The sequence below is a fragment of the Ruegeria sp. AB6 genome, assembly GCF_056542685.1.
Window position 1 is genome coordinate 1 of record NZ_JBQGAD010000013.1, and the last position, 102,121, is coordinate 102,121.

The window sequence follows — 102,121 nt, forward strand, 5'->3', positions numbered from 1 at the left end:
CGGCAAACATCTGGGTTCCAGCGTTTGCCAGCATCGCCCGCACACCCTCGTGCCCATAAATGTCCTGTAGGCGCGACAGTGTTTGCGAAATCACCACGAGCCTGCCCCCGAACGATCGCATGGTGTCATAGGCTTCAACAACGCGCTCAAGATGGCCGAGGCGTTGGAACTCATCGAGCAGCATCAAAACCTTGAACGGCTCATCTTCGCCCGGCTCAACAGTTTCGATGGTGTTCACCAGATCGAGGAAGAACAGGCGAATGAGCGTCCGGAACTCTTTGACCTTTTTCCCTGGCACGGAAAAGTAGATCGAGCTGGGGCGCCGACGCAGATCTTCAAAGTTGATGTCATTGCCCTGCGTGGCTCTTGCTACCGACGGGTTGCGCCAGAGCTGCAGGCCGGAGTTCAACATAACCGAAATCGTTGACCGCAGGATTTTGGATTCTTCGGCTGCAAGATTCAGAAACTCATCTGCAGCTCGCGCATATCCAACTTCTTCAGCCATTTTCTCATAGTCCTTTTGCTTGGTCGTTTTGACCAGGCGCAGGACTTCGGAAATGTATGGCCGCTTTCTTTTGATCGCCAGCATCGCCATTGCGCAGAACATGCCTTCAACACCACCCATAAAGCCCTGCGCGGACGAGCTGGGCGTGTCGAACATCTGAGTTGCAACCTGAATCACTTCTTCCCATCGCCGGTCCAGATTGTCGGCACGTGCTGCGCGGCGCAGAGGGTTGTAGCTGTGGCTTTTGTCGGGGTTCTCGGGGTCGAACATAAAAACCTCATCGCCCATTGCTGCCCGACGCGCGCCGGTTGTCTGGAAAATCTCGCCCTTGATGTCCAGGACGACGCAAGACCCATTGAAACGCAGGACATTCGGGATCACAAAGCCGCTGGTTTTGCCCGAACCAGACGGGGCAATGAACATCGCGTGCGGCTTTTGGACACCGGGGCCGGGCTTATAGTAGATCGCGTTTTTGTCCTTTGGCTCACCAAATTTGGCAAACACGATTTCACTATCCAATTTGTCTTTGAGCTTCAGAACCGACGCATAGCCTTCCTGGACGAGCTGAGGGGCCTTTGCAAAGGTCGCATCACCGTATTTCGTTGAGGGACCACGCAGCGCAGCCGCCACAAATGCAAAGGTCAAAACACCCACTGCGACCACCGCCACCAGACCCATGATCTGCTGCGTCTCTGCAGGCTGTGCCATGAACTTCTCTGGGATCGCCCAGATGTCCAGCCCGCGAAAGCCTCTGGTGTTGATGTATTCGAGAGCCAGCCCGACCACCAACACCGCGCAAGCCGAGGTAGCGATAAAGCCCATAGTACCGGCTATCGCGACCTTCTTGCCTTTGGGTAGATCCTGAAACTCAGCCATCGGTCAGCTCGCGTTTGAAGAAGCACACGATGCCAAACTCGGCAGGTACGACGCCGACCATTTCCCAACCGTCTTGCCCGAGCTTCGCAAACTTCTCGCCTGCATTTTCCTCTACCCGCATCAAGACATTACGATACTCAAATTTTTTCATTCTATTTCTCCTTCAGATAAGTTGATCAGCGGTCATCAGGGGTGGGAAGATCACTCCGTTGACCTTCCGTTCGTCACCGATTTTCTTCATGTGAACGATCATGTGAATGGTGGCCCGGATGTCATCGACCACTTCTGACTTTTGAACGGTCGGAGATCCGCGACGCACCATCTTGCTCATACGTCCAATGGCATCTACTGGTGAGTTGGCGTGCATGGTACAAACAGAACCATCGTGGCCGGTGTTCACCAGTTCCAGGAACATATTTGCGTCGTCGCCCCGAATTTCACCGCAGACGAGGCGGTCAGGCCGTAACCTCAGCGCCGATTCCAGCAGCTTTGTTGGTGATCGAGGGCCATCTTCTTCGGAACGGTCAGCAAGTAGATCGACAGAATTGGGTTGCTCGATGTCCAGCTCGGCCACTTCTTCAATCGTCACGATCCGTTCGCCAGGATCGACGCGCTTCAGCATTGCATTGAGAACAGTGGTTTTGCCAGACGAGGTGCCCCCGGCAATGATCACGTTCCATTTGCTTAGCATCGCAAGGTCGGCCAGCTCGTCAAAGTTCATTGTTCCGGCAGCGAGAGCAGCCCGAGCCTTTTCAAGCGCGCTGTGATCATTGTTTTCTGCCAACGCCGCCTCTTTGCTGGCGAAGCTGAACGCGCCCAGATCGACGGTTTTCACGCGGAGCAGGCGGATCGCCACGGACCCCACGCCGGTTGTTGCTGGCGGAATCACAACCTGCACCCGCGCTTTACCCTGCTGTGTCGGCACGTTGGCCGTCGCAATCGGCTTCTTTTCTCCGAATGTCACATCGCTGAATCCGGCCACGCAGCGCCCGATGTTTTCCACATCATCTCTGTTCAGAGTAATGTCTGTCCTGGTCATGTGTGTTGTGCCCATTTCTTCGACCCAGACCGATCCGTCAGGATTCACAGAAATTTCGCTCAGGCTTTCATCGTGCAACAGATGCTCGATCTTGCCTGTATAGTATTCCAGAAGGCTATTGCCGTTCCGCCCGCTCATGTTCTTGTCCTTGGTAGAGCACTTTTTTGAACACTGGAGGTTGCCTTCGCTGCATCTCGGCTTTGCCTCGAACACGAAGGCATCCACATAAGATTCATTGCTTCCAAAAAGTGCTGAATTTGCTTCAAAAAAGGCCGCTACCGCACTCGATCATGCTGGCAGCGGCCGGAAAGACTGCTGAGGCGGTCGGCTCATTGGCTCGCGCTCAGAAGCTATCGAACACAACGTCGCGCTGCAGGATGGCGTTGATGCGACTGCCCTGATCGACAAAGACTGTCGGAGTAATGCGCAGGTATTCATCAAGCGCCGCTGCCGTAGCGTTCTGCAGGTTAGACCCCACTTGCGTTGCCAGATCAGTGCGAACCGAGTTGTTGCTATCGTTGTCAGAGACCAGTGCCACCGGCGCAATGCCGATGATGGACAACAGCGCTGCAGTTCCGAACCGTTTCCCAAAGTGTGTGTTCACCCTGCCGGTCGCACCAGTCCGGCCTTGACCGTCCGTACCAGCCGATCCGACCTGAGTTGACAGGCCGTCAGGCGTGATGACACGGCTCCAAACGATCATGATGCGCGTTTGCGCCAATGTCGTGTCCGCTCGATACTCGCCAAAGAGCTTCGATCCGCGCGGCAGAAGCAAACGCGTGCCGTCCATCGAGTAGACGCCACGTGTAATCGTCGCCACGACACTGCCGGGCAACTCCGAGCTGACCGCGCCACCGAACACAGCCGACAAAACCGTGCCTTGCGTCAGGGTGCGCGACGGATCGTCAATGATCGAGGCCCCGACGATGGGGGGATATTCTTCGACCAGATTGTTTTGCCATGTCGTGTTTTGGTTTTCCTGATAGCCGCGTTGATCTTCAGGCAGGCGGGTGTCGTCTGGCTGGACTTGAACCGGCTGCGGCGCTGCAGGGAAGGGTTGGAAAATGACCGGCTGCGATCCACCATTGATCGGCTGGTAGTTTTGACCGGGTGCGTCCTGTGCCATCGCGCTTGAGGCCAACGTGACCAGGGCGAGGGTGAGTGCTGTTCTGTTCATCGTCAGCTCCATCAGTTTCTGCCGTATGGGTTTTCATCGAACACAATGCCGTCCGACTGGTTCTGCCGCTGGCGCATTTTCTTCAGTTCTTCGAGTCTGCGCCGCTCGTCATCGGTCAGACCTTGCGCCTGAAGGTGGCTTACGCTGGCAAGTGCCCGGGCCTCCGCATCTGCGATGGCCTGGGCAAGTTCCGTCTGGAACTTCTTCTCTCGCTCATCATATCTGACCTGAAGGCGTTCATTGGTCAGGTTCAGCGTTGCGATTTCACCGTCTTTTTCTGACAGCGAAACTTTGGCATCCGTCAGCTCGTCTTGCAGGTCGGAAATCCGGCCATTCTGTTGCTCGATGGTTTTCAAGGCTTTATCAAACCCAATGAATTCAACCGGCTGTGGAGTTGAGGCGGGCGTTGCCACCGCAATTTCCTCGGGCAAAGCCTCTGGTTCTGGCTCATCGACCTCTGGTCCCCGTGCGGTCAAAAGCCCATATCGCTCGCCACCACCTTGTTGCAAAGCGTCAACGCGAACGCCCGTGTTCCCGCCTTTGCTTTCGTCGCCCAATACGAACCAAGCGAAACTCACGAACACCGCTCCGGCAACAGCGACAGCGATGAGCTTCTTGGGCTCGAACCTCTTTCTCATACGTTGAGGTGGTTGCTCCGCTGCAATCCGTGCTGCAATTGTCTGATCGCGGTTCATTACTTGCTGCCCCCCGGTTTAACTGTCTGTGAAGTAACGGGCCTGCCCGTTGCACTCGCCTGCTGAAACTCGTCGCCATCGTTTCGAACACAGATTGAAGTGTCCTCAATGCGCAGTGTCCAAAGATCTGAAAGGCCCTGCACCTGGATAATGCCGCGCTCTTTGACTGTGGTGTTCACCATCAGCTCACGTCCATCAGGCAGGACACGGAAGATACCGGGCAGCTCCGCATCCTGTGGGATATGCATGTAAGTGTGAACGCCATCATCCCAAACGGCGGTGGGCGCAAAGTCCGCTTTGCCCGAGCGCGAGTAGTTCTGGTTCACAAACCGGCCAGTTGGCTTCGGCTCGCTCCGAGCGACTGTGCCGCGACGCGTTGTGGTCCCGCCGCTGTTGTTCTTGTTATAGAACGTGACCCGGAACGGTACTCGCTTACGTTCGGCGGCGCTCTCGGCCGGAACCAAATAGAAGTTGTATGTCCCGCGATTGGTCAGGACGGTCAGGTTTGAATCCGAGTTCAGGATTTCCGGCTTGAACGCAATAACGCGACCTTCCTGCAGGCGAGTGATCTGAAAACTTTCAGTGTCGCCCGCACCAATGCTGCGGACGGTTTCGCCCTGCGGAAAGTGAACATAGGTAATCAGGCGTTCACCCACAGGGATGCGGTACACCTGGTTGTCGACGTAATGGAAATGCGTGATGCGGTGATCCGCGTTCTTTCCGTCTGGCGTTGGTGTGATTTCAGCGAGCAGAGGTGTTGAGAGCGTCAGGGTTGCAGCCATGACGCGGGTGAGTGTTATTAAGGGCCGAAACATCAGATGTTCCCCATGGTGTCTACGCGGTAGTTGGTGACAACGAAGCCAAATGGATTTTCCAGAAGCTCACCCATCGACGTCACGATTTTCTCCTCAAACCCGTAGGTCACTGTGACCACGTAGCGGGCTGTCGCCGTTGCTTGGTTTGGCACGATCAGGGACTTGCGGATCTCGACCTGCACCGTCTCATCGTTGACCGGCGAGACGCCCAGAATTTCGGTCTGCACCTTTGTCTTGGGCGTATAGATTTCGTCCGGATGGTTGTCGTTCGACCCATCCCACAGTTCGCGGTAGGACGTTTCGGCCAACTCATCAGAACGACGCAGCACCGATTTCAGGCGCTCGTTATTGTCCTGGACATCATAGGTTTCCCGGTCGCGCACATAATTTGCGACTTCACGGAAGGCCATTGCCTCCGTCGGTTCCAATTCTTCCACCTTTTCAGTGAGCAGGACTGGCAGTTTCGTGTCCGGATCAATGGAGAATGGCACCGCGCGGATTTCCTTCAGGGGAAGGAGCATCGCCCAGCCAATCATAGAGGCCACGCCCATTGCCATGCCGACCATGCCGAATACCTGCCATTTGAAGGCATCGCGGCGTGCGCCCAGAAAGAGTTCTTTTTCGTGATCTGTCACGTGTGACATTTGCTCTGTACCTCGATTTATGAAGATTTATTGGCGCGAGCTTGTCGAATGCTCTGCCGGTAACGGTCAGCGGCGTAGCTCTGACGAGCTGCCCCATCCTGATTTCGGGCTCTGTGCGCTATGTCCCGACGCGCTTGCATTGCGCGAGACGCGCTGTCACGAACGCCAGTCCCGTCACGTGCTGCGGAAGCCATCGCGGCGGCGGTTTTGCCACCGGCTACTGCACCCCTTGCGCCATCGCTGGCAGTGCCCAATGCACTTCTTGCGGCTGCAACCGCGCCGGTTGCCACAGCAAGACCGGAGGATGCCGAAACTATCGCGCCAGACATGCCGCCAGCCAGTGACGGGATTTGCGTGAGCATGACGATAGCCACGATGCAGATTGCGAGAAAACGTCCGCTGGCTTCCATGTCATTAACATCAGACAAGGAACCAAGTTCCGAAGCGAAAAGCGCCTGAATAAGAGAAACGATGCCTGTCAGAACGACAATGACCATGATGAGGCCCACAGTCGTTTTCGCCCAGGCTGCGAAGATATTGGCTGTGGCCGAGCTGAGCAGCGTTGCAATGAAAACAGGCGCTAGACCCAGCAGGACCGCCAGACCGCCTTTTGCGATGAGTGCCATGCCAGTGCCAAAAGCAACGATGACGGCCCCAACAACCCAGAGAATAGCTCCGGTGATGCTCAGGCCCCAGGTCGCGTTTTCAATGGCCTGCTGGCCCATCAAGAAACACTGAAGCGCAATCTCATCCAACGCTTGCCATACATTTGTGGTTCCAGTGAGTGCCCCGGCAATACTGTCCGGCAAGATTTGGACGCCTTGATAGATTGGTTGGAAAAAGGACCAGCTCGACGCCATTCCGATGATGATCGTCGCCCGAATGATCCAGCCTACATAACCACCAAACCCAATTTCTCTGATCTGAAGTACGCCGTTGATCAGCATCGCTACAAAGATCAGCGCAGCAATAGCCCAGAGGGCGGATGCGAGATCCGCCGCAAGGCTGGTGTATGCTTGCTGAGAAAAGTTGCTGATTGCTGATTCAATCGAGCTGACGAAATCCTGAATCACGACCCACAAGCCTCCTCAATTGCAGGGCGCAGCGCTTCCAAGCGTTCTTGCTGCGTTTCTTTGAGCGATTTGAGTTCGCTGGATGGCTTCGACCAGAAATCGCCCTGGTCTGCGCCCACCAACTTGATTGCAGCTTCGCGGCTGAGGTTACCGAGCGGGCATTCAGTGCTGAATGCTTCATCGGCTTTGCGCAGGCGGCATTGCTCTATGGCAAATTCATGAGCAGCTATCACTTGCTCATTCAAAATGGCATCGGTCCAGTTGCCAACGACATACTGTTGATCCGCGCCCTGACCAGCGTTGGCGAGCTGTTCAACCCCGTATTCCTTCAGGGGTTTTTTGAACGCTCGCACGCCCGAATAACCAAGACAGGTCCGATATTCCCCAAATGTCCAATCAACATTGGGGGGAAACGGAAGTCTGGCCTCAGCACTGGCCGACGACGCTAAAAGCGTCGCCGTCAGTGTGATCAGGGCGAAAGTGGAGCGGCTTTTCATTGGGTTTCTCCTCTTGCGTAATTGCTAAGCGTCTTTAGGTCCGCTGCGTTTGCAGCCAGATCCGTGCCCGACGCCAGGGCATTGGCCGAGGTTGCGCGCAAGATTTCAATTTCAACTTGCAGGAGTTTCAGAAGAACCGCTGTGTTGTAGTCGATTGCATCCTTCAGATCTTCTTGCTGACCGATTTCACCGCGCAGCTTTTCGGCGTCTTCGGAGAGTTTGCCCGCCATGTCATAGCCCTGTTCGCCCAGAGCGGACGCCATCAAGCCAGCGCCACCTCGCTCTGACAGAATGCGCCGGGCTGGCACGTCTGACGTGCTGAACTCGGACAAGATGCCATCGTTCAGGCCGAGGTTGATGGATCGTCGTTCCATTGCCTGCGCTGCGACATCGGGCAGGCCGGTGATACCGCCCTCCGCTGCATCCAGGGCGTATCCAAGCGTGTCAGCTGCCGTTGCCAGCTTCAAAAAGCTGCGGCTGTTGAACTCGTCCAAATCTGTCAGACCAGAAATGGCCTTGAACGAGTTCTCCAACATTGCGCGCTGCTGCTCGAGCTTCTCATATTGTTGCATTAGCTGTTCGTACTGGCGGACCATTTCCGCGACTTCGCGGGCCGAATTGGCGGCGTCTTGTGCGATTGCCGCTGAATCAACAACCGGGACACCCTGGGCCGATGCCGTGACGGGCAGGGCGGCCAGAACCAAAACAGCAATGGTTGTGCGGATGTGCTTCAAGTTGTCCATCACGCCAGCTCCAATTCTGCAGGACCCATTCGTTCGAAGTCACAGGCGCATTTGCTGCGATAGCCCGAATAGGTGTTGGTGCAGGCGGCAACGGCGGCCAGAACAACAAGGGCGATTACAAGGCGGGATTTCATGTGATTTCCTTCCAGAAGTTGGGGTTTTGTCGCCAGTCAGGATCAGGGAACGACTTGCCGTCTGATCCGCTCAAAACACGAAGAAGCGGGCCGAGAGCGCCGACATCGACATCGAGCCAAACACTCTCATCACCTTTCTTCATGAGCATTACGCGGTCGCCAAAATGCGCCCTCAGTGCGCCCAGCTCTGAATCGTTCAAGCCGATTGCCCGGTAGTCTGCTTCATTGCCGGATCGGGAGGGGAACAAGAGCTGCGTGCTGGTGTTTTCCAGGATCGACTTACTTGCCGCTGACGACAGGATGTGATCGGGGATCTGCGTCATCATCATCATCATGACGTTCAGCTTCCGGTATGTGGTGTAAGCGTTCTTGAGAATTTCTGCGCCGTAGGGGTTGCCTGCGATCACCCAGGCTTCATCAATCACAAAGACAGTGGGCACTTTCGCAGCACAACGGCGCTCGATCTGGCGCATGACGTAGCTGATCCATGCCAACCGGACCAACTCGTCATCCAGAACCTCAGAAATGTCGAACACAAGATGCCGATCGTCAGAGGCAAAAGGATCTGTGCCACCCTCGCCAAACATCCACGACAAACGCCCGTCGCCAGCCCATTCACTTGCACGCTTGTACAGGTTCTTGTCATCGTCAAAGGCTCTGAACCGTTCCACCAGTGAATCGAAGTTCTGAAGCGCAGGCGGCAAAGTGGCATTGGCTTGGCAAGCCCGCGTTATTTCATCCTTTTGATCGGTGGTCAGTGGTTCGTCATAGCTCAACAGGGCAATGACCCAGTTGGCGAGCCAGCTTTGCCCAGCCTCATCCGTCTCGGTCTGAAACGGGTTCATGCCGGTTGGTTCACCAACTCGGACGCGGGTGTACTGCGCACCAAGCGCCCGCATCGGAGCCTCCATTGCCCGGTCTTTGTCAAAAGCGATAATCCGCGCGCCCTGTGCCACCGCCATTGTTGCCAGCAGCATTGCGATCACGGTTTTACCCGAGCCGTTCGGTCCAAGAACGATCGTATGCCCGGAGGGCAGGTTTTCGGCGTCCTTACTGGTCTTGGGAAGGTGCAGCGAAACATCGTAGCTGTCCCCGTGCGTTGTCGGGAAAGTCGCCAATGGCCCCGGCCAGGGCAGCTTTTCCGCATCCAAACCCTTTGGCCGCATGTGGAACGCAACCATGTCCGCAAAGTTCTGGTCCGTGATCAGTTCTTCACGAGGACGGAATGCGAAGTTGCCGGGGTGCTGCGCGAAGTACACCGACCGCGCCGACATCGCTTCGCGTTTGACCGTGCCGCCCGAAATCTGGATTTCACCGATGATGTGTTTTTCGGCGGTTTTCAGATCTTCCTCGTTCCCAAACACGCAGATCGACAGGTGGTGCTTGCCGAGTGACATGGTGCCGGAGGCAATGCCGTCCGCCAGAATGGACAAATCCTCTTCAAGCGACTTTGCCTTGTCGCCTGCCGAGCGCATTTGTCCCGACTTGCGGCGTTCCATTTCCTGCGCCTGGGCGCGGCTGATCGGCAGGAAGGATTGCGAAATCACGACATCAACCGGCAGGTCTAGCCCGTCGAAAATGCCGGGGAACGAAGCCATCGGGTAATTCTTCAGGGAATAGACACGGATGGAGCGTTCCTGATCGTCGCCCGTGACCAGTTTGCCGCGCTTGCCCTGAAACAGCACATCCTCTTGCGGCATGTTGAAGGCGATGGGTTCTGCAATGTTCGTGTGAATGATCGGCTGATACCGACCGTTCAACAGCATTCCATAATAGCCGAGCCAACGCCCCTCGCTGAGCTTCAGCCGGCGCATACGGGCCTCGCCCAGCGTGCCCGCCAGTGTTGTGAACACACCGTCGAGCTGTTCCATCATTTCGCGGCGTTCCTCGTCTATCGTTCCAGACGACATGCCGAACATCTGTTTTGCCCGCTCATCCTGCCGCTTTTGCAGAATGGCGCTGATGATGATCTTGCGTTCTTTCAGCTCTGCATCGACGGACGCTGAGCGCATGGCCTGCGCCACTGCACCGGCAAAGCCGGTTGGATCTGTGATGACATGACCAGTCTCAGCTGGGACGGTCAGTCGATGAACATAAAAGGCCACCTCATTGGGTGTCGTGCGCAATACACGCTCAAACCGTTCGGCCAGGAACTCGAACTCGTTTTCGTCCAGCGTGTTTGCGTTGATTCCGGTGATTTCTGCAGCGGCGATGAGGCCACCGTTGCGTGTAGAAATGACCTCATCGTCCACGACATAGCCATACGGCAACATCTGAAAGAGGCTCATTTCATCCTTGCGCCAGCTCGGCTCGATCAACGAGCGGGCAAGGGTCCACAAATCCTGTGCAGCAGGCTTAGGCACTATAGTAATCTCCCCCATGATGCTGGCGGTTTTTGGTGCGCGGAGTTTTGGAAAGGGTTACGGACAGGACGCGGAAGAAAGCCGGTTCCCATTCGTAAAAGAGGCGAAGCCCGGTGTAGAAAACAAAACCCGCAATGATTGCTGGCGCTATCCCGAACATGAAGAACGAAAGCATGGTCATCCCGAGGATCACCAGCAGATAGATCACGGGTAAGCCGCCCCATTCTGCGGGGCGGCTCAGGCCGCGAAAGACCGTATTGCGGCGCGGCATCAATCAGCCTCCGATGAATGTATCAGCGAGGCCGATAACAGCGCCGACGACGATAGCGATTACCGGGCCTTTCAGCGAACCCCAGCCGAACACGTAGGCGAGACAGCCCCAGATGAAGCCGACAGCGGCAAGGCTGACGCCAACGACCTTCGAGTCGGCCAGCGTTTCGTTGATGAAATCGCCAATGGCATCTTGCAGCCAGCCAGCGGAGGCGGGCGCTGCTGTGATGATGAACGCAGTGATCGCGAAAAACGCCATCTGCTGGTAGAAGTGGGTTCTTTTCATGAGGAAGTGCTCACTTTGCTTAGGATGATCCGCACGTAATTGCGGGTTTCGGTGAAGGGGGGGACGCCGCCGTATTCGACGACGCGGTGAGGCCCGGCGTTGTAGGCGGCAAGCGCCAGCTTCCAGGTTCCGAACTCGCGGTACTGCGCCGCCAAATAGCGGGCACCACCGTCGAGATTTTCTGCAGGGTTCTTTGGGTTCACGCCCAGGTCTTTCGCCGTTCCGGGCATGAGCTGTGCGAAGCCATAGGCACCCTTGGGTGACAGAGCGTCAGCCCGATACCGGCTTTCCTGCCAGACCAGCGCCATGAACAACTCGGCCGGAATGTCATGGCGTTCCGCCGCTGCGTGGATTTCTTTGACGATCCGCTCCTGCGACCAGCCGCCCGAGGATCTGCGAGGCCGCGGTGCCTTGCCCGCAATCTCGATCTTTTCCTGTGGCTTGGCCTTCGGCGCTTCCGGTTTTTCGTCAAGCGTGTACTCACGCATCCGGATTGGCCGAACGACGCCATTGACGATTTCTGCCCGCGCACCGTTCAGAAACACGCTGCCATCCGGCTCGTATTCGATGACCTGGGCGCTTGCGCCGGTCGCCACAAATGCCGTGGAGACGAGCAGAAGGGGCCGCATTGCTGCGATCATTCGGATTTCTCCTTTGCTTGAGTTGGCGAGGAATTGGAGGGGTTCTGTTCGTCGCCGGTCGCGGCCACGTACTCATCAGTCCAGGACGGCGGAATGCTGACAGCATCCACCAACCAGCCTGCGAGACTTGCGTATTCTTCGCCACCAAGGGCCGAAGTCTTGCGAGCGATAGAGCGCGACAGAAACGAAGCTGCTACGCCGTGCTGCAGCAACAGCGAAATCAGAACGCACAGATCATGCAGATGGTATTCGAGGTCGCTGCCAGAGCGAAAACCGCCGCTATAGAACACTTCACGGGGTTTGATTGGCGACGCCGGATCATACCCGATGGTGACAAAGGCAGTGTGCCCTTGCGGAGTTTCAACGCGGCGTGTTTCAGCCAGCCGACGATCAGGAAGAACTTTGCGCGCAGGCTTGTTCATGACAAAGCTCCCTGCGCATCAAGTTCCGCTTGTCGGATTTGCATTGCGAAATCCACTTCAAGGCGCAGCTCAACGACCACTTCAAGCGGCATAACGATGTCCAGCCAGACACCCTCACGGATCAGGTGAACGTGATAGGTGGCGTTTGGGTAAACGAACCAAAGGGCTTCATGCCGGTTCAGAACGTCGCGCGCGGTGTCGGCGTCGATTGTGCCTGACAGGTCGCAACCGAATTTCAGGGTTGCGTATGAGTTGGCATAGTTTGCTCGGCTGCTGCTTTGGATGAGCGCAGCGGCCTTTTCCGGTGAAGCAAAGCGGAACAGCTCTTTCGGACCCAACGCCTTGTTAACGTCTGCGTGCAACTTCAAGGCTTTGTAGAGCCGATTTGCACGGACATACTCAAGATCATTGAGGACATGGAACATTTCGAGCGCGATTCCGAAAGCCGTGGCGCGGGCATCGCTTTCCAGCCAGTATTCGCGCATTCCGCGCTTGATGGTTGACCGTTCTCCGGCAAGGTGGCGGATTACGGTGAGAATGTCCTTACGGGCTTGCTCGAAGCTCTGGGCGGCAGGCACCCAGCGCCGATCAATCTTGCTTTCGATAGTGTCGAAGGCCACTGTGATCACCTTTCCGCCTTTCAAAAAATAGGTCAGTAGTTTTTACATAATTACTATTATGGGGTCGACTTCAGGTCATCTGAGCGGTGGGGAATCGGGTGCTGGGACACAGCACTGAACCTTCAGTGGCGCCGCAAAAGACCAATGTCTGGTTCGGATCTCTTAGTCAGATGTTTTGGCTGGAACGTTCGGATGTCCCGCGCGCCTCAATCGTCAGACAGCGCTAAGGGATCGGAGGTGCAGACGCGTTGTCTAGGTTTGCACCCATTGACTCTGTCGCGGTGCTGCCCAATCTAGGACCGGCATCTCGGACTACTGTTTTTACCATAGTACAGTTCTCTCTTGATGTTGGAGGAATGCCCGGATGGATTAAGGGCGTTTCTTGTCCTGTCGATTGTTGGCGCAATCGGCAGGACTGCTTATTGCTTAGTCGTTTCTCTCTGCTGTCATAAATCGTTGTTTTATCCTTTCTTTCAGCCGCACCAGGACTGGCGCTTGCCACCCGAGTACGGGCGCGCCAGACCTTCAGAAATCAGGATGGCCCCGACGTTCTGTCCAGACACGCGCCCAAGCGCCAAGAAGCGATCGTGGACGTCAAAGTGCAGCTCAATCTCAAGTTCAATTACGCCCGCGAAGTTGATGAGCTCCGTCAGCCGGTCCTTGGCTCGTAGACCCAAAGCTCTCTCAGCATCGCACTGAGCCCGGAATGTCTCAGGCGTATCAAACCCAATAAGCCGGTATCGGTCGTCACCATGGTCGATCGTGTCACCGTCAACGGCAATCACCTCGGATGCGCCGAGAGTCTTTGTTTTCCTAGCTGGTTCAATCCAAACTGCAGCAATGAACAAGGACGCGAGTGCAGCGCTGAGAAACAAGAGCCGTTTCATGCGCCCTGCCCCAGCATTTTGATGAGCCGGGTTCTCGAACGTGACCGATCAGGTTTTGGATTTCGCGTCCAGGGCCTGAGCTGCTTCGAGACCCTCTGGGGTAATCGACTCGATCGTATAGTCTGATTTGACGCAGAGAATGCGCCCATCACCAAATTCCTGATGATGCTTGAAGAGGCCCGGCCAAAGATCGAACTCTCTGGGCTCAGCGCCCGCTCGAGAGATCTTCGACTTGCACAAGGCCCCGACATAGTTCGGCGAGCTGTAAATGCAGTGGTACTTAGGTCGTCCAAGGGAAGCGAGTCCGATAAATTCGTAGCGGCATGTAAAGGGAACCTGATCCTCTTTCAGGCCCCGGACCATCTCGATGGTTACCACAGTGTATTGTCTCTTGTTGTCCGCCATGACGACCCCCTATGGGCCGTCTTCTACATCCAAAAGTTGTGGACTAAAACACAATCTACGTCAATATAAGAAAACCCGCCAATATACGATATTGGATTGTCAGAAATATATTGGCCGGATATTGCTTAGGCGATTCGCAAGCAGGAGAGACCATCTTGAAACACTCAAAATCCGGAAATCGAACTCGCGCGAAGGCCCTTGCAGTTGCACTCGCTGCACTGCCAGCCACGCAGGCTCGTGCCTATCCAATTGACTGTGCCATATTCCTTTGCCTCGCCGGGGGTTGGCCAAGTTCGGCTGATTGCGTCGCAGCCAAGGCGGAGTTCATTCGGCGCATCACACCCTACCCGGTCGAACCGCCGCTTCAACTCTGGCGCTGTCCGATGAATACGTCACACAGCCCCTCGGACTTGGGTCCTATGGAACGGTTGGAAGCCATCAAGCGCACCAGTGCTAGCCCAGTTCCAGAGCTTCCATCGGATGACACCGCTAAGCCAATACTGGTAGACGCAGCGATCTCGATAGGAAGGATCGATGCACATCACGGCCAATACGGTGACGGTTTCCAAGCCACCCCGATCAGCGTCGATCTTTCTTCTTCCGATTTCGACGTTGTGAGATCCATCAGGGTTTGGGATGTGCGCCACTACAGCTATCGCCGTCGTTCAAGGGAGGGAGATTGCGAGCGTTCGCTTGATCTTGTGGTTGGCACCTACGACGATAATACGAATTTTCGCTGGTCCGAGCGCGCTCCTGCCCCAATCCCTTACTGGCTGCCACTGGGCAATCGCTGTGAACCTCCCAGCTACTTCCGCGGCGTTGGCGTCGAGTGGACCGACACATTCGGGTTCAGCGACTACGAACTCATCCGATATTGAGGTGCTGACCTGCGGTACAACGCGTTGCTCCTGGCTATGCCACCAAAAATCGCCAGCTGCATTTTTAAACCAGGCCGATTGGCCCGGAGGAAAAACTTAATCCCAGAAACAAAAACCCCCGCGAGGCGGGGCCTCAGCGGGGATCTTCTTAAGTCACGTTTGATCACCTGATTTATAGGAAACTCCAAAATTACTGACAAGGACAAACGCATCTGTGCGAACGGTTTTTCTGTGTCTTTTTGCTGAGGTTCGAGCCGCCTTGCTTCCCCAATGAGAAGCAGACCATGAGACCGTTGAACCATTCCGAACACCCTGCCCCGCGAAGCCGCGATATCAACACTGACCTTTGCCAAATGAGGCCAAATCCATGAGCTTTCGGCAGATCGCATCCGCCCATCACCACGATAATATTCGCTTTCACAACGGCCTTCCTGAGGGCTGGAACCGTGACAGGTTACGTCAGCTCTGCGTGGGATATGCGCAGATCAGAGGCGCATCAGCCCAGTGTATTCGCACCTTAGAGATCATCATCGATATGATTACGCCATGTGCTTTTCGAGACCCGTCTCAGGAACCCTTTTGCTACGCGCGCCAGGAAACCCTCATTGCCGGGCGAGGCGTGACAGATCGGACAATCCACAATCACGAACGTGAGCTGGAAAGGATTGGTCTGATCGAACGCAGGCTTGGCGCAAATGGCGCGCGCTGTAAGCGCAAGAAGCTTGGACTCTTCCTGACCCCTGCCCTGAACCTCATTCCCGAGATGCGCGATGCGGACGTGCGCAGCAAGGCCGAGAAGAAAGAACAGGACGAGCTGCGCGGGGATCGATCACGGCTTTACCGATATGTGAAACATAGTCTGGCCGTGCTTCTCTTACTCCCCTGCCCTCCTGAAAGTCTGGAAGGCATGAAGGAGGAACTTCGATCCTGGCCGCGCGCCGACAAGTTGAAATACATGACGCTGGAGGCGCTCAAGCTACATGTTCAGGCGGCTTACGACCTTTGGAGCCGGATCGAAGAGCATGTCGCAAAACCCGGTGAAATTTCGGGTGAACCCGAAGCTTGTTTCGGGTGCCATATACAAGACCAAATTGAAGAAACAATTCTGTCCTGTAACGCCGATGGCGAGAGTTCAATGTCCTCGGCAAAAGCCTCGGAACCAGATTGTTCCGGCTCCGGGCCTGACGGCCCTCCGCATTGCTTAGAAAGCAATCATCCGACAGATACGGCATCGCGCAAGGCCCAAAAACTACCGCGGGTGAATAACCGCATCCTATATGAACTGGCCTCACCCGAGCTGCGCATGCATATCGATATCGCGGGTGGCGGAGATCAGAATTCCAGCCCGTCGCTCTACGCGATTGAGACCGGCGTTTGGTCGCGATTGTCGGAGATCGGCGCCAATGCCTCGGCTTGGCGTACGGCGATTGACCGATTGACCGTGATGGGTGCAATCCTGGCCGGGTTGATCACAGACGCGAGGCTGAGCGATCCACGGTTGCCGCCAGTGGTTAATCCGGGCGGATATCTGCGCGGTATGGTGCACGCAGATGAGCGCGGTGAACTGAACCTGATTTCCAGTTTCATGGGGCTTTTGGCGCGTAGAGCCCGAGAGGAGGAAGACGGGCTTCCGCAAGATCACTGCAGCGGGTTTTAGCCGTGCCGGGTTATGAGCCGCCAGCTTCTCCAATTCATGTGTCTCATCGGCAGGTTTTCGCTCCGTTTCCGCCTCCAGAACAGAACTGTATTCAAATGCATGATTGGCTACGGGAATTCCCGAGTGGTTTGTTCAGCTTTAGGTTGCTAAGCGGCCTCGACGGCAACGCGGAACAGAAAGACGATCTATGAAAATCGCGGACATTGGCAATTCTGAACTGGATTTCAGGCAGACCGGGGAGGCGCGCCTTCAGGAAATTTGTTCGAGGTTCGGACTGGAGAATGCGTCCTACGCCCATATCGACAAGCATCACAACGTTGTCCACGGCTGCACCACGTTCCCGGCCGAATGGGTCAGGCACTACGTCGACAACGACATGGTCCTGGTCGATCCCCTCATCCGGTTTGGCGCCGCAATGATCGCACCAATTGATTGGGCTGTGTTTGATGATCAGCGTGAACACGCACCGCTATTCGATGCAGCGAGAAAATTTGGTGTGGGTCAGCACGGACTATCCATTCCGGTTATCAATCCGTTTGGGGAGCGTGGTGTCTTTACGGTTACCTCCAACCTGCGCCGATCCGACTGGGACGCCTTGGTCGGGAGTATGCTCCCTGCCCTTCGCCACGAAGCGCAGGTCCTGCATCTACTCGCGCTCGATGTGATTGATACAGTTTTCAACTTTCCTACGGATGCGTTGTCCGATCAGGAGATGGATGTTCTGAAGATGCTCGCATCAGGATTGATCCCATCCGTAGTTGCTGGCCAGACGGGGCTCTCCTCCAGGATGGTGCATGCTTTGACGTCTTCGATCGTCACAAAACTCAAGTGCCGGACAACGGAACAAGCAGTGGCGAGAGCTGTCAGCACAGGTATTCTTAAATGGACCGATTTCTTTGCCGACCCGGTCGCCGAACTTGCGGATGTTGAAGGACAGACCCTTTGCGGCGGGATCGTGCGTTGGTCTGGAAGATCACACGAGTTGATCACCTTTGAAGATGGTCGAACGGTGCGGAACTTGGATAGCTTTCAGGCGGTTCAGGTCCAGGAAATTGCCAAAGACTTCAATCTGGATGCTGAAAGGATCCTCGAAGAACTTGGACCCAACCGGGATCAATGCGTGTGGATCAGGCATCTCTGAGTTCGGCCCACGTGCACCGCTTGATTTGCAAAATTGTGAGCAGGGGCAAGTTTCACATAATTTCACTTATGCTTCCGCAATCTGTAGCCGCAAAGCTCAAATGTCACCCATGAGCAATTCAGGAATGTCACTCTCGCCTGCGATGAGGACAGGCAGAGAGTTCGGGCATGGGGTGGGTAATGATGAGCGAGCCGGATTTGAGCCGCATTGTAGTCTTTCCGCAAACTGAGTTGGCCAGATTCGATCCTTTCCGGGCGTTGCAATTAGGTGTCGTTTATTTTTTCTTTGGCGATAGGCTCGTTGAGCAACGCCGTTAGCAGGGGGCATGAGGCCGTACCCTCGGTGCAGGTCTGCACAAGTTCTGCCAGTGCTTGCTCCAACCGTTGGAGGGCGGCGATTTTTGACCTGACGTTGTCGAGATGTCTTGTTGCGACGTCTTCGACGTCACGACAAGCTTGCTCGGGCGCTTTGGACAATTCGCGAAGTGCGCATGCACCCTGAATGGTAAAGCCAAGATCGCGGCAGCGTTTGATGAATCTGAGCTCGGAGATTTCCCGTTCCGTGTATGCGCGGCGTCCCGAGGCGGTTCGACCGGCTTTCTCGACTATGCCTTCCCGTTCGTAGTAGCGGATCGTCTCGACCGACAGACCGGTCAATCTCGCCGCTTCGCCAATCGCAATCATGTGATGACCTTTCCCTTGAACCTGTAGCTACTACAGGGTGCATGTTGTCGGTCATGATGTCGAATTTCACATACCGCGCGAAGCAAAAATCGAGGAAGTCGAACCGGCTTCCGCTCGAGTTCGTCAAAGCCGGAGAAAGCTGACCATGAGCAAGTTTGTTGGCGCAAGCTTTCTTGGATCGTTTACCGCACTTGGCGTTGCGACCTGCTGCATCTTGCCGATGGCCTTGATTTTGCTTGGCTTGGGAGGGAGCTGGCTGGCCGTATTCGGCAAGATCGCCGCCGCGAGTTATTACGTGCTCGGCGGTTCGACGGCCCTGCTGTTTCTCTCTGGCATCGTCGCGTATCGCCGTGGTTCGCTCGACCGCTTCAAATGGTGGCTGACAGGCAGTTTTGCGTTGACGGCCATCGCTTGGGTTATCGTGCTCAACGAAATCCGAATAAATGATTTCCTGATAACCTTGATGTGACGCCATGAGTGAAAAGCACCCGAACCTTGTCAGCACGATCATCTGCCCGGAATGTGGACATTCAAGGCCTGAAACGATGCCAACAGACGCGTGCCAGTGGTTCTACGAATGCACATCTTGCGGAAAAGTCCTGAAGCCACTTCCCGGCGATTGCTGCGTCTACTGTTCCTACGGATCGGCCCCATGCCCGCCAATTCAGGCGGGCGACAAATGCTGCGGTTGATACGGCGACCGGGATGTCGGTTTTGTCCGCAAAGCCGGTCATCAGGCTTTGCGGACGCAGGTATTTTTTCACCGTAGGCTGGAACTTGCCCGGTAGGACAAGGCAGGCGTGAAGTCACGGATCAACTGGTTTGCCGTGAAGAATGTCACGTAAACCAGGCAGCAGAAGCGAGCGCCGTGTTTGTCAGGATCTTGCCAGCGCCATCGGGAAATTATGCGGCCGGGTAGCTGGCGAACACCTCTGTGGTTCCATCCTTGCGGATCAGAAAGACGTCGAAGGCTTCGCGTTCACTTTCCGGCCCCATGCCCGGTGAGCCGAAAGGCATTCCCGGAACCGACAGTCCGACAGCATTCGGGCGTTCGCCCAGCAGGCGCCGAATGTCAGCGGATGGGACGTGTCCTTCGATCATGTAGCCCTCCACGCGACCCGTGTGGCATGACATCATGCCCTCCGGAATCCCATTGGCGGTTTTGTAAGCGTTCAAGGCCTCCCAAGCACTGTTTTCCACGCCTACTTCAAAACCTTCCGCCCGCATGATTTTGATCCACGATCCGCAGCACCCACAATTCGGATCCTTCAGGACATGGATTGAGGGACCGGTTTTCGCGAAGGCGGGAAGCGCCGCGCTGCACGCAATTGCCGCGGCTCCTTGCATCAAGCGGCGGCGGCTCAGGTTATTCATTGTCATGTTCCCTCTTGGGTAAACTTGTCTTAAACCGATATAAAATCGCACCGGTAGGATAAAAGCTGGACCGCATTTACAGGGCCGACTTGTCCGTCACCCTCCGACACTCATCAGATATGGCTTTCTGGGCGACGCAGGGATTTCTCACAATGATCTGGCGCAAACTCTGCTCGGAAGCGGAACCCTCGCTCTCCTTTTTTCGCTGCACCTGCCGTTCTGGGTCCTGCTTGGCAATAACCCGGTTCGCAAGCAACGCCGCTACCCTCCGTTCAAGGCCGGAATTGCGCCTATTTCTCACTGCTGCGTTCTATGGCGCCCACGATCGAACAGTTCTGAATTCCACCACGCCCCGGACACGCCGCGATCAGCTCGTCCAGATTGTTCCTCAACCGTGCAAGCCCTTCGATCCGTTCCTGAATTTCGTCCCGCTTTTTGCGCGCTCTGGCCTGCATCGCGACGCACTCGGTATTTGGTGCCGTGCGCAACTCCAAAATTTCCGCGATTTCTGCCAGCGAAAATCCGAGCTTCTTAGCGCCGGATATGAATTTCAGCCGCCAAAGCGTGTCACCACCATAGTCCCGCGCGCCGCCGTCAATTGGGCGCGGCGGCTGAGTGACAAGGCCCTTCTTTTCATAAAATCTGATCGTCTCGACGCCTATCCCGGTCTCGCGCGCGGCCTGGCCGATCTTGAGTGGTTGCATCGCGGTCTCCCTCCGTCACCGTCATCTTGACACCGTATCATGATACGGAGGTTAAAACATTGAGGTCTTGGTAGTTGCGAGGATGTCAAATGCGGACCTTCCTGAAACGGTGGCTGCTGCCGATATTCGGCTCCGCCCTGGCGCTCTATCTGGTGTTTGCGCTCTACGGCAGCCTCGATTTTGCGCTGTTTCTGCAGGGCCTGCGCGGAGCCAACATGTTCTGGATCGCGATTCTTGCCGCCACCATCCTGCTGGAGCAGCTGATGAGCGGCTGGAAGTGGCGGCAGATCCTGTTCGACGTGAAACCCGTCGGCACCCTGCGGCTGACGGGGGCGCTACTGGCAGGTTATGGCGCAAATGTCCTTGTCCCGCTCGGCATCAGCCCGCTGGTCCGGGCCTGGCTGGTTGCCCGGCTCGACCGCTTGAAGATGGCGACCGTGCTTGCAACCGCGATCATCGCCCGGTTCCTCGACGGCGTCGTTTTCGCCCTTTTTGCCGGAGCGGTGGCCGCCGCCGGCCAGATTCCACAGATCGAGGGTGACCTGCGGCTGGGATTGAGCGTTGCGGGCCTGTTGAACCTGATGCTTTTCGGCAGCCTGCTTTGGGTTCTGTTCCGGTTCCGCGCGTCACTTCTGAGCGAGGACCCTCTGGTCTGCCGACTCTTCGACTGGGCTGCCGCCCGCATCGGGGCCGATGGCGCGTATCTGCGCACCGCGCTCGGTGAAGGGATCGTCTGGCCACAGGCACGGGCCCGCCGCGTCGCCGCCATTGCCGCAGCCATTGCGGGTAAGCTGGTGGCGACAACCCATTTCCTGTGGGCCGGGCTGGCGGTTGGCGTGGTGCTGAGCGCGTGGGATTACCTGTTCCTGATGGTGTTTGCCGGGTTCGCCATGGTTCTGGGTCGTTTCGTGCGCATCCCGGCGAGCTTTGTCTTTGGGGCGGGGTTCGCGCTCAAGGTGCTTGGCGTTCCGGACGAAACCGCCCTTCTGATGATCCTGTTCAACTATGTGCTGACGATCCTTCTGGTGGTCGGGATCGGCCTGACGGTGTTGTGGCAGAGCGGCATCGACATCCGCCGCGCCCGGGCGGAGGCAGAGGCGGCGAATGGCAAGGCGTAATCCCGAAGACACGAGATTTTGGCGCATCGCCGGTGCTGGTGCGGTGTTTCAGGGCGGGTCGGCGGCGGTGGACAGCGCGACGGTGGTGGCCAGTCTGGTGCATATGCTGACCGGTAGCGCGCTGGCCGTGGGCTATGCCAGCACGGTCCTGCGTCTTGGCTGGCTGCTGCCCCAGTTCGCGGTGGGCTACCTCGCCGAGCGCACCGATCGGCGGATGCCGTTCTACGCCCTTGGTGCCTATGGGCGGGCGATCACGGTCGCGATGATCGGTATTCTTCTGTGGTGGGGGGCCGACTGGCCTCAGGTCGATTGGCCTCCGGTTCCGCTGGCGCTCGGGATGCTGGGATTGTGGACGGTCTATGCCTTTGTCAGCGGCGTGGTCGCGGTGCCCTACAACGACATCGTCGGCCGGGCGATCCCGTCCGAGCGCCGCAGCCGGATGTTGGCCTGGCGCTTTTTCGGCGGCGGTGTTCTGGCGGTTCTGGTGGCGGGCTTTCTGCGACACGCGCTCGACGTGATGCCGCCGCTCAGGGCCTATGCGCTGATCTTCTGGCTCGGCGCGGTGCTGATGATCGTCTCTGCGACGCTTTTTGTCTCCGCGGGTGAGCCCGCTACCGCTGCAAGGGCGCCACGGGACCGTCCTGCCAATCTGTCTGGATTTCTGCGCGAAGGTTTCTCGACGCTGCGGCAGGACCACCGGTTCCGGCTGTTCCTGATCTTCCAATGGCTTGGTGCAGCGACGCTGATGGCGTTGCCGTTCTATGTCGTTGCCGCCAGCCGCAGCGGCCTCGGGGCGGCGGATGTCGGAACGCTGTTGGCGGCGCAGACTGTCGGCGCGCTGGCCTCGAATCCGCTCTGGGGCCACATCGGAGACCAGGCGGGCAAATTGCGCCTGCTGGGGATAGTGGCACTGGTGCGTCTCGGACCTCCGGTGCTGGTTTTGCTGCTTGTGGTCACGGGTTCGGGGCTGACCGGTTTCGCGGTGCTGTTCTTCCTGATCGGCGCGATGATGAACGGGGTGACCATCGGCTATCTCGGCTATTTGCTGGAGATCTCGCCCGACGACCGCCGCCCGGCCTATTCCGCGTGGTTCAACAGCTTTGCGGCCCCGGCGGCGCTGGCGCCGCTTGTGGGCGGTGTGGTGGTCAGCATGATCGCCATCGAAGCCGTGTTCATCGCTGCGATCCTGGCCGCGCTGGGACAGGTCGCGATCGCCGCGCGGCTGACACGGGGTTGAAATAGCACCTTGTTCAGGACCAAAGCGTTTCCTCTCAACCCGCAATTCAGATGCGATCCTGTCAAAAGGCAAGATGGCATGTCTAAACATGGGCGAAGCAGAAAACGTTGAGCGCAGCGATTAGAATTGTTCCGTTCAGAACATGACGGCGAGGTCTCTTCTCGAAAACTCCAGAAAGCGGGGTACATGTCGAATTCCGCCACATAGCATCGCGGCGCTGATCGAGGGATATTCGAGGACTGACAAACGAACTTGGTGAGGCACGCGCCTCTGAACAAAGTTCACCGCGCCGTCACCCAATTTTGACCCGTGTGTCGGTGACGAACTCGTAAGGGGGCAGATCGAGGTTGCGGGGCGCGGGGCCTTTCCGAATTCTGCCAGACGTGTCGTAATGTGAACCGTGACACGGACAGAACCAACCGTCCCAGTCTCCGGTGGGTTCGCTGCCGCCCTGCCCGAGTGGTATGCATCCCAGATGGGTGCAAACGCCAATAACTACCAGCCATTCCGGTCGCTGTACGCGCTCGGCGTCAGGTTGCGGGTCGATCATTGGTGCATCGTCTTCTGCTATCGCCAGCGCGATCCGCTCTTTAGTCCGGTGGTCGATAAAGATCGGCTTGCCTTTCCATTTAACAGTGATCCTCGTTCCTGGTCCGACACCTTCAAGATCTATGTCGACAACGGCTTGGGCGGAGATGTCTGCACTGGGGTTCATGCTGTTAACAAGTGGCCAGACCGCCGCGCCCGTGGCCACGATGGCGGCACCGCCGGTGACGAAGTATAAGAAATCGCGCCGAGTTTCAGGCTCTGAAGGTGCCTGTCTTTCAGAAAATTCAGACATATTGTTCCTCCTGTGCGTCAGGACGGGTTCATCGAATGATAGGACTCGGACGAGGTGGATCAGTCGCCTTGGTCCTCTTCTTCACCGCGATGCCCCATTCCCTATTCATCAGAGTGATCTTCGTCGGTGTCACCGTGCAATGCCTTTACAGTTAGTGCACCGGCCGTCAGGTGCAGTTCAGTTGCTGCTCTCCGAATTGGATTTGCTAACATGGCAATTTCCCTTCCTTATTGGGTTACAAATTTGTTCTGATCAGTTGGCCGTTGCTGCTCCTTGTTGCGCAGTGTTCTTGCCGCAAAGCCGCCAGCCATACAGGGCGCCGTTCTCAGTGTTTGCCGTGGCCGCGATGCATTAAGAAATGCATGCCCACGCAGACCAGCAAGAACAGCAACGGAGAACTGAGCAAAGGATAGAGTGTCTCGCGGTATTCCCAGCCCAGAACAGCGGCGCCCAACGCGATCGCAATGACAACCGGGAGCCAATTACGCTTGGCACCGTTGGCCGTCTGATCTTCGGTTTTGGGCGCTTCGGCCGTTACGTCAGAGCTGACCCTTTCGGTCGTCTCCTGTGTGGCGCGGGTTTCGTCGAAATTTGATTGGGTCATAGCTGATTTGTCTCCTTTTCGATGATCCATTGTTTGAGAAAGATGCGCTCATAGACGAAGACCAAGCCGATGCCAGCAACGGCATATACTACGATCATCGGGTCGGAGCGCAGCTTGAGTATTGTGAACGCGGTCAGGACTACGCAGTCCAGCGCCAGGGCGGTCAGCAAGACCCATCCACGGGCTTTGATCTGACCGCGCAAGCGTCGCCAGACACCCCAATGCACCGCCATGTCCATCACCAGGTAAAAGAACGCCCCCAACGAGGCGATGCGAGACAGGTCGAACAACACCGCAAGCAGGCCCGCAATCACGACCGTGTAGATCAGCGTGTGAGACTGGATGCTGCCCGTCATGCCGAAATGGCTGTGCGGGATCATCTTCATGTCGGTCAGCATCGCCAGCATCCGGGACACAGCGAAAACGCTGGCGATCAGCCCCGAGGCCGTCGCCACCATCGCCAGCGCCACGGTCAGGTAGAACCCGCCCTGCCCCAGCACCGGCCTGGCAGCCTCGGCCAGGGCATAGTCCTGCGCCGCGCGGATTTGCTCGGGCGGCAGGCTGACACCGACGGCAAGGGCGACCAGCAGGTAGACCACCGCGCAGATCGCGATCGAGATCATGATGGTGCGCCCGACATTGCGGTGCGGGTCGACGATCTCGGCCCCGCTGTTGGTGATGGTGGTAAAGCCCTTGAAGGCGAGGATCGACAGGGCTACCGAGGCGACGAACCCCAGCGGCGCGGCCGGTTCCGAGCCCTGAACCTGCCAGGTTCCGCCCGCAGCCCAAAGTGCGGCGATGCCGAATATTGCGATCCCGCCTATCTTGAGCGCCGACATGATGATCGACCACAACCCCACCGACCGGTTGCCCGACCGGTTCACCGCATAGGCAAAGACGATCAGCGCAACAGCGACCAAAGACACCAGCGGTCCGCTCTCGATGTTGAACGGGCGGAGCGCATAGGTCGCGAAAGTACGCGCGACGAGGCTTTCGTTGATCACCATCGACAGTGCCATCAGCAGCGAGGCCGCCGCCGCAACCGCCCCGGGCCCATATGCCTTGGTCAGGATCATGGCGATGCCGCCTGATGAGGGCCAGGCGTTGGACATGGCGATATAGGTATAGGCGCTGAAAACCGTCACCACGGCCCCGACCACGAAGGACAGCGGAAACCATGGCCCCGCCAGCCCGGCGATCTGTCCGGTAAGTGCAAAGATCCCAGCGCCAATCATCACGCCGGTCCCCATGGCGACGGCTCCGGTCAGCGAGATTGATCCGGGCTTCAGCGCGCCACTGGCGCCGTGGGTACTATGCTCGTGCGTGCTCAAATCTTCGCCCCCCGCAATCGCAGCGCATTCAACACCACTGAAATCGATGAAGCACTCATAGCGAAGGCCGCAAACATCGGGCTGATCAGGATGCCGAAAAGCGGGAACAGAAGACCCGCCGCCACCGGAACGCCCGAGGCGTTGTAGATCAGGGCAAAGAATAGGTTTTGCCGGATATTGCGCATGGTAGCGCGGGCCAGCCTACGGGCGCGCACGATGCCATCAAGGCTTCCGTTGACCAGCGTGAAGCCTGCACTTTCGATCGCCACGTCGGCACCGGTCCCCATGGCGATGCCCACATCGGACTGCGCTAACGCGGGTGCGTCGTTCACTCCGTCACCCGCCATGGCGACCTTTGCGCCTTTCTCCTGCAGTTCGCGAATTATGCGGGCCTTGTCCTCGGGCAGTACGTCGGCTCGAATCTCATCGATACCCAGACGTTCGGCCACCGCCTTTGCAGTGCGTTCGTTGTCGCCAGTCGCCATGATGATCCGGAAACCCAGTTCGTGCAGCGCCTTGAGTGCGGCTGGTGTTGTTTCCTTGACCGGGTCGGCGACGCAGACCAACCCCGCCACTGAACCATCAAGCATCACGAACATCACCGTTTCGCCGTCATCCCGACGCGCATTGGCCTTGGCCGTCAGTTCGGCCGCCTCGAGTCCGAGATCGGTGACCAGTTTCAGATTGCCGAGCGCGACGGGGCGGCCATCCACCGTGCCTTTCACGCCTTTACCAGTCACCGCCTCGAAGTCACTGGCGTCGGACAGGGCTACGCCACGTTCCTCGGCTCCTGTGACGATTGCCTCAGCTAACGGGTGCTCCGAGCCCTTCTCCAGCGTTGCGGCCAGCCGCAGCACCTCGACCTCGTCATGGCCAGGTTCGGGTAATACAGCCACAAGCTTTGGCTTGCCCATGGTCAGCGTGCCAGTTTTGTCGACGATCAAAGTATCGATCTTCTCGAACCGCTCCAGCGCTTCGGCATTTTTGATCAGCACTCCGGCCTGCGCCCCGCGCCCCGTGGCCGTCATGATCGACATCGGAGTGGCCAGGCCAAGCGCGCACGGGCAAGCTATGATCAGTACCGACACCGCTGCGATCAAGGCGTAGGAGAGCGCCGGAGCCGGTCCCCAAATTGCCCATGCAATAAAGGCCAGCGCAGCTATACTTATGACCGCCGGTACAAACCAGCCCGCCACTTTGTCAGCGTATTTCTGAATTGGTGCGCGCGAGCGTTGCGCGTTGGCCACCATTTCGACAATCTGGGACAGCATTGTGTCAGAGCCCACTCGGGTTGCTTCGATCACAAGGCTACCGGTGCCGTTGATTGTGGCCCCTGTGACCGGCTCGCCTTGTACCTTTTCGACCGGAACCGGTTCGCCAGAGATCATGCTTTCGTCAACAGATGAGCGCCCTTCGAGTACAATGCCGTCTACTGGCACCTTGTCGCCGGGGCGTACGCGAAGGCGGTCACCTACCTGTACTTCTTCAAGCGGAATTTCCTCTTCACTGCTGTCAGGGCGGATAATGCGGGCGGTCTTTGCGGCCATGTCCAGCAAAGCGCGGATTGCCTTTCCTGTGCCTTCGCGTGCCCGCAGTTCCATCACCTGCCCGAGCAGAACAAGTGTAACGATAACTGCGGCCGCTTCGAAATAGACCCCAACATGGCCTTCTGAATCTCGAAAACCGTCCGGAAATATGTGGGGCATCAATACGGCGACAACGCTGAACAGCCACGCGGCCGAAACCCCCATGGCAATCAACGAGAACATGTTCAGGTTCATGGTGCGAAACGAATTCCACCCTCGTTCCAGAAATGGCCAACCGCACCAAAGAACAACCGGAGTGCCAAGTATCAGTTCAATCCATAGGGTTGTTCGCTCACCAAAAATCTCTCGCACACCAGACAGCCCAACGTAGGGGCCCATCGTGAAAACCAAAAGTGGAAGCGTCAGAATCGCACCTACCCATAGGCGCCGGGTGAAATCCACCAGTTCCGGGTTCGGCCCCTCGTCCACCATCGCCGCGCTTTCCAGCTCCAACCCCATGCCGCAGAGTGGACAGGACCCGGGATGGGTTTGCCGCACCTGCGGATGCATCGGGCAGGTATATACGGGTCCGTCATAGCCTGTCGGAACGATGTCATATTCACCGTTCTCGTCCGTCGCGCCATGATGCGCGGAATGGTGGTGATGCGCATGCGCATCCACCTCGCCCTCGGGCACAAGGTGCATCCCGCATTTGGGACAGTCGCCGGGCCCAGATTGACGCACGTCAGAATGCATGGGGCAGACGTAAGCGACCTCGGTCGGGCCGTTCGCGTGGATTCTGATGTCGTGGTCTTCTGTCATGTTCTGCTCCCTGGTTTAAGCTTTGGTCGTAGAGCCGTTTAATTACGCAATGCCGGGCACAGTCCTTCAGGGCAGAACAACCATCTGGTGGCCCTCACCCAGTATCGGCATTTCGGTAATAGCCGTCAGGCTGACTTGATCGACGATCCAGACCTTCGGTTCGGTTCGGCTTGATACCATCACTTTGCCTGAGTTCGGTATGGTCGTCAGGTGATAAGGTGCCGGTGACAGGTTGGTCGAGCGCTGTTTGCCCGTAGCAAGATCAATCGACAACAACCGGTCGGTGCCTTTGGCGGCCACGAACAGTACGCCCTCGCGGTCGGACAGGCCGATCCCGTGCAACTCGCCTCCAATGTCATAGGTTTCGGTGACAGAACCGCTGGCAAGATCTACGCGGAAGGCCTTGCCACCATCACTGTCGGCTACGAAGGCGGCGCTGCCGGTGGCGTTAAGTACAAGATGCTCAGGGCCTTCGCCGACGGGCATGTTGCGTACGACGAAGCCTTTGACGACATCCACTTCGCTAAGTGTACCATTGCCGGTATTGGTGACATAGACCCTGTCGCCGTCAGGCGCGAATACCGCATAGTTGGGCATTGGCCCGGTTGCTACGAAACCAAGGAAGCTGAGCTTATCGAGATCGACGATCGAAATACCGTCACCGCCCGGATGGGTCGCCACCGCGAACCGCCCGTCGGGCGACACCGCAGTGTGATGCACCGCACCTGGAACCTCGATCTGGCGGACGACCTCGCGTGTTTCCGCATCAAGGATCGTCAGCAGGCTCCGCCCCTTGTCTTTGGGCAACGCAGTGACATCGCGCTTGGCGTGGTGCGCAGCGTGTTCATCCTTGGACATACCTTCGGGTTTTGGTGGCGTTGTGGCCTCGGTTTCTGCGTAGCTGCCCGCGACCAGGTACTTAAAGCCGGGCGCGCCGGCCAGCCCATGGACCGCCACGAGCCTCGGCAGCCGCTCGACGGTCTTGCCGGTTTCGGAGTCGATCACCAGAACCGAGTCCGCGCTGCCTTCGGGAATGAACACGGTTGCCGCCAGCGTGAGCGAAGGCGCAGTCAAAGCTGCGACGGACAGGCCTGCGGCCAGATTGAACAGGGTCATTTAGGTTTCCTTTCGTCAACTGAAACGCGCGCATTGGCGGGCACGTGCAGAAAAATCCGGTAGATGACGGCCATCAGGAAGGGCGTCAAAAGCAGGGTCAGAGCGATGGCCTTCATGGCTTTGTCCTTTCAATCAGTTGAGTTTTGTGCGAGCCGCAAAGACATTGAACAGTCCGCCGAACAGCAACGCGGCGTACCAGCCGTAGAGAAACGCCCATAACAGTCCCAACAGGAATGAGGGCAGGCTGAGCCAAGTCATTCCGGGCATCAGGCCGATCCAAGCCCGGTACATGGCAAAACTTGGAAAGATCAGGTCAAAGGCCACGCACAGCAGGTAGGTTGCGGCCAGAAACAGGCTGAGCGCCCAGCCAAGGGTTGTCACCGGAACACCGGGATGATGTTCTTGTGTCCCCATCACACAGGGGCCACAGGTCAGGCGCAACAGTGCGAATAGCACCACGCCCGTGACGAAAAAGTACAGAATGGTAAGCATGGTAAGTGTCCTGAACTGAGTTGGGCCGCAATCAACGGCTTGGGCAAGACCCCGGAGCGATTCCGGAGCCATTGCCGGTCACGTTCAGGACAGGTTTGGCGGATGTGGTAGTGGTGCGACCGGCAGGCTTGCGCGTGGCCGGAACCGTTCTGGCGCCACGGGCGTAGCAATACGCATCGAGAGCAATTCAGGTGCCGCCATAACTGCCATCGCATAGCAGCCCGGGTGCACTGAGCAGTCTAATTCTTCTGATGGATGAGACGCGGGATACCCACCGCTGTCATCGATCACAAGCTCGGCCTGGGTGGCGGCCTTCGCGATGTCATGCCCGGCATGGGACGGCACAACAGAGATCAGCATCGAAACCACCAACGCACAGATCAACAGGACCTGCAGCCGGCCCATGGCTCGGGCCGTCCGTGTCGCAGTTGATATCCATTGTGCGCGGATCACTTAGGGTTTCCTCCATTCTCCAACAGTTTAGGGCCGCTTGGACCGGTCGCATTGATCTGGCTCAATTCGTGGTCTGAAGAGCCAACAGGCATCTTGCGTTTCCAAGCCAACCAGATAAGTGGCGCCCCCGTCAACAGCCCAAGCCCGATAACCGCAAGGCTGGTGCCGCCTGTCGCGGTTTCGGTAATCTGGCTGCCCAGATGGGCCAGAACGAAACTGGCCGGCAGGAGTCCAGCCAAGGTGGCCAGTGCGAACCGCCAAAATTGAAGTCGGGTCAGACCGGCGGCATAGCTGACCATGTCGAAAGAAACGAAAGGCATCAGGCGGCTGGTGAACACGGTCAACATCAGGGCATTCTGCGATCCAAGCAACCCCAAGTCCAGCTTGTCGCCGAACCACTGGCGCAGCGCGTCGCGCCCCAACCAACGGGCTATCAGGAACGCCAGCAGCGCCCCCAACTCCGCTCCGATAGCAACCAATGCGGTTCCCAGCCCATGCCCATATGCCACCCCGGCAGCGACAGCGATCGGAGCGCTGGGGATTGGGCTGGCAACCACTGCGGCTGTCATGAAGCCGATGATGACAACGGGTCCGAACGGGCCGGCCCAATCCACCCACGCAGTAATGACTTCGCGCGATAGTCCTGCGTCCAACGCGCCAGACAGCCACAACCAGATGGTGGCGATCAGCAACGCGATCAAAACCGCGATGAAAACCAAACGGCTATTGCTGTGCAGGCCCTCCAGCTTTCGTTCCTCCTATGACATAGCCCTCCACCCCTAAACGGGAGTGACGGATTCCGAGGTCACTTAGCGATGTATTTGATCAGCGCTACGATCGCCAGAACGATCAACACTGCGATCAGCAACATCCAGATCATTCCAAACCCCATTCCAGCGCCATAGCCCATCATCGCTTTGTTCCTCAGTGGTTTGTGCCGAGTGCGATGACCCGGCTACACGGTTGCGTTTCAGTTGTTGGTTTCAGAAGCCTTTGTCACAGGTTTCGAGGCCTTCATGCCGTGTTTCGGCGACATCGTCTTTGCGCCTTTCTCGATTTCCCCTGTGGTCACAACGCCATCGCCATTGGCATCAAGATGCTGAAATCGGTCCACCATGGTTTCGCGGATCATCCCGGAATGCAGCGCTTCGAACTCATCAATCGACAGGTTGCCATCTCCATTGACGTCATGCGCCTGCATCCGGGCCTTCAGACCTTCGGCGATCTCAGATTCGCTCGGGCGACCGTCCTCGTCCATGTCCAGAACCGCCAGCCAGTTGCCGCCCATCATCTGGCCATGCATTTTCACCATCATTTGCATCATGCCTGCGTGATCGCCCATCATGCCGCCGGGCGCACCCTGCATCATGCCGCCCTCATGGCCCTGCATCTGCGCGCTGCTGCCATGCTGACCGGCGGCAAGCGCGGGCAGCGCCATCAAAGTCGCGGCAATGGCTCCAGCGGCCAGCGTGAAGGTACGTTTCATGACTTTCACCTCTCGGGTTTTTGTTTCTACACAAAGCATATGGCCGCCCTCGGTCGCGCCACCACCCCCCTGCTCAACCCGGTTTGTATCGTTGTGTCGCAGCCCGCCCAACTGATACAAAGGGATACAAAAAAGCCGGGATTTGTACCGCGCCGGGGCTTATGATTGCGCCATGACTGAAGCACCACATATCTTGATTGTCGACGACCACCGCGAAATCCGTGATGCTGTCAGCCGCTATCTGGAAAAGAATGGGTTGCGCGCCAGTACCGCGCGCGACGCAACCGAGATGGACGCACGACTGGCGGCCGGTCGGATTGATCTTATCGTACTCGACATCATGATGCCGGGCGAAAACGGATTGTCGGTCTGTCGCCGCCTGTCCGCGGCCGGTGGCCCGCCGATCCTGATGCTGACAGCCCTCAGCGATGACACCGACCGTATCGTGGGTTTAGAGATCGGCGCCGATGACTACCTGCCCAAACCATTCAACCCACGTGAATTGCTGGCCCGGATCAAGGCGATCCTGCGGCGTTCCGAAACCACCGTCCCCCCGGCTGGCGATCTGAGCGGCAAACGGATCGCCTTTGGAAGCTGGGTTCTGGATGCCGACAGTCGCACCTTGATATCCGCCGAAGGGGCCGAAGAAAGTCTGACCACCGCCGATGTCCGGCTGCTGGCCGTATTCCTGCAGCGGCCCCGCAAACTCCTGTCGCGAGACGAACTGCTGGATTTGACCGCCGGCCGCAGCCCGCACTTGTTCGACCGTACGATCGACAACCAGGTCAGCCGCTTGCGTCGCAAGATCGAAGCTGACCCAACGCGGCCGAAGCTCATCACCACGATAAGAGGTGGCGGTTATTGCCTGTCGACCGACGTGAGCGAGCTTACGGGATGAAAGCCTTTGCCCAAAGTCTGCGCGGTCAGCTTATCCTTTTGATCATCGCCGCGCTGGCTGCCGCGCAACTGGTCAGCCTGTGGCTGTTCGTCGACGAACGCTCAATGGCAGTGCACATGGCCCTTGGCCTGGAAACCGCCGGACGCGCCGCAAACATCGCGCGGCTGATTGAAGAAGCTCCACCCGAGATGCACGACGCGATCCTGCGGGCGGCAAGTTCTCCACTGGTGCGTTTCAGCCTTACAGATACGCCCGCAGTCGATCACACCGGACATAGCGCTGGTGGGACGGTCGAAAACACAATCCGCAGAATTCTGCCAGGCTATGAAAACCGTCCCATCCGGGTAGAGTTGCATGAGTTCTCTCCCGATATGCTGCCGGTTGAAGGTGTTCCGTCTACAATGGCTGAAATGCACATGGCAATGATGCGTGATCACGTTTCCGCAATTGAAATGCAGCTGTCGATCGCTCTGACGACCGATCAATGGCTCAACGTGGATACCCGGTTCCATAACCCTCCTCTGCAATGGCCTTTGCAGTCCTTCGTCAGCTTCGGTTTCACTGCAACTTTAATTCTTGGAGCAGCCATTTGGTTTCTACTGACACGGCTGACCGGCCCGTTGCGCCGCCTGTCACTGGCTGCAGACCAGTTTGGTCGCGGTGAAGACGTCCAGGAACTGACGGTTTCTGGTCCGACCGAGGTGCGAGATTTGACGCAGGCGTTCAACCATATGCGTGATAGGCTGACTCGCTATGTTGCCGATCGGACCAGACTATTGGGGGCGCTGGGTCACGATTTGCGGTCGCCACTGACGGGATTGCGGGTTCGCGCCGAACTGGTGGAGGAAGAGGAGACCCGTGACCATCTGATCGAGACCATCGAGGAAATGCAGGAGATGGTGGACTCCACCCTGTCATTTGCCAAGGGCGTGGCCACGCGCGAACCTTCCAGTACCGTCCCAATTGGTGAATTCGTAACCAAAACGACCGAAGACATTGTGCAAGCCGGTGACACGGTTGAAGTATCGGTCGCAGACAATCCGGCCGTCACGCTTCGGCCGATGCTGATGAAGCGAGCTCTGCGCAATATCATTGAAAACGCCTGCCGGTATGGTGCCCGGGCCAACGTCTCAGTCATGCAAGAGGGGAATGAGGCAAAAATATTGATCCAGGATCAGGGGCCCGGCATCCCCGAGCATATGCTCGATGCGGTATTCGACCCATTCGTGCGGCTTGAAACATCCCGCTCGCGAGAGACTGGCGGAACCGGCTTGGGGCTGTCGATCGCACGTACGATCATCCAGTCGCACGGTGGCACGATAGAATTGCTAAACGGGGAAACTGGCGGCTTGTGCGCTAAGGTGGTTCTGCCAGTTTTTGAGGGCCAAACGTAACTTGTGAACACAATCGGCATGCCCCGAAAGCTTATTGGAAGCGTACCGCTTTGGGCCAGTTTCAGGTGTGGGCTCAAACGCAGCGGCGGAGAACACTGAACTGGAAAGACTGACTTTCCCCCCAAGAGGTTTGGTGCAGGTGATGGCGATGCGCGACGAGTTCAAAGTGTTCCTCAAAAAGCACGGCGATATCGCTCGGACTATAGCGGGCGACAGGGAGACCACTGCAAGTCTCCGGCCCATCAAGTGCAAACGTAGCAATGATCACATGGCCGCCAATTTTTACCCCTTTCTTCACGCTTTCCAGATAGGCCGCGCGTTGCGATGTATCCACGAGAAAGTGAAAAACCGCCCTATCATGCCAGACGTCATATCTGCGATCGGGGACCCAAGAAGTTATATCTGCAGAAATCCAAGTGACTGTTTCAGCGGCGCGCCCCAACCTTTCCCGGGCCGTGTCCAACGCGACCTGCGATAGATCGAGAACTGTCACGTCATGGAGCCCCTTCGCAAGCAACGCTCCAGCAAGACGAGATGTACCTCCACCAATGTCGATGACGGATGAAGGCTTAGACACTCTGATCAACTCGATGAGTTCAAGCGATATCTCTGGATCATCCTCGTGCCAACTCAATTGGGTGTCAAACTTCTCGCCATAGACATCGTCCCAGTGCTCTCTTGTGTTAGCTGTCATGTCGTATCGTTTTCCCAAGTCGTCGCCCTGGAGATATCCTCATTTTGACCGCTCCGCGCTGCGTTTTCGACTGAAGCAAAAACCAACAAGGCAACGCCCCAGACAATTCGACGCTGGTCCGTTGAATGGCCGCGTGAAGTCATCTCGGCGACAATGTAGTACACACATTCCAATTGTGAAATGTTTTAGGTGGGATTTGCTTGTCGGTCAGATTTCCACTGGGCTGCGCAAGTAGCTCCAGAATTTTGCGCAGTTTAACTGCAGTGGCGCGGGCCGGAGATACCGAAGCGTTGGCAGTTTGTGTACTGCTTGCCTGGATTGCTCTGTTCAATCAGTATAGCCGGAAGATTTTCTGAGCTTTGGAGCTTCAATCAGTCAACGAATTGCTTAAAGCGCCTTTAACCGACAATGGACTGATAACTTATGAGCAGAGCCACAGATCGTTGAAATACGATTTGGTTCTTGAGTGGCTCCTACTCCATTTCTCTTAGTTCATAGAATTTCCTACAGTCGTTGAAACGGCGAACAATCACATCATTGGTGAATAGCTGCCGCATCAACAGACTCAGTTTTTCATGATCGCGCCGATCGCATACATACCATCATCGCTTTTGACCAACATCAGTGTGACTTCGTCACCTGCGCTGATCTCACCCATCATCTGGGCATTCTCAAGAAGCTGCAAATCCATCGTCATCGCGGGCCACCCGATCTCGGGGATCGGATCATGGCTGACGTTAGCGGTTTCGTCGCCAATTGAGTTCACCAAAGCCTTTGCGTGGACCGCACCTTCCATCTGTTCGGAAGACATGGGCATGTTGGAATGGTCCATGCCGTGGTTCGTTTGCGCGATGCCGGATGTTGTAGACACGGCCAATAGGGCCAAAATTGCAGTCAAAGTTTTCATCAGATGCTCCTGTTTCAAGGTTGTGGGTATTATTCTGCCGGAAGCGCAGGGGGCACTTCCTGGATCGTGTGGGAGATCTCTCGGTTCACGCGATTGAGCGCGAGCCGTTTCCAAATCACGAATATTGCGGGAATGACAAAAAGCGTAAGAAGGGTCGCTGTCACCATGCCCCCAATCATCGGCGCAGCGATCCGCTGCATGATTTCAGAGCCTGTACCGGTGCCGTACATGATGGGTATCAGTGCTGCAAAGATCGTGGCTACAGTCATTACCTTCGGCCGAACCCGAAGAACGGCTCCTTCGAACACCGCGTCTTCGATATCGTCACGTGTCAGCTTTCGCTGTTCCGATTGCGCCAGCCCTCGACGTTTCTCCCAAGCAAGATTGAGGTACAACAACATGACAATCGCTGTTTCCACGGCAACTCCCGCCAGCGCGATGAAGCCCACGAGCACAGCAATTGAGATATCGAAGTTAAGATACCATAAGAACCAAACCCCACCTGCCAATGCGACCGGGAGCGCCGCAAGAATTATCCCGACCTCAATCACCCGATTGAACGCCAAGAAAAGCATGAGCGTGATAATTAGCAGGGTTGCAGGAGCAACGATCGTCAACCTGTCCTGCATTCTCTCTATGTACTCATACTGCCCTGACCAAGTCAGCGAGTAACCTGGAGGCAGGTCGACCTTTTCTGTAACCACCTCTTGTGCTTCGGCCACATAGCCGCCCAGGTCGCGCCCCGCGATGTCGATGAACACGAACCCAGTTCGTCGAGCGTTCTCTGATCGTATCATTCCCGGCCCGTCAACTATTCGAATATCGGCGAGAGCGGACAGTGGCACATGAGCACCCGACGGCGTGACGACAGGAAGATTTTCGAGCCGTTCCGGGCTGTCTCGCCATGCCTGAGGGTACCGAAGGTTTATAGGAAACCTCTCCAGCCCCTCCACAGATTCCGACACTTGCATACCGCCAATTGCGGTCTGCACTACGTCCTGAACTTCTCGAACACTCATCATGTATCGGGAGGCGGCATCTCGTTTGACGTCGATTTCGATGAAACGCCCGCCAACAGGTCGCTCTGCGTAGGCGGAAGCCGTTCCATCAATATCAGCGACCGCACGCTCTACTTCGATCCCTATATCTGTAATGACCTCCAAGTCGGTGCCGGATATTTTGACACCGACAGGAGTACGGATACCTGTCGCAAGCATATCGATGCGGTTCTTGATAGGTTGGATCCAAACATTTGTAACGCCCGGAACCTGAACGATACGATCGAGCTCATTCCGGATTTTCTCCATTGTCATGCCGGGGCGCCATTCTTCTTCCGGCTTGAGTTGGATTGTGGTCTCCACCATCGTTAGAGGTGCTGGATCGGTTGCAGTCTCCGCACGCCCAACTTTACCGTGAACAGTTTCGACTTCAGGCACGGTCGCGATCAGGCGGTTGGTCTGCTGCAGTACCTCACGGGCTTTTCCCGTCGAGATCCCGGGGTAGAAGCTCGGCATGTAGAGAAAATCACCTTCGTTCAACTCGGGCATGAATTCAGAGCCAATTCTCTGGTACGGGTACCACATGGACGTCACCAGAACGCCGGCCAACAGTGTTGTTGCCCATGGCCAGGCAATTGCCGCGTCCAGAAATGGGCGGTACACGAACACAACCAAGCGATTTAGCGGATTTTTTCGCTCCGGTAGAATACGCCCCCTTACAAAGTAACCCATCAAGACCGGAACCAGCGTTATCGAAAGGATGGCGGCTGCAGCCATGGCGTAGGTTTTGGTATAAGCGAGTGGCGAGAAGAGCCTACCTTCCTGATTTTCCAGAACGAAAACAGGCAAAAAACTAACCGTGATAATCGCCAGAGAATAAAAAAGGGCTGGTCCCACCTCAGAAGCGCACTCTTGCACAATCCGCCATCGGTTCTCTGCTGTGAGCTTTTCTTTTTCCAACCGCCTGTGCATCGCCTCGATCATCACAATCGATGCGTCGACCATCGCACCAATAGCGATGGCTATGCCGCCGAGCGACATGATGTTTGCGTTTACTCCTTGCGCCTTCATCAGAATAAATGCGGCAAAGATTCCCAGAGGGAGCGACAGAAGAATTACGAGGGATGACCGCAGATGAAGTAGAAAAGCCGCGCACACAAGAACAACGACAATGAATTCCTGCGTCAGTTTCTTCTGGAGGTTATCGATAGCACGCTCGATCACACCAGATCGGTCGTAGGTCGTTATGATTTCGACCCCCTCCGGCAGGTTTGAGCGCAACTCTTCGATGCGCGCCTCCACCGCTTTGATCGTTGCCAACGCATTCCCACCCCATCGCAGAATGACTACTCCACCAACCGCGTCTCCTTGCCCGTCGAGTTCTCCGACACCGCGCCGCATTTCCGGCCCCAGACGGATTTCAGCGACGTCTCCAAGCGTCAGAGCGGCGCCACGGTCGTTGACCATCAACGGCGCGCTTGCAAGGTCTGACAATTCGTCAATGTAGCCCGAGGACCTGACCATGAATTCGGCTTCCCCCATCTCAATGACGCTGCCGCCCGTCTCGCGGTTGGCCGCCTGAATAGCCGTCCTCAATTGTGCAAGTGTTATGTCATAGGCACGTAGTTTGTTTGGGTCGACGACGACCTGGTACTGTTTGACCATTCCGCCGATGGTGGCGACTTCTGAGACGCCTTCCACGGCTTGTAATTCGTATTTCAGAAACCAATCCTGCAGAGTCCTGAGCTGAGCCAGATCATGATTTCCGGTTCTGTCAACCAGCGCATACTGATAAATCCACCCGACCCCAGTCGCATCAGGGCCAAGTTGTGGTGACACGCCCTCAGGTAAGCTGCCGGTAATCTGGCCCAAGTATTCGAGCACACGCGACCGAGCCCAGTAGAGGTCCGTCCCGTCCTCAAAGACAACATATACAAAGCTGTCTCCAAAGAACGAGAACCCGCGAACGTCTTTTGCACCGGGTACGGCCAATAGGGCTGTCGCAAGTGGATATGTGATTTGGTTTTCGACAACTTGAGGCGCTTGCCCGGGATATGGCGTGCGAACAATTACCTGGACATCCGACAGATCCGGGATTGCATCAACCGGCGTCTCACGAATGGCCCAAATACCCGCAACTCCTATCATGAATGCGAGGGCCAAGATGACGAACCTGTTGGCGAGCGAAGAACGAATGATGGCCGTGATCACTGCGTAACACTCCCATCAAGCGCGACCTCTAACAGCGTCATCGAAAAGTCGGGATTGCGGCGAAGGATCAAAGAAACATCAATCCCTACAGGCAAGTTAGAAACCTCAATCCCCTCCGCAACCGGGAAATCCATGGTCATGCCCGGCATGCCGATCTCAGTCATCGGACCGTGTGTTACGTTCGCGGTACGCGCGTTCGGGTCGATACTGTTAATCCGGCCAGAAACCTGAAGTGGCGGTGCAATAGGCGTTGCCGCAGCCAACACCATTGTCATGCCATCTGCACGCGCGAAAGTCAGAGTCATTTCAGAACCGACTTCGAGCATGCTTGTGTCCAATGTAGGTTCTAATGGGAAATCCATGGTCATTCCGGGCATGCCAATCTCAGTCATCGGCCCGTGAGTGATGGTTGCCGTTCCCGCCTCAGCATTAACGAGGTTGATCGTGCCGGTGACTACAATCGGTGGAGCAGAAGGCGTGTCGGTTTCTTCGGGTTCAACGGAATCCGTCGGCGGCGAGCCCTCTTCGCGAATTGCCACAATCGAGAACATCCCCCCTTCTCCCTCAGCCAGATCAAACTCAATTGGCATGTCGATTGGCACGGTAGTGAGATCTACTCCTACAACAGGCAAATCCATTGTCATGGCGGCCCAACCGAGCTCGGGGATCGGTCCGTGCTCAAGCGTCAATTTGCCGTCTGAAGTGACGGCGCGCGCGATTCCGGCACCAGTTCCGGCAATACCATCGTCTGGTGCAAGCTCCATCAGGCTCAGAAGCCCATCCGCACCCCGTGCGATCACGAAAGCGACTGCGTCGCCTGCACTCAAGCTGTCGAGCGAAACACCAGACCTCACCGGAAACTGCGAAGTCATTGCGGGCCAATCGAGGCTTTCGAGAACATCGTGACGAACAGTTGCCATACGATTTTGGGCATCGAGTGAAACCAGGGTGCCTGCCCCGCGTGCTGGTTCGGTATCCGTTGGTGCCATTCGGGTGAAACCGGCGCTCAAAGCACTTTCACTGTCGATTAGAAACTGTGCGGATGCGACAACTTCCTCACCAGGTTCAAGCCCTTGCAGAACTTCTGTTCGACCCCCCTCGCCGAAACTGTCTCGAAGACCTGTAGTCACCAGTCTCGGGCGAAAAGTACCATCGCCTGTTTTTAAGATGACGCGTTCCGCCGAACCGGTACGAATTAACGCCTCTGATGGAACAGTGAGAACATTTCGGCTTTCATCCGGTATAAGGCTAACACTGCCAAACATGCCCGGCCGCAGCACGCCGTCGGTGTTATCGAAACTAAGCCTTACGGGAAGAGTTCGGGTTTGCGGATCAAGCTCAGGGTAAACATAGTCGATGTCGCCTTCGAAGGTGCGACCGGGTAGGTGCTCGAACCTTGCTATCGCGCGCATATCTTCCGACAAACGTGCAATATCTCGTTCAAATACATCAACGATCAGCCATACTTCAGAAAGATCGGTTACCGAAAAAGCAAGCGTGCCTGGCTGCAGGTACATGCCATCGGCGGCATTCAGAGCTATGACGACACCGTTTTGAGGTGCCTCAATTTCCACATTTCGAACCAACTCACCGCCCGCCTCAATCTCAGCAACCTGACGAGCGGACATACCGTGGCTGATCAACTTATTGCGCGCCGCGTCCAAAATCCGCGGGTCACCAGCTTCGACTGCGCGTACAAGATCGCCGGTCGCAGCTGCGATCAGTGGTGAAAAGAGTTCAAATAAAACTTGCCCCTTCTCAACGCGATCACCGACCGCTCGAACTTTCAGTTGCTCAATCCAACCTTCAACACGCGTATGAACGTGATTGGTCAGGTGTTCGTCAAAGCCGACGAAACCCACCGTTTCGATGCGAGGTTCGATATCAGTCATGCGTGCAACCGCAGTTCGCACACCAATTGCGTTGATTTCCGCAGCGCTCAGGGTGACTTCTTCAGGGTCGCCGGTAGGTTCCTGCCCAGAATAAACCGGGATCAAGTCCATACCCATCGGCGATTTTCCAGGTCCAGGCTGCCGAAAATTCGGATCCATCGGTGCTACCCAATAAAGGACCTCTGGTTCGTTCGACTGGCCCTGATCAATTGGATTCAGGTACAGTCTTTCAAGAAAGACACCTCCACCCAGGCCAATCGCCAAGGCAAGTACTGATAGTGCCGCATATCTTCCACGCATAATAATCTCCTGACGGTCGCAGTGCATGCTCGAACCGAAACAACATGAAAACCCGCGCTGACGGGCCTGTGGATGTTAGGAGATTTGTGGAGGACGATCGGGCGTCAGAGGCGCTTGAGAGTTGTGGATGTCGGAATCCATGTTACGGTTTTTCTGGCCAAAAGCTTCAGCCAAAACCGCAAGTCCTACGTGGGTCGGATATTCGCCAACACAACAGATACCGGAATGACATTCTCCGCTGTGATTTACGTGGCTATCCGTGTGGATTTGGCCAGTCGTCGGATGCAAACCGCTATGGTCGTGTTTGAAGTCTGATGACTTTGCAGCCATTGAAACGCCGTGAGGCTCAGAGGTGCTACTGTTTTTGACGTCACTGCTCGCGACCACAACAGTGCCGACGAAGGTCATCGCCAAGCAGACGCATGTCAGAAACGTCATTCGCAACACTGAGAAAAACTTCCACTTCATCCCGTGCAGTTAGGACGAACGTAACGAGTGTTCAAGCCAGTCGGAGGAAAAAACAGGTGAGTTGGTGCGCTGTATCGAAATGAAGCGGATTCCCGCGAATACACGTAACAAACTGCCAAAATAGGAGGCAGTTCATACGATGAGCGCATCTAAGTTTGGCCGAGGTTCTTCAGGATCGGGCAGTCGGGACGGTGGTCTCCGGCACATTCATCGATTAAATGAGACAGTGTAGCATGCATGGCCTTCAGGTCCGCGATCTTGGCATCTATTTCTTTTAGGTTCTGTTTGGCGATATCCTTCACGTCCGCGCTTGCGCGTTCTTTGTCCTCGTACAACGCCAGTAGTGAACGGCAATCCTCAATGGTAAAGCCCAATGAGCGGGCCCGCCCGATGAAGGCCAGTTTGTGCAGTTCCTTTTCGTCGAAATGTCGATACCCGTTCAGACTGCGCCTGGGTTTGATGAATCCGATATCCTCGTAATAACGGATGGTTTTGGCAGGCAGACCCGAACGTTCTGCTACATCTCCGATATTCACAGCGGTTCTCCTATTCTATTCAGCAGGCGCTGATCGCAGCGCCTGCTCTTCATTCTGCGAGATCTGTTCTCGCCCAACTTTGATCGGCTTAACCCAGCGCAACCGCAGCGCGTTGGTCAGGACAAATACACTGGACAGCGCCATGGCACCTGCAGCCAAAACCGGCGACAGCAACGGGCCGCCAAACGGATAGAGCACCCCCGCTGCAACCGGTATGAGCAGCGTGTTGTAGCTGAAAGCCCAGAACAGGTTTTGGCGGATGTTACGCATGGTGCGCTGACTAATATCGAAGGCGTTGACCACGCCTGTCAGGTCGCCTGACATCAGAACGACGTCAGCCGCCTCGATGGCGATGTCAGTGCCTGTCCCGATCGCAATTCCTACGTCAGCCGCCGCCAGAGCGGGGGCATCATTGATGCCATCACCCACAAAGGCCAGTTTTCCGCCATTTGAGCGCAGATCTTGCAACGCGGATACTTTACCCTCTGGCAGAACCTCGGCCACGACATGATCGATGCCAAGCTGCGCCGCGATGGATTTGGCTGTAGCGGTATTGTCGCCGGTAATCATCGCTACTTTCAGCCCCAGTCCGTGCAAAGCTTCAATTGCGTCTGGCGTGGTGGTCTTGATTGGGTCCGCCACGGCGATGACGGCTGCGATAACTCCGTCTACGGAGGCATAAAGTGGAGTCTTTCCGTTGATTGCGAGTTCAGCGCCCCGATCAGACAACGCGCCCATTTCAACCCCTTCGCGACTCATCAGGCGGTCGGCCCCGATCAGGATTGTATGGCCTTCGACTGAGGCGCTTACCCCGTAACCGGTGATCGACGTGAAGTCTTCTGGCTTCGAAAGCTCCAGACCACGGGTTTCAGCCGCGCGCACGATGGCCGTGGCGATCGGATGTTCGGATGTGACCTCAACGGCAGCAACAAGGCGCAGAACCTCATCCTCGGCCAATCCTTCGGCCACAATCAGGTCGGTCAGCTCCGGACGCCCTTCGGTCAAGGTCCCCGTCTTGTCCACCGCAACAACGGTGGTTTCCTGCAGCATTTGCAAGGCGTCGCCCTTTCGAAACAGGACACCCATCTCGGCCGCGCGGCCGGTGCCGACCATGATTGAGGTGGGTGTGGCCAACCCCATGGCGCAGGGGCAAGCAATGATCAGTACCGCAACCCCGGCTACCAACGCCAAGCTGAGCGCAGGATCGGGTCCGAACAACATCCAAACCAGCACAGTCATTACGGCCACAGCGATCACTACCGGCACGAACCACAGCGTGATGCGGTCAACCAAGCCTTGAATCGGAAGCTTGGCACCCTGTGCTTGTTCGACCATTTGAATGATCTGGGCCAACATAGTGTCTGCGCCGATCTTTTCAGCCCGGTACGTCAATGCGCCCGCGCCATTAACTGTTCCGCCGACCACAGTTGCGCCCTCGGTCTTTTCGGCAGGAACCGGCTCGCCGGTGATCATGCTTTCATCGACATATGACGCGCCGGTCACTACGGCACCATCCACCGCGATTTTTTCGCCCGGTCGAACGTGCACAATATCCCCTACAACGATCTGCTCGATCGGTAGCTCGACAACCGATCCGTCGCGCTCAACGCGCGCTGTTTTTGCCTGCAGACCGACCAGTTTTCGGATCGCTTCACCAGTTCGCCCCTTGGCGCGCGCCTCGAGGAACCTCCCCAGCAATATGAGAACCACGATCACCGCTGCGGCCTCGTAGTAGACGTTTGCGGTTCCGGCGGGAAGAACACCCGGCGCAAAGGTGGAAACAAGCGAGAACCCATAAGCCGCCGAAGTGCCCAGAGCCACCAGAGAATTCATGTCCGGCGCGCCTTTGAACAAGGAAGGGAATCCCTTAGTATAGAACTGCAAACCTGGCCCAAAAAGAACGATCGTGGTTAGAAGGAATTGCAGGTAATAGCTGTTCTGGATGCCGATCGTGCTCGCTATCAGGTGGTGCATGCCCGGAATAACATGCGAGCCCATTTCAAGGATAAAGACCGGCAAAGCGAGCAAGGCGGCAAAGCTTGTTCGCCGGGCCAATTGGCGAATCTCTTTGGCTTTGCGGTCTTGTGGTTCGGTCTGCGTCGCGGATCGCAGGCTCGCCGGATAGCCAGCAGATGCCGCAAGCGCCGCGATGGCTTCGGGTGTTGTGACTCCCTCAGCATAACGTACAGTTGCACTTTCGGTGGCCAGATTGACCGACGCGGACAAGACGCCATCATCTGCTTGCAATGCCCGTTCAACGCGCCCCACGCACGATGCGCAGGACATGTTCTGAATATCCAGCGTTACCTCTTCCGTCCGTGCCAGATATCCGGCGCTGTTTAACGCATCAGCAATGGCCGCTTTATCGGCTGGATCGCGGAAATCGACCTGAACGCTTTCGCTGGCGAGATTAACCGAAGCGGCATCTACCCCTGGCACATCTTTCAACGCGCGCTCAACCCGCCCTACGCAGGACGCACAGCTCATACCCTGAACTTGAAACCTTGCATGTGAAATTTCAGTCATATTGTCACCACCAATGTTCTGCTGACGGGAAACATAAGGGTTCCAGCAAGTGGAAGGTCAAGGGATGGGGCTGACTTTCTTTGCCACTAATTTTGACGATCCAATAATCACGACTTGACCTTCCTGTGCTGGAATACTTTAGCCGGGACGACGGAACACAGGAGCAAACATCCATGACGACCCTAAATATCCCGGATATGAGCTGCGGGCACTGCAAGTCAGCTATCGAAAAAGCCGTTGCCACGGTGGATTCCTCCGCACAGTTGGACTTTGACATGGAAAACCGCAGGGTACGTGTCTTAAGCACCAATTCACTTGATCATATCCTTGCAGCGCTGAAGTCCGAGGGATACGAAGCCACGATCGCATGATAAACTTAGGAGCGCACATGCTGTCGCCCCCTTGGTTCTATCTTGCGTCTCTGACTGCCACGATTAACCGGGTCATTTCATCTTCGGTGATCAGACCCGGGGCAAGCGCATCTCCAATCACAAACGAAGGAGTGCCACTGAAGCCAAGCTGTCGGGCCAATTCCATGGAAATCTGAATATGCGCGTCGACTTCCGGCGCTTCCATATCTGCGCGCAATTGATCCTCGTCCAGGCCAAGTTCCCGAACAACTTTCAGTACACTGGCCTCAGTGGCACGACCGTTCAGAGCCATAAGCGCCCAATGAAATTCTTCGTATTTTCCCTGGTTTCGTGAGGCCAGCGCAGCGCGTGCCGCGAAGTCGGAACCTTCTCCAAGTATGGGCCATTCTCGATAAACAATTCGCACATCGGAATCGCCCGCGATTACGTTCTTCACGACCGGGGCAGCGCGTTTGCAATATGGGCAGTTATAGTCGAAAAACTCGACCACGGTTACATCGCCTTCCGGGTTTCCGATTACAGGCGCATTCGGATCCTGTTCCAGCAATTCACGCTGATTTTCCAAGACGCTTCCAATTGCTTCGGCTTTTGCCTGATCCTCGCGCTGTTGAAGCAATTGAATCGCCTGCATGATGATCTCAGGGTTTTCCAAAATGGCTTCGAGAGCCAGCCGTTTTACATCGGAGTCAGACAGCTCGTCGGCGCGTGCCATAGGAATGCCAATCGACATGGCGATAGCGACTAAGCCTGCAAGTATTCGTTTCACATCAGTTTCCTTCCGTTTGTTCTGCTTCGGTGCGTTGCTCTTGCAGCTTGCGTTCCCGATCCGGCCAACTCTCCTTGATGAAGGCGAGGATGTCCCAGATATCCTGATCCGACAGAGTGTCCCCGAAGCCTGGCATGCCGCTTTTGACGTCAGCGACACCCATCTGTTTCAAAGTTTGGTCCCCGCCAAACTTTGTATAGTCGAACAACAGCTTGTCGCCGTGATGCCAGGTATGCCCGGTTCGGTCATGCGGGGGCGCCCGCAAGACGCCATCCGGATCAGGTGTTTGCCAATCCTGCTGACCCTCCAAATTTGCCCCGTGGCATGACGCGCAGTTTTCGGCGTACAAAACTGCACCACGTGCCGAATCCGCTGATGCACTGTTCTGCGCACGCCCACTCAGGCCCCAGCCAGCGACCGCGACAATGATCACTACAGCAGCCAGTGACACCCATTTCGCCGAACTCTTGTTCATCATGCCACGCTCAGCCAGGTCTTCATACCAGCGGCCTGATGCGACAGCATATGGCAATGAAACAGCCAATCCCCCGGGTTATCCGCAACGAACGCAATCTCCCGCTTTTCTATCCGGTCAACCAGGATTGTGTCCCGCAGCGGCCCTAGGTTGCCGTTTGGCAGAACTTCCTGAAAGTGCGTCCCGTGCAAGTGCATAGCGTGCGGAAAGACGGTGTCGTTCTGCATCTGAATCCGGACTATGTCGCCACGCGAAACGGCAGCAAGGGGGTTTTCAGGTAACCCGGCGACACCGTTGAATGTCCAGATCTGCCCTTCCTGAACCAATTCATTGGTGCTCATGACCTGGCCGTTAAAAGTGCCTTGACGCAGTCCGCCCATCGCCCCGCCTTCCATCACTAATGGGATTGTCAAAGCGTCAGAAACATCTTCGAGAAAGGAAACAGGGTTGGGTGGCAGGGCTTCTATTGCACCGCGGTTTGCGGATGCACCGCTTCCCGAAACCGGGATTTCAGCAATGACAAACGATTCATCGCGTTCGTGAAGAGTTATTTGAACGGCTTCGTTCGATTCCGCTGTGACATCAACAATTAAGTCTGCTCGCTGTGCAGGCCCAAAAACAAGGGTTTCAAAATCCTCTGGCTGCCTTACAGGCATGCCATCATAAGCGACCAGTTTCCCGTTTGCGCCACCTACTGAGACATACATGATCCGATCAGTTGCCACGTTGACCATTCGAAGTCGCAAACGCTGGTTTGTCAGAACTTCTGTCATGGGCGATATGTGTGCGTGAACGTAGTTTCCCATTCGGCCTGCATGCGTCCAGTCATGCATCGCGCCGAAATCATCGACGATTTGGGCGTCCTGACCCAACCTCCAGTCATCCAGCAGGATCGTAATGTCATGATCCGTGTCCGGCGGGTCCATTTCGTCGACGATGAACGCGCCGTAAAGGCCCCTGGCCACTTGTTCCGTTGACTGGTTATGAGAGTGGTACCAGAAGGTTCCTGCATCCTTCAGAGGCAAGTCATACTGAAACTCGCCGCTTGTTGGTACAGCCTCCTGTGTAAGACCCGGCACCCCATCCATGTTGTTTGGAACCCGCAGTCCATGCCAATGGATTGCCGTAGGCTGAGGCAGTGAGTTCAGGAGTGTCCGGCGAACCGTTTCGCCCTGCCGGGCACGAATTTCGGGGCCCGGAACACCGCCATCATATCCCCATATCTCGGTTTCAGGATAGCTGTCGGGGGCAACACGTGCCAATCCTGAACGCGCCTCGATTATTCGGGGGGCGGTAGCCGCCCTCCCGATAGTCGGCACTGCGATTAGTGCCGACGTGCCTGCAACGAATTGCCTGCGATTGAGCTTCATGAGGACTTCCCTCCAAAGAAAATTTGATCTCTCACTCGATTACCCCCCGTCGTGCACATCCAGCAGATAGGTCGCCATTGCCTTCCGGTCTTCGTCTGTCAGAAAGCTGGTGCCATAGTTTACGACCTCTCCCATGGCGCCGCCGAAGACATCGCCATCAGGCATGACGCCGGTGCGCAACGCGTAGGCCAAATCATCTACCGTCCAACCACGCTTTTGCAGGGTCTCAAAGTCGATGGCCGGTGCCTTGTCACCGCCCGGCAGAGAGTCACTTCCCTTGAAGTGTTCCGTGTCCGAATTTCTTGCGCCAGCCAGGTTCCTCCCGGTGTGGCAGGCCGCACAATGTGTGGCACCTTCGACCAGTAGCCGGCCCCGGTTCCACACTTCGTCATTGCCCGGCACGGGATCAGTGCGGGGTGGTTCCAGAAAAGCCGCGCGCCACAGCTTCAGGCCCCATCTCTGATTGAAGGGGAACGCCATTTCCTGTTCTTTTGACGGTTCCGCTACCGGTGGAACTGTTTGCCATGCGGCCCAGAGATCGGCGATGTCCTGATCCGTGAAATTGGCATAGAATGGATAAGGAAAGGCCGGGTAATAGGGTTGTCCGCCGGGTGATACGCCTTGACGCACCGCGCGGGCGAACTCCTCGATTGTCCAATCACCGATCCCGTGATCGGGATCTGTGGTCAGGTTCGGCGAAAAGAGCGTGCCGAACGGGGTATCCAACTCCACCCCACCGGCCAAGGCCGCGCCCCCTTTGGCAAAATCTGTGTGGCAAGCGATACAACCACTTGCCCTTGCCAGATACGCCCCGCGGTTAACGTCACCCTGAATGTCGAGAGCTTGTAAGGGCTGGCCAATCGGCCAAGCCATCACAGCAACAAGTCCCGCTGACGCCGCTACGGCGGCAGCAAGGCCCAATCGGAATATCGGTCTCATGACGCATTCCTATTCCGACCGAAATTGCGTGTGACACGCCGAGCATGTCTGGCTCAGCATCATGAACACACCATCTGCCGGCATTTCAGAAAGTTGTGCCTGGTTTGGACTGCCGCCCATCATTCCGGCACCCATCATAGAACCGCCACCCATCATGGATGCGCCGCCCATCATGCCCGAACCATGGCCCGACCCGGACATCATCAACCCGTTGTCCGCCGCAAGCACAAGGCCTTCAGAGTAGGATTCCAACTGCCTGGCTAACTCTGCAAATGAACCCCAATCCTGCCAGATCTCCGATTTGGCCTCCGAGGGTTTGCCATCAGATCCCTCTGGAAACAGCTTTGTCATGCTCTCGCCAGCGTGACGCCCGATTTTCTTGGCCTCGCTTCGTACCGTTTGCGCATTGTAGGGCGTTTTCCCCTGCATCATCGGCGTAAGGATCTTCATGCTGTCCTTCATCGCGGACATACCATCCATGCGTTCTTTGACGATGCCGGTTGCGCCACCATGCGCCAGGGCGGCGGCTGCAAACAGAGAAACCAGGGCAACGCCTGTGGTCATTTTCAGAATGTTCATTGTTTTGTCCTTGTCGTCTGCTTCGACGCGCCCAGGTTGAGCGCAATTCGACTGGTCAGATCAGGACACGCGGCGGTGGTGGGTCAAACGCCGCGATACCGAGAACCCGGTATTGGGCTCGAGGGATCGAGTATCTTTGTTCAGTATCTTGGGGGCCAGGCGGTGGTGGACCCATCGAAAATAGACCAACAGCGTTGCAAATCGTTCCGCCATGACAATGTCCGGGATGACCCTGCTTGACATGCTCAACGTCCGCGGAGTCCGTTTGGTCAATCACGTGCTGAGAACCACTGCCATGTGCATGAGCAGAATCGGCCGTCACAAGCAGCCCGCCAATGGTCAGCACCATTGACAGTATGATGTAACGAATTGCACTGCCCATTCGGCTCGTCACCTTCAGAAAATCCCGTTTTCCTGCTGCAGCTCTCTGATATACGCCACGATGCCCTTCACATCCGCACGGGTCAAGCCATCGACCGGCGGCATATTGCCGAACTTCCAATGGTGTGCCCGAACTCCATTCTGGACTGCCACATAAAATGACTCGTCCGAATGGTGGCTTGGTTCATAGATTTTATGCACCAAAGGTGGTGCAAGGCCTTCCAGACCTGTTGCATTCGCGCCATGGCACGCCGAGCATTTGGCGTCGAATGCCACTTTGCCGACGGCCGCAAATTCGCTTAGCTGGTCCGGCAGAGTGACGTTTTCGATTGGGTCTCCTTGCTCCAGTGCTGACGTATCGGGCGGCGTCATCGAGTGACCTGTTGGTTGCTGATTTAAGTTGTAGACGAACGCGGCGGCGCCTGCGATCACTACTCCGCCGATCAAGAGTGTAAGTTTATCCATCTCTGTTCTTCACATGATTGTCAGTTCTTAGGTTCAACGCGCGCAAAAAAAATCGGCCTGACCAAGGTCAGATCAGTTTTACCTGAGTGCCCACAGTGGCCAGTTCGAACAATTCCGCAATCTGCTCGTTGTACAAGCCAATGCAGCCGTTGGAGGATCTTCTCCCGATCTTGCGCGTGTCGTTGGTGCCGTGGATCCGGTAGTATTGCCAGCTCAAATAAAGTGCATGTGTCCCCAGAGGATTCTCCGGACCCGGGCCCACATAATCGGGCCAAGCGGGGTTGCGCTTTTTCATTGCTGGTGTCGGTCGCCAAGACGGCCCTTCGACCTTGCGAGTAACTGTGGTGTAGCCCAGCCTTGTAAGGTCTTCCGTCAGCGGTACGCTGGTTGGATACATTCGGTAGACGCTTTCGTCTTCCGACCAATATTGCAGGACCTTGGACTGTGTATCGGACAGGATCACACCATTCTTAAGCGTATCAAAGTGGTCCTGCCATTTAGCAACGCGGAATGAGGAAACATTGCGGCGCGTCCCCTCAGTTGCCGTTGATTGGGCCCAAACGGCCGGTGCTGGAAAAAGCGTCGTCGCAGCAAACGCGGCAATCACTCCACGTCGCGTAACAACCTTTCCTTCTTTGCTCCGTTTCATGCCTGCCATCCCAAAGTTTATTCTTTTTTTCCGACTCAAATAACTCGTATGCCCGGTTCCTGCGCTGGAAGGTCAACACGCAAATGACATTTCATATGGGATGTCTCGTCTGAATTGTCGTTGCCGTTGGCGCAGGGATATTTCCTTAGAAGGCGGACCCAAATCATCAAGTCATTGTGGAAAAGCAATTTTTCTTGGACGTAACTCCAGGCTGCTTTAAGCAAAACCTGACTTTCTTGAATCAACCGAACACAAAAAAGCAACGCTAACAATTGCTTAGTTCTTGGTGAATTGATGTGATCACCCGTCGATGCGAGGGTAGCAGGCACTACAAATGACAATCACAGTGGACTAAACACCATGTCCTTCAGGAAAGCTTTCCAAGCACTGGCCGCACTTTTGTTCATCGGCGCTTGTACCGAAACAACGTCAATATCTGCAGATAGCGAGCCCGGAACGCTTTCCCAAGTTCCTGACGCCGTAGCCCAGATTGCTGCTCCGGGCCAGGACCTGAACGCAGTGAAAATCATGCCTGAGGACGGTTGCTATTGGTATCGCTATGTTGGGCCAGTTGAAACAACCTACCTACCACTTAGGACTATTGAAGGGCGCCCAATCTGTACGCGCGCCTGACAAGCGCCTGTCAGCTGGTCGCGGTCAGAAGCCGCTCGGGAGGGTAGAGATGAGCCGTGGACCCTGGCCTGACACGATCATAAAGCCCGATGATATGTGGCATCGCCATCCTTACGCAGCCAGAACTTGCGCGACCTCCGATAGATCTTGGATAAGGCGTTCCGTGAATTCGCAGGTATGTGTCGCGACCACCTTCGAACAGATAAAACGCCCTTGATCCCAATGGGTTTGTCGGCCCACCGGGCACACCATCTGCGAATTGCGCATATTCATCAGGGTCGCGCTCAATCATTTCGGCTGTAGGAGTCCAACGCGGCCATTTGGCCTTTCGCTTGATCGTGTAGACTCCGGGCTCGTAAAGATTGCCTCGGGCAATGGCTACGCCGTAACGCATTGCTGTGCCACCGTCTTCGATGAAATACAGATATCGTGCCACCGCGTCGACATGAATGTCACCCGGAGTAAGTGGTCGATTGGTTTGCACACGCTGAGGCAGGAAACGTGGGTGTAAACCCCAGGGATTGGATGTTGCGGGATCAAAATTGGCTGGAGTTACTTGCGCATCCCACTCCGACCATTGCGAGGCCGCCGCCGACGTCACTCCAAAAACCGGCTGAGAGAAAATGGCGAGCGAGGCTGCAACAAAATGTCGTCTGGTCAGCATTGATAGCGCTCCTATTGGCTGGTTGGTGTCTGGAGTTAGTACCCAGGGGATTAGACAATCCGCGACGGGGGAAGATTTGTCCATTCAATTATTCGTTCGATATCGCTTCGACCCACCCGCGAGTTTTCAAGGCTTAAAGTGACCTAGGCAGCTTCGTGTTTAACCTGAAACTTCACCAGGCGTCGGGACGACAATGCCTGCTGTTCATACCCCTAAAAACTTCCCTGTTCCGGCCGTGTCTATGCACCAAGTAAGGCCCAAGCAAATGCTGGACTGGTTTGACAGCGTCAAATTCGCTTCGCGCCAAAACAGCTTGACCTTCCATCGTGGGAAGGCGTTAGCAGAGGTCTCCAATCCAAATTTTGGAGTTGAATGTGAAAGAAAAACAGACTGCAAACGCGCCGCAGGCGTCAGTACCGGTTAGCGGCGGCAAGATAATGAAATGGGGCATGATGGTATGTTGCATTGCCATGATAACGCCGATCGCTCTCTACTTGATCGCCGGCGGGACGGTTGGTGGGCTTTCTGACTCCTTGGGTCTTTTCGCACCGTTGATCCTGTGCCTCGGAGCCCATTTCTTTATGCACAAGGCGATGGAAAAATCCTGTCATTCGAACAAATCTGAATCGGAAAGACCAAAGGCAACAGACGCCGCGGTCGGACCGAACCCAGTACACCGGCAATAATCTTCAATCATGAAGCTTTGGTGCTCAAGGTTGGCCGCCATGTCGCTGGCCGCTCTTTCGCTGGCGGCTTGCGCACCACGCCCTAAACTATGCCCGCTGCAACCGCCGCAGCCTGAATACGCCCTGCCCCAAGGTTGCCGGGTTCAATGGGAGGGCGCGGATGGCGGGGCCTATTTCATCTGCGAAGACGGGCGCGAAGGTTTCGTGAGCTGATCGTGGGGATGTGACATTCCGGCTCGTTGACCCTCCAGCGCTGGAATCTGGCAGAGACGGGTGCAAAACAACCGATGGCAACGCGCAATGGCAAGAACACTCCTAAATTTATGTATTATGATCTTGGGGTTAATCTTTGGCCAGACTTCCGCCGGGACAAGCCTTGCAGCTACATCCCAAGCGTATGAATCAGAGCCCCTGGTCGCACACATAATTACCGCGCAGGACGGGATCGCGCCTGACGTCAAGACGATCACTGCAGGACTGCATCTGAAACTGGGCGAAGATTGGAAAACCTACTGGAAGTCGCCTGGTGAGGTGGGAATTCCGCCCAAGATCACTTGGAACGGCTCGCAAAACGTCAGCGACGTACAGTTTCACTGGCCCGCGCCGATCCGTTTTCGCGCCTTCGGGATCGAGAATTTCGGGTACAAGGACGAAGTGGTCTTTCCGCTGACCGTCACACTCGAGAACCCCGGAGCGCCAGTTGACTTGAAGGCCGCTGTGACAACGCTGATCTGTTCCGATATCTGTGTGCCGGTCGAGTTTTCGCTGGACTTGTCGCTGACTCAGGGAACGGGTCGGGATCAGGACTCGGCCCGGCTTATAAATGCCTTTCTGTCGCGGGTGCCAACCACGGGAAACACAAGCGGAATGAAGTCCGACGCCGCGACCCTGGATACCGAGTCCGAGATGCTGACGCTGAATTTCACCAGCGACCTGCCCTTTGATGCGCCTGATGTCTTTCCCGACATGGGACGTGACACCGCGTTTGGTGCACCCGACATCCGGCTCGCTGGCGACAGGCGTCAGCTATGGGTGCAGTTCCCGGTCCTCGCTCTGGCACAGGACCCCCCCGCCTTGTCCGTCACGGTTACCGACACCAACCGCGTGGCCGAGTTTTCGCCCCGTACCGACGCTCCCCCTACCCCGCCACCATATGAGATCGCGGCCGCCGAAACTTCAGCCAGCGCGCTGGTCTGGATCATTTTGCTGGCGGTGGGCGGCGGGTTGATTCTGAATGTCATGCCCTGCGTACTGCCAGTGCTTTCGATCAAGCTTTCCTCGGCGGTAAAGGCTCGCGACCGCTCTGCGGCTCAGATTCGCGCCGGGTTCCTGGCTTCGGCAGCCGGAATCCTGACATTCATGTGGCTGTTGGCGGCTATCACCATTGCGGCGCGGTCGCTGGGCTATTCCGTCGGCTGGGGCATCCAGTTCCAGAATCCGCTTTTCCTTGCGGTGATGATCGTGGTGCTGGCGGTTTTTGCAACCAGCCTCGCGGGCTTGTTCGAGATCACGCTGCCGCAGTCGCTGAACACCCGGCTTGCCCATGTCGAAAAGGGCCGCGTGTCGCTGGTCGGGGATTTCCTGACCGGAGCCTTCTCAGCAGTTCTGGCGACGCCCTGCTCGGCCCCCTTCCTCGGCACGGCGGTGGCCTTTGCCCTGACCGGCCGACCGGTGGATATCGTGGCGATCTTCACCGCAATGGGGGTCGGGCTGGCCATTCCTTACCTGCTGGTTGCAGTGCACCCGAAACTTACCGCCGCTCTGCCTAAACCGGGGCGTTGGATGGTGGGATTAAAATGGGCCCTGTCGGCGGCACTGCTGACCACGATCGGCTGGTTGGTCTGGGTGATGGTCGGGGTGGCCGGAGACACTGCTGCAACTGCTACCGTGCTGGCTGCAACTGTTCTGGTCCTGTTGATCTGGAAAAGTACGATGATGCCACCCGTTTTGCGCTGGACAGCCCTGTTGCTGACGCTGACCGCAGCGTTTGCCGCACCGGTTGCGATTGCCGGCAAAGACCGGTCCAGGCTGCTTGAACCAGCCGGAGAGATCCCTTGGATTACCTTCAGCCGCCCCGAAATCGCCCGCCTTGTGTCGCGCGGCGAGGTGGTTTTCGTCGATGTCACAGCCGACTGGTGTCTGACCTGCAAGGCCAACAAAGCGCTGGTGCTGGAACGCGGCGAGGTTCTGGCAACACTGCAATCGGACAAAGCAATTCCGATGCAGGCCGACTGGACCCGCCCCGACGATGTGATCGCCCGTTTCCTTGAGGACAATGGACGGTTCGGGATCCCCTTCAACATCGTCTACGGCCCGTCGGCCCCCGAAGGCATCGCCCTGCCAGAGATCTTGACCACGAACGCCATTCTCGACGCGATGGAACAGGCCGCGCCGATTGCGGGCGGAGCCGTGGAAAGCGGATCCTGACCCCGGAGTTCACATATCCCGGACGCGGTTGCTCTGCTGCGCTAAACGCATGGTCTCGTGCTCTTCCATATCCAGTATCGCCTGAAAGAGTTCGCGTGCCTCGGGTATCTCGGCACGCCCGTGCAAATACCGATATAAGTCGATCACCTGATTGTGAAGATCGAAGACCGCTTCGCAGATCTCATCGACGCTCATCTGTGCGAACGGCCTGTCGCAGGCGCGATGTGGGTCGATCGGCTCATTGCCCAAATAGTCATATACCCAGGTGTTGAGCGCTTTGGGATCGGCTCGTTTCACGAAACCATCGACGATTTTCTCCAGAGCAGCCTCATGATCGGCGAGGTAGGTAAGCAACATCCTGGCCAGCTCCTGCTCTGACTGTGTCGAACAGTGGGCCAAACATTCGGCGAGCCAATGATGCATTTCCCGCGTCCAGACAATTAGATCAGAAAACGTTTCAACTTTCATGGTCTCAACCTCCTAAAGATCGGCATGCGATAGCCTAAACCGGAATTTTCCAGATGGCTCACTGGGCATCAGCGCGAAGTCGGCGCCGGCCCGATCCACGCCGGGCTGCGGGAATCAACCCCCCAGTTCCAGCAATGCCCGGTCGATTGCCACCTTGCGCGGATCCCCCTGCGGCAGGTCATCCGCCAGATCCCTTGCCCTGCCATAGGCGTTCCGGGCGCCGTCGGTCTCGCCCAGCACCGAATAGGCGTTGCCCAGCCGCATCCAGCCGTCCAGATCGCCTGGGTTTTCCTGCATCCGGCTCGCAAGCCGTTCGACCATCGAGCGGATGAAGGCCTGCCGGTCTTCGTCTGACATCTCCTCGGCCGCCGCCACCTGATCGGCAGTTGGGCCGGGCATGGAAGGGGCAAAAGCCGCCAGATTCACCGGAGCCCGTCCGATCGACGGGGCGATGCGGTTAAGCTGGGCCACAAAACTCTCCATCCATGGCCGGAACTCCTCTTCGGCGTCCATCCGCGTCTTCAGTAGGTCATAGGCCTTATCAGGCGATCCAGCCTGCTCCAGACCAATGGCTTTGTAGAATGTCGCTGCTGGGTTCGATGGGTCCAGTTCCAAGGCTCGTTCAAACGCCCGATCGGCCTTGGGCGTAACGACACCGTCATCGGCATAGACCAACGCCTCGCCATATTGCGACACCAGCGCTGAATTCGCATTGGGTCGGTCCAGCAACCCCTCGAACGCGTCTGCGGCATCTCCAAAGCGTCCCATACGCATATAGGTCTGAGCCAACAACACCCATCCCTCGGTTGGCCCGCCGGTTTCATCCGCCTCAAGCCGCGACTTCAGGCGCACGGCAAGGTCGGCGATTTCACGGGCTTCGGCCTGCTCCCCCTCGCGTTGGGCAAATGGCTGGCTGGGGATGTAGGGACTACCCAGTTGCCAATAAAGACCGGCTCCGAGCGCTGGAACTACCAGCGCGGCAAGTAAAATCAGCGCACGCCCGGAATGGCCCATTATCGCTTTGTCGTCCGATTGCCGGTCAATCGCCTTCAGGCGACGTTCTATCTCGGCTCTGGCGGCCTTGGCCTCTTCGGCTGAGATAATTCCTCGTTCCAGGTCCTTCTCCACTTCGCCGATCTGGTCGGAAAAGATGGCAGAGGCGCTTTCGCGTCTCGACAAGTCCGAGGTCTTGCGCCCCAGGCCGGAGAGGGCGAGCGTCAGAAACACCGCCACGGCCATGAATGAAAAGATAATCCAGATCATGCGTGCGGCTCCGTGAGTGAATGGTTTTCGGGATTCCGTTCTTCGCTCGCGCCGCGTTCCGTCTCTTGTTTTCGCGACTTCCGATATCGGCGCGCATTTTGGGTCAATACCGCTGCAGTCGCGATACCACCCAGCCCCAGGATGACGATAGGCGCAACCCACAGAATGTAAGTTGATGGCTTCCATGGCGGGTTGAACAGAACATAGTCGCCATAACGCGCAACCAGAAAGTCCATAACCTGCTGGTCCGTGTCGCCTGCCACCAGCCGTTCGCGCACAAGCAGACGAAGGTCGCGCGCCACGCCAGCGTTAGAACTGTCGATGTCTTGGTTCTGGCACACCACGCATCGCACCTGTTTCGAAATCGCCCGGGCCCGCTCTTCCAATACCGGATCTGCAAGTATCTCGTCGGGCTCAACCGCGAATGCCGGCTGCGACACCAGCATCGCCAGAGTGACCGCGGTAATTACAATGCGACGTATCATGACGCCTCTCCTCCGGCCGCCCGCGCCTGATCCAGCGCGGTGCGCATCTTTGAAATTGCCTCGTCGCCCAGCACCGGGCCGACAAAACGGAATACGACCTTGCCCGCGCCATCAATCACAAAGGTCTCCGGCACGCCGGAAATCCCCCATTCGATCCCGGCTCGGCCGTCCAGGTCGGAACCGATGCGCTCATAAGGGTTGCCCAGATCGTCGAGCCATTTCCGCGCGTCCTGCGGCTTGTCTTTGTAGTTAATGCCCATCAGGCGAATGCCCTCATCGCGTACCATACGCGTCAGCACCGCATGTTCGGCCCGGCAGGGCACGCACCAGGACGCAAACACGTTGACCACGATCGGAGCTGACCCGTCATTTTCCACCAGATCGGTACTGGACAGCCCGTGGGTATCCAGCCCTTCGACCGGCGGCAAGTCGAACTCAGGCACCGGCTGCGAGATCAAAACAGACGGGATTTCGTTTGGATCGCGATCGGGATTCAGTCCCCATAGCAGGAAGGCACCCAGGATGCCGGCAATCGTAATTGGGAACAGTGCAAATAGACGTTTCATTGCCCTACTCCGCCGCCACCGCAACGGAGCTCTGCCCAGTCCGTTTTCGTGGTGCACCGACGCGTAGACGCCGATCGGAGAGTGACAAGACACCACCAAATGCTAACAATCCTGAACCTATCCAGATCCAGACCACCAATGGCTCATACAAGATACGCAGGGTCCATTTGCTCTGTTCTGATTCCGCCGCCGGTTCCGATATTGAGGCGTAAAGGTCCCCTGCCAACGTCGTTCGAATTGCTGACTCGGTCGTACTGGTACCCGCCACGAGATAGGCCCTGCGCTCGGGTTGAAGCGTGGTGACATAAGCGCCATCGCGAAATACCGTCAGTGTGGCCGCGCGAGACAGATAGTTCGGACCGCGAAGCTGTTCCACACCGTCAAAACGCACGTCGAACCCTGCTATCTCAATCTGTGTTCCGGGCTCGGCAAAAGTCACGACCTCGGATTTCCAAGCGCTGGACCCGATAAAGCCGATCATACAGACAGCCAACCCCGCATGGGCCACGACCATGCCGTAATGAGAACGCGGTAGGCTGCGGGCCCGACGCAGGGACTCGGCCAACGGTGCCTCACCCAGCTTAATTCGGCTGGCCCACTCTGTCAGCACAGCGCCCAGCAACCAAACCGCAAGGCCGATCGACACTACCGCCAAGGCTGGGCCGCCGGTATCCAGATACCACACAAGCAACGCTACGAGCAGGCTAACCCCGGCCACCCATTTGAGCCGGGACAGAACACCGCGCAAATCCGCCCGCTTCCATGACAACAGCGGCCCAATCCCCATTACAACGACTAGAACCAGCATGATCGGCACGAAACTGGCGTTGTAATAAGGTGGTCCAACCGAAATCTTTTCACCTGTCACAGCCTCAAGCAAAAGCGGATAAAGCGTACCGAATAGAACCGTCGCCGTTGCGGTGGCCAGCAGCAGGTTGTTAATAAGCAAACCGGCCTCGCGGCTGATCGGGGCAAAAAGACCGCCGCCCTCCATCTCCGGTGCGCGTATGGCAAACAGCGTCAATGAACCACCGATCGCGACAGCCAACAGCGCCAAGATGTAAATGCCGCGTTCGGGATCGACCGAAAACGCATGGACCGATGTAAGCAAGCCTGAGCGGACAATGAATGTCCCCAACAAGGACAACGAGAAGGTCAAAACGGCCAGTAGGATCGTCCAACTTTTGAAGCTGCCGCGCTTTTCGGTCACAATGGCCGAATGGAACAGCGCTGTGCCAGCAAGCCAGGGCATAAACGAGACATTCTCGACCGGATCCCAGAACCACCAGCCGCCCCAACCCAGTTCGTAATAGGCCCACCAGCTGCCCAGAACGATACCAAGTGTCAGAAACACCCAGGCCGCCAATGTCCAGGGTCGGACCCACCGCGCCCATGCCGGATCGACCCGCCCCTCAATCAGGGCAGCCACGGCGAAAGAAAATACGATAGAGAAGCCGACGTAACCCAGGTATAGGAACGGCGGGTGCATAGCCAGGCCGACATCCTGCAACAGCGGATTTAAATCCTGACCATCCAGCGGTGCCGGAAACACCCGGTCAAACGGGTTCGAGGTGAACAGCATGAATGACAGGAACCCCGCGCTGATCCAGGCCTGCACTGCCAGAGTGCGCGCCTTGAGTTTCAGTGGGATGTTCCGAGCCAACAGAGACACACCCAGCCCGAAAATCACCAATATCAGAATCCACAACAGCAGCGACCCTTCGTGGCTACCCCAGGTCGCAGCCACCTTGAAAAGCATCGGTTTCAGCGAATGAGAATTGCTGGCCACATTTAGCACAGTGAAATCGCTGACCACGAAGGACCACATCAGAGCGGCGAAGGCGATAGCAACCAGCGCTGTCAGTAGGACCGAGGTCGCAGATGCCGATCGCATCCACATGACATTGTTCCGTGCTGCTCCAATCAAGGGAAATACGCTTTGCACCAAGGACACGGCCAGGGCAAGCGCCAGGGCGAACTGCCCGATTTCCGGTATCATTCCAATCCCTCCGGATTTCCGGTTTTGCGGCCTTGTCCGACAATCCAGCGCTGGAGGGTCAAGCGCATTATTGCCGCACCCCCTTCGGCTGATGCATGCTTGACGAGCGCAAATCTGGCCGGCGGCCTTGACCTTCCAGCGCTGGAGACCCCCACCATTTCGACTTCACCGATGGACGTACCGAACACTTTGTTTTCAGGGCAGGGACTCAGGAAACAAACGAACACGAGGGCATCATGACACGGAGCAACAGCAAGATTACGTGCGTCTGGCAACGCCTCCAGGCTGTAATACTGGCTGGGGGGCTGAGCCTTGGGTCAACTGCCATGGCCCAACCGGAAACCCGTCCGGCTGACAACGTGGCGATGAACCCGCAAGCCTCCAGCAACATGTCAGGTATGGGAAGCATGTCCAGGATGATGCGCCCCGACGCGGTGCCGCCAACGGGTGTCGTTGGCGGTATGCATCCACCCGAGGGTGTTTTGATGCCTGTGTTCTCTTACATGAACATGGAGATGGACGGGAATCGTACCGGAACGCAGTCGCTGTCTACCTCGAACGTTCTGTCGCAGTATCCGATCGCGCCGCTCAGCATGAGCATGAACATGGCGATGGTCGGCCTGATGTACGGTGTGACCGACGAGATCTCGGTGATGGCGATGCTGCCCTATACCCGCAAGACGATGAAGCACCAGACCCGCATGGGCCAGACCTTTAAGACCAGGGCACAGGGGTTTGGCGATCTGAAGATCATCGGCGGATATGATATCTACAAATCCGACGGGCAGGTGCTGGAACTATCTCTTGGCCTCAGTCTGCCGACTGGCTCGATAGACGAGACCGACACCACGCCAGCTGGGCCGGACCAGCTGCTGCCCTACCCCATGCAACTGGGTTCAGGCACCTACGACCTGCTGCCGGGCGTCACCTATACGGGCCAGAACGCGGATTGGTCTTGGGGCGCCCAGCTGGCCGCCGTGATCCGGATGGGTGAGAATGATGCCGGTTACACCTTGGGTGACGTCTATTCAGCAACAGTTTGGGGTGCACGGCGCTGGAATGACCAGTTCAGCTCCTCGTTGCGGGTGGTCGGCGACATCGTGGAAAACATTGACGGGTCGGATGCGCGCCTGAACCCAGGCATGGTGCCCACCGCTGATCCGACCCTGCGCGGCGGCCAGTTTCTGAGTATCGGAATCGGAGTGAATTACCTTGTGCCGGGGTCGGGCGTTTTGGCGGGCACGCGCCTGGGTATCGAGGGCGTGATCCCTGTGTATCAAGATCTGGATGGGCCCCAGCTTGAACGCGATTACGCAGTCTCCTTCGCGATACGCAGGGCGTTCTGACCCTTCAGCCCCAAACCGACTGTAAACGGACAATCAGCGCCGCCGCGGTGGTCAGAACGACCACTGACACCGCCATCAGTAGCAGGGCCAATGTCACAGGTCCGCCGCGCCCAGGTACGCGACGTGCCAGTTGGGCTGCAAATCCAGTACCGTGGGCGATCTGGCTCTGAACGACGGATAGGTATAGCGGCAGCGCTCCGACCAGCGTGGCGTACAGGTAAACGCCTGAGATGTTCTCGAAGTAGGCGGAGCGTACCAGCGTCGGACCGACTACCCGCAACGCCACTACGGGATCACCGCCGAAAGACCCGAACCAGTCTGCCGAAAGCGCGTAGATCAGCGCGTGCAGCGCGATGAACAGGACGGCCCGTAGCAGCAGGTCAATTAGCAGATACCGGGCCGGGATGGCCCCCCTGCCCCGCGCCCTTACCCCAACGGCGAAAAGAAAAAAGCTGAGATAATTTAAAAGGAAAACGACCGGCAACCCATTCGTCACCACCTGACGCAAAAACCGAACAAACGCGGGACCACTGTTCAGGAGGTGCGTCGCAAAGCCCGGCGTGCGCAAAACGAAGATGGCCAACAGCGGAAACAACGCAAGGCAACTGACGATCAGCGTGTTTCTGGCAAACTTCCAGAAAGGCAATTCAGTGGCAAAATATCTGTTCATTTCATTTAGTTTGCCAACGGTTCCAGCGCAATGTCGATGCCAATTGGTTTACAGACCTGCGACAGAACCTCCGATTTTATTATTCCGCAAGCCCTCTACCTACTTTACGCGCAAAATCTGTTACTTTTGCTCGTTACTTTTGTTGCGCTATCAGTTTCAAGTTACACTCGATAAGTACCCCTTATCAAGTATAATTGATTTTGCGGGAAAATGGGCGCAGAGTGGGCCGTATGAGCACCCCTGAGCCCTATCTCCCCGCCCCCTCCCCTGCCCTGTCGCAGTCTGACCAGGACGCCCTGACCGATCTCTATGTCCGCGGCACACCCGCCAACACGCTCAGGGCCTATGAGCGCGATTTGCTCTATGTAACGGCCTGGAAGGCAGCACGGTTCGGAGTGCCGTTGGACTGGCCCGAGAGCGAGGCCACAGCGCTGGCCTTCATTCTCGATCACGCCCGCGATCTGGGAGATGCCGCGCCCGAGGATGTCGCGCGTCAGAGTGCCGAGATGTTGATCGCGCAAGGGCTACGCAAGTCCCTCGCCTGCCCGGCCCCTTCTACGCTGGACCGGCGCATCGCCTCCTGGCTGGCCTTTCATCGAATGAAGAACCTGACCAGCCCTTTTGATGCGCCGCAGGTGAAGCAGGCCCGTGCCAAGGCGCGCCGCGCCGCCGCCCGGCCCCCTGCCCCAAAATCGCAGCAACCGATTACCCGCGATGTGCTCGAGCAGTTGCTGTCCACTTGTCGGGGGTCCCGGCGGGATTGCCGCGACCGCGCCATCTTGATGCTGGGTTGGGCTTCGGGTGGTAGACGGCGCTCGGAGATCACCGGGTTGATGTTTGAAGACGTCTCGCTGAAGGAGTTCGACGAGAAAAGCCTGGTTTGGATTTCACTGCTGGAGACCAAGACGACAACCAAAGGTGAAACGCCGCGGCTGGTGTTGAAAGGCCGCGCAGCCCAAGCGCTGGCCCATTGGATCGAGGTGGGTGAGATTCAGGACGGCCCCTTGTTCCGGCCTGTTTCAAAAGCCGATCGGGTGTTAACCCGCCGCCTCAGCCCGGATGCCATCGCGCAGATCGTCAAGCGTCGGGCGAAACTGGCGGGCCTGCCGGACGGGTTCGCTTCCCCCCATGGGCTGCGCTCGGGCTTCCTGACCCAGGCCGCGCTGGACGGCGCCCCGATCCAGGCCGCGATGCGCCTCTCCCTGCATCGCTCCATGGCCCAGGCGCAGAAATACTACGACGATGTGGACATCGCGGATAACCCGGCGACTGATCTACTGGGGTGAGTAGTTACTGACTATTTAATAATCCCCGCTTGAGGGAAACTCCGGCTGCTGTGCCTATGTCTTGTTTCCTGTCGCATCTGTTAACGTGGCCAGCGCGGAAACATGTCGCGGCAGATCGCAACGGGAATGCAGGATATCAACAATGATCACCGCGTCCGGCTGATCCAGATAAACCAGGAAATGCTCTCCTGCGCGCACATATCTGAGATCCGCCGCCTCTTCGACCAATATAGAACAACTTCGGCTGGCCACCCTGCCCTCTGTGATGGCCTGACAGCGCGCTATTAGTTCTTGTTCATAAAGATCGGCTTGATGCGATCCAAACTTGTCGATGGTCCATCGGGCAATTTCCACCAGGCTGGATTCAGCGCGGCGTGTCAGTCGAAAGGGTCTGGTCACGCCTTGGCTCGTGCCCTTGCAAAGGCACGACGGATCGCATCCGAACCCCTGCCTTCTGCCAAATCTCCGGCCTGAGCCTGCGCTACACCCTCCTGCAAGCCTTGTTTGAGAGACTCCAGCCCCGCTTCTTCCCGCTCCAAAAGCCGAAGGCCGGCGCGCAACGCTTCACTGGCGTTCTGATATCGACCGGACGCAACCAGATTCTGCACCAGTTGATCCTGCGATTCTGTAAGTACAACATTGCGGGTTACCATGGCGTAAGCCTCCTTTTTGGCAATATATGCCAACGAGACCGTCTGTTCAACGATTGAGGAGCCCAAAATCACTAATTCGAGCAAGCTGGTTTTATGGACGCTAATGGGACGTGAACACACGGATCATGTCTGTGATCCCATATGAATCCAATGACGGTAGAGACTTGCGTCAAAAGCCGCGCCGCGCAAGCACAGCTGCACTGGATCGAGGACAGTTCCGTGTTCCGTCGCAACTTACAGGCGCACAATTCCCGAAACCCCGCCCTCACGGTATGCCATTTCTTGGGCAATTGGCGAGCGGCTGACTCTAGCCGGAATGTTCGCGTGTTTTCCTCTGCGCACGGGCTGAGCTCGGTGTATCTGACCCAGATCGCCATGCCATTCTCACCGCATCGTACTCCCGTACTGGCGCAGAAGTATTGTTACGAAGTTGGTATCGCAGAAAACTCGATAACGAAATTGTTGGTGAGAGAATTTGACCAATCAGCTCAACTAGCTCCCTGCCCTTCCCAATTGCGCAATTTGCGCCAAAAGCCGTTCGGCCTTCACTCCAACTCCATGCTAGAGGCGTTCTACTCAAAGCGGAGCATAGGGAGGAGTTTTACAGGAATGCCTTCGCATGCCTACGTTAGAACTTCATCGACTGAAAGAACCCATGATCCCGCTCAACCGAGTTTACAACTGTAAACCACCCTGCTCTGATGCAAAGCGTATGTAGTCCTCCGCGTTGGAAAACCTACAATATAGGCGAAAATCCTTGACTTAGTGCTATGAATCACGGCTGTTTATCTCAAGTGGCGCAAAAATGACCACATTCTTTAATTTGAGGCAACTACATGATTCCCGTGACACCACTTGCGGCAGAAAGACCATCGGCACTCGCCACGGAAATATCTGAGAGATTAAACTCGGCTATCCGGGAACATCTACTTGCTGCATTTGCCCCCGACAACACCAAATCACTGCGAAATTTTGCAGCGCCAGAAGCTGCTGAACTCTTAGGAGTCTCAGGTCAATTCATGCGCAAAGTCCACGCAGAGGGAACGATTCCTGAACCGAATGACGTACGCAGCGGTAGGCGTTACTATACTGCCCAAGAACTTTGGGAGGCTCGCGAAACGCTTGAGAAAACCTCACGCAAAAAAGGGCGCTATGTCCCTCGCCGGACTGAAGGAGAAAAGCTCCAAGTCTGGCAGTTGATGAACTTCAAAGGCGGCAGCAGTAAGAGCACCACAACAATTCACTTGGCTCACTATTTTGCGCTTCGCGGTTACCGTGTGCTGGCTGTTGATCTGGATCCTCAAGGCTCTCTTACATCCATGTGCGGCATAAGCCCCGAAATAGAGTTTGACGGGCTGACGATTTACGATGCTATTCGATATGAAGATCCGGTAGATATGGCGGACGTCGTGCTTCCGACGTACTTCCCCGGTCTCTCTGTGGCTCCGTCACGGCTTGTTCTTTCCGAATTTGAGACAGAATCTGCCGTTCACTCCAACCCAGACCATCCGTTCTTTACAAGAATACGGAATGCCCTGGCCCAGGTGGAAGGAGATTTTGACCTTGTTCTGATTGATAGCCCACCTCAGCTAGGATTCTTGACAATTGCTGGGATGGCGGCCGCCAGTTCATTGCTTGTGCCACTTACACCTTCGATGCTGGACGTGTCTTCGACGGCTCAATTTCTCGAACTCGCTGGTGCTTACATGGCAGTCATTGAAGATGCCGGCGCTACGCTCGAATACGACAACTTCAAATTCCTGATAACGCGTGACGAGCCAACAGACGTACCGTCTCAACAACTGGCTTCGTTCATGCGGGCACTGTTTCAGGATCGCGTTATGTCAGCCACAGCCCTCAAAAGCACCGCGGTCAGTGACGCCACAATGCTCAAACAATCAATTTACGAAGTCGTGCGGTCAGAAATGACACGCGCAACTTATGATCGGGCAAAGAACTCAATGGATGCGATCGGCTCTGAGGTAGAGCAAATGATCCATCAAGCATGGGGACGCAGCTAATGGCTAGAAAGTCGCTTCAGGAGATGTCGGGGATCGCAAACACCATCGCGCGCTCTGGCCCCAAGGCCATCGATAAAACTCCAAAACCCAATGCCCCTGCTCTTGGTGCGCTTCAGGGCTCTCTTGCCGCAATCAGGGAAATTGACCCTGCTCTGATCGACGACTGGGGGCCTGCCGATAGGCTCGGTGAGTTTACAGCTGTAAACATTGACGAAGAAGACGATAGTTTTGAAAGCTTGATGTCGAGTATACAAGACGGTGGCCAACAAGTTCCCATTCTTGTCAGAAGATCGAAATCCGACGGTCGATACGAGGCAATTTATGGACGGAGGAGGCTCAAAGCCTGTCGTGAACTTGGTATTAAAGTCCGCGCCAATGTTCAGGATATCGACGATGCTTCAGCGCTTCTCGCCAAAGGGCTTGAGAATGCTGCGAGGCGCAATCTTTCCTTCTACGAGAAAGCACGTTTCGCCGAGGCGATCCTGACTTCCGGGCATGACACGGCAACGGTGCGGCAAGTATTGAACGTTTCGAAATCAGGGCTGTCTCACCTGACAAAAATTACGCAACATGTTCCTGCAAAGATTGGTGACATGATCGGCGCAGCCCCAAAATCAGGCCGCCCAAAATGGACCGTGCTTGCAGAGCACTTCGTTGCAGGCAAGCTAGCGGAAGATGAAGCTGCAAATCTTCTTGCAACCATTGAGCCATCGATGTCGTCAGATGATCGGCTGGAAATGCTCCTAAAAGCAGCTGCCAAACGCGGTGCAAGACAAAGAGAAGGTGCAGCCGAACTCAACCCAATCGAAGGCGTTACAATCAAATCTACCAACGGATCACTAACTGTTTCGGTCAAAAGGACCGGAGCTAACGCTGGCTTCGCTAGCTGGTTGGACGAAAACATGGCTGAAATCATTAAGCGCTCACACGCTGAGTTTACAGCTGTAAACGCCAAGAAAAAGAACTGAGGACGAGCAGAAAGGAGGAAGGCAAACAAACAAAACCCCCGAAACCGGAGCTTCGAGGGCTGCTGCGCAAAGCGCAATTCTTAGATTAGACACCTAGAATCTAGCAGCACCCGAATCGCCACACAAGAAAAAACGCTCTTGAGCGAACGGGTAATTTTTGTCTGCCGATAGATAATCATGAAAACACTAACAGCATTGGCTCCAATTGGAGCGACCTTGTCGGGAACGGCAGGGCAGGGGAACAGTACGCCCAAAAAATGGATACTTCTTCGCGCCGTTGAAGAGGCCAGAGAACCTCTTGGGTTAAAATCCACAACTCTCAATGTCCTGAGAGCGATGGTTTCCTTTATGGGCGGTGATCAGATTGCTGCGGACCAGGATGATCATCACATCTGTTTCGCGTCCAACGCGGCGATAGCCAAACGAACTCATGTCAGCGTGCAGACAGTTGAGCGTCATATCTCGACGCTGGTGGACCTTGGACTTATCCGCCGCGTCATGAGCGCAAACGGTAAGCGATGGGCGCGCCGGGATCGCCAGGGCAGGGTGGTCACCGCAACTGGGCTCTCCTTGATGCCTTTGTCTGAACGGCACGCTGAGTTCATTCAGGAAGCCCAGAGGCATGCTGATCGCGTTCTCGAGTTCACTGTACTCCGTGACAAAGTTTCCGCCGCTCTGGCGCGCCTTAAGGAACTCGTAGCAAATGACACCGCGATCTCTGATTTGGTGACCACCGTACGCAATGCTCTGCGTCGCAAACCAGATGCGAATGTACTCAGCGAGCTGTTGGCAGAAATCTCTGTGGAAATCTCCGAGATAACACAGACTGATACAGAAAATTTGAGGGCCAGTGACAGTGAAATTGAGGGGCACAAAGAGGACTCTTTGAATCCGGAAGTTAAGAAAGAAAAGCTTTCTCAGATTCAGGTTTCTCCAGACCAAATGGAGCGCAGTTTTCCACGGCTATGCTCAGAACTACGCTTTGCAAAAGATCAGCACCACTGTGATCGGCTTATGGATGATATCGCCGAGTATCTACGGCTTGGCCAAACCTGGTATGCAATGAAATCAACTTTTGGCCCAGCTATTCGCTTCATTGTTCTCGGATACATCTTTCAACGTGCTGAGAACATACAATCTCCAGGGGCTTACCTGATTTCGTTGCTGGCCAAGATCGAAAAGGGCGAATTGTCTCCAAAGGCAATGCTCTCGCGGACATCCAATGCTACGTAAATTTGGGGAAACAGGATGAAATTTACCGTTTTCAGATTACACCTCCAAGTGATGACTGGATCGAAGGGTCTGAAAAAGGTGAGCTATAGGATTGACCTCTATAAATCACGCAACCATAAATAGTGAGTTATAGAAAGGAAGCTTATACCTCACGATGTGGAACTGGCAGAACCCTGACTGGCCTACCTTTCGTTACGACGCCGCAAGACTCGAACCATACGAGCAACAGTTCCTGTTGTCCTCAGGGGAAGTTCTTGGAGCGGTTCATCATGTGAACACATCGGATCGAGATCAATTGCGTATCGACCTGCTAAGCGAAGAAGCAATGAAGACCAGCGCGATCGAAGGTGAGATGCTGGATCGTCTCAGCGTGCAATCTTCCTTGCGCCGACATCTTGGACTGGCTCCCGACAGCTATCCATCCAAACCGCGCGAGCAGGGCGTTTCTGAAATGATGGTGGATGTTTATTCCAACTATTCGGAACCACTGTCACACGACACCCTGTTTCGGTGGCATGACATGCTTCTGTCCCATGACAGGCATCTGGAAACGATTGGATCATACCGGAGCCATGAGGATGCGATGCAAATCGTCTCAGGCAGGCTCGACCGCCCAACGGTGCATTTCGAAGCTCCACCTTCACATCAGGTTCCGGCTGAAATGGACCAGTTCGTAGCCTGGTTCAACCGGACCGCACCGGATGGTCCCGAACCATTGCGCGCACTGATCCGGGCCGGTTTGAGCCATCTGTATTTCGAGAGCATTCATCCCTTTGAGGACGGCAATGGCCGGTTGGGTAGGGCGCTGGCTGAAAAGTCCTTGGCCCAGAATATCGGTCAGCCAAGTCTGATTGCCCTTGCTTTCACGATCGAGCGAGAGCGGAAGGCTTACTACGACCAACTCGAACGCCATCAAAAGACGCTGGAAGTCACACCGTGGCTCGTCTGGTTTGCCGAAACTGTCCTTACAGCACAGCAGGTGACGCTTGAGCGGGTTGGTTTCTTTATTTCCAAGACGCACTTCTATGATCGGTACCGTGATCAGTTCAACACTCGCCAAAGCAAGGTAATCGCCCGTTTGTTCAAGGCTGGGCCGGATGGGTTCACAGGGGGATTGAGCGCTGAGAACTATATCTCGATCACGGGAACATCGCGCGCCACAGCAACGCGGGATCTCCAGAACCTGGTAGAGAAGGGCGCTTTGATCCGAACGGGTGAACTCCGGTACACGCGATATTGGTTAAAGCTAGATCGGGACGGGTAGGGGGCTGAAGTACGGCACGAAGCGCGGGAAGTGGAAGTTCGCTGCAGTCGCTACGCATGCTCGCAGGAAATGCGGAAGCTGACGTTTAGATAGCTTCCCAAGCGAGCATCTTTCTGTCCCGCCGCAAGGCGGCTCCGAGTTCGTACTTCATATGAATGGTCCATGCCGAAACTGGCGCAATGGGCGGGAAACGAACCTTCGTCGTGTCAATCCCGAACTCCGCTATGCGGCCTAAGCCGAGCTAGAGCTTGTCCACGCCGGTCATATTGATTGAATTCCGAAAGTGTGGAAACGTTCATATGGTAGACGCGTTAACGGCGATATTTCACATGAAGCGTATCCTGTTCTCAGTTGTGTTTTGTTTTCTGCCTGCGATGGTGCTGGCGGACAAAGTTGCCTTGGTAATTGGCAATGCGAACTACCAACATGTCAGCAATCTCAAAAACCCGTCGAATGATGCGATCGACATTGCAGAGGCATTGCGCAGGATCGGGTTTGAGGTCACAACAGGTCTTGATCTGGATTACCGCGACATGCGCCTTGCCATACGTGACTTTGGAGAAAAGGCAAAAAACGCCGAGTCGGTCATCGTATACTTCGCCGGCCACGGCATCGAGTTGGACAACACGAACTTCCTGATCCCTGTCAGTGCGGAACTGCGGAGCGACCGTGACATCGAACTCGAGGCAATCCGCCTCAACACATTGATTAGCTCCATCGCGGGCGCACCCGGCTTGAAGATCGTGTTGGTTGACGCCTGCCGCAACAATCCATTCCTCGCGACTATGGAGCGCACAAACAGCACCCGCTCAATTGGACGCGGACTTGCACGTATCGATCCGGGAGGTGTGTTGGTTGGATATGCTGCAAGGAGCGGAACGCTGGCGCTTGACGGCGATGGCCGCAACAGCCCCTATGCTCAGGCTCTGCTCAACCACATCGAGGAACCCGGACTTGAGATTGGCAAGTTGTTTCGGCGAGTCCGCGACAGGGTTTACACTCTGACAGAAGGCTATCAGGAGCCATTTACTTATGGCTCGCTTCCCGCCAGAGACATTTTTCTTGTTCCAGATGCGGCTGCAGGCTCGACGCCAGAGGAAGAAATTGAGCGTGTCGAAGACCAGATTTATGCGGACTTTGAACTTGCGCGTTCGCTCGGAAGGCTTGATGCGATCGAGATGTTTCTGGAGCGATACGAAGGCGAAAGGGATCATTTTGCAGTCGCGCTCGCCCTTTCGTTGCGGGACGACTTGCTTGCTGAGCACCAGAAGGACGAAGTGCCGGGCAACAGTAGTACTGCGCGAGACAAAGTAGCAGCTCTTGTGCCGACATCGCCTCAAAGCGCGAAGGATGATACAGAGACGCGCAGCCTGATCCGTGATATACAAACTGAGCTAAATCGCGTTGGCTGCAGCGCTGGCACAGCGGACGGTGTTGCGGGCCCACGCACGAGATCTGCTTTCTCTCGGTATATCAGCGCTAGAGAGAATCTTGGACTGACGCCTGAGAGCCTCGAGACCAGTGAAACTCTTGCCGCACTTCGAGGAGAGCAAGGAAGAGTCTGTAATCAGTTGGTCGCGCCGTCTTTCGCGACTTTTGATGGTGACTACATTGTCTTAATCAGACGCAGATGGGACGATGATTATTGGCAAACAACCAGTCGGCCCGACAAGGCCTATTTCCCCGGAAAAATCGAGCCACTTGCAGCCTTGCGCATCAATCGCAATGGAGACAAGCTGACCTTGCTATCTGCCCAAGGCTTTGCGGCCGAAGGGCCTTGGTTTAGGGACTTCACTGGCAAATTCGATGACTCCGGTCAGTTGAAATTGCGCTTCACATTGAGTTCGCATTTCGGGCAGGCGACACCCTATAAGGTCAATATAAGCGTCAAACTGCCCGAAGGACTTTCGCCAGGAAGAAGGCTTGTCTACGAGCCGCGCAGGATTGACGGGCAGTTTTTTCTGAATTTTCTAATACGCCGTGTCAGTTGAAACTTTAAAGCGATGTCCTTGCCTGCTCCGCAAGAAGACCGTCGCTCTGGGCTCCTCGTCGCTGTTCGCCGCAGATTTCGCCAAGGTCTTGTTTGGGCCGTCCGCGAAGACGGCCCAAGTTGTTAGATTTCAATGGCCTCTGCGATCGCAAGCGCATCTTCCAGCTCAACACCGAGATACCGGACGGTGCTGTCCATCTTGGTGTGCCCAAGTAGCAGCTGGACCGCCCGCAGGTTGCCGGTCTTCTTGTAGATCTGTGTGACTTTTGTCCTCCGCATCGAATGCGTTCCGTATGCACTGGCCTCCAGACCGATCGACGTGACCCAATCCCGGACGATCCGGGCGTACTGGCGTGTCGAGATGTGCAAGCGTTCATGGAAACGACCCGGCCATAGGTACTCCGAGCCGACCATGAGCTCATCTTCCATCCACTTTTCAACCGAGGCGCGTGTGCCTTCGGAGATTTCAAAACGAACCGGCTTCTGCGTTTTGCTTTGCAACACCGAAGCTCGTTCCTTGATCTGGCCGGACGCCATCACGTCGACGACTTTCATCTTCACGAGATCGCAGCCACGCAGTTTGCTGTCGATTGCCATATTGAACAGCGCCAGGTCCCGATGGTTCTCGGCGAGTTCAAGTCGAACACGGATTGCCCAGACGTGTTTTGGTTTCAGTGGCCGTTTTTGCCCAACGATGCGCCCTTTGTTCCAAGCCGGGCGAAGCGCACGAATGGCCGGTAAGTTTGGTGTTTCCATGACTGATCCTCCGATCCGCCATGCCCTCCCACAACGACAACCTGACGTTGACGATGCCTCCATATCACGGGATGCTGCGTCGCATCCGAGGTCGGGGCTGAGCCCAAATTGACCAATTCTGTCGTCAGGATCAATTGGCGCATACTGTCAAGAAGCTGCCACTCAAATTCGCGGATCAACGCAAAGCGAGTGAGAGTTTGCGGTCCGCACGTTCCACCAAATGCTTCAATCGGTGGCAGTTAACTTCGGGTCAGACGAAGATCGCTTCAGACGCCATATGTGCAAGATCGAACCCAGATGAATGCTGCACCAATGCGCGAATTGCGAGATTTTCCAGGCTCTGATGCTCAGGAAACGGGAGTGTGAATCCTACGGGGCAAAAGAATCCTTGACCAATTCCAACATCAGCTCTAGTAAAACTGAAATGACGTTTTGCTAGATGAAACGATTGCGAATGATTATGTGGAGCCGCGCATGTCGCGAAGCCACAAACCAACCAACAGTTCGGGAGGAGCCTGACATGATGAAAGATAACCAAAAACTGAAGCTCACCACGGCGCTAGTGGCAGGTGGCCTGGCCATTGCTTCGCCTGCCTTTGCCGAGGGAGAGGTCGTGTTTGCGTCCTGGGGAGGCTCGTTTCAGGATGCCTTGCGCTCAGCCATGCTGGAACCTGCCGCTGGTGCGCTGAATATCACTGTCAAGGAAGATACGACAAACGGCATTCAGGACGTGCGCGCGCAGATCACGGCGGGTGCCGTTGCATGGGACGTTACAGAACAGGATTTGCCTTCGTGTGAAACCCTGAGCCGGGAAGGCAGCCTTGAGCCGATCGACTATTCGATTGTTGACACCACAGGCATTCCGAAAGAGCTGATCCATGACAATTACATCGGCTTCATCAACTTCACCAAGGTGATTGCCTATCGCAAGGATGCATTTGGCGACAATGGCCCGTCCAATTGGGCAGAGTTCTGGGATCTGGAAAACTTCCCCGGCAAGCGCGGTATGCACGGCAAGGTGAACTATAACCTCGAAGCCGCGCTCATGGCGGATGGTGTGCCGATGGCCGAGATCTATGACACGTTGGCCACGAATGAGGGCAAGGCGCGCGCATGGGACAAGCTGGGTGAGATTGCCCCCGAAGTTACCGTTTGGTATCGCGGCGGGTCGCAATCGGCGCAGTTGCTGCGTGACGGCGAAGTGGACGTGATCCATATGGGCCATAACCGCGTAGAAAGCGTGATCGCGTCGGGCATTGATGTGGCCTATGCCTTTGATGGCGGCACGATGGACGTGGACTGCTTGTTGGTTCCCAAGGGGGCTCCGAATAAAGACAACGCGATGCGCCTTATCAACGAATTGCTGAGCGCCGAAGCACAGGCGAGGCTGGCGGTGACCATGCCGTTGGGTCCGGTGAATTCGGGTGCCTTCGGCACCGGGATAATCTCGGATGAGATGGCAGTGAAGGTCAACACACATCCCGACAACTATGGCAAGCAGCTTCTGGTCGATCCGAACTTTTACATCGGCCAGCTGGGCGAGTTGACCGAAGAGTTTGACACGCTGATCCAACAGTAAAAAATATCTGGGCGCGGCACATCTTGTGCTGCGCCCATTTTTGTCAGGTTAGGAGCCCCCATGTCACCTGCAGCCCACTCCCTTCCCATCGATATATCCAACCTGTGCAAGGCCTACGGATCGGTCAAAGCGCTGAATGACGTGTCTTTGAACATCGCCGCGGGCGAGTTCCTGACATTGCTGGGGCCATCAGGCTCCGGCAAGACGACGCTTTTGATGGCGCTGGCCGGATTTGTGCGTCCTGATGGCGGGTCGATCCGGTTTGGCGAACAGGAAATGATTGCAACGCCGCCCCACAAGCGCGGCCTTGGCATGGTGTTCCAAAGCTATGCGTTGTTTCCGTTCATGACGGTCGCAGAAAACGTGGCTTATCCGTTGAAAATTCGCGGGGTGTCCAAAAGCGATCAGAAGGCCCGCGCCGAGCGCGCGCTGGAGACCGTGCAGCTGGGCGGTTATGGCGACCGGCGCATCACGCAATTATCCGGGGGACAAAGACAGCGCGTGGCCCTTGCCCGCGCCATGGTTTTTGAGCCGCAGATCATTCTGATGGATGAGCCGTTGTCAGCGCTCGACAAGAAGTTGCGCGAACATATGCAAATCGAATTGAAGGCGCTGCATGAAAAGCTGGATGCAACTGTCGTTTACGTGACCCATGACCAGCGCGAAGCCCTGACGATGTCGGACCGGATTGCAGTGGTCAATCATGGGCGGATCGAACAGATCGCGACGCCTGAGCGGCTCTATCGCCAGCCGCATAGTTTCTTTGTGGCGGATTTTATCGGGGAATCCATTTCCCTGCCGGTTAGTGTAGCGAATGACACGGCGCAGCTTGGCGAGCGCGTTCTGAAATCCAATACGCCTATTGCGCTGGGCAGCGGAGGCCATCGTCTGATCATCCGGCCCGAGTTGCTGGAAGTCACAGCAGGCGCGGTGCCAGACGCCGCCAATGACCTGTCCGGCCAAGTGCATGACATCATTTATCAGGGCGACAGCGTTCTAGTGATCGTTCAGCACGACAGCGCTGGTCAGATCAATGTGCGTGTGCCTGCCAATCGCGCGGGCCAAACCGGGTTGCCGTCGAAGGGAGAGCAAATCGGCCTTGCCCTGCATCCCGAAGATACGATCATCGTACCGGAACATGTGGCATGAGTATCGCCGAGACGTATGAAGGTGCTGGGACTCTTCAGAATGCCAGCACGCTCAAATCCGAAGAACGCCGCGAAAAACTGACGTTTCTTGGGCTTTCGATGCCTGCGGTTTTGACGATCTTGATCGTCGTCTTCCTGCCGATTTTCTGGCTGTCTTCGCTGTCGTTTTTCAATGCGGCAGGCGAACTGAGCACGGAAAATTACACGCGCATCTTTAGTAGTGCTCTCTATCGGCGAACCTTTGTCGTCACGTTTCAGATCAGCATTGCCGTGACGGTGATTTGCGTCCTTCTCGGCTACCCGCTGTGCTACTGGCTGACAAAGATGCCGAACAAAACAGCGGCCATTCTGATGGTGTTTGTGCTGGTCCCCTTCTGGACCTCGGTTCTGGTGCGGACCTATGCGTGGCTGGTGCTTTTGCAGCGCAATGGGATCATCAATTCGTCGCTGATGTCACTTGGCATTATCGAAGAACCGCTGCAACTGGCGCACAATCTGACCGGCTCCATCATTGGCATGGTGCATATCATGCTGCCTTTTTTGGTTCTGCCGCTCTACGCCACTATGCGCAATATTGACGGCGACCTGGTCCGAGCCGCCGTGGGCCTTGGTTCCAGCCCGCGCGGGGCCTTTTGGCGGGTATTTTTCCCAATGTCCCTGCCGGGCCTTTTTGCCGGCATCGTGCTGGTTTTCATCCTGTCGCTTGGGTTCTTTGTCACACCGGCTTTGCTGGGCGGTGGCCGGGTTCAGATGCTGGCGCAGCGTATCGAAAGCACCATCACAGTCTATTCGAACTGGGGGGCCGCATCAGCCCTGGGCGTGGTCCTGCTGTTGCTGGCGCTGGCGATGATCTGGCTGATGAACCGTGTCTTCGGGCTCGACAAACTGTTTATGCGCTGAGGATCTGAAAATGGAACAAGTCGGACAACGTAAAATCGACGGCCTGTGGCTGACAGTGGTCGGCATTGCTGTGCTGTTCTTTCTCATCCTGCCCACGCTGATCGTTATCCCGATGTCGTTTTCGGGGGCATCCTATCTGGAATTCCCGCCGACATCGCTCTCGTTTCGCTGGTACGTGGCCTATGTCACGTCGCCGGAATGGATGAGCGCAACAAAGACCTCGCTGATCGCGGCGGCGCTGACCACGGCAATCGCGACGCCCCTGGGCTCACTTTGTGCCTATGGTCTGCATTGCTCTGCGCCTCGTATCAGGAGCGCGGCTCAAATCCTTGTGATCATGCCGATTGTCGTGCCAGTGATCCTGATCGCTGTTGGAGTGTTCAGCCTCTATGCCAAGCTGGGGCTCAATTACACACTGACCGGGATCGTGATCGCCCATACTGCGCTGGCGCTGCCATTCGTGATCGTGACGGTGATGTCGGGATTGCAGAATTATGATTTCGATCAGGAGCTTGCAGCGCGCAGCTTAGGGGCGTCCCGTGCATACGCATTGTGGACAATCACCGTACCGCAGGTGAAATTCTCGATCCAGACAGGGGCTTTTCTGGCATTTATCACGTCGCTGGACGAGGTTGTGATCTCGATGCTGGTCTCGGGCGGGGAAAACGCCACAATCACCCGGCGCATGTTCAATTCACTGCGTGATCAGCTTGATCCGACAATCGCGGCGATCTCGACCTGTCTGATTGTCGTGTCCATCACGGCGCTTATCGGTGTGCAGATGATCGGGCGTCGGAAAGACAAGGCACAATGATGCGGGTCTTATTTTTCGCCAAACTCCACCCGAATCTGGCGGGCGGCATCAAGGACCGCCGCGCGATACTTTTCGACGGCTGTGTCATTGAAGCGGACGCGCAGGCCGGACAAGCTGATCGCGCCCAGCAATTCATCTTCGAACCCAAGAACAGGAACCGACAGTCCGGCGACGTCAGGATCGCGTTCACCAAGGCTGAGATAATACCCGGCCTTTCGGATGCTGGCCGCCTGTTTTCCCTGCCGGATGGAATAAGCATCCAGCACCTGACCCGAAGAGCCCATGCTCAGCGGAATGATCTCGCCCTCCTGAACGTGATCCCGCGCAAGCCTTGGCGAATTGACCCGGTAGAGGCACACGCCAGAGTTGCCGCGTTGCACATAAAACGACGCACTTTCGCCGGTCGCATTCACCAAATTCGCAAGCACCGGTCGCACAATTGGCCCCATCCGCAGGTTTTGGCGAAACACGGATCCAAGACGCCACAAAGACGGCCCGAGGTGAAACAGACCCTCGGCGTCTCGCGTAATATGACCAAACTTTTCAAGCGACACGCTCAGACGCAGAATTGTCGCCTTGTTGACCCCGCTGCGGTCCGCAACCTCCTTCAAAGAGAGGCCTGCATCGCCCGGCTCAAAGATGTCCAGCACACGCAATGCGCGCTCTACCGCTTCGACACCACCATTGGCGTCAGGGGATCGGGGCTTGTCGGGCATAGGCAGACCTTTCGACGCAAATCCGTCGCTTTTTATAGCCGGTTTGAGCGCAATTGGAAATCGCAAATAACGAAGGCGTCTGGCAATGAATAGCGCGCGGAAACAAATGATAACAGCTGGTTATGCGGACCTTCCTTTTGGCATTCATTCGCAATGTAAGGCTGATTGTGTTGGGGTTATGGGCGTTCCGAGCGAAGTTAACACCGGGCCCCGATCCGGCACCTCTCTGGCACCCGATGCGCTGCGCAAAATGACTGCCCAACTTGGGATCGGACTGCCTGTAGATGGTCGGGATCTTGGCAATCTGGACCTGTCAGGGGATTGGCCTGCCGCGTTGGAACAACTTGTGACGCAAATGGTGGATCACGGTGTTGTACCCGTTGTCTTGGGTGGCGCGTCTGATGTCGCCTCGGGTGTGCTGGGGGCCTTGCCTGATCTGCCAGTTGTCGCGGCCATGCCGTTGGCCCGGCGTGATATCGCGACGCGAACAGCCAACACGATCTGGGTGGGATTGAACGGCGATCAACCTGCTGGTGTCTGGGATCTGATCAGCCAGCGCAAGATGGATTGGCGCACCGCGCGGCAGTTGGATGAAGGGCACGGCGACTATTCTGACACGCCCGAGCGCGCTGTCTTGTGGATCGACATATCGGTCATTGATCTGGGGCATGCAGCTGGCAGCGTCGGCCTAAATCCCGGCGGGATGAAACCTGAAACGCTGGTTTCCGTCATTGGTGCCATGTCCTGTAAATGGCAGGCGATTGTGATCACCGGCCTTGCGCCTGCGCGCGACACCAGGGGAATGTCGGAACTGGCGGCGATCGAAACCCTGAACGCGGCGTTGCACAATGAGTGAAGCGGCGCAAATACAGTTTGACGCGATCCCCAGTTTTCTGGGCGCATCCATTGGCGATCTGGAAGATCTCGTGCCCGGTCAGGTCGCGATTGCAGGCTATTTTTGTGACAATCTCGCCCGGCCATCGGCAGGGCAACGCTATCTCGCGCGCCAGCTTCGGTATGCGTCCTGCCCCACAGTAACACCCGCGAATGCAATTGACCTTGGGGACGTGAACGTCTTTCCGCTAGAACCTGACAAGCATTTTCTCGCAGTTGCCTCGCAATGTGAATCGGTTCTTGAAACCGGTGCCCGCATGGTGTTGGTAGGCGGCGATTCCAGCGGTTTGGAAGCGCTTGACGTCGCCGCAAGACAGGTCACAGGTGCGGATGTTCCCATCATTGGGGTCAATGGCGGCGCAGTGAGCCATTTGCCCCGCACCCAACCGGTCATCCTGTCTGTGGATTTACAAGAGCTTGCGGGCAAATGGGTATCGCACCCGCATCGCCTGACGGGAATGTCACCAGCACAAATGATCGCGCAAATTGACGCCACCCCGGGCGATACCATCGCGGCTGCGGTTTTTGGGCTTGCCCCGGAACTGGACAACCGTGGCAAGGCTGAAACCCGCGCTGCACTGGCGATCCTGCAAGCGGTCACAGCTCGTCTTGAGAAAGGAGCAGGCTGATGCCTCTACGTTCGGCCCCGTTGCCGCGCATGGCAGGGCATCTGTCGTTCATGCGCTCTCAGACCAAAGCAATCGGCGACGTCCGGTCTGGAGATCTGGCCGTACTGGGCATCCCGTTTGAAGATACAAACGCACCTCATGCAGGGCAATCTCTGGCGCCGCGTGCATTACGCGAAACCTCGGTCTATTTCGGTTGGCACGCAAATCCACAATTCAGTCACCCCGTAGATATCGATGCGCGTCAGGATATCAGTACCGATGGCCTGCACGAGCGGCTTTGTGATCTCGGAGATATTGCACCGGGGTCCGAAGATGCGATCCACGCGGCCTTGAAGGCGGCCATGCGTCAGATCAGCGACAATGGCGCCTGTGCAATCTTTTTGGGCGGATCAGATCGCATGTCCGAGACGGCGCGGAGCGCGCTCCCTCATTGTCAGACAGTGCAGCTTGGCGGTACACCAGCCGATGCGCGCGATTTTCATATTGCGCCCTTGCCGAACGGAACGACCACGCCGGTAAATAGAGATACTGCCGCGCAGCGTGCCGCGTTTTCAGAGTGGCGGGATCCATCAAAGCCGTTGTTTGTTCGGTTTGATCTCTCGGTGTTTGAAACATCGCTCAGTGCGCTTTGTGATCGGCCCCGTTTGGGGGGCTGCGATCTTGCGACGGTGGTGCAATGGCTTGAGCTTTTGGGACGGCACGAGGTCAGCGCCATTATGTTGACCGGTCTGAATCCGAACCGTCCCGGAATGGGTGTCGTGAAGGTTGGCCAACGCCTGATGGTCACGGCTCTTCTGGCGTTTATCTATGCGCGCCTCGGCTTTGGGATTGATTTTCCGCGCCGCCAAACTTCCAAGGAAAAAGTACTGACATGACTGCAGCGATAACGACATTTCTCCCGCCTCTGGCACAACCGGGGTATCGGCTGTTTGATGGGCCTCTGCTCGATGCCGCCGACGTCCGTCCGGGCCAAATCGGTGTGGTGGGTATGCCCAGCGATTGGACACATTCAAGCCGGCTCGGAACCAGGTTTGGTCCCGAGGCGCTGCGTAAGGCAACGACGGTATTGCAATCCATGCGACCGCAGGGGGTCAGTTTTGATCCAGATACGGGCCAAAGAAGCGCAACGGCCAGCGACTGGCTCGTGGATTGCGGGGATGCAGTGATCACCCCTGAGGATGTAGACGCAACCACCGAGGCCATTGCCGCAATGACCGAGGCGCTGAGCGTTGGAGGGGCGATCCCTCTGGCACTGGGCGGTGATCACTATAATAGCTTCCCGGCCTGCCTTGGCTATTCCCGTGGGTTGGCCAAACGCGCACCAAATGCACGTTTTGGGTATATCCAGATCGACGGTCATCTGGATTTCTCTGACCGGCTTGGCGCGTGGGGCAGCCATAACCACGCAACCAATGCCCGTCGGATTTCCGAACTGCCCAATGTCGACGTGTCCAATATGGTTTGGGTCGGGATCACCGGTTGGGTCGACAGCGGTGAACTCGCCTTGATCGAAGAGCAGGGCGGTCGGGTGTTTTCGGCTGGCGACGTACATAAATTGGGGACGGCAGAGGCAATTCGTCAGGCGTTGGAGCATGCCATGAAGGGATGTGACGAACTGTATCTGTCAATCGACATCGATGCGATGGACGCTGGCTACCTCCCCGGCACCGGCTCAATCGTTCATAGCGGTATTACACCGCGTCAGTATTACGATCTGCTGGATGGGCTGGCCGAGGCCCCGTTGGGTGGACTGGATATTGTTGAGGTGTCCCCTCCTCTTGATCCGTCGGAGCGTACCGAATTTCTGGCTGCAGAAATGTTGTTCCGGATCCTGCGTCGCTTCCGCACACAACCTGTGACCGGGGCGGTGACAGAGCAATGATGGACTACAAAGGAACAGAGCAGCTGGGTGGGTTTTCCCATGCAGGAAAAACACTTGCGCCCGCGACACGGCCCTGGATCACAGACCTGTCAGCGCTTTGCCCTTACGAGGGCCTGCAACCCGGGAACCTACCGGAATTTGAACGCGACCCGAATTGGGACAACTGGGCGCTCACCGACAGTCCCAAAGACCCGAACCTGCGCCTGAACTGGCATCTATTTGAGGACGGTGGAAGAAGATTGATGGTCGCCGACCGGATGCTTATGAGCCGCGTCAGCTGGCAGGATCTGGATGATGCGGGGTATGTCCATGGCACAGAGCTGTCGATTGATGGACGCCTGTTTCGCTGCCGGTTGCTTACGGGGGGGGATACGCCCTGTAGTGACCCTTTTCAGGGGGCGACGCGCCCCAATGAATGGGATGCGCTGGTGGGGGGCAGCGGGGCGTTGAACGCTCCGCAACCGGACCCGGCCAATAGTACAGCACCGCTTTGCCCGGATCATCTGACCTCGCCTCATAACCGTTTGTGGAACTGGTTCGGCGCGGTCAGCTGGACCGCCGAACCGGTTGCCAGACGGGCCGATGGGCGGGTGTGCAGGGGCTATCATGGCCCGACCTATTTTTACGTGAATACTGTGGACCACCGGCATGAAGATATCGGGTGGCGACCAGTTCTTGAGGAAGCGCTATGACTGCAAACCCCTTTGCCAACTTTATCGCCGGATCATGGGTTGCTAGCAGCGACGCGGCCCCCAATGTCAACCCGTCCGACCTGAACGACACGATCGGCGAGTATGCCCGGGCAAGCGCCGATCAAACGGTTGACGCAATCGAGGCCGCGGCCGCGGCCCTGCCGAATTGGCGCAAGACATCGCCTCTGGTCCGGTTCGAAGCGCTCGACCGGATCGGGTCGGAAATCCTCGCCCGTGTAGACGAGCTGGGCGATATGCTGGCCCGCGAAGAGGGCAAAACCTTGCCCGAAGCCAAGGCCGAAGCGCATCGCGCCGGGCATTTGTTCAAATATTTCGCGGCTGAGGCGTATCGTGCGACCGGCGACACCTACCAATCTCTGCGCGAAGGTGTGTCGCTAAATGTTGTACGCGAGCCAATCGGCGTTGTGGGCGTAATCACGCCCTGGAATTTCCCACTGGCGATCCCCGCATGGAAAATCGCACCCGCTCTGGCCTATGGCAATACGGTTGTGTTCAAACCTGCCGAACTGGTGCCCGGATCGGCATGGATGTTGTCCGATATTATTGCCCGTGCGGGCGTGCCTGAGGGGGTGTTCAACCTTGTGATGGGAAAAGGCCGTGAGGTTGGGGAGGCAATCGTTACGCACCCCAAGGTGTCCGGGGTCACATTCACCGGTTCCACACCCGTCGGTCGCCATATGGGGGCGGCGCTGTTTGCGCGAGGAGCGAAAATGCAGCTGGAGATGGGGGGGAAGAACCCCTTGATCGTGCTGGATGACGCCGATCTGGATCTGGCGGTGCACTGCGCCGTTCAGGGCAGCTTTTTCTCAACCGGACAACGCTGCACAGCGTCTTCCCGCCTGATTGTGACCGAGGGCATTCACGACGCATTTGTTGACCGTCTTTGCGCGGCAATGAAAGACCTTCGGATCGGTGATGCGCGCGCTCCGGAAACCCAGATTGGTCCGGTCGCCAGTGAAGCGCAGCTCGCCATCGACAAACGATACGTGTCTCAGGCTGTGGATGACGGTGCAACGCTTGCCGCAGGTGGTGGCGAGGTCAAATCCAAAACAACCGGCCATTACTTTGCGCCTGCGTTGTTTACGGATGTGTCACCCGACGCAGCCGTGGCACGAGACGAAATCTTTGGGCCCATCGCCGCCGTGTTACGCGTGCCGGATTACGACGCCGCCCTGGCCACGTCCAACGACTGCGAATTTGGATTGTCCGCAGGAATTGTCACGCGGGATCCCGCCAAAATCGATCACTTCTCGCAGAACGCCGAAGCAGGCATGATACAAGTCAATCTGCCCACCGCCGGCATGGATTTCCACGCACCCTTTACGGGCCGAAAGGGATCCTCTTATGGTGCACCGGAAAAAGGCAGCTATTGCCGCGAGTTTTTCACGGCGGCCAAGGTTGTACACGCGGGGCGCGGATAATGTCGCAGACACCTTTGAAGGGCATTCGTGTTCTTGATCTGACCAATGTCCTTGCCGGTCCGTTCTGTTGTCATCATCTGGCGCATCTGGGCGGCGAGGTTATCAAGGTCGAAGCCGTCGGTCGGGGCGATCTCGCCCGCCAACTGGGGGCCGACCCAGAGCTGAACAAAGTCAACATGGGCGTGTCCTTTCTCGCCCAGAACGCGGGCAAGAAATCGGTCACGGTCAACCTCAAGAACCCACGGGGTCGAGAGATTTTTCTGAAACTGGTCGAAACTGCAGATGTCGTGGTTGAAAACTTCCGGCCCGGCGTCATGACGCGCCTCGGCGTGGGCTACCAGACCCTGAAAGAGGCCAATCCGACCCTCATCTATTGTGCTATCTCCGGCTTTGGCCAAGAGGGCCCGTGGATACGCCGCCCGGCTTATGACCAGATCATACAGGGAACCTCGGGTGTGATGTCGATCACCGGGGATAGCGACAGCGCGCCGCTGCGCGTTGGATATCCGGTGGCAGACACTGTGGGGGGCATCACCGCAGCCTTTGCGATTTCATCTGCTCTGAACGCCAATCCGCGCGGCACCTTTATTGATGTGTCGATGCTGGAATCGGTGCTGGCGACAATGGGCTGGGTGGTGTCGAACTATCTGATCGCCGGCGTCAATCCGACTGCCAATGGCAATGAAAACCCCACTTCGGCGCCTTCCGGTGCGTTTGAAGCGAAGGGCGGGTTGATCAACATTGCCGCAAACAAAGACCAGCAATGGGAGCTACTGACGGACCACCTGGGATTGGCCGCGCTGCGCGAGCGGCCTGAATATGCCACGCGCGAGGATCGCAAACGCAATAGGCTGGCTCTGAAAACTGAGCTGGAGACCGTGTTGAAGACCCGGTCACCGCGCGACTGGGCCAAGGAACTCAATAGCATTGGTGTGCCATCAGGAGCGGTTTTGACAGTGCCGGAAGTATTGGAAATGCCGCAGGTTGCAGACCGCGGTTTCCTCGACCAGTTTGAAAACGTCCCCGGCGTCGGACGCGACATTCAGGTTGCCACGACCGGGATCAAATTGGACGGCAGCGCGCCCACCGTCGATGCACCACCGCCCACATTGGGGCAGCACAACTCTCAAATCTGGAGCGAGTTAGGTCTTTCACCGGAAGACATTGAAAAACTGGCAAAGGATGGCGCGATATGACGGACCCCGCAGGACGCAATGACGCCGATGCCATTTGCCACTGGTGGCGCACCGAAATTATCGACATGGCTCCGGGGCGGATCGCCTTTCGCGGCCACCCGATCCAGGACCTGATCGGAAACGTCAGCTTTGCTCAGATGATCTGGCTCATGGTGCGCGGCAATTTGCCCACGCCAGAACAGGCGGCGCTTTTTGAATGCGCGCTGGTGGCGGGCGTGGATCATGGTCCGCAGGCGCCATCGATAGCCGCAGCGCGTATGGCCGCGACCTGTGGGCTGGGGCTCAACAACGTCATGGCCACCGGGGTCAACATGTTGGGTGACGTGCATGGCGGCGCCGGTGAACAATGCGCCGAGCTTTATTTCGACGTCGCCAAACGGATGGATGACGGCGCTGAACAGGAAGTTGCCGTCCGCGACGGTATCGCCGCCTGGTGTGAGGAAAATGGCAAGATCGTCTCGGGTTTTGGCCACCGTTTCCACAAGCCCGTCGATCCCCGCGCACCGCGATTGATGGCGTTGGTACGCGAGGCCGCGATGTCAGGCACTGTAGAAGGGCGATTTGCCGATATCGGTGAAGCTATACAGACGGAAATCGGACGTAAGCGCGGTGCCGATATCGCGATGAATATCGATGGGGCCACGGCTGTTATCTTTTGCGAATTGGGGTTCCCGGCACCGCTTTCCCGGGGATTGTTCTGTCTTTCCCGCTCGGTTGGCGTCTTGTCTCATGGCTGGGAACAGATTCAACAGGGCGGGCGGAACAAGGGGCCAATGCCGCCGCGTTATCTGCCGGAATATATTGGTGTCAAATCGGAGCGCTAACCCGATGACCATTGATGGTGCGAACGCCTAAATTCACACCGAACTTGGCATTGAAGCGCCACTGGCGTGTGGACTGTTTTGCCGGTCTCGGTCATTGGGCATCCCCCCCTAGAAGCAGACCCAACATGTTAGTCTGAACAAAGATTCACTTCTTTGGTGTTGTCTTTGAAGGTATTTCAATCCAGGCGAGAATCGATACATTTTCACGCTTGTTCTGACGTCAGCGAAGCGCACCGAGCTGCCATCGCGACAAGCGCGGCGAATTCACACTTGGTCCGCGATGCGTGAGTTTGTCGATCGCTGGATTTCGCAGTCGCAGCTAAAGTCCGGTCTGGTGGGCCGCACCGCAGCGATGCGCGCCCTCGGTCAACGGCAGCAAAGGGCCGATCTCCTAACAAGTTGTGGAAAGAAATTACGGGATCACCTTAGATCTCAGCGTTATCGCTCAGATTGAACCAAGTTGGCTATGCTAGTTCGCTGATCATCGATTTCAGATGGCGCATGTCGGTACCGCAGCATCCTCCAAATACTTGGATCGACGGATTCTGCCTCGCAATCGCGGCAATCTGTTTACCAAGTTCAGCTGGATCGCCTTCGTCCAGCTCATCTGCTTCGTCAAGTTCCGCATGCGAGCAACTCGAAGCGTTCGCCACAAGGCCTCTCAGCCGGGGGTGGTTGCCAAGCGCTCCGGCGAAATGGGTAGGGTGAGCGCAGTTGACCATAAAAAACAGCGCCGCCGAGTCGGTTGCTGCGTCGATCTGGTCAATTCCGTCCACAAGTTTGGTCCCGTCTGCCAGGCACCCGTCTGTCTCAACAACCAGAGACATGATGATCGGCAGTTCAGCGTCCCGGGCGGCGAGGATGCATCCCGCTGCCTCGCTTGGGCGGTTGAATGTATAAGCGGTGACCAGATCGAGGCTTGTGTCTTTCAGGCTGTGCATTTGAGCGGCGTGGTATTGACGTGCATCTTCGACGGGTACCGGCGGGATGTCGGCGTAAGGATCATGGCGCGGGCCGATGCAGGCCGACACCAGTACATCATCGCGAGCGGCAGCTTGGCGCACGTCTTCCATTAGACTGACCGCATCTTTGTTTACTTCGGCGAGCCGCTCTGCATCGTACCCCAAGGGCGCTGCCCGGTCGGCGTTCGCCATCCATGTGGGCGCATCAAGGATGCATCCGACATTCATTTCACGGGCCAGATCGACAAGAGCCTGCATTTGACCGGCCAGTATCACCCTGGTGCCAGGTTCTTCCAGCAATGGAAACGACGCGAAACCGGGAAGCTCAATTCCATGATTGAAAATCAGGTCGGTGCCAGTGCCGGCGTAAACCAGAAAGGGCTTGTTACCTTCGAGTGGGAGCTGTCGCGCCATTCTGATCCACGCCTATTGCCGTTACCTCTACACAAGAAACCTACTTTGTCTCGGGCCTCCTGTGAACCTTAGGACTGCGACAGGGTGTATTCCGTCACTCTGATCCCCACGCCAGGCCAAACACCAGGTCATGTCTCGGTCGAAATCACCAGTGGCGACCGGCGCGCTCTGATTACAGGTGATGCAATCCATACAACCGCCCAGTGCTGGCATCCCGAGTGGCATTTTATGTTTGATTCCGATGCTGAGATGGCCGTGACATCCCGTCGGAAACTGTTGGAAAGCGCCTCGGAAACGGGATGTATTGTGCTGGGAAACCACTTCGCTTTGCCGTCTATTGGTCGGGTGAAGGCGGACAACGACGCGTTTCGCTGGGAGGACTAGCCCAGGTTGTATTTTGATGTGCGCGGGTCTGTTGTGGGATGGCGGCTGACGTGAAAGTTCGACGCGCCGCGCAGCTTACAGGCAATGATCGGCGAAACTAAATCTCGAACCCATTGGGCTATGTCACATTCCCTTGAATTCTTGTTTCACAAGCTTTCTCTCTTCACCATTTTGTGAAAGCCTGAAGCAGTTATGAGTGACAGAGTGTGCAATTTTCAGAAAACAGTGGTTCTTTCTGAACTCCAATCAGCTCTCTTGGACGGAATTTGTGATCACTGCGAGGTGACAAGTTCGGAACTGGCCAAGAGTGGAGAGGTGCTGGAAATATGTGGACAAGAGTACTGTTTCGATTATGAAACCGGTGTGTCCACGGAGACTGAAATTTTGTTGTGCCCCAGCTGTCACGAGGCAAACCATCTGGACGCGCAGCGACAGCATAACCCTTGCCACATCTCTGCAAGACGCAGCCGGGAAAACATGGGTTAGTCGATGGGTTCAGGAGGCGAAGCTTTGGAACGGTTTTTGCAAGAACCATCGCTGGTCCAATTTCGGTAGTCTGACAGACCAAGCTCGTCCCACATCCAGCCGAAATCATACTCAGCCACCGGAGAGCCGGTCTGGCGCGCGCTGCGGTTTTCGATTGTCTTCAGCCAGTCTATGACTTTCTTCCTGCCCGCCGTGCTGCGAACGGCCTGGCGCGGGGTCTTGCCATCCAGGGCAGGAATCGGCTGGTCAAGCGTATCGCGGTAATGCTGTTCGAGATATTCGTGGGCCATCTGACGGGCAAGGGCACGGGGGATGTCCTCTTCTTCTGCCACTCCGTTACTCGTGCTGTCATCCGCCATCATCTGTTCGGCGGTCTGGATTGATGTCAGCGGAGATTTCACCAGGTCGCCCAGGAGGTCCCGGACCAGGGCTTCGCCGCGTTCAGCGCGCGCTGTAGAGCTCACAGAAAGTGTGAGTGTCCGACCTTTCAGATCTAGGGACCCAAGCACGGAGGCCCCTGACATTGATTTGTCCAACACGAGGCCGGTGCCGTGCTTGGTGCCGGACGGGGTGTCGAGGTCAAGCCAGGTCCAATCCTTCTGGCCTGAGATCACGAGTTCTGCGGACTGTGTTAGCTTTTCAGATACCTGGCTTTGCGTCACTTTGCTGGCGAGGGGGAAGCGCATGTCGTGAAAGAGCAGGTTGTCGCCATCGCTGTTGCTGATTTGTGGTGGTTCCGGATCCAGTAGGTTCGGCAGATGTGCGAAGAGCCAGGCATTGGTGAAGAGGGGTGCGGAACGGTGTAGCTGATCCTGTGTCAGCCTCAGTTCAACGTCGGGGTTCAATTTCAACACGGAGCGGAGCCCGTCTTCAAAAAACGCGACGGTGTCGGGGTCGAATGGGAGCAGCGCCCCCGAGATCACGTTATAATCCCCCTGTGCGACAACCCGAGCTGCGATGCGATCCCATCGCTGCAGCATCTGCGTCGCGCTGTGTTCCCGGACGGTAACCGGCTCTGCGTCCGAAAGCATGTTGCGCAAGACCATGGATCTGCCGGGGTCTACCTCGCTCACCTCATAAAGGCTGACCGACGCGTCCCGCAATCCTTTGATATAGGCGCGGGTCTGCGCACTCTCCTTGGAACCGCTCCCTTTCAGATAAGCATCCGCAGCGTTTTCGGCGTCCGCTCCGAATGTCCTGCCCAGCAAATCTTCCAGGCCACCACCCCACAGGACCATCGGCCAATCCTCGCCCAGCAAGTCGCCCAGATCCTCGAACTCAAGATCGAAGGCCTCGAGCGCTGGCAGAAAATGCTCGTCCAACACATCAGCGAGCCGCTCATGCCAAATCTCGTCACGGGTGATAAACCCGATGAGCCCACCAAGATCGTTCCCCGTTGTCATCTTCAGCTTCTCCCTGTTTGCCGGACAGGGGCGATTTAGCGCAGATTGCAACCGCCAGCCAGCCCACACGCGTATGCAGACCTGCGTTACATGGAGGGACTTGTCATGGCGAATGCTATGTCTTTGGCTCCCGCCCAAAAAGCTCTGTGAAAAGCTTTTCGGAGCGGCGCAGGCCTTCATCGGTCAGTACCACCGATTTTGCCTTTCCAACCGGGTCCAGGATCAATCCGTTACGGTGCAGGCGATCAAGCGCTCCCCAGTCAAAGCCTTAGGGCCGTCCTGAACCCAGCGAATTCGGGGATGTTGCGAGCCGCTTCGACGACGGGTGTGAGCCCAACTAGTGGATTCGTCAGGGCGTTTCCGCCGGTATTCTATGATTGCTAAAAGATGGTGGTGCTGATCGCTGTCGTATTAGATTTTCCGCAAATATGCCCAAGAGACGTATCCCTTAAGCTTGCGCGCGCGCTCCAAAGAGACGCGGCACCAACGGGTGCCACCGGTCTGCTCACAGCCGTGAACTCGTAGTGCGGTTCCATTTGGAAGACCAACGATCACATTGAACCCTGTTCCAGGCCCACTGCGCATTTTTAGCATGTCACCGTCTTCGACGCCAAAAACCTCATATGTTCCGAGTGACGCGGCCGCCGCCGGTTTAACGTCCATGACGACCCCCAGGAACAAAGCCATTAGGGGTAAAAAGATTGCATTGCGCATCGCGATGTCCTGCTTATTGCCTCAACGACAATCGTAGCAACTCGGGTCACCAAGAGGAACAACTCCAAGACAGAAATGTAGGTGATACCAAAGCTTCAAACGCTACATTTCTTCCAAATGGTGGGGAACCCTGGCCCAGTTGGGGGCATCTTTCACAAAAACCTTGCTCGTTGGCTTGAAGTTGTTTGGCTCATCCAATGTCCCAGCCGCAATGCTCGTCAATCCGAAGGCTGTCACGCCCCACAGGCCTGATCCGCAGGTGCCACAAAAATGCTTGATGACAGGTCGACCTTCCTTTGAGGTCTTCTCAAAGGTCCGTGGTTTGCCTTTCAGCAGCTGCAGGTCTTCCGACTTTATCATGTACCCGGCATAACCGTCCGTTCCGGTCATCGATAGGCAATCACTGCAAAAACACATGAGTTGCATTACTGCGCTGCCAGTGACCTGGTATCGAACCTCACCGCAAAAACATCCGCCTTCCAAGATTTCAGCCACGTTGCCTTCATCCTTCTATTTCGTTTTGCAAGATATGAGAAAACCGTACCTACTCTGGCCAGTGGTCACAACGGTTCCAGCAGCGGAATGTGGAATGGTGCCAATATGAGCTCCTGTACCTGGATGGGTACGAGGCAAGCATCAGACAGATTGAGTTGTCGAATGTTTTCATCACGGTTCTGAATCCTTGCCAATTGACTGTTCCAGCAAAGTCATTGGACAGACGAGCTTTATTGATCGACAATCGCGTCATGGAGCTGACAGACACCACACCTGTGCACCTGATCCATGTGGACCCTGAGATCAACATGGCGCGGTTCTATGGCATCGAGTTGCAGCCGACGTTGTTTGGGGAGGTTTCAGTGCTTCGTACCTGGGGGCGTATTGGCACGAACGGGCAAGCCATGATGGTGACGTATGATGACGAAGCCCTGGCTAGTGAAGCGCTCCACAATCTCGAAAAGCAAAAGCTCCGTCGAGGGTATGTTCCGGTCGGTGAGTGACTTCGGGCTGCAGTCTGTTTCTGTGGCAAATCCCGAGCCTTTCGGCTCGTGAGCAGGCTCTAGGTTTCAGCCGACGTATCGGCTTCCACCCAGAACACCCCAGAATGATCTCCCTGTCCCAGTAGCCCCTGACCCGTCTCTTGCGAGCCGGGGCAGGGGCTTTGGGTCATGGTCGGTCCATGCCGTGGTGATCTGCCCATTCGGGTGACGGTCCCTTTTGCGCTCACGCAGGATCAGAGATCCTTTGTCCTTTCCTTGTGGGTCAGGCGGGATTTGGACAAGCCAAACGCTACCTTCCGTAAGGGGGAAGGCGCGGCCTCCCCCCTCGGACAAGACAAATAGACAATACCGTGTCCTCGCGCGCCTGCGCTGCGGGCCGCACCACTCTTGTCGATTGGTCCTGTCTCGCCCCTCTCCGCGTTCGCCACGGGGCAGGTTTTAGAGACGACGCCCTTTCAGGGCTCGGCTCAAAACCAGCACCAAAGGGGATCAACCCCAGAGGTCGCACCACAAAAGGAGAGACGGTTTTGGACATTGAAAAGACAAAAGACATCGACACTGACACCAGCCTGCAGGCGGCAGAGATTGCGACCCAGAATGACCTATTTCGGAAAGCGCTGATCGATCCGACTGCGGCAATCGAGATGCATTCTAAGGGAATTCAGGGTCAGGTATTTGTCACGCCCGGCGTGTCAGGTGAAGGGATGGAGTTCCAGACTGCAGCTTTGGCAGCGGTGGCGTCGGATGACCAGTTTGACGAGGGCAATGACCCCTATGGCGATCACACCTTTGGGGCGGTGACAGTCCGTGACCAGAAGCTGTTCTGGAAGATCGATCTTTACGACACGGACTACACGTATGGGTCCGACCGGCCGTTTGACACGTCAGTGACGCGCCGCGTTCTGACCATCATGTGCCCCAGCGAATACTGATCTCAATCCCAAACCGGAAAGGAGGTGAACACCATGAGCAATGAAATCTTGCAGCAACGTATCGCAGAAGCGTGGGCGCTAATCAGGAAGGGCGACAATTTCCACATCGCGCGCCGCTTCCTGATCCAACACGCAGCCATCTAAACGGCTCCGCTCTACCCCGGAAGGGGTAGGGCACCCTTAACACGATCTCAAACACTCAAACAAGGATTTGCCCCATGAGCAAAGTCGAAACATTCACCGCACCGGAAACCATCGAAACCGTATCCCTGTCCGATCTCTACCTGTCTGACATCAACCCACGACAGGAGGTTGGTGAGGAAGGTATTGCACTTCTGGCCGACAGTTTGGTTATGTGTGGCTTGATCCAGAACCTCAGCGGGTTGCGCGATACCGATGGCAAAGTCGCAATCGTTGCCGGTGGTCGCCGCCTACGGGCTCTGAACATCGCCGTGACTGAGCGCGCTGATCTGGCACAGGTTCCCGTTAAGGTCACGGACAATCCCTTCGTGGCTGAGCAATGGGCCAATGCGGAGAACACCGCCCGTGAAGAACTGGACCCTGTGGACGAGGTCCGTGCTTATGGCAAAATGGCCGAGAAATCTCTGTCTATTGCCAAGATCAGCAATGCGTTTGGCGTGACCGAATCCCATGTGCGCCGCCGCCTCGCGCTTGCCAGTCTGCCCGCCGCCGTTCTGGATGCGCTCAAAGCCGGTGAGATCAGCATGGGGCTGGCCAAGGCCATGACCGTCAGCACCGAAGAAGAGAAAATTCTGGAGGTTCTGGAACGGGCCAAAGAATGTCGGTGGTTCAGTGAGCATGATGTCAAACAGGCACTGACGTCGGAGGCTGTTAGCAGCACTAGCCGCAAGGCCGTATTTGTCGGGCAGAAGGCTTATGTTGAGGCGGGCGGCACCGTCACCGCTGATCTGTTTGCCGATGAAACCCTATTCAATGAAGGCGCGTTACTGGATCGTCTGTTTGCCGAGAAACTGGCGGTAGAAGCGGAAAAACTGCGCGACGCGGAAGGCTGGGACTGGGTGGACACCCATGAGGAAAGCTACATTCCCTATGGGTTCTCGGGTACGAAAGACATGCACCGTTTGGACATGGTGAGCCGGGACTTCACCGAAGGACAGGCCGAACGGTATGACGAACTTGCCGAACTCTATGAGGGTGAGGCTCTGGACGCGGATGGTGAAAAGGAGCTGGCCGCGCTTGAGGACTATACGGCGCCGTTCTATTCTGACGCGCAGCGCAAGCTGTCCGGCGTGTTTGTCTATGTCACCAACAATGGCGAGATCAAAACATCCCCGGCCTATGTCGCGGCGGAACATGTTCAGGCTGCCATTGAGGCTGGTGTTCTGGCCCCGGTCAAAGAACCGGAGATCAAGGAAGAACCAAAACCAGTTTATTCGCAGAAGTTCATCGACGACATGGTGGCGATCCGGCTGGCAGCGGTTCAAACGGCCCTGCTGGACAAGCCTGATTATGTGTTGAGCCTGTTTGCTTTCTTTGCCACCCCGGCCTCCGGTCTGAGCAGCAATCTGTTTGGGTTTGGCTATGGTGGTGCCGAGCGGAACACACCCGAGATCGATGACCAGTTCATCCTCGACCCGCGTCTTGGCGGAGAACGGGATGAAGCGGCACAGGCAGCCTATGACCAGTTCCACGAGATTGCCGCACAAGGCAGCGTGGAAGCGTTCAAAGCGTTTCGCGATCTGGGCAAGAAGACCCGCAATGGTGAGATCACGGGTTTTCTGGCCCGGCGGTTTCTGACCCAACGCCCGGAGTTCATGGCGGAGATCGAGGCTGAGATCGAGGCTGACATGCGCGCGATCTGGACCCCTTCGGCTGAAAACTGCTTCAAGCGTCTGAAAGGCTGGCAGCTGGATGATCTCTACAAAGACCTGCTGGACCTGCACATCGACGCCGACATGTTCAAAGCCTTCGCGAAATCCAAAAAGGGTGCCAAGAACGAGGCGCTGCACAAGCTCTTCAATGATCCAGAGCATCAAAAGGCACTGGGCGTGACCGAGGCACAGAAAGCCCGGATCGATGCATGGGTGCCGGATTGCTTCTGAAACTGGCAGGGCAGGGCGCAACGCGCCCTGCTTTTCAGCAATGATTTTTGATTTTAGTTCAATGGTATAGGTTGTTTTGACTTGAAAGGTTGTAGCCTGTAGGCTACATATAGGTATGATAGAAATTCGTAAGACGGACCTGTTCGACAAGTGGCTCAAGGGCCTGAAGGACCAAAGGGCGAGAGCCAGGATCTTGGTTCGCATCACGCGGTTGAGCCTGGGCAATCCCGGTGATGTGAAACCGGTTGGTGAAGGTGTGAGTGAACTGCGTATCTCCGAAGGGAAGGGGTATCGCGTTTACTATGTGTCGCGCGGTGACGTTTTGATCGTTTTGCTGTGCGGGGGAGACAAGTCATCCCAGCAAGCCGACATCAAAACCGCCAAGGCGATGGCAAGAGAGTTGGAGTGAAAAACATGGGTGTCAAAACAACGAAGTTTGAAGCGGCTGACTATCTGGACAGCCCGGAAGCCATTCAAGCCTATCTTGAAGCGGCTTTTGAAACCAGCGACACGGCGCTGATCGCGTCGGCACTTGGCGATGTTGCCAAGGCCAAAGGTATGTCGAGTGTGGCCGACAAATCTGGTCTGTCTCGGGAAAGCCTCTACCGCGCACTTAGCGAAAATGGCAATCCCGAGTTTGGCACGGTGCTGAAAGTGCTGAGCGCTGTGGGTGTGACGCTCACCCCGAAAATGCACGTGAATTAACCCACTTTAAAGGCTATCCACCATGTCCACCGATGCAGCTCCGTCTACGGTTGAAAAAGCCGCCCGCCGCGTCTGGAAATCCGCGCAGATGTTCGTCGGGTTTCATACAGACCAGAAGGGCAAGCCGCGCACACAGCCGAAGCTCTGGCCGCCAAAAAACGGGAGCGCGTCGATCCATGGTGATCCCAGCGCGCAGGAGGCCATCGTGGTCGTCAAAGCCGCTGATCCGGACGAGGTACAGGACGTGCAGATCAAGCTGCACCCAAACCGCATTGTTGTGCGCCGCGATGCAGATGCCTGGTGGCAGGGTGTCGCTGTAGATGAGCATACCGTGACGGTCCGAATGGCCGACAACACGATCATCGAAATCCGCCATGACGGATCGGTGAAGCGGCGCTCGGCAGAGGACGAAACCCATGTTGAAGCAGATGGCAGCATCTTCAAGTTCACGGAATTTGCCGAGGCGCATATGACGGGTGACGGGGTGGAAATGACCCGCCGCACAGAGGATCGCATTGCCACGATCACAGCTGACGGTGTTGTCGATCGCGCGCGCAAGCGTTAGCCTGTAAAGAATACCTCCAGATTTTCCTTTGGTTAAACTCGTGGCCCGCTTCGGTGGGCCTTTTTCTTGGCGTACTCATCACTGTATCTGCCCGTGCGCCGGTCTCGCCCCGCGACAGCGCTTGAGAGAGTTCTTGCGGATTACCGGGGCGTCCTACCGAACCCGCCAATCCAAATTGAGTCCGGCTGTTTACCTGATCCGCACAAGCACGGACCAGGGCCGGACCGTCCGGTCTTTGGCCTCCGCCAGTTGGATAGGGCGGTTTGCACCGTCCGTCATTCTTCATCCTTTGCGACGACGGTCATACCGACCCAGAAGGGCAACCCCCAACTTAGAACTGAGCGCCGCGCCTGTGTCGGATCGAGGTGATGTTGCCGCCATCAAAGACATCGTTTTGTTCAGATGTTCCGCGCGCAGCGATCCCAGAAAGCCTTGCCTTTCACCAGGTCTGACAGTTTCAAGTACGTTGCCGGAGAAGATCCTCGGCTGCGGTGTTTCTGAAGGGATGAACATAAGCGGGCAGTCGGGGAAGACGCGCGGCGCCCGGGCCGGGCGCCGCGCTTCAACAAGGAATGTCCCCTGCGCCTGCGGCGCATTCCGCGCGGATCAAATTCCCTGCTGACATCCCCTTGATGCCCGCTTTTCCCTTGTTCATCGAAACACGCCATAGCGAGGATCAAACAATGGCAACTCAAACTCTGAAACTGAGCGTCAAGACCGGTGAAAAAGAAGGCAAGACATTCTGGGATCGATGCGGGGTGCTCTTCGTCAATACCGATGAGACCGGCACCATCACCTCGATCCAGGTCAAGCACAGCATGTTCCCTGGCGTTGAGATGGTGGCCTTCCCGAAGCGCACCGATGACGATCCCGTCACCGAATGACGGGAGGGCAGGGCGGCGCAAGCCGCCCTTTCTTCTGCTCCGGCCGCAGGCCGGACCACATATGCGCCACAGGTGGCGCGCGGTCCTAAGACCGGGCAGGGGTGCCGACCTGCCCCAATGCGGCAGCAGACAACCCTGCCACACCCGCCGCGAAAGCGGCGGGACATTGAGCGCGCTGAGGCGCGCGGAAAATGCCATACTGACCTTGAACGTGCCGGTATGTGACGGGCGCTGTTCGGGCAGCTCCCGCTTTGCGTGATTGCCCTGCGCCGGTCCACCGGCACCCACGCCTGCTGGCTGGAAAAGGGGCAGGACCCTTTTCCCGGCGTGGAGATTGCCTCCAAGAGCAAAACTGTTCCGGGGGCAATTTGAGAAAATACGGATTTCTAAAATCACCCCCGGTTTCCTCTTGGAGAGTATGACAGGATAAGGTAGTTGTGTTACAAGTCATAAAAACAACCAGAGGTATACATTGAGCAAGCCCGGCGACACCACTGTCTTTTCCGTTCGATTGCCGTCAGATGCGTTGGTGCGTTTGGAGGAGGCCGTGCAGTCGCTTGGGGCCAAGAGCCGCAACCAGATCATCCAACGACTGATCTATCGTCTGATCGGGTATCTCGATCCTGACCCGGCCGTTGTCGATCTCTGGCAGACGCACTTGCGGCAGGTTCAGGGTGGATACACCAACCTCAATCAGCTCGCAAAATCGGCCAAACGCGGTTCGGTGATCTGGACCGATGACGACCGGCGCGATGTCGAAAACCTCCATCGTGCGATCATCCAGCACCGGCAAGACCTGAAGGCGCTGATCACCGCGGCCCGCCGAAACCGAGAGCCAGACTCCGCCATTCGCCGAATCTTGCGCGACGATGAGAGGACATCTGAAGCATGAACGTCGCGGCTCACAATTTGACGGCAGGGGACTTTCTGGAGCTAGCCTTCCGGGAAGCGCAGAAGGGTATCGATCGGTCCAAGCAGATCAGCCAGCAGCTGCAAACCGCCAAGCGCATGAAGTTCATGATCTCGCGGGCCTCATCCATCAAGGCGCGGCTTGGTGCTGTGGTTGGAAAGCCCGAGGCGGTTGTGAAACACGTCCGCAAAGGTGGGGTGAAAAAAGCGCATGAGCTGCGCCGCCAGATCAATTACCTGACCGTCAGGGCAGAGGGCGTGTTGGACATCCGCGACAATGGTGTGACCCCGCTCGATGCCGATCAGGTGAGTGATCTGATCGAGACCTGGGCCGAGGATTTCAACGGGAAAACCAACTATGGTTATACCCGTCACATGATCGTTTCTTTTCCCGAAGGCACCTATCCGGATGCCGCGCATGAGGCCGGTTTGGACTTCGCGGATCGCCTGTTTGGGAGCGGTGATTTTGGCGATACCTGGGACTATCTGACCGTGTTCCACAACGACACTGACAACCCCCATGTCCACATCGTTGTGAATAACCGAGGCGTGGAACATGGGCAGTGGTTGGCTATGGGTATGAGCAGCGACATGAACATCGACGTTCAGCGCTCTATCCAGGTTGAGGTTGCCGAAGGATACGGAATTGAGCTGACCGCAACGACCCGCCTTGAGCGCGGTTTGCGGCAGGAAGTTGAGACCGACACGTGGAAGGTTCAGGCCGGACTGTCTGTTGTTGAAAGCACTCCGGAGGTTGAAGTTACGGCCCGCGACATGGCCGGTGATGTGATGACACTCTCCATCGCAAGAATGTCGGATCTGTTTGATGAGCGCGCCAACGCTGTCAAAGACCGGATCGAAGAGTTTGCCATCCAACTCGTTGAAAGTGAGGAACCTATGGTATCGAGAATGGAACATCTGCTGGATCAAGCCCATCATTTTGATGATTACGGCGAGCCAGGAGACCCGTCTTATGTGTCGCCCGAAGTCATGAGCAACTTGCGGCGACACATCGAATTAGGCGGTTCTGAGGAAACAATCGCACCCGAGCTGAAGGCTCAGGTTGTTGCCCATATCAGCGACGTTCGGGACAACGAACAGAGCCATCCGTATCTGTCTGCCCTTGCTGATATTGTCGATGACAAGGCGTTCCAGTCGTCCGCTGATTATGCCCCGGCAGCACGCCGGTACGAGGTCTATATACAGGACACCTTGGGCAAGGGGGCCTATGAGGACTTCCAGACTCAGACCAAAGAATTGCTGCAATCCATCGACAAGATGGAAGGGCTGGCCCGTGAGGTTGACGACCCTCATCTGCGTGTCGCTATGGATATTCAAATTGGCGAGTTGAAGGGCGACGTTGCGGACCTGCGCACCAACGATCCGGACCTTCAAGCCTTCATCATCGAGGACCGCCGCTATTCAACGATGATGGGAATGGGCACTGCCGAAATGGATGTCTTGGATTATTCAGAGGCCGGCAAGTGGGCAGCGATCCGCAAAGAAGTCACCGACACGGCCAGCAGCTACGGCCTCGATGGCGAGGCGTTCGTTGCCCGCTTTGGCGATCATCAGAACGTCACCCTGGGTACAACAATGGGATGGCGCAGCGACGACATTTCGACCGCCGCGGCCCACTTCCAGGCGCAAGGATTACCCGACAGCCACGACCGCGCTGAGGCCGTTGTTGACGAGCTGCACCAGCTTGCGTCTTCCAGGATCATCGCAATCTCAGAAGAACTTTCAGACGTTCACGCCCACGCAACGCACCCGCTCTTGCAGGGGCGCGGTGACGATGACGGGCACAGCTTGTAAGGACTTTAACCGGTCTGCCTGATGCGCGCGCCAACGCCCCAGGCAGACCCATCACAGAGTTTTCCATCAACTCGCAAAGGAAAAACTATGGTTTCGCGTACAGACTATCTTTTGAACGAAGTCGAACACTTCGCACCCTATTCCAGATTTGATCAATCCGCCCCGCGTGAAGATCGCGTTTCAGAGCAGATCGACATCATCAGGAAAGAACAGCAGGCGATGGGCTTTGATCGTGCAGCCATCGCCTCAAACAGCTTCGACATCGAGGACCAGGCCAACCGCCGTGTTGACGAACATACTGCGCAACAAGATCTGGTCGAAGAATTCAAAATCGAATTTGAAGCTGCGGAGCGGTCAGGGGAGCCGGTTGATCTGAACGATATGCAGGCTTTGGTTTCTCAGCACATGAGTGATGCTCAGGAATACGATCTGTATCACCCTTACTATTCGTCCCTTGCGGATCTGAGTGGTGACAAGGATTTTCAGGAGTCCGACGACTACCAGTCGCCCGGTGATCGCTATGTTCAGTATATGCAATCCGCTTTGGGGGAGGCCATCTTTGAGAACTACGAGCAGCAGACCAAGGACATCGTGAACTCCATCGAGAACATGGAGGCTCTTGCACGAGAGGTCGAAGATCCACACTTGCGTGCCGCAATGGACGTTCAGATCGGGGAGTTGAAAGGCGATGTTGCCGAACTGCGCCCATATGACACCGACCTGCAGGCATACACTTTGGCTGATGACAGCTACACCACATCCATGAATGCGGCCGAGTTGGACAACCTGGACCCCACGGAAGCCGAAAAATGGCTGGCTGTGCGTGATGACATTGTGGCGACCGCGCACAGCTTCGGTCTCGACGGAAGCAAGTTCCTGGCCCGCTACAACGATCATGACAGCGTTTCAATCGGCACAACGGCGACTTGGAAAGACGCGGACATTTCCACCGCTGCCGCCCATTTCAACAGCCAAGGCGTTCCGGACAGCTACGAGCGCGCGGAGGCCGTTGTTGGTGAGCTGCACCAAGTTTCATCCAGCAAGATTGCCGCCGTGGTGCAAGAGATTGCCCATACCCGCGAACAGGCTACCCACGTCCATGAGTATGATGGACACAGTCTTTAACCACGGAGGACATGATAGATGATTGTTCGCGCCGGTGAATGTGTTGCCGGGAACAGCGAGACCACCGGGTTGGAGTAATGTGGGGTCTGTTCCGATTGGGACGGACTCTTGTCCTTGGACATTCCGGGCATTCGCTGCACCACGTTTGAATAGGCAAGAAGCGGACAAAACAGTCTTTCGCTGGGACTAAAGCAATGTCCGCTCATAGTTTAGTGATCGTGGTGACAGAGTTTATGATCGGCAAGAGACGCGAGCACATAGCAGTTCTCTGACACTCCTTCGTCATCACAGCCCTTCGAAATCCGAACCAGCTCTTTTTCAAGAGCCCGTAGTCGTTTGATCTTTGCTCTTACTTCGGAAAGTTGTGAGACGGCGATGTCCGTTGCGGCTTGGCATGAACGATCCGGGTGGCCTTGAAGCACAATCAATTCGGAGATCGCTTCAATTGAGAAACCAAGATCGCGTGCATGCTTGATGAAACTGAGACGCTCTAGCCCTGCCACATCGTAGCGCCGTTGGTTGCCTTCGGTGCGTTCTGGTGCGGCAAGCAGGCCCATTTCCTCATAGTAGCGGATAGTCGGAACTTTGACCTTCGTGCGCTTGGAAAGCTCCCCGATAGAAAACATGAAAATACCTCTTGAACCTCTAGTAACTAGAGACACTACACTATGGTCACGACAGATACAAAAAGGGCTTCCCAATGTCAGCATGTTGCGGACACAACGCCAAATTCGACGGCGTATCAGACGACTACAAAAGGAGGCTGTGGATTGTCATTGCTCTGAACGCGGTGATGTTCGTCGTCGAGATGACTGCCGGTCACTATGCAAAGTCTCAGGCACTTCAGGCCGACGCTCTAGACTTCCTTGGGGATGCTTTGACCTACGGTATCTCGCTGGCAGTGATCGGGGCTTCAATCCGTGCACGCACCAATGCCGCTCTGGCGAAAGGGGTGAGCTTGCTGCTGATGGGTCTTTGGGTGTTTGGATCGACCGTGTACCGGGTGTTCTATGTCGGAGTGCCGGAGGCCGAGATCATGGGCATCGTTGGCTTTTTCGCTCTTATGACCAATCTCGCAAGTGTTCTCTTGCTCGTCCGTTACAAGGACGGCGATGCAAATGTGCGCTCTGTCTGGCTATGTTCGCGTAATGACGCCATTGGCAATGTGGCCGTTATGTTTGCAGCTTTAGGCGTCTGGGGCACAGCTAGCGGTTGGCCTGACCTGATTGTTGCGGCGGTCATGGCAACGTTGTTTCTTTCCTCTGCTTTCCAGATCGTGCGCCAAGCGCTCGCCGAGCGTCGGGAAGTTGGCGAACATGAGCATGTTTGACGTGGATTATGACCTTTGATCTCGAATGATACGAAATCGGCTCAATTTAGTTGGAAATACCAAGGACTCTCGCCATGAACCTGAAACGCCGCCAAGTACTGACTTACGCCGCTGGCTTTGCCAGCACAGTACCATTTGCCGCGTTTGCGCAAGACACGCCTTCCGTCCGTGTTCTCAAGGATCCGAACTGCGGCTGTTGCCAGGTTTGGATCGACATCCTGCGGCAGGAAGGCTTTCGCATTACCGAGGAGCGCAGCTTTGGAACACAGCTTGTCCGCCACAAATTGGACAACGGCATTCCCGAAGAAATGATGTCCTGCCACACAGGCGAGATCGATGGCTATATGATCGAGGGGCATGTGCCGGTTGCAGACATTCGTCGTCTGCTGGAGGAGCAACCCAGTGCTGTTGGACTTGCTGTTCCTGGCATGCCCTACGGTTCCCCTGGGATGGGGCCGGAAGATCGTCGTGAGGCCTACGACGTGTTTTTGATCCTCAAGGACGGTAGCACCGAGGTGTTCAAGAGTTACGAAGCGGCCTGAGGCGACGTTCATCGAGCGGAAACAGTAAGGAGGAGAAGATGACGAAGCTTGGATTACGCACTCTTACCTTAAGCGTTCTGTCTATCACCATTGCTACAGTGGGTTGCGCACAACAACAACGAGGAGATTGGTGGGGTCACGGGCCAATGGGATCTAACCACATGAGGTCTGAGCACATGCGTGGTTGGGGGCACGGCAATATGGGGCCTGGCCAGCAGCAGCGCATGCAACGACATTGGACGTATATGAACGAGGACGTGCCCGCAGCCTACCGCGGGGCTCGGAGCACCATTCGTGCAACGCCCGAGAATGTTTCGGAGGGCAAGACGCTATATACGGAAAACTGCGCAAGCTGTCATGGAGCTGAGGGTTTGGGCGATGGTGAAGCCGGACGTTCGCTCGCGCCCTCTCCCGCTCTCCTACGATGGTTCGTTCAGATGCCGATGTCGGGGGACGAGTACCTTCTTTGGGCAATTTCCGAGGGCGGCGAACGCTTCGGAACAGACATGCCAGCCTTCAAGGAAGCGCTGAGCGAAGAAGACCTTTGGAAGATCATCGTTTATATGCGTGCGGGGTTCCCTTGATCTGTCGTCAATCTGTTGGTTTTTGATGAGTGTTTTTGCTGTCGATACTATGACGACAATTCTCAGCAGGCATAAAGCTGACAATGCGCCATTCTAGTAAGCTTCACGGAAGCGGACATATATGTAAGTCGCAGCACGAGCAGGTTAGGGCTCTCTCCTGCCGTTCTCTGCATATTGAAGTAAGGTCCGGTTCGGCCGCGTCCTGTTACCCCCGTCAAGTGAAGGCGCTACTTTCAGCCCGTTTGGCTTTCATTTTCTCCATCGCCATATCTTTCGCTGACCGACTTTTCCGCTTTGCGACCGTGCGCTGCGCATCAAATGCCGCCTGAAGTTCCTGGTCTTTTTCAGAAACCTCTTTCACCGGGGCAGGGGCCGGTTTCGCATCAGCCACTGCCTTTGCCGTATCCTTGGCCTGCTCTTCAGCAAGATCCAGGTGTGTCCCTTTGATCTTTGGCGTGTCGCCACCAAGGAACTGCATGAAATAAGGATCTTCGAAATATCGAATCTTGTTCGCAATCACGGGCATCTTGCCTTCGCGGATCAGCACAACCTCGTTTTCCGGCAGACGACCAACGTGCTCTGGCCGGAGCAGCCGAATGCCTTCTTCACGCTCTGATATGCTGCCCATTTCCATCTTGCCGAGTGCTCGAGACTTCGACTTGCTTATGACCGTTTTGTCCCCGATGGACCTGGACACATGTTCGCGTACTTCGGAATCCTCTGAGGCGGCAAACATCTGGGTTCCAGCGTTTGCCAGCATCGCCCGCACACCCTCGTGCCCATAAATGTCCTGTAGGCGCGACAGTGTTTGCGAAAT

109 protein-coding genes and 1 pseudogene are annotated in these 102,121 nt (G+C 56.5%); 47 read left to right on the forward strand and 63 right to left on the reverse strand.

From position 1 onward, the window contains the following. From ACR0DB_RS19615 to ACR0DB_RS19705, 19 genes are all read right to left on the reverse strand, one after another. Positions 1-1,381: type IV secretory system conjugative DNA transfer family protein (locus ACR0DB_RS19615; RefSeq protein ID WP_480552604.1), on the reverse strand; the 1,381-nt coding region annotated here is incomplete at its 3' end. After that, positions 1,374-1,532: a DUF4177 domain-containing protein gene (locus ACR0DB_RS19620; protein ID WP_152460674.1), complete on the reverse strand. Its 159-nt coding sequence runs from the start codon at positions 1,530-1,532 to the stop codon at positions 1,374-1,376. The genes ACR0DB_RS19620 and ACR0DB_RS19615, both read right to left, overlap by 8 nt. A 12-nt stretch (positions 1,533-1,544) precedes the next feature. Next, positions 1,545-2,558 (reverse strand): ATPase, T2SS/T4P/T4SS family, encoded by a 1,014-nt coding sequence (locus ACR0DB_RS19625; protein WP_152460675.1) that lies wholly within the window; start codon positions 2,556-2,558, stop codon positions 1,545-1,547. Between the two features lie 205 nt (positions 2,559-2,763). Next, entirely contained in the window at positions 2,764-3,597 is an 834-nt protein-coding gene (locus ACR0DB_RS19630; RefSeq protein ID WP_170575215.1) for a TraB/TrbI/VirB10 family type IV secretion system protein, read from the reverse strand. Between the two features lie 11 nt (positions 3,598-3,608). Further along, complete coding sequence (locus ACR0DB_RS19635; RefSeq protein ID WP_216599851.1) at positions 3,609-4,175, reverse strand: hypothetical protein; 567 nt, start codon at positions 4,173-4,175, stop codon at positions 3,609-3,611. A 116-nt stretch (positions 4,176-4,291) separates the two neighbouring features. After that, the gene (locus ACR0DB_RS19640) at positions 4,292-5,107 is read right to left on the reverse strand and encodes a TrbG/VirB9 family P-type conjugative transfer protein (protein WP_170666357.1); all 816 of its coding nucleotides are present in this window, start codon (positions 5,105-5,107) and stop codon (positions 4,292-4,294) included. Continuing rightward, positions 5,107-5,751 (reverse strand): VirB8 family type IV secretion system protein, encoded by a 645-nt coding sequence (locus ACR0DB_RS19645; RefSeq protein ID WP_170666359.1) that lies wholly within the window; start codon positions 5,749-5,751, stop codon positions 5,107-5,109. The genes ACR0DB_RS19640 and ACR0DB_RS19645 overlap by 1 nt, the downstream gene beginning before the upstream one ends. A 17-nt stretch (positions 5,752-5,768) precedes the next feature. Then, positions 5,769-6,824: a TrbL/VirB6 family protein gene (locus ACR0DB_RS19650; RefSeq protein ID WP_170666362.1), complete on the reverse strand. Its 1,056-nt coding sequence runs from the start codon at positions 6,822-6,824 to the stop codon at positions 5,769-5,771. Beyond that, positions 6,821-7,321 carry a hypothetical protein gene (locus ACR0DB_RS19655; RefSeq protein ID WP_170666366.1) on the reverse strand — a complete coding sequence of 167 codons (501 nt, stop codon included), beginning with the start codon at positions 7,319-7,321 and terminating at the stop codon, positions 6,821-6,823. The genes ACR0DB_RS19650 and ACR0DB_RS19655 overlap by 4 nt, the downstream gene beginning before the upstream one ends. Continuing rightward, the gene (locus ACR0DB_RS19660; RefSeq protein WP_170666370.1) at positions 7,318-8,064 is read right to left on the reverse strand and encodes a type IV secretion system protein; all 747 of its coding nucleotides are present in this window, start codon (positions 8,062-8,064) and stop codon (positions 7,318-7,320) included. Before ACR0DB_RS19660 ends, ACR0DB_RS19655 begins: the two co-directional genes overlap by 4 nt. Further along, the gene (locus ACR0DB_RS19665) at positions 8,064-8,198 is read right to left on the reverse strand and encodes a hypothetical protein (RefSeq protein WP_256368715.1); all 135 of its coding nucleotides are present in this window, start codon (positions 8,196-8,198) and stop codon (positions 8,064-8,066) included. Before ACR0DB_RS19665 ends, ACR0DB_RS19660 begins: the two co-directional genes overlap by 1 nt. Further along, a complete protein-coding gene (locus ACR0DB_RS19670) occupies positions 8,195-10,561 on the reverse strand; it encodes a VirB4 family type IV secretion/conjugal transfer ATPase (protein ID WP_170666374.1) in 2,367 nt (788 codons plus the stop codon). Before ACR0DB_RS19670 ends, ACR0DB_RS19665 begins: the two co-directional genes overlap by 4 nt. Beyond that, entirely contained in the window at positions 10,554-10,832 is a 279-nt protein-coding gene (locus ACR0DB_RS19675; RefSeq protein WP_152460684.1) for a VirB3 family type IV secretion system protein, read from the reverse strand. Before ACR0DB_RS19675 ends, ACR0DB_RS19670 begins: the two co-directional genes overlap by 8 nt. Positions 10,833-10,835: 3 nt before the next feature. After that, a complete protein-coding gene (locus tag ACR0DB_RS19680; RefSeq protein WP_152460685.1) occupies positions 10,836-11,117 on the reverse strand; it encodes an HAD family hydrolase in 282 nt (93 codons plus the stop codon). Further along, on the reverse strand, positions 11,114-11,758 hold the full coding sequence (locus tag ACR0DB_RS19685; protein ID WP_152460686.1) for a lytic transglycosylase domain-containing protein: 645 nt from the start codon (positions 11,756-11,758) through the stop codon (positions 11,114-11,116). Before ACR0DB_RS19685 ends, ACR0DB_RS19680 begins: the two co-directional genes overlap by 4 nt. After that, the gene (locus ACR0DB_RS19690) at positions 11,755-12,180 is read right to left on the reverse strand and encodes a TSCPD domain-containing protein (protein WP_152460687.1); all 426 of its coding nucleotides are present in this window, start codon (positions 12,178-12,180) and stop codon (positions 11,755-11,757) included. The genes ACR0DB_RS19685 and ACR0DB_RS19690 overlap by 4 nt, the downstream gene beginning before the upstream one ends. Continuing rightward, positions 12,177-12,800 (reverse strand): hypothetical protein, encoded by a 624-nt coding sequence (locus ACR0DB_RS19695; protein WP_152460688.1) that lies wholly within the window; start codon positions 12,798-12,800, stop codon positions 12,177-12,179. The genes ACR0DB_RS19690 and ACR0DB_RS19695 overlap by 4 nt, the downstream gene beginning before the upstream one ends. A gap of 473 nt (positions 12,801-13,273) precedes the next feature. After that, positions 13,274-13,687 carry a thermonuclease family protein gene (locus ACR0DB_RS19700; RefSeq protein WP_170417964.1) on the reverse strand — a complete coding sequence of 138 codons (414 nt, stop codon included), beginning with the start codon at positions 13,685-13,687 and terminating at the stop codon, positions 13,274-13,276. 48 nt (positions 13,688-13,735) lie between these two features. Continuing rightward, on the reverse strand, positions 13,736-14,092 hold the full coding sequence (locus ACR0DB_RS19705) for a hypothetical protein (RefSeq protein ID WP_142638830.1): 357 nt from the start codon (positions 14,090-14,092) through the stop codon (positions 13,736-13,738). A 419-nt stretch (positions 14,093-14,511) separates the two neighbouring features. Between ACR0DB_RS19705 and ACR0DB_RS19710 the strand changes: the two genes are divergently transcribed. The 3 genes from ACR0DB_RS19710 (at position 14,512) to ACR0DB_RS19720 (ending at position 17,768) form a co-directional block, all read left to right on the forward strand. Beyond that, positions 14,512-14,970 carry a hypothetical protein gene (locus tag ACR0DB_RS19710; RefSeq protein WP_170624892.1) on the forward strand — a complete coding sequence of 153 codons (459 nt, stop codon included), beginning with the start codon at positions 14,512-14,514 and terminating at the stop codon, positions 14,968-14,970. A gap of 367 nt (positions 14,971-15,337) precedes the next feature. Beyond that, a complete protein-coding gene (locus tag ACR0DB_RS19715; protein ID WP_170417959.1) occupies positions 15,338-16,627 on the forward strand; it encodes a helix-turn-helix domain-containing protein in 1,290 nt (429 codons plus the stop codon). Positions 16,628-16,814: 187 nt separating this feature from the next. Then, positions 16,815-17,768, forward strand: coding sequence for a LuxR family transcriptional regulator (locus tag ACR0DB_RS19720; RefSeq protein ID WP_170417956.1), 954 nt, complete (start codon positions 16,815-16,817; stop codon positions 17,766-17,768). Between the two features lie 263 nt (positions 17,769-18,031). Here ACR0DB_RS19720 and ACR0DB_RS19725 read toward each other — a convergent pair whose 3' ends face one another. Next, on the reverse strand, positions 18,032-18,451 hold the full coding sequence (locus ACR0DB_RS19725; RefSeq protein ID WP_170417953.1) for a MerR family transcriptional regulator: 420 nt from the start codon (positions 18,449-18,451) through the stop codon (positions 18,032-18,034). A 145-nt stretch (positions 18,452-18,596) separates the two neighbouring features. Here ACR0DB_RS19725 and ACR0DB_RS19730 point away from each other — a divergent pair, with 145 nt between their 5' ends. Next, a complete protein-coding gene (locus tag ACR0DB_RS19730; protein ID WP_170418031.1) occupies positions 18,597-18,920 on the forward strand; it encodes a hypothetical protein in 324 nt (107 codons plus the stop codon). Between the two features lie 4 nt (positions 18,921-18,924). Further along, on the forward strand, positions 18,925-19,143 hold the full coding sequence (locus ACR0DB_RS19735) for a GDCCVxC domain-containing (seleno)protein (RefSeq protein ID WP_237215937.1): 219 nt from the start codon (positions 18,925-18,927) through the stop codon (positions 19,141-19,143). Between the two features lie 211 nt (positions 19,144-19,354). On the opposite strand, the gene ACR0DB_RS19740 is transcribed toward ACR0DB_RS19735, so the two are convergent. Together ACR0DB_RS19740 and ACR0DB_RS19745 are read right to left on the reverse strand one after the other, a co-directional pair. Then, the gene (locus ACR0DB_RS19740; RefSeq protein WP_170417950.1) at positions 19,355-19,831 is read right to left on the reverse strand and encodes a DUF411 domain-containing protein; all 477 of its coding nucleotides are present in this window, start codon (positions 19,829-19,831) and stop codon (positions 19,355-19,357) included. A 284-nt stretch (positions 19,832-20,115) separates the two neighbouring features. Then, positions 20,116-20,529: a heavy metal-responsive transcriptional regulator gene (locus ACR0DB_RS19745; protein WP_170417943.1), complete on the reverse strand. Its 414-nt coding sequence runs from the start codon at positions 20,527-20,529 to the stop codon at positions 20,116-20,118. Positions 20,530-20,618: 89 nt separating this feature from the next. Between ACR0DB_RS19745 and ACR0DB_RS19750 the strand changes: the two genes are divergently transcribed. Next, a complete protein-coding gene (locus ACR0DB_RS19750) occupies positions 20,619-21,647 on the forward strand; it encodes a lysylphosphatidylglycerol synthase domain-containing protein (RefSeq protein WP_170417940.1) in 1,029 nt (342 codons plus the stop codon). Further along, positions 21,634-22,884: an MFS transporter gene (locus ACR0DB_RS19755; RefSeq protein WP_170417937.1), complete on the forward strand. Its 1,251-nt coding sequence runs from the start codon at positions 21,634-21,636 to the stop codon at positions 22,882-22,884. The genes ACR0DB_RS19750 and ACR0DB_RS19755 overlap by 14 nt, the downstream gene beginning before the upstream one ends. 292 nt (positions 22,885-23,176) lie before the next feature. Here ACR0DB_RS19755 and petA read toward each other — a convergent pair whose 3' ends face one another. From petA to ACR0DB_RS19800, 9 genes are all read right to left on the reverse strand, one after another. Continuing rightward, positions 23,177-23,725 carry a ubiquinol-cytochrome c reductase iron-sulfur subunit gene (gene petA / locus ACR0DB_RS19760; RefSeq protein ID WP_050605700.1) on the reverse strand — a complete coding sequence of 183 codons (549 nt, stop codon included), beginning with the start codon at positions 23,723-23,725 and terminating at the stop codon, positions 23,177-23,179. A 325-nt stretch (positions 23,726-24,050) separates the two neighbouring features. After that, positions 24,051-24,329: a DUF2933 domain-containing protein gene (locus ACR0DB_RS19765; protein ID WP_170417934.1), complete on the reverse strand. Its 279-nt coding sequence runs from the start codon at positions 24,327-24,329 to the stop codon at positions 24,051-24,053. Further along, positions 24,326-25,660, reverse strand: a complete 1,335-nt coding sequence (locus ACR0DB_RS19770) for an APC family permease (RefSeq protein WP_255612171.1) — start codon at positions 25,658-25,660, stop codon at positions 24,326-24,328. Before ACR0DB_RS19770 ends, ACR0DB_RS19765 begins: the two co-directional genes overlap by 4 nt. Then, positions 25,657-27,942 carry a copper-transporting P-type ATPase gene (locus ACR0DB_RS19775; RefSeq protein ID WP_170418025.1) on the reverse strand — a complete coding sequence of 762 codons (2,286 nt, stop codon included), beginning with the start codon at positions 27,940-27,942 and terminating at the stop codon, positions 25,657-25,659. The genes ACR0DB_RS19770 and ACR0DB_RS19775 overlap by 4 nt, the downstream gene beginning before the upstream one ends. A 132-nt stretch (positions 27,943-28,074) precedes the next feature. Beyond that, positions 28,075-29,124 carry a YncE family protein gene (locus tag ACR0DB_RS19780; protein WP_170417931.1) on the reverse strand — a complete coding sequence of 350 codons (1,050 nt, stop codon included), beginning with the start codon at positions 29,122-29,124 and terminating at the stop codon, positions 28,075-28,077. Positions 29,125-29,256: 132 nt separating this feature from the next. Then, the gene (locus tag ACR0DB_RS19785; RefSeq protein WP_152460765.1) at positions 29,257-29,616 is read right to left on the reverse strand and encodes a hypothetical protein; all 360 of its coding nucleotides are present in this window, start codon (positions 29,614-29,616) and stop codon (positions 29,257-29,259) included. A gap of 84 nt (positions 29,617-29,700) precedes the next feature. After that, positions 29,701-30,069 carry a hypothetical protein gene (locus ACR0DB_RS19790; RefSeq protein WP_157054266.1) on the reverse strand — a complete coding sequence of 123 codons (369 nt, stop codon included), beginning with the start codon at positions 30,067-30,069 and terminating at the stop codon, positions 29,701-29,703. Beyond that, positions 30,066-30,788, reverse strand: a complete 723-nt coding sequence (locus tag ACR0DB_RS19795; protein ID WP_331252139.1) for a TVP38/TMEM64 family protein — start codon at positions 30,786-30,788, stop codon at positions 30,066-30,068. Before ACR0DB_RS19795 ends, ACR0DB_RS19790 begins: the two co-directional genes overlap by 4 nt. A gap of 251 nt (positions 30,789-31,039) precedes the next feature. After that, positions 31,040-31,555 (reverse strand): EF-hand domain-containing protein, encoded by a 516-nt coding sequence (locus ACR0DB_RS19800; RefSeq protein WP_170417928.1) that lies wholly within the window; start codon positions 31,553-31,555, stop codon positions 31,040-31,042. Between the two features lie 172 nt (positions 31,556-31,727). Here ACR0DB_RS19800 and ACR0DB_RS19805 point away from each other — a divergent pair, with 172 nt between their 5' ends. Beyond that, positions 31,728-32,453 carry a response regulator gene (locus ACR0DB_RS19805; RefSeq protein ID WP_170417925.1) on the forward strand — a complete coding sequence of 242 codons (726 nt, stop codon included), beginning with the start codon at positions 31,728-31,730 and terminating at the stop codon, positions 32,451-32,453. After that, entirely contained in the window at positions 32,417-33,847 is a 1,431-nt protein-coding gene (locus tag ACR0DB_RS19810; protein ID WP_237217564.1) for an ATP-binding protein, read from the forward strand. The genes ACR0DB_RS19805 and ACR0DB_RS19810 overlap by 37 nt, the downstream gene beginning before the upstream one ends. Positions 33,848-33,920: 73 nt before the next feature. Here the strand turns inward: ACR0DB_RS19810 and ACR0DB_RS19815 are convergent, their stop codons facing one another. The 4 genes from ACR0DB_RS19815 to ACR0DB_RS19830 form a co-directional block, all read right to left on the reverse strand. Next, the gene (locus ACR0DB_RS19815) at positions 33,921-34,541 is read right to left on the reverse strand and encodes a class I SAM-dependent methyltransferase (RefSeq protein WP_170417923.1); all 621 of its coding nucleotides are present in this window, start codon (positions 34,539-34,541) and stop codon (positions 33,921-33,923) included. A gap of 565 nt (positions 34,542-35,106) precedes the next feature. Beyond that, positions 35,107-35,448, reverse strand: coding sequence for a copper-binding protein (locus tag ACR0DB_RS19820; protein WP_170417920.1), 342 nt, complete (start codon positions 35,446-35,448; stop codon positions 35,107-35,109). A gap of 29 nt (positions 35,449-35,477) precedes the next feature. Next, positions 35,478-38,657 carry an efflux RND transporter permease subunit gene (locus tag ACR0DB_RS19825; RefSeq protein WP_170417917.1) on the reverse strand — a complete coding sequence of 1,060 codons (3,180 nt, stop codon included), beginning with the start codon at positions 38,655-38,657 and terminating at the stop codon, positions 35,478-35,480. After that, positions 38,654-40,849 (reverse strand): efflux RND transporter periplasmic adaptor subunit, encoded by a 2,196-nt coding sequence (locus tag ACR0DB_RS19830; RefSeq protein ID WP_170417912.1) that lies wholly within the window; start codon positions 40,847-40,849, stop codon positions 38,654-38,656. The genes ACR0DB_RS19825 and ACR0DB_RS19830 overlap by 4 nt, the downstream gene beginning before the upstream one ends. 123 nt (positions 40,850-40,972) lie before the next feature. On the opposite strand from ACR0DB_RS19830, the gene ACR0DB_RS19835 reads away from it, so the two are divergent. Beyond that, positions 40,973-41,164, forward strand: a complete 192-nt coding sequence (locus ACR0DB_RS19835; RefSeq protein WP_170608328.1) for a hypothetical protein — start codon at positions 40,973-40,975, stop codon at positions 41,162-41,164. A gap of 302 nt (positions 41,165-41,466) precedes the next feature. Here ACR0DB_RS19835 and cueR read toward each other — a convergent pair whose 3' ends face one another. Together cueR and ACR0DB_RS19845 are read right to left on the reverse strand one after the other, a co-directional pair. Further along, positions 41,467-41,853 (reverse strand): Cu(I)-responsive transcriptional regulator, encoded by a 387-nt coding sequence (cueR, locus tag ACR0DB_RS19840; RefSeq protein ID WP_152460772.1) that lies wholly within the window; start codon positions 41,851-41,853, stop codon positions 41,467-41,469. Positions 41,854-41,868: 15 nt separating this feature from the next. Continuing rightward, positions 41,869-44,379: a heavy metal translocating P-type ATPase gene (locus tag ACR0DB_RS19845; protein WP_170417908.1), complete on the reverse strand. Its 2,511-nt coding sequence runs from the start codon at positions 44,377-44,379 to the stop codon at positions 41,869-41,871. Between the two features lie 173 nt (positions 44,380-44,552). On the opposite strand from ACR0DB_RS19845, the gene ACR0DB_RS19850 reads away from it, so the two are divergent. Continuing rightward, on the forward strand, positions 44,553-44,750 hold the full coding sequence (locus ACR0DB_RS19850; RefSeq protein WP_170417905.1) for a heavy-metal-associated domain-containing protein: 198 nt from the start codon (positions 44,553-44,555) through the stop codon (positions 44,748-44,750). A 37-nt stretch (positions 44,751-44,787) separates the two neighbouring features. Here the strand turns inward: ACR0DB_RS19850 and ACR0DB_RS19855 are convergent, their stop codons facing one another. The 9 genes from ACR0DB_RS19855 to ACR0DB_RS19895 form a co-directional block, all read right to left on the reverse strand. Continuing rightward, positions 44,788-45,516, reverse strand: a complete 729-nt coding sequence (locus ACR0DB_RS19855; protein ID WP_414478956.1) for a DsbA family protein — start codon at positions 45,514-45,516, stop codon at positions 44,788-44,790. Position 45,517: 1 nt separating this feature from the next. Next, the gene (locus ACR0DB_RS19860; RefSeq protein WP_170418019.1) at positions 45,518-45,991 is read right to left on the reverse strand and encodes a c-type cytochrome; all 474 of its coding nucleotides are present in this window, start codon (positions 45,989-45,991) and stop codon (positions 45,518-45,520) included. Then, complete coding sequence (locus tag ACR0DB_RS19865; protein ID WP_170417903.1) at positions 45,991-47,361, reverse strand: multicopper oxidase family protein; 1,371 nt, start codon at positions 47,359-47,361, stop codon at positions 45,991-45,993. Before ACR0DB_RS19865 ends, ACR0DB_RS19860 begins: the two co-directional genes overlap by 1 nt. Before the next feature lie 39 nt (positions 47,362-47,400). Further along, positions 47,401-48,300, reverse strand: coding sequence for a c-type cytochrome (locus tag ACR0DB_RS19870; protein WP_170417899.1), 900 nt, complete (start codon positions 48,298-48,300; stop codon positions 47,401-47,403). Between the two features lie 9 nt (positions 48,301-48,309). After that, on the reverse strand, positions 48,310-48,879 hold the full coding sequence (locus ACR0DB_RS19875) for a c-type cytochrome (protein WP_170417895.1): 570 nt from the start codon (positions 48,877-48,879) through the stop codon (positions 48,310-48,312). A gap of 60 nt (positions 48,880-48,939) precedes the next feature. Beyond that, positions 48,940-49,092 carry a hypothetical protein gene (locus tag ACR0DB_RS19880; RefSeq protein WP_170746572.1) on the reverse strand — a complete coding sequence of 51 codons (153 nt, stop codon included), beginning with the start codon at positions 49,090-49,092 and terminating at the stop codon, positions 48,940-48,942. Between the two features lie 183 nt (positions 49,093-49,275). After that, the gene (locus ACR0DB_RS19885; RefSeq protein ID WP_170417891.1) at positions 49,276-49,725 is read right to left on the reverse strand and encodes a c-type cytochrome; all 450 of its coding nucleotides are present in this window, start codon (positions 49,723-49,725) and stop codon (positions 49,276-49,278) included. Between the two features lie 67 nt (positions 49,726-49,792). Next, positions 49,793-50,383 carry a L,D-transpeptidase gene (locus ACR0DB_RS19890; protein WP_170417888.1) on the reverse strand — a complete coding sequence of 197 codons (591 nt, stop codon included), beginning with the start codon at positions 50,381-50,383 and terminating at the stop codon, positions 49,793-49,795. 634 nt (positions 50,384-51,017) lie between these two features. Beyond that, positions 51,018-51,671, reverse strand: coding sequence for a L,D-transpeptidase (locus ACR0DB_RS19895; RefSeq protein WP_050605720.1), 654 nt, complete (start codon positions 51,669-51,671; stop codon positions 51,018-51,020). Positions 51,672-52,045: 374 nt separating this feature from the next. Here ACR0DB_RS19895 and ACR0DB_RS19900 point away from each other — a divergent pair, with 374 nt between their 5' ends. The 3 genes from ACR0DB_RS19900 to ACR0DB_RS19910 all read left to right on the forward strand — a co-directional run bounded on the left by ACR0DB_RS19900 (position 52,046) and on the right by ACR0DB_RS19910 (position 54,784). After that, the gene (locus ACR0DB_RS19900; RefSeq protein WP_255612174.1) at positions 52,046-52,357 is read left to right on the forward strand and encodes a DUF2933 domain-containing protein; all 312 of its coding nucleotides are present in this window, start codon (positions 52,046-52,048) and stop codon (positions 52,355-52,357) included. A 39-nt stretch (positions 52,358-52,396) separates the two neighbouring features. Further along, positions 52,397-52,570: a hypothetical protein gene (locus tag ACR0DB_RS19905; protein WP_170417885.1), complete on the forward strand. Its 174-nt coding sequence runs from the start codon at positions 52,397-52,399 to the stop codon at positions 52,568-52,570. A 117-nt stretch (positions 52,571-52,687) separates the two neighbouring features. Next, positions 52,688-54,784, forward strand: coding sequence for a protein-disulfide reductase DsbD family protein (locus ACR0DB_RS19910; RefSeq protein WP_170418009.1), 2,097 nt, complete (start codon positions 52,688-52,690; stop codon positions 54,782-54,784). A gap of 9 nt (positions 54,785-54,793) precedes the next feature. Here ACR0DB_RS19910 and ACR0DB_RS19915 read toward each other — a convergent pair whose 3' ends face one another. The 5 genes from ACR0DB_RS19915 to ACR0DB_RS19935 form a co-directional block, all read right to left on the reverse strand. Then, positions 54,794-55,252, reverse strand: coding sequence for an ATPase (locus ACR0DB_RS19915; RefSeq protein WP_170417881.1), 459 nt, complete (start codon positions 55,250-55,252; stop codon positions 54,794-54,796). A 114-nt stretch (positions 55,253-55,366) separates the two neighbouring features. Next, the gene (gene ccmI / locus ACR0DB_RS19920) at positions 55,367-56,515 is read right to left on the reverse strand and encodes a c-type cytochrome biogenesis protein CcmI (protein WP_170417878.1); all 1,149 of its coding nucleotides are present in this window, start codon (positions 56,513-56,515) and stop codon (positions 55,367-55,369) included. Continuing rightward, entirely contained in the window at positions 56,512-57,000 is a 489-nt protein-coding gene (locus tag ACR0DB_RS19925; protein WP_170417876.1) for a cytochrome c-type biogenesis protein, read from the reverse strand. Before ACR0DB_RS19925 ends, ccmI begins: the two co-directional genes overlap by 4 nt. Then, complete coding sequence (locus ACR0DB_RS19930; RefSeq protein ID WP_170417873.1) at positions 56,997-57,566, reverse strand: DsbE family thiol:disulfide interchange protein; 570 nt, start codon at positions 57,564-57,566, stop codon at positions 56,997-56,999. Before ACR0DB_RS19930 ends, ACR0DB_RS19925 begins: the two co-directional genes overlap by 4 nt. Positions 57,567-57,570: 4 nt before the next feature. After that, complete coding sequence (locus ACR0DB_RS19935) at positions 57,571-59,565, reverse strand: heme lyase CcmF/NrfE family subunit (protein ID WP_170417870.1); 1,995 nt, start codon at positions 59,563-59,565, stop codon at positions 57,571-57,573. A 236-nt stretch (positions 59,566-59,801) separates the two neighbouring features. Here ACR0DB_RS19935 and ACR0DB_RS19940 point away from each other — a divergent pair, with 236 nt between their 5' ends. Then, complete coding sequence (locus tag ACR0DB_RS19940; protein ID WP_170417865.1) at positions 59,802-60,911, forward strand: transporter; 1,110 nt, start codon at positions 59,802-59,804, stop codon at positions 60,909-60,911. Between the two features lie 4 nt (positions 60,912-60,915). Here ACR0DB_RS19940 and ACR0DB_RS19945 read toward each other — a convergent pair whose 3' ends face one another. Then, positions 60,916-61,581, reverse strand: a complete 666-nt coding sequence (locus tag ACR0DB_RS19945) for a hypothetical protein (RefSeq protein ID WP_050605729.1) — start codon at positions 61,579-61,581, stop codon at positions 60,916-60,918. A 230-nt stretch (positions 61,582-61,811) separates the two neighbouring features. Between ACR0DB_RS19945 and ACR0DB_RS19950 the strand changes: the two genes are divergently transcribed. Next, positions 61,812-62,867, forward strand: coding sequence for a tyrosine-type recombinase/integrase (locus tag ACR0DB_RS19950; protein WP_170417862.1), 1,056 nt, complete (start codon positions 61,812-61,814; stop codon positions 62,865-62,867). A gap of 54 nt (positions 62,868-62,921) precedes the next feature. Here ACR0DB_RS19950 and ACR0DB_RS19955 read toward each other — a convergent pair whose 3' ends face one another. Then, positions 62,922-63,266 (reverse strand): type II toxin-antitoxin system RelE/ParE family toxin, encoded by a 345-nt coding sequence (locus ACR0DB_RS19955; protein WP_170417859.1) that lies wholly within the window; start codon positions 63,264-63,266, stop codon positions 62,922-62,924. Then, positions 63,263-63,520 carry a type II toxin-antitoxin system ParD family antitoxin gene (locus ACR0DB_RS19960; protein ID WP_170417856.1) on the reverse strand — a complete coding sequence of 86 codons (258 nt, stop codon included), beginning with the start codon at positions 63,518-63,520 and terminating at the stop codon, positions 63,263-63,265. The genes ACR0DB_RS19955 and ACR0DB_RS19960 overlap by 4 nt, the downstream gene beginning before the upstream one ends. Before the next feature lie 836 nt (positions 63,521-64,356). On the opposite strand from ACR0DB_RS19960, the gene repA reads away from it, so the two are divergent. From repA to ACR0DB_RS19985, 5 genes are all read left to right on the forward strand, one after another. After that, positions 64,357-65,541, forward strand: coding sequence for a plasmid partitioning protein RepA (gene repA / locus ACR0DB_RS19965; protein ID WP_170417853.1), 1,185 nt, complete (start codon positions 64,357-64,359; stop codon positions 65,539-65,541). Then, positions 65,541-66,509, forward strand: a complete 969-nt coding sequence (repB, locus tag ACR0DB_RS19970) for a plasmid partitioning protein RepB (RefSeq protein WP_170417850.1) — start codon at positions 65,541-65,543, stop codon at positions 66,507-66,509. Before repA ends, repB begins: the two co-directional genes overlap by 1 nt. Before the next feature lie 177 nt (positions 66,510-66,686). Then, positions 66,687-67,742, forward strand: coding sequence for a helix-turn-helix domain-containing protein (locus ACR0DB_RS19975; RefSeq protein WP_170417847.1), 1,056 nt, complete (start codon positions 66,687-66,689; stop codon positions 67,740-67,742). Between the two features lie 154 nt (positions 67,743-67,896). Next, positions 67,897-69,006, forward strand: a complete 1,110-nt coding sequence (locus ACR0DB_RS19980) for a Fic family protein (protein ID WP_170417844.1) — start codon at positions 67,897-67,899, stop codon at positions 69,004-69,006. 329 nt (positions 69,007-69,335) lie between these two features. Beyond that, positions 69,336-70,997 carry a caspase family protein gene (locus tag ACR0DB_RS19985; protein ID WP_170417841.1) on the forward strand — a complete coding sequence of 554 codons (1,662 nt, stop codon included), beginning with the start codon at positions 69,336-69,338 and terminating at the stop codon, positions 70,995-70,997. 122 nt (positions 70,998-71,119) lie between these two features. Here the strand turns inward: ACR0DB_RS19985 and ACR0DB_RS19990 are convergent, their stop codons facing one another. Further along, entirely contained in the window at positions 71,120-71,752 is a 633-nt protein-coding gene (locus ACR0DB_RS19990; protein WP_093037018.1) for a tyrosine-type recombinase/integrase, read from the reverse strand. Positions 71,753-72,272: 520 nt separating this feature from the next. Here ACR0DB_RS19990 and ACR0DB_RS19995 point away from each other — a divergent pair. From ACR0DB_RS19995 to ACR0DB_RS20010, 4 genes are read left to right on the forward strand one after another with little or no spacing between them, the layout of a single operon-like run. Then, a complete protein-coding gene (locus tag ACR0DB_RS19995; RefSeq protein WP_170417838.1) occupies positions 72,273-73,331 on the forward strand; it encodes an ABC transporter substrate-binding protein in 1,059 nt (352 codons plus the stop codon). Positions 73,332-73,391: 60 nt separating this feature from the next. Continuing rightward, complete coding sequence (locus ACR0DB_RS20000) at positions 73,392-74,480, forward strand: ABC transporter ATP-binding protein (RefSeq protein WP_170417835.1); 1,089 nt, start codon at positions 73,392-73,394, stop codon at positions 74,478-74,480. Beyond that, positions 74,477-75,379 (forward strand): ABC transporter permease, encoded by a 903-nt coding sequence (locus ACR0DB_RS20005; RefSeq protein WP_170417832.1) that lies wholly within the window; start codon positions 74,477-74,479, stop codon positions 75,377-75,379. The genes ACR0DB_RS20000 and ACR0DB_RS20005 overlap by 4 nt, the downstream gene beginning before the upstream one ends. Positions 75,380-75,389: 10 nt before the next feature. Beyond that, entirely contained in the window at positions 75,390-76,193 is an 804-nt protein-coding gene (locus tag ACR0DB_RS20010) for an ABC transporter permease (RefSeq protein ID WP_170417829.1), read from the forward strand. Positions 76,194-76,201: 8 nt separating this feature from the next. Here the strand turns inward: ACR0DB_RS20010 and ACR0DB_RS20015 are convergent, their stop codons facing one another. Beyond that, complete coding sequence (locus ACR0DB_RS20015; RefSeq protein WP_170417827.1) at positions 76,202-76,909, reverse strand: IclR family transcriptional regulator; 708 nt, start codon at positions 76,907-76,909, stop codon at positions 76,202-76,204. Positions 76,910-77,087: 178 nt separating this feature from the next. Here ACR0DB_RS20015 and ACR0DB_RS20020 point away from each other — a divergent pair, with 178 nt between their 5' ends. From ACR0DB_RS20020 to ACR0DB_RS20055, 8 genes are read left to right on the forward strand one after another with little or no spacing between them, the layout of a single operon-like run. After that, entirely contained in the window at positions 77,088-77,765 is a 678-nt protein-coding gene (locus ACR0DB_RS20020; protein ID WP_170474326.1) for an arginase family protein, read from the forward strand. Then, complete coding sequence (locus tag ACR0DB_RS20025) at positions 77,758-78,432, forward strand: hypothetical protein (protein WP_170417821.1); 675 nt, start codon at positions 77,758-77,760, stop codon at positions 78,430-78,432. Before ACR0DB_RS20020 ends, ACR0DB_RS20025 begins: the two co-directional genes overlap by 8 nt. Then, on the forward strand, positions 78,432-79,307 hold the full coding sequence (locus tag ACR0DB_RS20030; protein WP_170417818.1) for an arginase family protein: 876 nt from the start codon (positions 78,432-78,434) through the stop codon (positions 79,305-79,307). The genes ACR0DB_RS20025 and ACR0DB_RS20030 overlap by 1 nt, the downstream gene beginning before the upstream one ends. After that, complete coding sequence (locus tag ACR0DB_RS20035) at positions 79,304-80,314, forward strand: agmatinase family protein (protein ID WP_170417815.1); 1,011 nt, start codon at positions 79,304-79,306, stop codon at positions 80,312-80,314. The genes ACR0DB_RS20030 and ACR0DB_RS20035 overlap by 4 nt, the downstream gene beginning before the upstream one ends. Then, a complete protein-coding gene (locus tag ACR0DB_RS20040; protein ID WP_170417812.1) occupies positions 80,311-81,006 on the forward strand; it encodes a hypothetical protein in 696 nt (231 codons plus the stop codon). Before ACR0DB_RS20035 ends, ACR0DB_RS20040 begins: the two co-directional genes overlap by 4 nt. Then, complete coding sequence (locus tag ACR0DB_RS20045; RefSeq protein WP_170417809.1) at positions 81,003-82,448, forward strand: aldehyde dehydrogenase family protein; 1,446 nt, start codon at positions 81,003-81,005, stop codon at positions 82,446-82,448. Before ACR0DB_RS20040 ends, ACR0DB_RS20045 begins: the two co-directional genes overlap by 4 nt. Further along, positions 82,448-83,644 carry a CaiB/BaiF CoA transferase family protein gene (locus ACR0DB_RS20050; RefSeq protein WP_170417806.1) on the forward strand — a complete coding sequence of 399 codons (1,197 nt, stop codon included), beginning with the start codon at positions 82,448-82,450 and terminating at the stop codon, positions 83,642-83,644. The genes ACR0DB_RS20045 and ACR0DB_RS20050 overlap by 1 nt, the downstream gene beginning before the upstream one ends. Beyond that, positions 83,641-84,468 carry a citryl-CoA lyase gene (locus tag ACR0DB_RS20055; protein ID WP_170417803.1) on the forward strand — a complete coding sequence of 276 codons (828 nt, stop codon included), beginning with the start codon at positions 83,641-83,643 and terminating at the stop codon, positions 84,466-84,468. Before ACR0DB_RS20050 ends, ACR0DB_RS20055 begins: the two co-directional genes overlap by 4 nt. A 464-nt stretch (positions 84,469-84,932) precedes the next feature. Here the strand turns inward: ACR0DB_RS20055 and ACR0DB_RS20060 are convergent, their stop codons facing one another. Next, the gene (locus tag ACR0DB_RS20060; protein WP_170417800.1) at positions 84,933-85,844 is read right to left on the reverse strand and encodes a homocysteine S-methyltransferase family protein; all 912 of its coding nucleotides are present in this window, start codon (positions 85,842-85,844) and stop codon (positions 84,933-84,935) included. 84 nt (positions 85,845-85,928) lie between these two features. Between ACR0DB_RS20060 and ACR0DB_RS20065 the strand changes: the two genes are divergently transcribed. Beyond that, positions 85,929-86,228: an MBL fold metallo-hydrolase gene (locus ACR0DB_RS20065; protein ID WP_170417797.1), complete on the forward strand. Its 300-nt coding sequence runs from the start codon at positions 85,929-85,931 to the stop codon at positions 86,226-86,228. Between the two features lie 482 nt (positions 86,229-86,710). On the opposite strand, the gene ACR0DB_RS20070 is transcribed toward ACR0DB_RS20065, so the two are convergent. The 4 genes and pseudogenes from ACR0DB_RS20070 to ACR0DB_RS20085 form a co-directional block, all read right to left on the reverse strand. Then, positions 86,711-88,117 (reverse strand): DUF7986 domain-containing protein, encoded by a 1,407-nt coding sequence (locus ACR0DB_RS20070; protein ID WP_174819503.1) that lies wholly within the window; start codon positions 88,115-88,117, stop codon positions 86,711-86,713. A gap of 115 nt (positions 88,118-88,232) precedes the next feature. Beyond that, positions 88,233-88,373: pseudogene (locus ACR0DB_RS20075) on the reverse strand (DUF6429 family protein); the annotation flags it as partial. A 155-nt stretch (positions 88,374-88,528) separates the two neighbouring features. After that, positions 88,529-88,831, reverse strand: coding sequence for an SH3 domain-containing protein (locus tag ACR0DB_RS20080; protein ID WP_152460662.1), 303 nt, complete (start codon positions 88,829-88,831; stop codon positions 88,529-88,531). Positions 88,832-88,933: 102 nt separating this feature from the next. After that, positions 88,934-89,326: a GFA family protein gene (locus tag ACR0DB_RS20085; RefSeq protein ID WP_152460663.1), complete on the reverse strand. Its 393-nt coding sequence runs from the start codon at positions 89,324-89,326 to the stop codon at positions 88,934-88,936. 215 nt (positions 89,327-89,541) lie between these two features. Here ACR0DB_RS20085 and ACR0DB_RS20090 point away from each other — a divergent pair, with 215 nt between their 5' ends. The 10 genes from ACR0DB_RS20090 (at position 89,542) to ACR0DB_RS20135 (ending at position 98,848) form a co-directional block, all read left to right on the forward strand. After that, positions 89,542-89,829 carry a WGR domain-containing protein gene (locus tag ACR0DB_RS20090; protein ID WP_237215935.1) on the forward strand — a complete coding sequence of 96 codons (288 nt, stop codon included), beginning with the start codon at positions 89,542-89,544 and terminating at the stop codon, positions 89,827-89,829. Between the two features lie 527 nt (positions 89,830-90,356). After that, entirely contained in the window at positions 90,357-90,761 is a 405-nt protein-coding gene (locus ACR0DB_RS20095) for a DUF3768 domain-containing protein (protein WP_152460664.1), read from the forward strand. Between the two features lie 218 nt (positions 90,762-90,979). After that, positions 90,980-92,845, forward strand: coding sequence for a ParB/RepB/Spo0J family partition protein (locus ACR0DB_RS20100; RefSeq protein ID WP_170417794.1), 1,866 nt, complete (start codon positions 90,980-90,982; stop codon positions 92,843-92,845). 115 nt (positions 92,846-92,960) lie between these two features. After that, positions 92,961-93,254 carry a type II toxin-antitoxin system RelE/ParE family toxin gene (locus ACR0DB_RS20105; protein ID WP_170417791.1) on the forward strand — a complete coding sequence of 98 codons (294 nt, stop codon included), beginning with the start codon at positions 92,961-92,963 and terminating at the stop codon, positions 93,252-93,254. 5 nt (positions 93,255-93,259) lie between these two features. Next, positions 93,260-93,550 (forward strand): addiction module antidote protein, encoded by a 291-nt coding sequence (locus tag ACR0DB_RS20110; RefSeq protein ID WP_152460667.1) that lies wholly within the window; start codon positions 93,260-93,262, stop codon positions 93,548-93,550. A gap of 22 nt (positions 93,551-93,572) precedes the next feature. Next, positions 93,573-94,115 (forward strand): hypothetical protein, encoded by a 543-nt coding sequence (locus tag ACR0DB_RS20115; protein WP_170417788.1) that lies wholly within the window; start codon positions 93,573-93,575, stop codon positions 94,113-94,115. Positions 94,116-94,798: 683 nt separating this feature from the next. Beyond that, the gene (locus tag ACR0DB_RS20120) at positions 94,799-94,999 is read left to right on the forward strand and encodes a hypothetical protein (protein WP_170417785.1); all 201 of its coding nucleotides are present in this window, start codon (positions 94,799-94,801) and stop codon (positions 94,997-94,999) included. A 472-nt stretch (positions 95,000-95,471) separates the two neighbouring features. Next, the gene (locus ACR0DB_RS20125) at positions 95,472-95,891 is read left to right on the forward strand and encodes a hypothetical protein (protein WP_170417782.1); all 420 of its coding nucleotides are present in this window, start codon (positions 95,472-95,474) and stop codon (positions 95,889-95,891) included. Beyond that, the gene (locus ACR0DB_RS20130; RefSeq protein ID WP_170417779.1) at positions 95,888-97,723 is read left to right on the forward strand and encodes a relaxase/mobilization nuclease domain-containing protein; all 1,836 of its coding nucleotides are present in this window, start codon (positions 95,888-95,890) and stop codon (positions 97,721-97,723) included. Before ACR0DB_RS20125 ends, ACR0DB_RS20130 begins: the two co-directional genes overlap by 4 nt. A gap of 21 nt (positions 97,724-97,744) precedes the next feature. Beyond that, positions 97,745-98,848 carry a hypothetical protein gene (locus tag ACR0DB_RS20135; protein ID WP_170775031.1) on the forward strand — a complete coding sequence of 368 codons (1,104 nt, stop codon included), beginning with the start codon at positions 97,745-97,747 and terminating at the stop codon, positions 98,846-98,848. A gap of 209 nt (positions 98,849-99,057) precedes the next feature. On the opposite strand, the gene ACR0DB_RS20140 is transcribed toward ACR0DB_RS20135, so the two are convergent. Then, positions 99,058-99,474: a MerR family transcriptional regulator gene (locus ACR0DB_RS20140; RefSeq protein ID WP_170417773.1), complete on the reverse strand. Its 417-nt coding sequence runs from the start codon at positions 99,472-99,474 to the stop codon at positions 99,058-99,060. Between the two features lie 74 nt (positions 99,475-99,548). Between ACR0DB_RS20140 and ACR0DB_RS20145 the strand changes: the two genes are divergently transcribed. The 3 genes from ACR0DB_RS20145 to ACR0DB_RS20155 all read left to right on the forward strand — a co-directional run bounded on the left by ACR0DB_RS20145 (position 99,549) and on the right by ACR0DB_RS20155 (position 101,304). Further along, positions 99,549-100,178: a cation efflux transmembrane domain-containing protein gene (locus ACR0DB_RS20145; protein ID WP_170417770.1), complete on the forward strand. Its 630-nt coding sequence runs from the start codon at positions 99,549-99,551 to the stop codon at positions 100,176-100,178. Positions 100,179-100,252: 74 nt separating this feature from the next. After that, positions 100,253-100,720, forward strand: coding sequence for a DUF411 domain-containing protein (locus ACR0DB_RS20150; protein ID WP_170417767.1), 468 nt, complete (start codon positions 100,253-100,255; stop codon positions 100,718-100,720). Positions 100,721-100,881: 161 nt separating this feature from the next. Further along, on the forward strand, positions 100,882-101,304 hold the full coding sequence (locus tag ACR0DB_RS20155; protein ID WP_170474328.1) for a c-type cytochrome: 423 nt from the start codon (positions 100,882-100,884) through the stop codon (positions 101,302-101,304). Between the two features lie 214 nt (positions 101,305-101,518). Here ACR0DB_RS20155 and ACR0DB_RS20160 read toward each other — a convergent pair. Then, the coding region (locus ACR0DB_RS20160) for a type IV secretory system conjugative DNA transfer family protein (RefSeq protein ID WP_480552607.1) at positions 101,519-102,121 on the reverse strand (603 nt) is incomplete at its 5' end.

Coding starts and splice junctions, on each gene's coding strand:
- ACR0DB_RS19745 (WP_170417943.1), bottom strand. CDS start 20,529: ATGCAACCACTCAAGATCGGCCAGGCCGCGCGCGAGACCGGGATAGGC.
- ACR0DB_RS19800 (WP_170417928.1), bottom strand. CDS start 31,555: ATGAAACGTACCTTCACGCTGGCCGCTGGAGCCATTGCCGCGACTTTG.
- ACR0DB_RS19915 (WP_170417881.1), bottom strand. CDS start 55,252: ATGAAAGTTGAAACGTTTTCTGATCTAATTGTCTGGACGCGGGAAATG.
- ACR0DB_RS20045 (WP_170417809.1), top strand. CDS start 81,003: ATGACTGCAAACCCCTTTGCCAACTTTATCGCCGGATCATGGGTTGCT.
- ccmI (WP_170417878.1), bottom strand. CDS start 56,515: ATGATCTGGATTATCTTTTCATTCATGGCCGTGGCGGTGTTTCTGACG.
- ACR0DB_RS19640 (WP_170666357.1), bottom strand. CDS start 5,107: ATGTTTCGGCCCTTAATAACACTCACCCGCGTCATGGCTGCAACCCTG.
- ACR0DB_RS19775 (WP_170418025.1), bottom strand. CDS start 27,942: ATGCATTCTGACGTGCGTCAATCTGGGCCCGGCGACTGTCCCAAATGC.
- ACR0DB_RS20035 (WP_170417815.1), top strand. CDS start 79,304: ATGACTGCAGCGATAACGACATTTCTCCCGCCTCTGGCACAACCGGGG.
- ACR0DB_RS19620 (WP_152460674.1), bottom strand. CDS start 1,532: ATGAAAAAATTTGAGTATCGTAATGTCTTGATGCGGGTAGAGGAAAAT.
- ACR0DB_RS19875 (WP_170417895.1), bottom strand. CDS start 48,879: ATGAACATTCTGAAAATGACCACAGGCGTTGCCCTGGTTTCTCTGTTT.
- ACR0DB_RS19960 (WP_170417856.1), bottom strand. CDS start 63,520: ATGGTAACCCGCAATGTTGTACTTACAGAATCGCAGGATCAACTGGTG.
- ACR0DB_RS19990 (WP_093037018.1), bottom strand. CDS start 71,752: ATGGAAACACCAAACTTACCGGCCATTCGTGCGCTTCGCCCGGCTTGG.
- ACR0DB_RS19655 (WP_170666366.1), bottom strand. CDS start 7,321: ATGAAAAGCCGCTCCACTTTCGCCCTGATCACACTGACGGCGACGCTT.
- ACR0DB_RS19750 (WP_170417940.1), top strand. CDS start 20,619: ATGCGGACCTTCCTGAAACGGTGGCTGCTGCCGATATTCGGCTCCGCC.
- ACR0DB_RS19930 (WP_170417873.1), bottom strand. CDS start 57,566: ATGAAACGTCTATTTGCACTGTTCCCAATTACGATTGCCGGCATCCTG.
- ACR0DB_RS20115 (WP_170417788.1), top strand. CDS start 93,573: ATGTCCACCGATGCAGCTCCGTCTACGGTTGAAAAAGCCGCCCGCCGC.
- ACR0DB_RS19765 (WP_170417934.1), bottom strand. CDS start 24,329: ATGACCCAATCAAATTTCGACGAAACCCGCGCCACACAGGAGACGACC.
- ACR0DB_RS19720 (WP_170417956.1), top strand. CDS start 16,815: ATGAAAATCGCGGACATTGGCAATTCTGAACTGGATTTCAGGCAGACC.
- ACR0DB_RS20040 (WP_170417812.1), top strand. CDS start 80,311: ATGATGGACTACAAAGGAACAGAGCAGCTGGGTGGGTTTTCCCATGCA.
- ACR0DB_RS20150 (WP_170417767.1), top strand. CDS start 100,253: ATGAACCTGAAACGCCGCCAAGTACTGACTTACGCCGCTGGCTTTGCC.
- ACR0DB_RS19690 (WP_152460687.1), bottom strand. CDS start 12,180: ATGAACAAGCCTGCGCGCAAAGTTCTTCCTGATCGTCGGCTGGCTGAA.
- ACR0DB_RS19880 (WP_170746572.1), bottom strand. CDS start 49,092: ATGGCGGAACGATTTGCAACGCTGTTGGTCTATTTTCGATGGGTCCAC.
- ACR0DB_RS20145 (WP_170417770.1), top strand. CDS start 99,549: ATGTCAGCATGTTGCGGACACAACGCCAAATTCGACGGCGTATCAGAC.
- ACR0DB_RS19805 (WP_170417925.1), top strand. CDS start 31,728: ATGACTGAAGCACCACATATCTTGATTGTCGACGACCACCGCGAAATC.
- ACR0DB_RS19675 (WP_152460684.1), bottom strand. CDS start 10,832: ATGCCGCGCCGCAATACGGTCTTTCGCGGCCTGAGCCGCCCCGCAGAA.
- ACR0DB_RS19710 (WP_170624892.1), top strand. CDS start 14,512: ATGGAACGGTTGGAAGCCATCAAGCGCACCAGTGCTAGCCCAGTTCCA.
- repB (WP_170417850.1), top strand. CDS start 65,541: ATGGCTAGAAAGTCGCTTCAGGAGATGTCGGGGATCGCAAACACCATC.
- ACR0DB_RS19860 (WP_170418019.1), bottom strand. CDS start 45,991: ATGAACAAGAGTTCGGCGAAATGGGTGTCACTGGCTGCTGTAGTGATC.
- ACR0DB_RS19645 (WP_170666359.1), bottom strand. CDS start 5,751: ATGTCACACGTGACAGATCACGAAAAAGAACTCTTTCTGGGCGCACGC.
- ACR0DB_RS19755 (WP_170417937.1), top strand. CDS start 21,634: ATGGCAAGGCGTAATCCCGAAGACACGAGATTTTGGCGCATCGCCGGT.
- ACR0DB_RS19885 (WP_170417891.1), bottom strand. CDS start 49,725: ATGGATAAACTTACACTCTTGATCGGCGGAGTAGTGATCGCAGGCGCC.
- ACR0DB_RS19895 (WP_050605720.1), bottom strand. CDS start 51,671: ATGCTGACCAGACGACATTTTGTTGCAGCCTCGCTCGCCATTTTCTCT.
- ACR0DB_RS19740 (WP_170417950.1), bottom strand. CDS start 19,831: ATGACAATGAATAACCTGAGCCGCCGCCGCTTGATGCAAGGAGCCGCG.
- ACR0DB_RS19735 (WP_237215937.1), top strand. CDS start 18,925: ATGAGTGAAAAGCACCCGAACCTTGTCAGCACGATCATCTGCCCGGAA.
- ACR0DB_RS20100 (WP_170417794.1), top strand. CDS start 90,980: ATGAGCAAAGTCGAAACATTCACCGCACCGGAAACCATCGAAACCGTA.
- ACR0DB_RS20030 (WP_170417818.1), top strand. CDS start 78,432: ATGCCTCTACGTTCGGCCCCGTTGCCGCGCATGGCAGGGCATCTGTCG.
- ACR0DB_RS19625 (WP_152460675.1), bottom strand. CDS start 2,558: ATGAGCGGGCGGAACGGCAATAGCCTTCTGGAATACTATACAGGCAAG.
- ACR0DB_RS20140 (WP_170417773.1), bottom strand. CDS start 99,474: ATGTTTTCTATCGGGGAGCTTTCCAAGCGCACGAAGGTCAAAGTTCCG.
- ACR0DB_RS19630 (WP_170575215.1), bottom strand. CDS start 3,597: ATGAACAGAACAGCACTCACCCTCGCCCTGGTCACGTTGGCCTCAAGC.
- ACR0DB_RS19685 (WP_152460686.1), bottom strand. CDS start 11,758: ATGATCGCAGCAATGCGGCCCCTTCTGCTCGTCTCCACGGCATTTGTG.
- ACR0DB_RS19815 (WP_170417923.1), bottom strand. CDS start 34,541: ATGACAGCTAACACAAGAGAGCACTGGGACGATGTCTATGGCGAGAAG.
- ACR0DB_RS19665 (WP_256368715.1), bottom strand. CDS start 8,198: ATGAAATCCCGCCTTGTAATCGCCCTTGTTGTTCTGGCCGCCGTTGCC.
- ACR0DB_RS20070 (WP_174819503.1), bottom strand. CDS start 88,117: ATGACAACGGGGAACGATCTTGGTGGGCTCATCGGGTTTATCACCCGT.
- ACR0DB_RS19925 (WP_170417876.1), bottom strand. CDS start 57,000: ATGATACGTCGCATTGTAATTACCGCGGTCACTCTGGCGATGCTGGTG.
- ACR0DB_RS19715 (WP_170417959.1), top strand. CDS start 15,338: ATGAGCTTTCGGCAGATCGCATCCGCCCATCACCACGATAATATTCGC.
- ACR0DB_RS19950 (WP_170417862.1), top strand. CDS start 61,812: ATGAGCACCCCTGAGCCCTATCTCCCCGCCCCCTCCCCTGCCCTGTCG.
- ACR0DB_RS20105 (WP_170417791.1), top strand. CDS start 92,961: ATGATAGAAATTCGTAAGACGGACCTGTTCGACAAGTGGCTCAAGGGC.
- ACR0DB_RS20050 (WP_170417806.1), top strand. CDS start 82,448: ATGTCGCAGACACCTTTGAAGGGCATTCGTGTTCTTGATCTGACCAAT.
- ACR0DB_RS19725 (WP_170417953.1), bottom strand. CDS start 18,451: ATGATTGCGATTGGCGAAGCGGCGAGATTGACCGGTCTGTCGGTCGAG.
- ACR0DB_RS19680 (WP_152460685.1), bottom strand. CDS start 11,117: ATGAAAAGAACCCACTTCTACCAGCAGATGGCGTTTTTCGCGATCACT.
- ACR0DB_RS19945 (WP_050605729.1), bottom strand. CDS start 61,581: ATGAACAGATATTTTGCCACTGAATTGCCTTTCTGGAAGTTTGCCAGA.
- ACR0DB_RS19995 (WP_170417838.1), top strand. CDS start 72,273: ATGATGAAAGATAACCAAAAACTGAAGCTCACCACGGCGCTAGTGGCA.
- ACR0DB_RS19780 (WP_170417931.1), bottom strand. CDS start 29,124: ATGACCCTGTTCAATCTGGCCGCAGGCCTGTCCGTCGCAGCTTTGACT.
- ACR0DB_RS19730 (WP_170418031.1), top strand. CDS start 18,597: ATGAGCAAGTTTGTTGGCGCAAGCTTTCTTGGATCGTTTACCGCACTT.
- ACR0DB_RS20135 (WP_170775031.1), top strand. CDS start 97,745: ATGCGCGCGCCAACGCCCCAGGCAGACCCATCACAGAGTTTTCCATCA.
- ACR0DB_RS20055 (WP_170417803.1), top strand. CDS start 83,641: ATGACGGACCCCGCAGGACGCAATGACGCCGATGCCATTTGCCACTGG.
- ACR0DB_RS20010 (WP_170417829.1), top strand. CDS start 75,390: ATGGAACAAGTCGGACAACGTAAAATCGACGGCCTGTGGCTGACAGTG.
- ACR0DB_RS20020 (WP_170474326.1), top strand. CDS start 77,088: ATGGGCGTTCCGAGCGAAGTTAACACCGGGCCCCGATCCGGCACCTCT.
- ACR0DB_RS20130 (WP_170417779.1), top strand. CDS start 95,888: ATGAACGTCGCGGCTCACAATTTGACGGCAGGGGACTTTCTGGAGCTA.
- ACR0DB_RS19700 (WP_170417964.1), bottom strand. CDS start 13,687: ATGAAACGGCTCTTGTTTCTCAGCGCTGCACTCGCGTCCTTGTTCATT.
- ACR0DB_RS20015 (WP_170417827.1), bottom strand. CDS start 76,909: ATGCCCGACAAGCCCCGATCCCCTGACGCCAATGGTGGTGTCGAAGCG.
- ACR0DB_RS20005 (WP_170417832.1), top strand. CDS start 74,477: ATGAGTATCGCCGAGACGTATGAAGGTGCTGGGACTCTTCAGAATGCC.
- ACR0DB_RS19870 (WP_170417899.1), bottom strand. CDS start 48,300: ATGAGACCGATATTCCGATTGGGCCTTGCTGCCGCCGTAGCGGCGTCA.
- ACR0DB_RS19850 (WP_170417905.1), top strand. CDS start 44,553: ATGACGACCCTAAATATCCCGGATATGAGCTGCGGGCACTGCAAGTCA.
- ACR0DB_RS19820 (WP_170417920.1), bottom strand. CDS start 35,448: ATGAAAACTTTGACTGCAATTTTGGCCCTATTGGCCGTGTCTACAACA.
- ACR0DB_RS19905 (WP_170417885.1), top strand. CDS start 52,397: ATGTCGCTGGCCGCTCTTTCGCTGGCGGCTTGCGCACCACGCCCTAAA.
- ACR0DB_RS19940 (WP_170417865.1), top strand. CDS start 59,802: ATGACACGGAGCAACAGCAAGATTACGTGCGTCTGGCAACGCCTCCAG.
- ACR0DB_RS20025 (WP_170417821.1), top strand. CDS start 77,758: ATGAGTGAAGCGGCGCAAATACAGTTTGACGCGATCCCCAGTTTTCTG.
- ACR0DB_RS19890 (WP_170417888.1), bottom strand. CDS start 50,383: ATGGCAGGCATGAAACGGAGCAAAGAAGGAAAGGTTGTTACGCGACGT.
- ACR0DB_RS20110 (WP_152460667.1), top strand. CDS start 93,260: ATGGGTGTCAAAACAACGAAGTTTGAAGCGGCTGACTATCTGGACAGC.
- ACR0DB_RS19865 (WP_170417903.1), bottom strand. CDS start 47,361: ATGAAGCTCAATCGCAGGCAATTCGTTGCAGGCACGTCGGCACTAATC.
- ACR0DB_RS20080 (WP_152460662.1), bottom strand. CDS start 88,831: ATGCGCAATGCAATCTTTTTACCCCTAATGGCTTTGTTCCTGGGGGTC.
- ACR0DB_RS19910 (WP_170418009.1), top strand. CDS start 52,688: ATGATCTTGGGGTTAATCTTTGGCCAGACTTCCGCCGGGACAAGCCTT.
- ACR0DB_RS19830 (WP_170417912.1), bottom strand. CDS start 40,849: ATGCGTGGAAGATATGCGGCACTATCAGTACTTGCCTTGGCGATTGGC.
- ACR0DB_RS19660 (WP_170666370.1), bottom strand. CDS start 8,064: ATGGACAACTTGAAGCACATCCGCACAACCATTGCTGTTTTGGTTCTG.
- petA (WP_050605700.1), bottom strand. CDS start 23,725: ATGTCTGAATTTTCTGAAAGACAGGCACCTTCAGAGCCTGAAACTCGG.
- ACR0DB_RS20120 (WP_170417785.1), top strand. CDS start 94,799: ATGGCAACTCAAACTCTGAAACTGAGCGTCAAGACCGGTGAAAAAGAA.
- ACR0DB_RS19985 (WP_170417841.1), top strand. CDS start 69,336: ATGAAGCGTATCCTGTTCTCAGTTGTGTTTTGTTTTCTGCCTGCGATG.
- ACR0DB_RS19980 (WP_170417844.1), top strand. CDS start 67,897: ATGTGGAACTGGCAGAACCCTGACTGGCCTACCTTTCGTTACGACGCC.
- ACR0DB_RS19785 (WP_152460765.1), bottom strand. CDS start 29,616: ATGCTTACCATTCTGTACTTTTTCGTCACGGGCGTGGTGCTATTCGCA.
- ACR0DB_RS19975 (WP_170417847.1), top strand. CDS start 66,687: ATGAAAACACTAACAGCATTGGCTCCAATTGGAGCGACCTTGTCGGGA.
- ACR0DB_RS19845 (WP_170417908.1), bottom strand. CDS start 44,379: ATGACTGAAATTTCACATGCAAGGTTTCAAGTTCAGGGTATGAGCTGT.
- ACR0DB_RS19935 (WP_170417870.1), bottom strand. CDS start 59,565: ATGATACCGGAAATCGGGCAGTTCGCCCTGGCGCTTGCCCTGGCCGTG.
- repA (WP_170417853.1), top strand. CDS start 64,357: ATGATTCCCGTGACACCACTTGCGGCAGAAAGACCATCGGCACTCGCC.
- ACR0DB_RS19705 (WP_142638830.1), bottom strand. CDS start 14,092: ATGGCGGACAACAAGAGACAATACACTGTGGTAACCATCGAGATGGTC.
- ACR0DB_RS20155 (WP_170474328.1), top strand. CDS start 100,882: ATGAGGTCTGAGCACATGCGTGGTTGGGGGCACGGCAATATGGGGCCT.
- ACR0DB_RS20000 (WP_170417835.1), top strand. CDS start 73,392: ATGTCACCTGCAGCCCACTCCCTTCCCATCGATATATCCAACCTGTGC.
- ACR0DB_RS20060 (WP_170417800.1), bottom strand. CDS start 85,844: ATGGCGCGACAGCTCCCACTCGAAGGTAACAAGCCCTTTCTGGTTTAC.